This is a genomic window from Vibrio sp. Vb1127, assembly GCF_033338735.1.
In the GTDB taxonomy this organism is placed as follows: Bacteria; Pseudomonadota; Gammaproteobacteria; order Enterobacterales; family Vibrionaceae; genus Vibrio; species Vibrio alginolyticus.
This window is the reverse complement of record NZ_JAWOTF010000016.1, coordinates 1-87446: the sequence shown is the minus strand read 5'-3', so window position 1 is coordinate 87446 and position 87446 is coordinate 1. Positions and strand designations below refer to the sequence as shown.

The following is an 87446-nucleotide window of genomic DNA, read 5'->3' as shown; positions in this document are numbered from 1 at the left end:
GTGAATGGTGATCAGTTCCGTGGCAAAAACGAGTCTGAAATCGCTATCTGGAATGAATGCGCAAGATTGCTTGCCAATGCGCTCATCTACTTCAACTCCGCGATACTGAGTCATCTTCTGGGACACTTTGAAGCGACAGGTGATGAAGAAAAAGCGGCTATCACTCGTGCTGTTTCGCCCGTTGCATGGCAAAATATCAACTTAAGCGGGACGTATAACTTCACCAATACCGGAAAATTGCCTGATATTAGTGAAATTACGAAGCCAATCGTGGATGATTAAGCTTGGAAACGAAAGTAACCCACAGCTGGAGGCTATATAATACAAAGCCTGTAGCATTCTATGTTACTTTAGAGGGGAAAATCCCTAGAACCCCTTCTTGGCTCATAGTTATTTCCAAGCTAAAGCTATGGATTTTATGAACGCGTCTGGGCGTAATAAGATGATTACAGGGTTGGAAAAATCAATAGAGTTGTTCAATGAGGTTGAGGACATCCTAAACCCAATCACAATGACTGTCGCAGCAAAGTATGGGTTAACCGAGGAAGTTATTGCAAATATTCAAAAACAGGCTCTGGAAGATGCGAAAACCGACCTTTAACAAACGACTATGGCGTCAATAACTAATTTTTAGCTATGTTCTAATCCTACATGATGCATCTCTTAGCATATCACAACCATCTTGCGAACACATGCAATAATAGCAAGCGTTTAAGGTTTCAAGATGCTTTTTCTAATCTGACAAAAACGTTTTAATACACAGCTCTAAAACATTTTTGTCCAGATACGTGTTCCAGCGGATGGTCAGACAACCAGTATGATACTTTTATAGTCAATTGTTGTGAGATTGAAACATGGTAGTACCAATTGGTATGAATCTTTATTTATGTCAGCGTGACATTTAGAACGGTACTGACAGGCTTACTTGAACATTTAGTATGAAACTTTATTTCTCTCCCAAATCTACGGGGACTTCAAACCATAAATATACACGGTATCCACCACCTAAACTACACCACAAGCCGCTGTTACGACACCAATAACCTTAACTACCTCACTCGCTTTAACTCGAATTAAGCGAGCTTCGCTCGCAAAGAATCAAGCTCCCTTTCGCGTCTTCGACGCTAACGAATAAGGGCTTCGCCCTAAATATTTCTACTCCTTGGTGGCTTCGCCACTGCTAAGACCCCCTGGAAAAAAGTTTGGCGTAGCCAAACATAGATATGGATAGATAAAGATAGAAATAAATCGATATGAATAGTATTTACCAATCTAAGAAGCGGCGAAGCCGCTGGTTCTCCCAGGGGGGAGAATGCTCAAGAGGCGGCGAAGCCGACCTTATAGTTACAGCACGTGCGGATGGAGCGAAGCGGTGGGGGAGAGGCACCAATGAGTACCTTAAAGTGTGGTGGATACCGTGTATAGTTGACTAATTTTTGTTCGATAGTGGTTCAAATGAGGTCCGATTTAGACCTCAATATTTGAAAACGAAGTATTAAGTCAAAGCTGATAATGGCCAAGCAAATGTACTCAATGAGTTGTCTGACTCTTTGATTTTCTCCACAAGGTCATCCGCTCCGACTTCAATACCACATTCATACAGTCCATAAACCTCTTTTACAAAGAAAGGTTCGTCCGAACTAGTGTCCTTTACCATTTTTCGATTAAGGCATTCATTAATAAATGTTCTAGAGACATGTAAGTTCTCAGGATGTTGCCTGTTCCAGGTATCGATCGTATGCATTCTGGAATCTTTGATATGAGCGAGGTGCTGACTAATTTGTCCTCCAATTATCGACACTATGACAGTAATCGAAAACAATATTACTTTTAGACTAAGACGGATCGCAGATTTCATGCAGTATTCCTATTATAGAGGGGGATTTATTCTGATTTGGTGCTTAACGAGGTTGTTTGTGAAAGCTCTATGGGGTGTGACGCCCAATGGAACGAAAACGTACGCTAACAAAAAACAAGCATGTCATTTAAGTCATGACACAGCCAGTAGTGACACATAGGTTATGTCATATCCTGATTTTGGGGTGGTTTTTACCAGTGATCGTAGGGTTTACCTAAGCGTCATACCGTTCTAACTGTTTGATTTAATGCTTAACGTACGAAACCGTACCGTTGGGCTTCACACCCCTCTATCAAGTTGTAGTTAGGTCATGACATAAAAGGAACACCAGCCTTTTCTAGGTCTTGCCATGTAAGGGGGGCGTTCTTCACTGTACGGGGTGTTTCAAAGTGAACATTTTCGGCTTCTGAAATAAACATTCCTCTATCAGGATTTAAAAGATCCATGATTAAAGTGCCATCGGGATGGACAATAAACTCCAATTGATATCCCTCCGGTACATTTGGCCATTTATAATCCTCAGGAATGATGCCTTTAAGCCTTTGCGAGACAATGGAGACTGTCAAAACTTCATCTTTATCAATTTTTATCATATCAATCATACTCTTCGTTAATATTTGTACCAAAGCTCATATGGAAACTAAGTTGATCAAATTATCAACTAGCTCAGCATGAGGTTTTCCTAACATACGTATAAAAATATATGGTAACATTAGTATTGTTTTTTATACGCGAATGACATCTATTATTCAATGTTTAGTCTAGACTGCCTAAGAATGGTTGAGGAAAAGCTAATGTTTAGAACAAAGTATTTACTGATAGCACTATCTTGTACTGCTTTGATTTGCCTGATTTTCTTTAATAGCGGAGCATACAAAGACAATTTCGAGGTGGTGGCCAAGGTATGTGGTCTACTATCACTAGCTAGCTGGCTAGAACGTACAAAGCAGATATAACAGATAGTCGTCATGTGGCCAAAACCTATACATCCATATCTACTTAAAAAGCATGCGTACAGGTGTGCTCTAGATCCATATCGACACACGTTGATGACACTCCAGAACTATGACGACCTGATAAACCTAGATCTGCAGGTGCTTGATACTCTATATCAACTAGAACATTTGATAGTCAGTCATTTAGAAAAAATGACAAACCATCATATTAACTCAATTACTAGTGGTAAGTACCTTTTCGGCTTGAAACTAATAGAGGCGGCTATACACAGACTTCCAGTACCGACATTCGAAAATATTGAACTGACATCGCGATCAGATAACGGCGTAAGACAAATCCTCGCGATAAAAGTGTTGTAACTGAGAATATTTGAACTAGGAGACTCAAGATTGGAAAGCGCAGTAACTAAAACAAGATGTACTGCTAAGCGCAATACATCAACGAACATCGAAAGGGCATGCTCTGCTAGTTTAGAAGAATTACTTTCAACCTATAAATTAATTGAAAGTATGGGAAGGTATGATCCTCTCTGGATCTCTTTCGAAAGAAACAGAATTGAACAAATTTGCAAAGTTAAAGAATGGACTAGGGTTGGTTTAAAAGAGCTCAATTGTATTTTGTCTTTGAAAGATATGATTAAGCTCGCCAAGAAAGAACCTAACCTAACACCACTACTTGACAGGTTATCAGGGTGTTATCGCGTTAGAAGTACCAATACTTACATGGTAAGTACCTCAAGCGAACTCGATTTGTTGAAGATTGAATTTACAGCAGCAGCACGATTTACTGTCGCAAGTTGGATGTACATTGCATTTTCTACCCATTTTGAGGACGGAGTTGAGCTAGGTTGGTCAACCATTGATGCAATATTCGAATCTCAATCACTCCCTTCAACACATCCAGACACATGGACAATGGACAATTTCTTATACATCTAGGAGGTAATAATATGATGCATTACAAAGACTCTGTATTTTCACCAGAATGGGGGCAGTTCACCAGAAGAATAGTTATATTGGCATTTTCTCTAACAATTGTAGGTTTAGCTGCATGGCGATTCTCTCAATTAGAGTCTTTTAATCTGCTTTATATAGTAATTCTTCTTCTTGGTATCCTTATCCAGGGGCTATACCCAATTTATGCTGAACGCAAAGAATTGAGACGCAAGCTTTACAGAAGACACTTGAGTACACTTAATATTGATATTCTCGAGAAGTATTTAAATCAAGCTGAAAGCGATATAGAACGAGATTTGATAGAAGACACCATTTCCACAATACGTTATTGATTGGTGATTGAATGGATATCAAATTCGACACTACTGAAATCTATCACGAGAATCGACACCAAAACCTTATGCGTATAGTCAACCAAGACTACAACCGTAAGATTCAGAACTTATGTAGACATTTAGATATGCCTCACTTGGCCAGTTATCTCAGCCACAGATCCAAGCCTCAGAAGAACATCAGTCACAGACTAGCTAGAAACATAGAAACAAAGCTCGGTATGCCTATTGGACAACTTGATGAGGCCATTTCTACCATAAATGTAGACCCAACAATTGATGATAACCTCCCAATTGACAAGCTTGCCAGATCTAGGAATTTAGAGATCCTATTGACCCTTATAGGGAATGGCAATATTAGCAAATTGAACTCAGAGCTAGGTTGTCATTTGAACAATCATTTAGGGCCCAATAAATCCCGTATGCTAGGAAAAAAGTTAGCAACCAGAATTGAAACTAAACTAGGGCTACGCCCTGGCACCATGAGCGTGAAATGTACTTTCAATGATTTTCTACCATATTTAAACAGGGACCAATTGACTAGGCATATCGAGTCTAAACAAGAAGAGTATGATGAACGAATGTCAAAACGTAGAATAATAATTGAACAAAGGAATGATATCGTGAGCCAGATGTTGAAGAAGATAGCCAGCTTTCTGGAAGGCAGTGGTACACATGAAATATTAGAGGATTCTGATATTAGAAAGGTGTATATCCCTGTGCCAAACCACAAAAATGAACTCCCAATATTAGTTAGCTGCGAAACTAAGCCATCAAACAGATTCTTAATTTTATGCTCTAAAGGTATGACAGAGCGACACGATAAACTCACAAACATGATTTTAAGCGATAGGGATAAGTTTGAAACAGATGTCGGTGAAATGGACCATTATCCAAAAATCGCTGTAATAAACGCCTATGACCGAGAGTTGGCGATGCCATCGTTGAATAACCCAGAAATTACATTAATTATTAAAAAGGCTTTGTATCAGCTCAGTAACTTGACAGACGACTATTTGCTAGCAAAGTTTAAGTTAAAAACAGTATATAACGAACTAGTAACCGCACAACTCCAATACGTAAAGTCATTCAGTTCTGTGCAAATCATTAAAACAAAGGAGCTGTTACATCGAGGTTTTTCAATACCCAATATTAAGTTGCGTGGAACAAGGGAACTTAGCCACTCTTTACTAGTACCAGTTAGCAATAGCAAAGATACCTTAAGAGAAGTACGGGAGTTTGCAAAAGGAAGTGGTACTGACTTCGTATTGCCCATCTGTATAAATAATGGCAATGTGGTGTCAGACCAATTTGTGCCTACCAAGACCTGGCTGGCCAGCCACATATAGATACAAGCTTGATCATAACCATATAAAAACAAAAGATAATTGATACATACTTGGTAACATCTTAGTATGTGTCAATATGGTTTTTTTTTACGCAAAGTAGGAAGTATGTTGTTCTTTCTTGAAAAATTGGGGATCAAGGCAGCGATGCACTGTCGGCTCGTGAATGGTAATCAAGAGCATTTATTATGGGGGCTGGATTGGAACTCGAAAAGAGCACTACTTGAGTCAAAAAATCGCTGGTTTTGGCTACCTTTACAAAATGTAGAAATATCGAATGTTACAAACATAGTCGATAAACTTTCGGAGTTTTACGCTTCACATGATGAAAAGATATTAGGTGTAAATTGGCTTGAAGGCACACTATTGATATCTAAAGATACTCACTTGGATTGGGTTACCGAAGAAGATCTCGAGCTTCCTTAAATCATAACCTAACTGTTTAAAGAAGGATTAATTTATGGCCACTGTTGCAGCATTACCTTTCCCTCAACTACCTGAGTTTTTTTCATTTTTCGCAACAAACCCCTACGGAATAGTAATTAGTTTACTATTAGGATTGATCATTAGTGGCGTTGTGTTGAGAGGACTAGTTGATCTGTTTAGAGGTCAACAAAAGTAATAGCTCAATTTTGTTTAGTTTTTAGATAATACAATTTAAGACTTATAACCTGATGAGAAGCGGCATGTTAGAAAGAACAATGGAAAGAGAGCTCATCTTTCATGGTACACGAGCTAAGGAGTTTGATAAATTTGAGTTAGGCATGCTAGGTACAGGCGAAGGCTGTAATGATGCTAATGGATTTTACTTCGTTTCTAATCTGAAAGGAGCATGCTATCACGCTGACTATAAAGCGAGGCAGGTAGGTAAACCTACCGTATATGTGTGCGCAATAAAGGAACAAGCTAAAGTAGTAACTATTGGTAAATCCATTTCTATGCACCCCAAATATCTACAGCAACATTGGGATAAATTACCAGTGTGGATATCAACTAAGAGGGGTAAAGAATGGTACTCAGAACTTGCAAAACCACCTGAAAATCGAATACACAATGACCTAATTGATTTGAATGAACGGAAACGTTGTCATATTTTGCGTGAAAACGGTATCGATATCTTAAAGGATTTTGAGAGTGGCCAATTTGTAGACGGTGGGTATCATGGCCGTTCTCATTTAGTGTTAAATCCAGACTCTATTGATATAATTGAGACTTTAAATGTAGAAGAAATATATGATGAAATATCTGGGAGACCCAAATTTTACCACCTCCGTAAAGAGCCTTGTATATTTGGTAAATCAAATATTTTAAGCCGACTTTGCGAGTATGACTGAGTATATTTTGACCCGTTTAAATCTTTCAGATATTAAGTTTAACATAGACATTGTTCTAGCATACCCAGGTTAAATATCAAATTGAAAGGGCTGGTGGGTGTTTTATAACCAGCCTTTTTGATGAACAATAAATATTTAAAACTAGATATAACTAGTCATGAAATACAATTATTGTATTTCATGCATTGAATATTCCAAAACAATCCCCACCTTAATACTAATACTAACAATAAAACGGATATAATATGTTCGACTCACTTAAAAGCACCTTTCCCTGGTCTATTATAGCTATCGTTGCTGTATCTGGCTCTGGAGTCGTCGGTGCAAAACTATACAAAGAATATCTCAAAACTACCGGGCCAGCAGTTGTTCAAGGCATTTCCGACAACGAAGCGTACAAAGACTTTGTTGACTGCCTGACGGTGGTAGATTTAGAGCGTTCTAGCTTAATGGAAAAATGCGACAGTTTCTATTTAGAATACCTACCAGCTAAAACAGATCCGAGTTACAAGAAGAAGATCATAGAAGTTCAACAGCTAAAGCCAGAGTGGATTGAACAAACCTACCAGAAATTAACTTGGTTACGATCTGACTATGGACTTCCTGATTATCCACCACTGGAAGACTTATCCAATGGTCAATTGACTTCAGTAAGCAACTGATTTCAAACCTAACAGCACAAGGCAACTTTAAATGTTGCCTTTTTTTTATCTATATTCAAGTAATATTCCCTTACGCAGTCTAGCAGACTATGTAGAACCATGGGTTATTATGTGGGTTTTACTTTAGTACCTCGCTTTGTTTTCGTTAAGCTAATCTTCGAATAATTCATATAAACTCAACAAACAAATAGCACTGTATAAATAGACATGATTATAAAGTGTAGTATAATTTGAGTTATATTACACTTTTTGGCCGTTAAGGTTAGCGTTACAGGTGACAGCGTAACACTTTATTTTTGGAGGTGAACGTGGAGATTACTAAGCAAAATTTACCAATTCCTGCATCCGGATTAGAAAAGATTAAGGCATTAGAACTAGGCAATAACAAAGAAAAAGAAAATCTTTCACGATTTAAAATCCCTTTGCCTGAACTTGACGGTGCAATTGACCCTGATCACCCAAACCTAAAGACAATTCTAGATAACATGGCCATATTCGAGGCTACACGTGGTGGTTTTTCGAAGGCAACACAAAAAAACATGTTTTCCGCTGTTCGCTCTTGGATAAGATTTACTGAGTATATTGAATTAGCCTACGCATTTCCTATACATCCAAGAATGTTTTACTACTGGATACTACACCTTAAAAATGAACAGAAAGTGTCTTATGCGACACTAATGAGCCGAAAGAACCTCATAGCCATATTTTTGAATCAACTAGGATTCGCCAACGTTACTGAAGACAAGCTTATAAAAGACTTTTTCAGGGGTGTAAAAAAGGATATGGCAGAATCTGATTTATCAAAGGTAGAGCAAAAAGTTGCTTCACCATTCAGAGCAAGCGATTTGAACAGGCAGATCGAAATAGTTGGGACACTTGAACAAGCTGGGCCAAAGCTTTTCAAAGACCTAGCATACATGACCATTGCATACTCTACTGCTCTTCGTGAAGAAGAGATCTTTACTTTAAAACGTAAAAACGTCATCATTTCTGGTGACACTGTCACTATAGTGAGGACAAAATCTAAGACATCTGCAGCGCCACCCAAAAAGTCTATCATTGGCAGGTATGCAGGGATCGTGAAGAAATATATTGAACTTGTAGAAAATGGAGTAGAGCTTTACAACCATGTAACCCCTTCAAGACCAGTCGAAGATCAGGAATATTATATTTTTGGTTGGATTCTGAAGAATGGACAGCTTAAGGACCCATTAAAACCTATGAATGGTGTATCCGTACTTAGATTGTTCCGAAAAGCATATGAACGACAAAGTGTATTTAATGGTCGTTGTTGGTCAGGGCATTCGGCACGTTGTGGAGCGGTAGTTGATGGGCATGTCGTTCATAAGATGAATGCAGTCGACCTTATGTCTATTGGTGATTGGACAAATATGGGTACTGTTAAAAGATATCTGAGAGCTACTGGTCACCTAGAAGCTTCTAATATCGAACTACAAAAACACTAAATCAAAGCTATCTGACGCAGAATTCGTTCTTGGTCCAAATCTGGAAACGCAGTAGCGAAGTAGTGTTTTGTAGCCACTTCTAATTGGGCCATAAACTTTATCTTTTGGGCGATGTTTCCTGTAAGGCTTATTGTTTTACCGGAGATGATTGTGCTTACATAAATCGAGCTCTCTTTAAATCCTATAGACAATGGCCCAGTTTGTTGTTGGTGAAACTTTAACTTGAAATCAAGGCATTTAAGGTTTTGAAGAAATAGGGAATAAGCTTGAATAAGTTCAGTGTGAGAAAAGGCAACTGAGATTTTGTTGTTCCAATCACTTGAGCGACCGTTATGTTCTGGGCAAATGTCTACAACAATTGAAATTAGGTTGTTAGCTATGTTTCCTAATCGAATCACCGCTGCACAATTTAATGACTTGTTATAGAGATTAATTTGACTATTTGGGTGGAAGTAAGCGTTTGATTTTGTGGCAGAAGGTTGCACTGATTGTGACTTGCCGCCAACTTCAGATAGACGAACGTCGTGCTTTTGTTGATTAAAGGCGTTCAAACAGACATCATTGCTTTGCAAAGTTGTACTTTGTGGGCTTAGGTGTTTATCGTGTACATTAACAATTCGATCTGAGGTTTTTTCTGATACTACATCCTGATGATTTAGATCATCTGTTATGTCAGAAAACTCGTTGTCTGGTTGAAATTCCCATGAATTTACACTCATATCGCCCCCAAAGTAGTACGTTAGTTGTCAAAAAAATGGCAAATACCCTTGTTTATGTATATCTTATATTGATACATAAGCAAGATTTATAAAGACTGGACTGGTTCCTGGTGAAGCAAAGAGGAGTTACCTTTGCCATCAATAGAACCGATGGGCACAAGCTTAAAACAAAAAATATATGAACCCAATCTCTCTAAAGACATTACCAAATTTTACAAGCTATGTGCTTTCTATTTCAGAGTACTTGCTCTTAAATGTTCTTGAAAATGACAAGAAAATCATAAAGAAAATTCAAAGCGGTGATGAGCTACCTCTACCTGAAATTAAAAACTCTTTAGATCAACGATTTGAAGATCTAAAGTTAGAAATATTTGACTATGAAATCCTTAAGTCAATCGCTATGAATTATCCTCATGACCACTACGCTGAAAAAATCGTGTCTTGTAACTATGACTATCATATGACAATGACCTGGTTCAAGAAGGCTATTCTTCAGTCATCTGTTAGACCACTTGCCTTTGCACAGCTTGAGTTAGGCTAAAAAATGGATTTAGAAAAACTCAAAGTGTCAGTTGAAAAGTTCTCAAGTCAGAATTTTCAAAAACAACAAGATATTCTCCAACTACAAAATAGAATGATCGGCACCATTCTACAAATCAGACTAAGTGCAATACCACCAGCTCGAAGAAGTGAATTCGATAATACCAGTTTTACAAATTTGCCAAGTTTGCTAACAAAATGGCAAGTTAATCCAAATGCTGTACAAGATATCAATTTCTTTCTCAATGAATTTGAGACAAAGTTTGGCAGGAGATTTGACCATATTAGCTTGAAGAGTGTTGAGAAAGCTAATGTACTTGAACCTAGTCAACAAACAATAAATCAGAGGCTAGAATCTTGTATAACTGGACCAGTAAATGAAAAGGACGCCATTGGTATCAAACAACAGCGTCCTGATAATGACTTCGACTTTTCTCGCTAGTAGAGCCCTTCCATAAATGCCTCATCATCAAGACATGCTCTTTCAATTTCCAAGAACTCTTCCATTTTACGTAAGTAATAGGACTGCTCTTCGAAAGTGATTTCATCAAACAAAAATTGATATCCGCTCATAGGTGTAGATGAAACTATCTTAGAGAGAAAGTGCTTTGACTGTTTAGTAAAGCCAGGAGAAACAATAAGCGCCGAAACATTGTTGGCTCTAATTGTTAGAAGTTGAGTTTGGCTAATAATTTCATGTTCTGCGTCTAGCCAACCTCGAGCTACCTTTAACTTTTTCTCTAAAAGCCTAGCGCTACGGTCTGAAACATAGCTTTCTTTTGAATTAAGCCTAACGTCACGATGATTAATACCTAACCGTGAAACTAATTCAAGATTAGCCTCCCGATTGATTAAATATGCCGCACCACCTTCATTCTGTTTTGTAGCGAATATGTCGGAGAACAGTTCGCTGTAATGATTCTTATCCATAAATACTTTCTTATTTTTGAGAATAGACGCAAATAATCATGTGACTTGTATCTAAACATTAACTGCCGTTATGTCTAATTTTCACCCATGAAGAGTGAAACTTAAATAAATTTTCATCATTTGTTGCATATGTGTGAGCTATATCCCTATTTGTAGGTCGCATTACGCAAATATTTCTACAATTTGTTGAGTAATTAGTCTATTGAACCGATATCACTTCTGAGACTAGCAAATTGAAACTAACATTTGACTCAATAATAAGCCTATGCTAGCAGCTTTCACTATTGTATTTTAGACAAAAATGGCATAGATTTATGCTATTATTTGCTATTAGACATCTTATTGTGTTCGAACTAATTAAAGAAAAAATATTGGGTTTGGCTTCCATACTCATCACTTCTTTCGCTGCTACATATTATTTGTCCGCGAGTTATACATTCGGTGTTTTCACGAGTGCCTTGTTTGGCATCGCATATTTGTACTTTATGCAACGGCAACAACAACAATCGGTTAGAAGAAAGGAAGCACAAGCGAAGATACGTGGGTTTGGTTATACAAACTCAATTTCCTCTCAGATGGAAAGACCCTCTAATGCGAGTAGATCTCAAAGTTCTCCGACTCTGAATGAACAAAACCCATTTAACTTCTCTGAAGAAGAAGTTCAGGCTTTCAAATTATTAGGGCTACCTATTACGTCCCTCAATATTTCTGAAATCAAGAAAGCCTTCCATCACAAAGTTAGGTATTACCACCCAGACATTAACCAAAACATCAGTACGGATGAATCAATCATCACTGTTTCAAATCTGAATACAGCTAAAACACTTTGCATCAATGCAACGAAGAGGAAACAAAATGAACGTCTTTAAGCTTTCTAGCATAGCATTCGCTTCTACTCTACTTCTTGGGTGCGCAACTAATGAAGTCAAAGATTTAAGGCACTTAGAAAAGAGCCCTGAAGAAAGGGCTTTTGGCGATCTTGAACCATATGCAGTTGAAATGCTTGACGAGCTCCGATTGTTAGCAAAAACGAGAAGTGCACATGCACAAGCACTTAAAGGCCCTGAGCAGAGAAGGCAGGAGCGCATGCTCTCTACAATGGTGTTACCTGGTTTTGAAAAGGTTGTTGACTGGAATTGTGATTGTGAAGTCGAAACTGCCGTAAAAGGTATTGCTGAGACAGTAGGTTATGGTTCTGATCGAGTATTTACTTATGGCCAAAAACCACCTGGTGGCGTGTTTGTAAGTATTAAACTGAAGGATCAACCAATAAACGACGCAATAAAGATTATTGACTCTGAAAAGGGTGCCCAGGTAGACATCATGGTCGATAACCGACTTAAGACGATTGTCGTTAAATACTTGGAGACAAAAGCGTGAGAACCAATACTGCTATTTGTTTAATTGCTAGTCTATTTTTCAGTGTTACCACTTTGGCAGATGAATCTAAGCGCACCTATTACAGCTTAAGTGAACTAAAAGATGTAAAGGTTAGACAACAACTAGTAAGCGATGGGGAAGAGGCACTCAGAATTGAGTCGATCCGCGAAAGAGCTGAAGAAGTTGGCAGTGCGAATGGTTATATAGCTACGATGGAGCGCTTAACAGATGTAGTGGATAGCAAGTCTCACCTCTTTGACCGCTTGCTACCTTTCGAGCATCTCATTAACGCTTCTGCAAATCTAAGTTCAGGTGAAGCCAAGTACCTTCGTCCAGGTATGGTAGACAAAGTAGAAGCTCATGCCGCGATAACGCGAGACACAAAAGCTACGATTATCAGGACCGATAATCTTGTCTATCGATTGAGAGAACAACCTAAGCCTGTGTTGAGGAAACCGCATTGGTCTGACTATCTCTACGACAAAAATTCACTTACGCCAACCACATTAATTGATGAACTTTTACCTAGAAATTCAGAAGAATTGGAGATCTTCAACTCAGCTCTTGACGAGGGATGGGCCATGGGCTCAGAACAAGCAATTGCTGAGATGAGAACTCGTGTAATTAATGCTTTTATTGACGCAACAGCCATGATCCGTTACGTGAATTTAGTTGAGTCCGGATATATAGAAAAGCCAGATATGATTATTGAAAATGTAGGAATTACGGTACAAGGAGACCAATTAGGTTTAGGCACTCAGTTCATATCTTTGAGTGGTGAGGCAGTTTGGCAGACAAACTCTGATCTCTATTCTTCACCAGTAATAAAAGACCCTAGAGGCTCTGTACGTAGGGATGCTGTTTCTAAAGTAGAAACTGAAGGCCTTACTCACGACCAAATTAAATCCATTCTCGTTGAAGAGTGACACCTACCATGAATGATATTCCATTAATACCTGTTTCAAGCGAAATGACACAAGTAGATATCGAAACTGTCATATGGAAAGCAATAGAGTACGGTGCTTCAGACATTTTAATAGACTGTAACTATCGAATCAGAATCGATGTAAACGGGCAAATCAGGGAAATCACTGATAAACAAATGCAACCTAACGCATGCCGTAATATTCTTGAATATATGCTCGGCACCAAAAAATCGCTGATTAACAATGTTAATGCAGCTACTCCTACATTTTTTGCATTCGTTACCAAAAACCCCAATGATCAATCTCAGATTAGGAGTTTCCGCATTGCAGCTATTACCTCAAGGTCACTTGAATATGGAAAGACCTATAAGATGGTTGGTAGGTTGAACCCTAAAACACCAAAGGACGCAGAATCTTTGGGTATAGAGCCGGAGCTAGTCAATCTTGTAAAGCATAACCGTAAAGGTATTCTTATGTTTGTGGGAGGGGTAGGCACAGGCAAAACAACTACTATGGCCGGAATTGTAACTTCAGTGCTAAAAACTCCCAGCCTTGGTAAGCATATCTTAGTTTTTGAGGACCCACCTGAAATTAATTATGAGGGAGTAAAGATTGCTCCTGGTAACAGTATTTCAGTTCATGAAGTAGGTTCAGTTGAAACAGACTCCGATGTTCAAAGTTTTAATCAAGGCCTTGAAGCTGCTCTTCGTCTTCGTCCAGATATCATCGTTCAGGGCGAAATACGAAGTAAAGAATCAATCGAAAACGCATTTAACGCTTCTAACACTGGCAACTTCTTGATGGCTACAATACATGCAAACTCTTGCGAGACAGCGATGAGCCGCATCTACAATATGATAGATGGAGAAAATAAGCTGGCTGTATTAGCTGGTTTTATTAGTCAACTCTCTGGCATTGTCGCTCAGATACTAGTTAGAACTCTCGACGGTGAAAGGATTGCTGTTAGAGAAACCCTATATCTAACTGAAGAAATCAGAGAAGAAATGCTGAAGTGTAAATCTGACACAGAGATATCTGTAGTAGTAAGAAGGCACCTAAAGGAACAAGAGCTTACCTTTTCTCAACAAATCGCAAACCTATATCACAACAGTGAAATTGGGCCAGAATATCTCCTTATGGAATCAGAATAATGGAATATAAACCGAAGCTGGATAGAAAAGCGGTACAAAATGCGATGAAAAGACCACTTTTCCTACTTATGGACGGGTCTACTATCGTCCCGGTTTTGACATTGCCAATAATGTTCAGCTGGAACTACCTTAAAGCCATGTGTGTTTTCTATGTATTAATGTCCTTAATCTCTCTTACCAAAAGGACACCATTAGAGTTTTTTATACACCTCCTGTCAAAATACAACCAAGGCAACAACTTGCCATATCGAAAAAACGAAATTTGGAAGCCAGATAACCGATAAGAAATTGTTCTTATTCGTAGGTTACCTTACAGCTTTGTTTGTTGTTTGTTATCCGAAAATGACGTATATTTATCAAAATAATAGGGGTTACTATGATGAAATTAAGATTAATTTTACCTTTACTCGTGATGAGTAGCGCGCAAGCGGGGGTTGTATTTACTGAATACGAGTCAGATACAGCTTATGGTTTAAACGACATCCAATCTAAAGTCGGTTACCAAAATAAATTACCTGCTCACGAAATACTGAATGCTTTAGCACCAGCTGGTTGGCGGGTAAATATTGGACCAGGCATCTCTTCCCACCAATTAGCCTGGGTACCTTCACCTAATTGGCGCAGTGCTGTTGCTAAGATACAGGAACTAAATTCCGGTATTTATATTGTTCTAAATGAACAAGAACGAGTGTTGGCTGCATCCAAAAATCGTGAACACCTTACGTACCTTCAGACACGAACACCAAAACTCTGGACATTAGACCCTAAACTGTCACTCAAAGAGAACTTTGAGGTTTGGAATACAAAGTCCAATATCGACATTATTTGGGGCTCTAAATACGACTTCCCTGTTAAATCACGTTCGGTATTGATTGGTGACCTAACAGGAAGAGACGGAGTCTTAGATAGAGTGCTTAAGGAGACGTTAAAAACAAAAGAACCATTGTGGATTAGTTACAGCCCTGAAATTGGTGCTGCTCATATCCTAAAAGGCGGTTCTACTGAAAAAGGGACTTACCAGTGATGAACAACACATTGAAACTTAAAGCTCTCACACTAACCATTATCGCGCTTGTCAGTGGTTGTAGTACTCCTGGTAAAGATGCCAATAGAGTTGCGACAGCACAGGCAGACGCTGCCACTGAGACGATTCAAAAACACAGACTTAAACCCGGTATAGATCAGAGCGTCTACAGCGAAGACAATAATTACGTTATTCTTGGGGAACCTTTCAAGTTAAAAGAAAGGCAAGACCTTCCAGAGATTTTTCTTACCCCGAGTAAATTCATGTCATATCGCTCTAAACCCCTTAGCGACACGATTGACTATTTGAACAACAAGTATGCCTCGTATGGGGTTTACATTAGCTTTACTAGCGACGCTATCAAGTATCTTAACCAAGACTCTGGAAGTTCCAAAGCAAGCGGTGGTACAAGTGATTCTACTGGTGATGATTTAGACGTTTCGGCACTTTATACAGATACGAACAAAGGATCACTATTAGATGGCGCAAAAGTGTCTATTTCCCTGAACTTTGAAAAGCACGTTGCTTTAAAGCAAGTGTTGGATGCTATCGCAGCAAAAACCAACCTATGGTGGAAATACCAATCTGATGGTCGTGTATCCTTTTACCGACAAGAAACTAGACACTTTCGGATCGACCAATATGCTGGTAGTACAACTTTAAAATCAAGTATCAATTCGTCTACTAGCGGTGGTCAGCAAGGCGAGGGGACAAGCTCTCAAACTTCGAGTTCTCACTCATATTCATTTGACCGTGACCTAGGGAAACCAATGGACCAACTCCTCAAGGGGATTAAATCCATTGCTTCTGAAGATGCAAAAGTAGAAGTGTTACCTGCACTAAGTATGGTTGCTGTAACTGACACACCTCGAAAGCTGCGAATTGTTGAGAACTTTATTGATGAGTCAAATTCTACTGCTGGAAAGATGATCAGGCTCGATATAGAGCTATGGGAACTGATCACTACAGACGAATCAAATTACGGCATTGAGCAATCTATTAAATACGCTAAGAATGACTTCGAACTTAAAATCGATGGAGTTCCAGTTGGTGATGCAGCTAAGTTAGGTGGTTTAGGGCTGAGTATCGGTGATGGTAGCTTCAAAGGCACTGAAATGGCATTGAAGGCTCTTCAGGGGACTAAATCTCTTTCGCTTAAAAAGTCAATTACGACAACTGTACCAAACAATGATGTTATTCCAGTCCAGTTCGTAAATGAAAAGAAATATGCGGATAAAATCGACCAAAGTGTATCTGGTGATGTTGTAACACAATCTGCAAGCACAGATACAACAACAAACGGTATTGTTTTCTTAGCTTCACCACGTGTTAATTCAGATGGAACAATTGCTGTCCGTATCGTAACTGATGTAAGTACCTTAAATGCAATTGACCCACTAGAAGTTGGTAATACACAACTTCAACTAACAGACAGAACTGTTACTGCCATGGTTAGCGCTAGAAATATCCGTTCAGGCGAAACAATGGTTATGACTGGGTTCGAGCAAGTGATTGACAATGGCCAAAACCAGTCAGTTCTAGGCGATTTGCTATGGATGTTTGGTGGCAATGACTCTAATGCTAAAACACGCTCAGTGATGCTAGTAATTATAACGCCTCATATCGAAAAAGTTTAACCCAATTAGGTCCTTTTATGCAGTCACTAGAAGAACTTGGATTTGATAGGCACTACATCGGTTTAGATTGGTACGAGGTTTCAGAATCCGATAAGACCATCCATATCAAAAATCTGGTTAACAAATACGACGCTACAAATGCAGTAATTGTTGAAGGGTCAACAATTGATGATGCACCAAAATCAACAATCGGTTTCGCTCAAAGCATAACGACAAAATACTACAGCGCGGCGGCAATCGTCGCTCGCGCTATTTGTGTCGATCACCCGAATGCTTTCTTCATACAAAAGCTACCATCCGGTAAATATTGGTATCTTTTGGTAATTGATAAGTGCCCAGCTGGTGGTGAGAATGATTTGGTATTTGAAACGGTGGAAGAAGTTATCCAACAGATCTTCGACCATTATCAAATGTACGATCTTCATCACGTAAAATTACGCTATGTAGTCCCTAATGAGATAACAGAAAATATCTCAGAACTATTTGAAGAGTCACGTTCAGAGTACCAACAGCACTCATATGACGTCATATGTGAAGCTGTACCTAATGAAAAGTTCGCTCAAATTCAAACAATTGAGCAGCTACTCAACACAAACCCCCTATCAAAGATAAAACCATCCCACATCGTATTTGTGGCTCTTGGAATTATATTTTTGATAGGTGTGCAGGTATTTAAATCTAACTCCAAGCAAGAGTATGTAATTCCTGACATAGATTCAATGGTGAAGAAAGCATCAAGCAGTACTCTAGCTAAGCAAGCTGAAAACGAATTGAATCATAAAAAAATCGAGAGAATAGACAAGGCAAATGCAACTAAAGAGGAAGCAAAATGGCTTACTCAACGTTTAACCGCATCAGATCCTAAAAAGGTCATTTTGAACCTTAAAGCCTATATTAACTCTCTTCCTGTTGATGTTGGTGGATGGTTCCCTATGACTGTCGATCTCGTTACCAAAGGAATCATTACTAGAGACTCATCAACTGTAGACAAACCAGCAGACCAAGAGTTTTTTCATGAGACGACCGTTTTGTGGAAAAACGGAGGGACAACGGTTGCCAATTTTAGAGACAACATCGAATTCGATGGAACTATCACTTATTCACTCTCTGGAGAAGAGATTACTACGTCTCAAATAGTACCGCTTCCTAAACCAGACCATTATTTTGATGAAAGTGACGCTTTTATCTTCATAAAGGAAACTCACGGCCACTACCTAGACTTACTAACCTTCATTCAGCAACAAGCAGAGAAGACACAAGGAAGACTGTACGGAGCGATTTCAGCAAACCGCAAAACAGAAAGGGAGATCCCTTTTAAAAACGAAACATATTCCACTGAAGTAAGAAACCCACAAATAGATTACACCGTTGTGAATGTACAACTTTCGTTAAGTGGGTTTGGTTGGGCATTTAACTATTTGGACCAACTAGCTAACGATATCGACAAATTTAAAAGCATGATTATACAGAGCATTTCGATAAATCTGGAAACAGAAGAGATCGTTCTTAAGATGCAGTACATACACGAAAGTAGCATTCTTAATCAACAAGACAAAGAGGTTTCATTACGTGAAAATTAATACTATTACCCTATGCATCGCGACCCAATTGTTGAGCTTTACAACTTTTGCAAATGATCAATCCGGGCAGACTTACCAAGACATCCAAAAACAACGAAGCCTCTCTATAGAGGAAAACAAATCACTCTCGCAAAATGAGTTGATACGAGCCCAAAAAGAGCATGCTAATAAGATGTTAATGCTTGACAATCAGTATCAGCAGCTTTTGATAGAAAATAACAAATTACTAAACGGTGGGCCTGAACCGAAAAAAGAGAAGGCATCGGATGAAGAGCGTTTAGCAAAATTCCAGGAGGAGACTAGGACAAAGCGTAGAGCTCAACGAGAAGCTGAAGTTAATGCTCTGCTAAACGAAATGGAAAAACAAATCTTCGTTACAGATATTTATGAGATAGCTGGTCAGTTGAAAGGTGAGTTTTGGCATAAGGGGGCTATCCAAACTTTAAAAGAAGGGGAGAGCTTTGGGGACTGGTATGTAGATTCACTGTCATTTCAAGGCGCTGTAGTCATGCCTTTCGATTATTCAACTCACAAAATGGACAAATCAAGAGCACGACATATCACGGTTAAAACCTCTGACGAAGCAATTGACCGCTTTAAGAAAGCGCAAACATTCCGAGACCGTATTATCGAGCAGAAGATTGGGGAGCTTTCAGAATCAAGTATGTTTGGAGCCCCGGCGCCTACATTAATTAATGACTCTCCCTCTCAAGGTTTAATGTTCAAGTGAGAATTTCATGACTAGTACTAACTTAGCAGAGTATAGACCTGCAACCAGCATTGTAGAATCCAGCGCAAACGAATACGACATTTTGTCAGATTCAATTTCTGGTGATTTAATAAAATACTTTGGTAGTCGTAGTAGCTCTAGTTCACACTTCTTTAACGACTTAACATACGACACTAGAGAACAACTTCCTTGGGCCTTAGGTGGTATCATTGACAAGGACAAAGTGGCACATCCAGCTTATGGTAAAAAATTCCTTATTTCGGATGGCCATATTCAAGGTATGGATGAAGGATACAACTACCTTACCGTCTTAATGACAGAAGACTTTTCAAAGTCAATCACACAAGTTCGAGCGACTATCAGAGATGATTTGGGATATACCGATCATACTCATACAAAAGTCATTAATCTTAAGTGCTCAGAAGACCTAATCCTATTACTTGCTGATGTCATCTTCATGGGCTCTGAAGAAAACCAATCTAAAGATGATGAGGGCAGAAGTTTTAAAGCGATCACTGCGTCTGTTTTAGAATCACACCCTGCAACGTCAGACATTCACTTTGAAGTATCTAATATACCTGGCAACACGTTAGTACGTATACGTGTAGATGGCGATTTAATTGATTTCAAAGAATATACATACGATAGGCTTTACGAGACGGTTGATGTTGCTTACAACATCATCGGTGGGGATGAAGCATCCGGCTCTAGCATCCAAGGTAACAACCTAAGCTGGAAAGAACCTCAATCTGGTAAATTTATCTACACGTATAACAATACTCAAATTGAAATGCGTGTTGAATTTGCACCAAGAGAAACTGAGGGCGGTGGAGATCTAGTATGCAGGATTACCAGTAAAGGGGAGAAATCCTCTATAAGAAAGCTAGATAAAGCTGGATATCACCCAGTTCAAACGCTGTTGATTAAAAAACACTCCAGTAAAAAACAAGGAAATATACTGTTTGCTGGTGTTACAGGTTCTGGTAAGACCCAGTCCATGTATTCAGTTATCGATTACTTACAAGACCTGTACAAATCTACTCGGAAGTTTGTTACTGCCGAAAACCCTATCGAGATGAACTTAGAGGGCGTTTCACAAGTTAACTTAGAAGATAACTCTAGCGCTTCTGATAATGAAATGAACACATTAACCAAGCAGTTTGAACGAATTTCCGAAAGCTTCATGCGACTAGACCCAGATATCATGGGTACAGGAGAAATACGTTGCTACAATTCAGCAAAATTTGCAATTGAATCTGCCCGAACTGGCCATGTATGTTTCTCAACAATACATGCCGCATCTTCTTGTGATGTACCAGGTCGCTTGGACGGTTTCGGAGTAGCTAGATCAGTCTATCAATCATCAAACACCCTAACTGTCATCATTGCTCAGTCTTTAGTACGAACCGTGTGCCCGTCCTGTAGTCGAAGTTATGATGAGCTTCCGAATAACTCTCCATTAGTTTATTCATTAATACAAAGCTTATCTTCCCTAGAGTTACTTGAGTACCTGCCGAACATACGTTTCGCAAAGCAAGGTGGGTGTGAAGAGTGTAATTATTCTGTAGATGGCCGTGTTGGACGAACACCTGTAGCTGAAGTCTTGGCGCCAGATCAAACAATCAGAAACCTATGGGCTAAAAACGAAGATGATTTGGCTAAAGCTCATTGGCTAAACACTGGTGGTTTTACTAAGTTAGAGCACGCAATTTATAAAATGTGCAAAGGGGTATTGGACCCTGAGATGATAGAACGTGAAATCGATCAACTTGTGGTCTCTCGATTAGATCGTGAAGAGCTAAATGTTTCTCTCTACCACCCAGAGGTTTAATTAATGGAAAACGATATTAACCAAAAGTTGCTCAGAATAAAGAGTCAATACCTTAGTGATGACTTCATTGATACCTTAAAGCTAAAGTATACAAACTTTCGTGTGGGCTCAAAGAGAAAGTCTCAACTTCTAGAGAAAATTGCATCACGTTTAGCAGATGGTGATTCAATCGTAAATGTATTGGACTCCCTCTATGAAGCATATAAGTCCCAACAACCAAAATCCCAAGAAACAAAGTTCGTAAAATATCTTGCAGACCGGTACCGATACAGACCAGTTATCTCATACATGCTCGCACCATTCTTTGATAAAACCACTATTGGAGTTGCTTACGCAATCGAGAAGAAAACTGCAGCATACAAAGTAATACGCATATGTGTCAGCCAATTACAAAGAAAACAACAAATGAGAGGTGCTGGCTTTTTAGGAATAGTCGGTCCAATTATAGGTGTTGGTTTGATTATGTTGATTTGTAGTCTTGCACACTTATACATCTATGCTGTGCTGTTTAAGGGGCTTAATATAAAACCAACTCCTATTATGACATTTGCAAGAGAGTTTACAAAAACTGTATACGAGCTAAGCCCATTTATTACAGGCACATTGGTGATATACGGGACCTGGGTAGTTTGGAGTTTACCCAATCAAATTAATCGGAGATTAACTAAATTACCACCTTGGAATGTTGTTGACGCGATTAATTCCGCTATAACCCTACAAACATTCAATGCTCTTTTGAAAGTCGGGATGCCCTCTTCAGAAGCACTAAAGCTTGTTGGTTCCCACTCAACGCCATATGTAAAACATTGGTGCCAAAAAATGCGTCTTAATATGATTGGAGGAAAGAGTGAAGGGCAAGCACTCGCCTGTGATTTCTTTAGTAGAGAACCAAGAATTGAGATTGAGTCGTATGCTACAACCTCTGACTTTACTAATAAACTAGACGATATCACCGAAGAAGTATTTGCTAACACTGAAATGCTAGTAAAAAAGCTTACGACAGGGATCATGCTCGGTTGCATGATGGCAGTTTTAACTGTAAACGCCATAGTTGGCCTTTCTATTTCTTCAATTGGTCAAACCCTTAACTAAGTTTGATAATAAAATTAACAAATTGTGAAAACCATATTCCACTTGATTGATATATGCCAATCATGTATAAAATCCAATAGCTTTCAAAGAGGAAAATAGCTATGTTATTTAAACCAAAAAAACAATATTCAAAGAAACTAAACCGCGTTCATGCAAAACGTAAAGGTGCATTTCTATCTACAGAGCTTCAATTAGTCCTGGCATTCGTGGGCATTATGGTTGTCGGTATTGCTACAACTATGGGGGATTCAGGTGCGGGTAAACTTGTTGACGATGCTGAGTCAGCTCTACTACAAGCATCGGACGAACTACGACGTACAGTGGGTGGCTTTGGTTCATACGCATCTGTTAACAACACTGACTGTTACGACAAAAACATCTGGCCTTCAAGCTGGTTAAGTGCAACCCAAGATGAATTTACCACACCTTTTTCTGATAATGGCTTGACCTGTGGAAGCGTAGACACCGCGACTAACCGTGATGGGATTACAACTACTGGTACAGGTAAATTCTTCACTTTCACTTTCTCAAATGTAGAAACAGATCAGTGTAACCTACTCGTTGGTCGTGTATTCCAAAACTTCGTTGAGATCCAGGTTGAAGGTACGCGAATTGATGGTAATGACACTCTTAAAACACAGTGTGCATCTGGCGATGAAGTAGCAATCACATTCATCAACCGTTAATCATTATTAATAAGAGTGGCCAATATGCTGCCTAGAACCTCAATCAAAAGACAAAGAGGCTTTTTCCTTCAACTTGGCATATTGGCCTCTACTGTCGCTTTAAGTATCATCATGTCCACTTACCTCATGATGAAAAGTGATCAATACGAATCTCAAGTAGACCAACTTCAAGGGCAGCGTATAGCAACGCTGCTTCATGCTATCAAGAATGCCTCAAGACAAAGTGGCTCATTAGCCCAATGGAATCAGCCGGGCCAACCCTTCCAAAACGGTGCTGAGCACATTGGAACAATGTGGTTGAAGCCAAACACCTGTGGTGGTACCCAAACATCTGAGTTCCTATTCTGTGACTTCGAAGATTCCCCTAGAATTGGGGATAACATGCAATACAAAACTGAAGTTACAAATGATGGAACCCAGGTCGAACTCAAATTAACTGTCTCAAATACTGCTGAAACTCGGGGATTTGACTTCTCTGGTGAAAACGGAGTCAAACGTTCATGTACTATAGCCCGAATTGCTGGTGGAGGTTTGGCAAACCTAAATTCAGGCACCTCAATCTCGCAAGTGGATTGCGACTTTGATACAGGTATCATTACTATGGATATCACTTGGGGCACAAGCTTCTCTGATGACCTGAGTATCCATGGTACAAACTCACCGTTAGCTACAATCGACTGGAATGGACAGGATGTCGATAATATGGACCGCCTTGAAGTATCTAGCATTGTGGACCGAGAAAACCCTGTATTTAGACTCGATTTGAATGGAACCAGCAACCTCAACAACCTCAACGTTAATTCCATAGACGCGAACTCCGGTACTATTGACACGTTACGCTCCAATTCTGCAAACTTAACTAGTGTTCGCGGCACTGACCTTGATTACGATAACGCTGACATTGATCGTGCTGATATTAATAGAGCTGACATCAATAACGGCGATATAAATACAGCTAGTATAGGCTCAGCAACAATAGACCAAGCTACAGTACGGAATAGAATCAACCAAACCAACTCATCGCAAATGAATAATTTCGCAGGGGGCTTGGCAATCGGTACTGGTTCAAACATATCAACTCTAGAGAATGGCTCTCTTTATGTCCCTGGAGCCGTTGTTGATTTCAATGACCCCTCAATGTTTTTTGACCCAAATGGCGTTTCTCGAACAAGAGACATTCGTTTGACATCGAGAGGGGGTGTAGCTCTCTCAAACCTAACAAGTAAATATGTTCACCAAGGTTCCGCTACAATAAACGGAGTTGGTGCAATTAAAGGTGTAAATTGTGGTGATGGTGCAGGTTATGCGGCAAATAGAATTGTTGTAGACTGGCAAGATAGTAAGCGTTACCACTCAGCGAACGGTGTAGTCGTATCTGACTATTCATTAAACCGAATCGGTGTTACAAAAAATGCATCTGGCTCACAATTTCTTGTCCGCCTTTACTCGTATAATTTCAAAACTAAACTTTGGGAAACACCTAGAGAAAACCGAGCACTAGCAACTATCTATTGCTATTACCCTTAAATATCTTCCCTTCCAGGGCATACCAAACTATAATATATTATAGACTAAGCTTAAGGTATGCCCTATGAACCTACTTCTTGCTATCTTCTTTGGAATTCTTCGTACTCCGGCTCTACTTTTTTATGTAACTACAGGAGTCGTTCACTACGTAATGGGCAAGCTCGTAAGGACGGTCCTAATCCCTTTATCATACGTAACAGAGAAACTCCTTAAACCCAATCACTATCTAATCGGCCTTGGTGGCCTTTTAATACTATACAAAGGATATGAGTATCTACGTGCTATAGCAGTATCAATTGCTGATACAGAAGTGTTTCTATATATGCCCGTTTGGTTACTAAGTTATCTTGAGTTTAGTGATGTACCATTTGATAGGCTAGGCTTGCCGGGTGCACAAAGACCACTTACAGAATCAATGTTAGATTTCGAGCAGGTATTGTTTGGTAAATTCGATGTAATTGATTTGTACTTGGTCTGGTGGTGGTTCTTTTTAGGGAGTCAACTAGGGCTTTACATCTACTATGCAGTAAACAGGCTTTTGAAGACAATGAACCTCGATTAAGACAATGAAAAAAGAGCCATTATCTGAATTAGTCTGAATGCAATCTGTGAGTTTCTTTATCTCGATGTGACTAGGTCTGACAGGTTGCCCTTAATCGGCTCTGTCCAATAGTTTGCTAGAGATTGAATGACTTTCTAATGTTCTCTATAGCTTGAGTGCTATACATAACCATATTTTCCCCTTGGTCGTTATACAGTTCCAATTTTCTTGATTTTAAAGTGTGGATTAGTTGCCAGCTTTTTATCTAGTCGAGGTGCTAACCACTCTTTAAACGCTTTTTTCCGTTCAGCTTTTCTAACATCTTCCACAGCAAATACTTTGTATTTTGCTTGGTTTTTTGGCTCGCCAAGCCACTTCTTGATAGCTGAATCTGTCCACAATCGATCTGTTTTTAGTCGAGTTACCGTAATCCAGTTTTTCGACCACTCAACAAAACGCTTTCGCTCTTTGATAGCTCGAATCTCTTGTTGGCTTTTAACCCAATTGGGATCGACAGCAAACTGCTTGTGGCCGATAAACCTACCGCGAGGCTTAGGCATCCTTTTCCCCCTACGACTGGTTAGATGGTTCACGGACTTTGAAGCCGTTTGGTCTAGTTAGTGAAACGGCATCACCAACCCTAGATACATTCCATGTTTCAATTAAGTTAACTTGGTCGTTTATAACTCGCACTTTGATGTTTTCATTTTCAGGATCTATTTTGATGCAATTATTGCCTCCAACTGAATGAGAGTACCCAAACAACCAATTTACGGACTCGTTGGGGCACTCTTCGAATCCATGAACATAACCAATTTCACTATCATCAATCTGTAGCTCAGCTACAGGTGAGATGTAGATAGTAATATCAGCCATTTGCTCATTGACCATTTCGTTATAATCATCTACAAGGTCACAAGCACTCAAAAGAGGCAGTGCGATAGCTAATGTTAATATGCTTTTCAATTTCATCATTTCCCCTTAAATTACGTTTCTTGTTTTCAGCTCATCTACGTGGCGTTCTTCACGATAAACACGAGATCATGGCCCTTATACATCAATCAATGCTTTCAACAAATCCCTCTATTAGCTCAGATGTATTCGATTGTGCACCACCAGCGAATCCAGTTGAGCTATTTAATGAAGGTAAGATTTCTTTTATAAGGTTCAATATTGACAGTCGAGTTAAAGTGTAGGAGGTCATATCTTTAACTCTTTTTGCTTCCATCTCCTGGGCGGGATTATTGATCTCCATTTCCTTATTGGCCGTTTTTATTTTCTCTTTTAACAGCCCTAGTTGCTTGATCTTAGAAAACTTTAATTCGTTATTAACAGTAAACCCTAAAGTGGCGTTCCATTCGCAAGATAGTTGAAGTGGGCGCTTTTGCGCTAGTAAATTAGCATTGATTTCATCTGACTCAATATCCTGGTTACTGTATCTCACCTTGTTCGCACCGTTCGCTCTATTCTCAAATGCAATATCACCATTTTTAATTGCCAACGTAGGCGGTAACTCCAGGCTGCTAAGCCAACTAGTAAATACACTCGAAACATCATTATTAACTGTTAGCGGGCTCGCAGGAAATGTTTTGAATGTAAGCTTGAATAAATCAATAATCGCTTCAACTTCTTTGTTTCCACTTGAACCGATAAAAAGAAACTTTAGCTCAGTATTAAACCAAACAATGATATCTTTGAAACGTGTAAGCGATTTCGGTATAAGAAGGTTTTCACACATTTCACGTAAATTCTTGACATCTTGTGAAGAAACCTTGGCATTTACTCCCCATGTCCTGGGGGAATCTTGTGCAAGCTGAATCATTTTCTGCCTGACAGCTTCGTCCAATGTACTAGATGCAACAGACCTAAAGCGCTTTTCTATACGAAAAATGTAATCGTTTTCTAGCTTAATGTAAGGTTTATTTGATTGCAGTAACTCAGCCCAGCCATATTTAGTCTTAATCGCACCAGTCAAAGGCTTCGCTTTCAGTTTCTCAAACATTTCAGAGTGCAGATTTGGGTCCAAGTTGAAGTCTTCAGGTAACTTGTAAATCACAAAGGTTTTAAACATGATTTACCTCGGCTTTATTGGAAAGTGGCAGTAAACGCATAGGATCTTTTTTGATGGCAACTAAAAATGAATACACAGAACCAAAGCGATTGGTGTCATATTGCCAATATAAATGCAGGTAATGAAAATAGATAAAGGAAGTAAATGCACTTAGCAAGGTCAAATACATGGATGTCATTAGGTAACTAAATTGAACCTCCGAGGTTACTATCGTTACAATAATGAATTTGGCAACACTGTTTACAGCGAAGAAGCAAAAAGCCAATACGAAAAATAGCGTTAGCCAAATAGACAGCTGTAGGTTTCTGGCTTTGCCTTCAACCTGTTCATCATTCATGTCGAAACCAGCTTTAACAACCTCATCGAAAGGTACAAGATTGAAGTGTACGGGGGTCTCCATGAACGGAACCATTTTCATATGGGCGGGGACAGCTCTAACAAGTTCCATGTACGTAGTTGGCTTCACTTCGGTACGCTGAATGGTTAAATCATACCGTCCATCTTCCCCTTTTTTTAAAATCAAACGGTTCGCTGATTCAGAGGCTGTCAACTGAGGTAGATGAGGGCTAATTTCAAGCATATCGTTTGCTAGCTGCTCATTAGAATCACTGGGACGCTCCTCGTGTTTTAGAACCAACAAACGATTACTGTCTTTCTTAAAATCAGGAACACTTCCATTAGCCTCTGAAAACACACTCGATTCAAACAAGCTATAACCATGTTTCAGTAGGTACTCTCTATTGACTTCGGTGTATGAGTCTAGATAAGGCAGGGACGTTAAAGGGTCAAAAGATTGCTGATAATCTCTTGCAGACTTTATTTCATTTAGTAGGCCTCCAGGGAGCCTGTATTCATTATGAATACTCTCCAGAGCTCTATCTATAGGGGTTATATGAACCCACTCAGTCCAAAACCTCAGTCTAAACATATTCCATGTCCAATCATTTGGGGTCTTGCTTGTGGCGTTTTTAAAAAAAGTTGAAAGTATCATAGATTACATAGTCCTATTTGCTTGCACTTGGTGGTCGTTCAGACTTTTCACCATTTCCTGTGTTTCCATTTCCGTTATTACCACTGCCATTATTACCATTGCCTTGCTGATCCTGTTGAGGTTGTTGTTTTTGAAGTGAACCATTAAAAGCATCAGACATTTTGTTGAAGGTACCATTCGTTGCTGATAGGTACTGATCAGAATCACCAAATTGACCAATAGCATCTGTAGCAACCCAAGACATTAAATTGTTGGCAAATAAGTTCGGAGCTTTTAGACAATAAACAAGTAAACCAAATAGAACGATTGGATATCCTCCTGTAAGCATCACTAAATCAAAAAGATCCCAAGAGGAGGGTAGGTTAACTCCAATGGACTTCCACCAAACGCTATTAAGGAAAGCTAAGCTGAGGTTACACATTGCAAAACCAAGCATTAATCCAATTACATGAAGAGTCGGCCTCAGGAATATGGCTCCGTAGAGAGCTGCCATTCTTAGACCATGAACAGCCATTAGCCCTTCACCTGCAGCAGAGGCTAATAAAGCACTGCCCAGGGCAATGCCTGCCAGAGCTTCGGCACAAATGATGAAAAAAGCGGTAACAACAAATAGGAATGTAATTATTGGCACCATTGGCAATACATTACCTAGAATAAAAGCACCGATAAGGCTAGATACAACCAGTGGAGCGACTGTTTTAACGAAGAAGGCCAAAGGTATAGCGAATGGAGCTGACAAAGCAGAACTCTCGAGGGCACCTTTGATGACATCTGCGCCTTCAGTTGCCAATACAACGATGTACCAAATGTTCTTAAGCGCTTCACCTAACGTAGATAATAACGCCAAAGCATTTGTAGACCCTGTAACGTCGAATAGAGCTCCATCATAGTCAATGCCGCTCATCCCTGGCGTTTCTATTGCAGATGCCAGATTACCATTATAATTACCAAGGCTTAGAGCTGAGCTTAATATTCCGGAAGCAACAGATACTATTGCAGACTCGTTGCCAGTCGCCGCTGCTTTTGCGTTTTCATTTGTCGAGTGAACGGCCATTAGTGCGGACCAGTTATTCAACTTCTGCGCCTCAGGCCAATCTGATTTTATGTCTCCACTCATTGCAAGTTGTTCAGTTAAGTCCCAAGTGAACTTTGGAAAATTGCTTGCCAGCCAATACGTCTTACATTCGTTTGCTTCATCTATTTCATCATCAAGAGATGAATCGAAAAGGTTTATACTTGGAATCCATGAGAATACAGAACGGCAGAAACTGGTTCTTTCCGGTATATTTGTACTCATTACATTGTCTAATGAAAAACCTACTCCAGATGAAGCTAATTGCATCATTCCATTCATACGGCTAAACGCTAGAGGAGCCATCATCCAGCCCCCTTCTGTTAATTCTTCGACCAGCGAGGATGAGCCTGATATGCTGATATTCGCTTTAGAACTACCGCAACGACTTGCTTCATATTGACCCTGCCAAGACTGAGATAACTCCCCCATATAACCGCGCTCTACAACTTTAGACTTACACATTGCTAAATCAACGTGCGCTTTGAATAGGTTTTCAGCTAACTCTTTAGAGCCTAATTCATTGAGTAAATATTCACGATAATAAGAGTCATCACTTCTTCGCATTGCCGTTACATATTTTGATAAATCTGCGTTCTTCAGCCGCGATAACATACTCGATACAAGCGTGTGTAATTCTGACATGAAAGTGAACGTAGCCTCTGTACCGTAGTAGTTCGAGTAATATGCAAGCTTTTGCTCCACTGATGAGCTAGCAGTAGGTTTACGGGCGAAATCAAACCTGATTGAACCACAGGCTCCTCCACGAAATTCTAAAATAGCGCCAGTATTTTCAGCCCCATTCTTTCCTATAGGCTCATCGACATAATTAAGAGAAGAAGAAGACCCGCTTGAATTAGGGTACATTGAGCTGATTCGTGAAAATGATGGAAATGAGTCGGTTGGGAATATGCTAGATGTCCCATTTGAATTAATCGATTTTAAAGTGAATTTTCTATCATTTGAGCTTTCAAACAACTCAGCACAAGAAAGCATAGAAACCATAGTTTCTCCAACTGAGAACACTTCACCTACATTCGTAGACGCTATTTGCGCTCCAGTATGATTCACATAATCATTTACTCCAGCTTTCCAGAATACATCAGCTGCTCCCGCACCATGGACGATTACATACATCCCAGAAGCTTGTCCTACCGATACAAAGGAACCAGCAGCATGAATCATAGGCGCCAATGACCCCAACGCTATTGCAATTCTTAATGGAACGTATGGTGACATTTTCCCAAAGACATGACCTGTAGCAGCAGCATTCATCATGATGTGACCAGAGTTATATATGACATTTATTGATCCATAGAGTAGGGCTAAGAAATTGAGCCCCCCCAACATGACCATTAAAGGCGTCAATGTCGCTTCTACACTCTGATTACCAAAAAGGTGATGTACCCAACCACCGAATAAAATTGCTAAAAAGTTTGTTGTCGACCCTGTCTGAACATGAGCCTCTATACAAGTAAGAGTAAAATCTGCACAAGTTGCCATAGGGGACCTCAGTTCATGGTTGCAGCTGTGATAGTGTTGCTCAGTGATTGATAGAAGAAATCGATGTACACAAGGAAAATTCCGAACCCCATATGAACAACAATATGACTAAACTTAATTTGTCCTGACATCTGTGGATTGGCTAAGAGAGTTATTCCCATCACACCTCTGAAGTAAGATATAACTCCGTAAATAGACATGACCGCAAAACAAGCTCGTATAGCAATAGAACGAGTTTGCATCCCCGTTCCTACGGTAGAAACATTGACTAGGTTAGTAGCTCGCTGACTTATGTCATCAAACATTGCCGCAGAATAGGGAGTGCTAAAATCTAATCCTGAACCATGCCAAAATAGACTCCCCCAAGCAGCTATTCCTTCTCCAAATTTCCACATAAATGCTGAAGCTATAAAAACTGCCATTATCAATTTAGGTGAGGGAGGACTTCCATACATTTGGCTAACCATGGGGGACGACGTTCTTGTCCTCATGAGGGCAAGCCATAAATAGACACCCTGGACAAATAGATATAAACCCAGCCCCTGAGCTACTAGGATTATTCCATCAACTAAAATGACAAATTCATGCGTCAGAAACCGCTCTAGAACGTCAGTGACCTCTACAGCCATAATTAGTATTTCCTTGCATTTCCAGCTATTTCATTTAGCAGTTGAGTTTGTAAGCCTAAATTGAATTCGCTTGATAACTGGGAATCCAGTATATGACCCAGCAGAGCAAGGACCCTTGCATCAATTTGAGCGTTCATTCTTTGGACTTGTTCCACAGTGGTAAAATTAGCCTTGCAAGCTTGACCAGCTGGTGTGTTTAACCAATCATCCATTTCACGCTGGGTATTTACCATTGCGGCTTTGCGTGAATAACAAGACTTGTCACCACCATTTCCGTAGAGCTTTATTTGCTCAGGAGAGTTATAGAAATCAATATCAGCCTTTATTTGCTCAAGAATAGATTGAATAGGGCGCCCATTTTCATCACGAGGGTTGGTGAGCCCGTTAACTCTAAGAGCTGTATTAAATCCAGCTGTAGTTCTTAGATGACGTTTAAGCCATCGGTTGTAAGCCATCTTTGCATCTGCACCCGAGTTTTCATTGATAACTTGGTTATTCTCACCGCGGGGCATTTTATTTATTTCACCGGAGCTAAAAAGTACTTTAAGCATGGTGTCAGTGCGCTCTTTCTCATCAGTTGATTTGGAGTAGCCACCTTCACCCATGCCGGGTAAAACACCTTTTATATTTAATAAATCGAGTTCAACAGTATCTCCATGCGTAACGCCCTCTAAAAGTGATACAGACTCATCTGCTAATGATTGCAGCCCTGTTTCACATCTATCTCCTTCACAATCAATTTCATCTGAAAGCTGCACAGCAAAATCAAGGCTATTTGTCTGGGCTTCGCAATAAAAGTCATCTGTAGCTTCATAAAGTGCAGACACCGCTGCTATGCCATCACACATCAATGGTGAGGGTTCCATCTTTGCTTGAAGCTCAAGGTTAGAAGTTTCCGAAACACTGTTAGAAATGGCCTGTGTTGATGCGAGTTCGCGCATCGTATCTTGAGATGCTTTCCATTCCTCCATTAGTTCTGTCATTGTCATTTCAGAAATCTTTAAACCCTTTTCTTCAGCCCATAACATCGCATCTTGAGCACTTTGGCTGATTATCTGACCTAAGCCTGTTGGGTCTGTACAGATTACGGCGTTTGCTGTCCCTGGCAATAAGACCGCCAGGGATAAACTTAATAACGTTTTCTTAAACATTAGCGTGCTCTCTATAAATCAAACCCACCAATATCAAATGATAGGTCTTGAGTTGGTTGAGACGGTGAGTTTCCATCATTTGATGGTTTGGATGGAGTTGCTTCGTTGAATAGTTCGGAGAAGTCGAGTTCAGGCACTTGTGTATGTTCAATAGAATGACCAGTCTTCAACGCCCTATCCGTATTCAATGCGTATTCTGAAACACCAATTTGCAGACACATATGTTCGAACTTTGCATCGTTTAGTCCAACCTCGCGATTCGAGGCAGGGTGGTTTCTTAAGATATGCATTTGTGGGTCGACCAATGGGCCGATAATTGAGTTATTGAATTTCATTTCAACCTCTAATAGACTCGAAACTAATGTCATATTACAATAAAAAACAACATCAGCAAAACCCAAAAGTCACCTATGATTAGACTAACGTTCGATAAAAAATGGATAGATGAATACTGGCAAGAGGTTGAGCCAAAAGTAATGAGCAGCATTTCATCCTTTGAGGCCAGAGAAAGCTGGGTTGTTGAGGATCAGTCTCCATCATTAAGAGAACTTAATCGCATTGCTGAAAACCTACCTCAATTAGCAAATTTCCCATTGAATCAGGATGTGCAAGAGCAAGCCGATCGGTTACTCGTAATTTTGGGGTGCTTACCGCTAAAAACGTCTTTAGCTGCTTTTGGTTGGCTGGGGGCTTTTAGTCAAAACGATCACAAATGGAATTACATTGTCTCTATCCACGCGAACCAAACTCTAGCGAGTCAAAGTATAGAAAACCGAAACCGGTATAAGTTTGCCAAAATTCTTCACACAAGATTAAACCTCTTCAACTTTCTAATCGAATTCGACAAGCAATATATGAGTGAGGATGCAACTCGATTGGCACTGGCAACTCACAAAAGATTAATTCAGGAGAATACTAAGGATGGATAATAATAAAATTATTCGTTTTGCACTTCTAGCTTCAGTCATTGCAACTGTCACTCCCTTTAAGAGTGAAGCAGCAAGGGTATGTCGACAAAAAGTCTCATTGCCAGCACCTTCAGCTGGTATATGTGACGTAGATACAAGCAATCCTAAGATGGGAAACCCATTTGCTTATATAGACCCGACTCAAGGGTGTGATTTCTCTTTTAGTTTGCCAGGTCTACCTTCGTTTAGCCTCGATGGTTTACAAGGAGCTCTATGCGATACCATTCAGGATATTGGGCAGCAAGGCATTGACGACGCACTTGGCCCTGTACTTGATGCGATTCCAGATAGTGTAGACCTCGACCTAGATAATTTGATGGAAGGCATCTTCGATGATCAAATTGAGATGCAAAGTAAATTTTGCCCTGTCTATGACGACAAGGGAAAACTGGTTTCGTACGAATGTGCGTCTGATGGGAATGGTGGCGGTGACATTATAGACATAGAAGACCCTGATCATGGAGACAGAGAATGTTATACACAAAATGGAATTACATACTGTAAGGATGATGAAGGAGAGGTAACTGAACCAGACCCAGAACCTTATGACCCTGAGAAAGACCCAACTTTGCCAATATGCTCAGAGTTAGACAGTTTCTTTGACTCTGAAGGTAACTTAATACCTTGTAGAAACGGTACAAGCAGACAAGCCGTTTACCCTCAATCTGAACAAAACCTTCCTAGTTCATCAAGAGATACCAACCAATCTACCAAACCAAAATGGGATGTGAAAAAAGGGTGGTAATGTGAATTTAATACTTGTTGAAAGCAGCCTTAAATCGAAGCAAGTTAACTTGGCTCTAGGTGCACTAGGTATTCAAGAAGAGTTTACTTGCGGATTTACTATGGGGAGAGTTTTCGATTTTAAGGTCGGAGACCCTTCTCTAAAGTGGTCCCCAAGGAACTCTGACGTATACCAGTATCTGTCTACTCAAATTCAACGCTCAGACAATGTTATCGCTATGACAGATGCTGACGAACAAGGAGAGTACATCGCCTACCAATTGCAAACCATAGCAAATCAATATGGTCGTTCACTTGTGAAAGCCGATCTGAGTGAGTTATCACCTTTAGGCATAAAAACAGCACTGAGTAAGGTTAGGCCAATAAACCTAGACGTTGTAGCACAAGCACATACAGAACGACTATTAAATCTTAAAGTAGCCAATTATGGTATTAATCAGGGTATTGGACCAACGAGTATTCATAAGTTAATGGTTGCAAGCCATTTAATGGATACACCTACTCTTAATGTAGCTACATTCTTAGATGATGAAAGTTCCGTTAAAGCCCTAACTTACAACACTTCCCTAAAGTCAGCCGAGTCTGAATTAGTTGAAGTTCCAACGAAACCGCCATCAACCTTAAACATCTACCAGAACGTAGCAATACACTACGATACGCCTGTCTGTGATATCGCAAATAATCTTCAAGACTTATATCAATCTGGAAAGCTTTCATACGGGCGTGTGACCGAGAATTATTGGTATCCAAGTGCAGAGAACTCCGTAGAAGATACCCTAAGCGAGCTTTGTGTAGCTATAGACATGGAAAGATTTGCGGCATTAACAGAAAGAAACCAAGCCCACTCAGCTATTTATGTCGTTGATCATCGTTCCGTGTACAGCAAACATTCAGAAGTAGAAATGGTAACTGAATTTACAAAAAGTGCTTTGGGCTTGAGCGATAAAAAGACGTATCTAGCTGATGCTGGTGGACCTATTTTGTCAACTGAAGAACTAGTTCAGCCTGGTTTAAAACGCAGCTCCCCAGATATCCAGATCTTACAAAGCTTAAATGAACTTGGCCTATATAAGCCTTCTACCAGCCCAACTCTTTGTAGTTCCCTTAGCTCAGCTTTTTACATTAACTCACAACTGAACAAAGAAGCTCTAAAGTTTCAGTTTTCTATCACTAAGCGTCTTTTCCCTTCTCTCTTAGAACATATAGAGATGCGTCAAAATCCAATCACCCAACGAGTAAACCATAAAGTAGATGGGACGGAACTAACTATCACTAACAACATGGCCAACACCTTGTTTGATAATTTAACGATGAGTAGGTAATCATGATCAAATTCCATAAAAAGAAAGGTTTAGCACTATCATTAATGGCCTTAGCCAGTTTCTACGCTTTTGCTGAGTATAAAACTGATAAAGCACCTATAAAGAGTAATCCAACAAGTGAGGTTTATGTAAGTGGCTCGAGTACTTTGCCAATTGAACAACTCGTTGAAGAAAAAATGAGTGTAACCACATACAAAATAATTAAAATCATGGAAGACACTAACCTTTATGCCGCCTTCACAAACAAAGGGACATTCATTGTTGATAGCGATGTTAACTTTGCAATTAAGGGGAAAATGATTGATCTGTCCAATGGCGATAACATCCTTGGTCGTATATTCGGCGCACATAAGGATGAGATACAGTCAATAATCACCAAAGAGAAGGCAATAGTTGCTTTCACAGATAGCAGTCATAAAGCTTCAGTCAAATTGAGCGACACCAAGCCCAAGCCTCAACCAATTCCAGCTGAACCTTCTGAACATAACACCAACTTAAACAGCTCTCATGAAGAAAAGATAAACGAGATTTTACGTAAATCTCCAGGAGTTCAGGCGTTAATCAAAAGAAAGTTGGCCATGGAAGCGAAACAAGAACAGCTTGAGCATCAAGAAAGTTCTGATTCTAGCAAACAACAACCCGTAACTCAGTCATCTATTCCAAGCGTAAGCTCCGAAAAAACATCTAACACAATCATGGATGAATTAAAGAACATCGAGCCTCATATGCGTCAAAAGTTAGGACCTACATACGCTCCGATGCTTCTTCCAGCAATAGATGATGATAGCTTTATTGTTTATGAAAATGATGCAGATGTCCCTTATAAGGGAACTTTGACAGTTGCTACCGATTTTAGTTGTCCAGTATGTAAACAGCTACATACTCTAATTCCTTCTTTAAATGCTGAGGGTGTAAAGGTACGTTACATGCCTTATCCTAGAAAACGGATTATTGATTACCCATTCGAGAATAACTTTACAGTCGATCAGTATATATATCGTACTCACCAAGAGCCCCTTAATAGCTTTGGTGAGTTAGTGCTTAATGGATACTGCTCTGATGATAATAAAGCCGCATACAATGAACTCTTTTCTACTAAGAGCTTAAGAAACTTTCCAAGTAACATTTCGAAGAGTTGTGAAACTAAAATGAGGGAATTCAAGATTTTGGGCGATTTAATGTTCGCAGGTGGAACTCCCTACCTAGTTTGGGGAGACGAAGACACTCCAGCAAGTGAAAGGGGTTATATTCGCGGAGTTATGAGAAGTGATAGAACAATTTTCGATCTACTAAAACGAAAGGAAAGTTAGTAACTAGATAATAACTTTAGAGATCATCCCAAACCCTGAAACTTTATTTGGCCCATCTTGGGCCAAATTTTTATTCAATATAATAAAAGTCTAATCTATGGGAGTTACTACTATTGCATCCGCATCGTCAGACTCATGATTACCGTCATATGGCACTAGAGTAATTAGAGAGGCAGATTCTAACTTGTTACCAACGCTTGCTGTAACAGGTAGGCACATATGAAGTTGACGATTCTCACTCTTTGTCATGTTATGAACCCCTCTGCGAGATCGTTCAGAAACAATCACCTCCGTTTCGACTTCATAATGCAATTGCAATTCGTGACTACTTGATAAAGAGAGTGGTGTTGGTTCTACTTTGAACCCGGTAAACTCAATTTTCTTTACAGCATCCCAAACTTCACCTAGTGGCCAACCTAAATAGTGGTTGTGTTTTGAATCAATAGAATAAGCAATCATAGAAGACATACTCCTTGAAAGTCCTATTCTACCTTCCGACACTTCTTTAATTTCTAGGCTGAAGATAGAGTATAGCTCTATGTCTGCTCGCCCACTAACTGCAGCAATCCAGGCTGCATTTCCCTCATAGTCACCCATTTGACACCATTGTTTTTAATTGATGAATGTCTTATATTATACAACTATTACCCCCCGCGCAACGAGGCAAACATGAGGTTAGAAGATAGCCTACAAGACCATGTTTTTGATTCAATTAGTAGGTCATTAGGTCTAACTATCAATGAAAAGCAACACCTTCAATTTGCAGTTAACTGGAACACGAATGAGTTGATGCTTTCGTCTTACATGGCTGCTAATGCTCTTAACGGAACATCTACGTTTGACTGCCAGCTGCCTATTGTTTCTATTGATGAAGATGGGGATATAACATCGCTCGAACTCCCCCATGAAATTGATTGGAGCAAGCCAAAGCAACAGTCCCTTCTATCCATAATAGAGATGCACGGTATTCGTCTTGATAAAAGCGAACCTAGTGAAAACTTTAAGACATGGCTAAGGGTTGCACAGCTGAATGAACTACATAGTGTTATTAAGCGATCTGTTGAACACCATCGTAGCAGCAATTCACCGAATGCCCATCAGATTCCGTTGTTATTAGATAGAACAGACTATCTCTTCGAACCTTCGTCAGGTTTGGCCGTACCTAACACGCAATCAATGCTAAGTAATCGTGTTGAAAACCAGATAATCAACCAGACAACCTACAAGCACAATCTAATTCCAGATAACGAAATAGTGGTTAACCCAGCATTAGACATTTCTATTGGGGTGGAAAGATGAAGAAATTCTTTACAATTGGGGTGGCTATAGTTGCATTCATTCCGTACACAAGCCATGCATTCTTAGCTTGGACGATTGTAGATCCAGCCAAAACAGGTCAAAAAGCTAGTCAAACAGCCACTGATGGTATGACAGCAGCTGAAAGAGCGCTGACTAAGTCTCAAGAAATGGCAAACGAGATCAATAACGCGATTAAATCATTCCAAAACGACGACAACCTCAAAGCTTTCCATACAGCTACTGTATCAGGTAGTCACTCTGAAACGCACAATTTGCTAATGCAATCAAAGATGGAAGTTACACCAGGCCTTTGTGAATTTGTTGAGAGGGCGTATGTAGCTAATTTTGATGAACAAGGCTGTCTATTCTTTGATGATGATGGCCTAACTAGTTCACTAGTAATTGAGGGGGAGAAGGTACTTCCTGGAAAACTAGCCGAAGAAACCTTTGATAACCTTAAGTCCAGCATATCTCATAGAGCTCCTATTGGCGCACCTAACCTTCACGAAGAATACACAATCCTTCTAAATGACACCTTTGGGCAAGCAGTATTGAGTGAGTTATCGCACGAAGACCGTTTAGCTATGGATCAGTTAGTTGGTCTATTAACAACTCAAAATCAATCTACGATCCCTCACCCAAAAGACATGAAAGGTTCTGACGATGAACTCAGATTAACTAGAAAACTGAATAGATACCTTCGAAGTGACTTAGCGATTGCCACTATGAAATCGAGTTATATAAAACGCTCCCAATTGAGCGATATGAACTCTATTCAGTCAGATATATGGCAAGGCAGAACGGAAGAGCTTAGCGATATGAAATCCTTAGGAATGCCTGTAGAGACAGTTAATGGGCTGTCTCCTAGGCCGACCAGCGAAAGTGTTGCTCGGATGGATGCAATTCAATCAGCACGATTAGCAAGATACCTTTTGGCCTACTACGAATCACTACTTACAAGAGAAGCCAACCTTGCTCTTAAGACTCAAATTTTAGCGGAGTTAGCAGAAAATGGACTATAACAAACACTCAATAACAGACCTTATTAACAGCATCCCGCTAGAGTCTATTAGGCTTGAAACACCTGACTTTGAATTCGCAAGCCAAGGACAGAGCTTAAGCACCTCTTCTGTAGCTCCCAATTTACCAGAAACTATCAACTTCACTCCAATATCAGAAATAACACCTGACACACCAATAAAACGGTATTCATTTTCACCTACCGTTAACATTGAAAGTACTGGTATCGATGCTGGTGGTATTACAAATGTAGCTGCGAGCTTAAAAAATTCAGCTATTGAGCACTCCGTAGGAAAAGGATCACCTTCAACTGAAGAGCATGTATTGAAGCATACTGAACCTGCTGAGGAAAAGCATATAAAAACAAAAGAAGAACCCCCAGAACAAAAAACTGCATCCCCAGACCAACCAGCAACTATTGAACGTAATGTTGAGAATGAAAACGTTCCTAAACAGGATGAAGAGAAACCAAATAATAGAAAAAAAACTACCCCACCAAGTAAGGAAAACGGAAGGGAGCAGGATAGTGTACAAAATAAAGAAAACAAGAAGGTCGACCAGTACAACCAAAACATAAATACAAATAGGAACTCTTATGGCCTATTTAACCTCAACCATAACGGCTCCAAAGCTCAAGGTGGGCCTTCTTTCTTAACAAACTCCTACAACAAATTAAAAGGAGAACAGCCAGGGTTGAAACAAATCAACAGTGTCATTGATAGGTCAAGAGATCTTCAACAGTCCTACCTGGACCTAAAAGGACTGATTGCAGAAGGAGCACCAGCTTCAACACTTAAAAAAGCTGAGAAAAACTTCGAGAAGATAGCTAGTGACCTAAATAAAAGTGTTTCAAAAGTTCAAAAGGGATTGGACAACCTTGGTCCTAATGCGATTGACCAACTAGGCAAAGCCGTAGGCCAAGACAAGCTATCCCAATGTAAAAAATCACTTGAAACTGCAACTAAATTACTTTCTGGAGAAAACGTTCAGGAAGTAGGTATGCAGACTAGCAAGATTGTCCAGAAAGCTGCGGAAAACATGCACAAAACTGTTGAAAACATTACAAATACAATTAACACAACCATCAACATGCTTGGGTTAGGAAGAGGTTAACGATGAGCAATTTTATTGAGTTAATGGAAAGTGAAAACGTACCAACAAACTTTAAATTTCTTCTAGGATTCCATCAAGAGACCAGCAAGCTTTCGCACTTCGGAATCGCAAAGCACATTGGTTTACTAGATCAATACATTGAAGATAGCGTTGACTTAGGTTTGCTTAACAATATGACGCTTGAAGAACTATGCATTCAGTTTCCTCACCTAAATATGAGTAAAGAAAAGTTATCTATCTTGAAATCAGGAGTACCTTACTTCAATGGCTTGTATCAACTAGAAATAAACAAAGAAGCCTACAAGTATAAGGACCTCTATGACTATTGCACTGATGGTAAATCAATTGTTCTGAACCTAAACAATAAACCCATAATATTTTTGCCTAGCGAAAATGATTACTATCAACTACAGCTCGATATTAGTAGCAAAAACCACTCTAACGAAATCGTTTTTTGGCTTGATTGCGCTGGCTTATTACCTACAACAGCCACCGAATCATCGGCTCCCGGTACAGGGATCGCCATACAAGAACAAGTCATGGCAAATAACTACTATATAGCCATAGCACCTGAAAGTGAGATTGTTCGTAACCTTTCTAGGATAGACTCCAGTGTATTCTCGAAAGTTAATGAAAAGCTATATGAAGACCAATTACCACATCAGGCCGAAGGGTGTATTGAATTTCTTTCTTTTGCGGAAAAGCACCTGATACACAAGATCCACTTCAATATTATAGATAGCTCTATCAATAGAGTCGTCTGTCTAAATCAAATGGTTACTGAATCTTTTGATTGGACTTCTCTAGGTATGTATCAGGGGTTAAAGCTATTTTTGCAAGAATCCGGCATACCTACCAAAGCTTTAAATGAAACCCCGTATTCAGGTTTCACGGTTATAGAAATGCTTACATCAGAACATACTGATGAAAGCTTTGAATGCGGCATTAAAATAAACTCAATCCCTATCCCTGGCGGCTATACCCTAATTTTGGACATGATGTACACATCTGAGTTTGAGATAGAGACAAATCAGACAAGCACTCCTGAAATTCAAGAGGGAATTGTTCAGTTAAGCTTCGGGAGTATTAAACAAGATCCACTTGGTGGAATGATCAATAGCGTACGAGAGCATTTGAATGAAGAAAATGGAGATACATTTCTAGCGTATGAAGATTCATTTCCTATCTACTTAACAGATCTTGTTCACACAAACCTCTCAGGTGATATCAATAGTTTACTCTCACAGTACGCTTCTTCAGGTATGCAGTTCCTAATAATTGGAGAAATCTCTAGCGAATTCATTGCCAATACTGCACTGATTGCAGCACAAAATGGCTTTATGGTGTTCGGATGGGTTTATTCGGCCACAGAGTCAGGCGCACTAAAAAAATTCACGTATAAACAATCTATTTATAGACAAAGCGAACCTCATGCACTTGGGCAACTCGTTAGACCTATCCAAATTGAACATGAAACTAGCGAGTAGGGGGAACTATGAATCACAATACACCTAGTAACATTGTAGAAAGACTAGAAGCAAGTCTCCGAGGCACGGTCTATGCCACTAAAAAAGACCGTAACAAAACTATTTTGAGAGATTATGGACATCCATTCGGACGCTCCAAGAACTCAATGGGTGCTAGTTTAAAGCTTTCCGATTACGTGAATGGAAAGTCAAAAAGTCTCAATGAAACTTATTCGAGGGAATTTGCAGAAGTTCATTGGGCTAAAGCCGCTGCATTGGCCATCCATCTAACATCTGGATTTGAAGTCTATTCAAAAAATGGTATTTCTGAATTCTTTGAAGAGCGTAAAAAGCTCGGAAAAATTGCAAGTGAGCTCAGGGCTACCGGAGACGATGTATATAAAAATCCTGAGTATGTGGCCGCTAAAAACAAAGCATATGAAGCATGGCAACGTAGGTTTAGTCCAGAACACAACTCAGCATCAATCTTAGATAAAACTCACAAAGCTCAAGATTCACTTTTAAGTGAGTTCTCTAGCCAAGCAGTTAAACTTGGGTACATAGATCATTCTTCACTTTTTAGATTAGAGAAGCTAGTTAGAGAAAACATAAAGTCTCTAAATAACGGGGTTCATGAAAATGAACTAGCTAATCCTGCTCAAATGTATCAACACAAAGCTGAACTTTATGAGCTAATGTTGAGCGAAACGTATCAAGCAGACACTAAATCACTGCAGCTTCTTGGTAAAAATATGTTTCAAGAGCACTTAAGTGAGATACAAAGTTACGCAGATAGTCAAAAGTACACAAGCTCTAGTGGTAAGCGCGTTGATTTTGACATTGACCTAAACTCATACGCTGACTCTCCAACTATTGGTGAAAATGGTGCAAAAGTCGGAGGTATCGCTAAGGAATTCCACCACAAAGGCGGTAAAAAGTCAGAATGGTCGGTTGCAGCTGGGATTAGGGTTTTTTACAACGACAAAAATCCGAGTGACATAACGCCAACGGTCTCACTTGCCGTCGGTATTTCGCTTATAGGTCGAGACTCTACATTTATCAGTTTTAAACCTGACTTCAAAGGCTGGTGCGAACGTCTACCTTGTGCCCCTTTGGGTAACGAGGCAAACCTAACAGCTGAGCAAGCTCGTCTTGCTCACGAAACTCGTCAAAAAGAACTAGCGGATAAAATAGCTGCCTCCGCAAAAGAAGCAGAGCTTAAGCATCAACAGAAGATGCAAGAGATAGCTGAAGCTAACGCTAAACGTGAGATCGAGGTTAAAACCTTAATTGATGCCAATTTCGAAAAACCAGAACTCACTAAAGATTCCGTAAAAGGCACTTATATCCAAAAAAAACATTTGGAGGCCTTACTAAACTATCCAGAACTCCATGGTCTGATGAGACTAACATCTTTATACGACCAACCAGCGGTTAGCATTCAAATGGGCCCTAATGTGGAGGAGACTAGAGGGTTACAGTTCTTAGCCCATAATGGCTCTCCCTGGAACAAAGAAAATCCCACTAACAAAATGTTTGAAGTCATGAATGACGACATGAAAAACAATTTTGTTCAACTCGGCAATATTACACCTAAGACAACGATCATAACGAGTGAAGGCTTTGCTAATGGAGGGTCTTTGTTTATCGCCGCTAAGGAACGTGGTTTAGATGTTGCTGTTGTTTGTGCGATGTTTGCTAATAATATCTCTCACGCAATAAAGCGGTACAGCCAGGACTACCCTAACAACCCCCTATTAAACGCCTCAGATAATGACTGTTTTTTAAAAGCCCCTACGAGTGAACACTCGATTAGAGCTCTTAATTTGAATACAGGCGCGAAGGTCGCTCTTCAAGCTTACGACGAATTTGGGGTAAAAAGCTTTAGCGTTGATTGGGAAAAGTTAGATGTACTTCCAGAAGCCACTGCAATTAAGGCTACAGACTACAATAATTTATTCGATATTTTTGAATATGATAAAGCTATAGAAGTTATGGGAGACCAGTTAGAGCTGGTAATAAGCAACAATACTACACCATCAAAAGAGTATGTCGCTCCCAGGAAATTTCTGGATGCAGAAAGAGATAAATTCACTGATATCTTTGATGCATATGGCATCGATGGGACCCTACTAACCACTAGCTTTCCCGTTGGAATGCAATTCGAAACTCCAAAAGCAGTATCCGTAGAACAAGAGCGAATAGATCACCGAGTCTCTGAGCTACCTGTTCAAGAAGCTAACGTAGCTCCTAATGAACATAATATAGAACGAATAGTGTCATATTCGCTACAACGTCACATCGACGGAGATTGGCAAACTATTGAGAAAGCAGACACCGCTAAAGAAATTTTAATAAACCTAGAAATTGAAAAGGGACACGCAGTTCAGATAGCTTATGAGAAGTTTTCTCAAGCTGAAAAAAACCTTGATAGTGCTTACACCAAAGCTCTCGAATATGTTGGTTCAACATACAGATGCTTTGACGAGGAATCAAAAGTACCTTTTACTTCCGCAGATACATACAACGATATTAGGGATATTCAATTGGCCCATGATGTCGTTTTGCTTGTTGAGAATGAAACGGGAACATTTGCTAGACCAATAAGAGTTTCTGAAGATGGTGAGCTTGTTATCGGAGGTAGCAAAGGGCTGAAACAACCGAGATACAACAGCAGAGCAGACCTTGCACAAGACATCAACGCTGTAGTCGAATCAATATATTTTAGTAACAATAATTATCAGTGGCTTACTGATCAAAACTTTGTATTACGAGATATTGATGCAGATGGTAAGCCAGACAGAACTACTTCAAGGACATTTGAGGAAGAATTCGGCCTCAGCGTATCGGAAGTAATGTCTACATTAGTGGACCCAAGGTCGATACAAGCAAAGCTCGAAAACTCAAATCAGACAATCAAAATAAATTGTACGACGACAAACGAACTTGAACCAGTAACTGAATTAGAAATTGACAGTAATGAAGTTGCTTATGAGCTTGACAGAATCAGCTCTCAACCAAACATTATTGATATCGATACATCTGCTTTTTCTAGTGCAGATCAAAACTTCTATATCGAACCCGCTGAGCGGCAGTCAAAACCTTACACAGTTAAATCATTTGCACCTAATGGAGCTGTAAACGGTAACTATGAGTTCGATTCATTGGCTCTTGCAGAGAATAAAATTGACGCATTGAATGGCACTAAATTCACCATACCTACAACCGTTTACTATATTTCAAAGCATGGTGAAACGCCTATATCAACAACAATCGACCCTGTGGATTTACCGCTATTGCAGCCAAAAGCACCACTGCAAGAGGAACCTGGTCAACTTTCTCGAGAACTAGAAACCTGCTTAGTACAAATTGATTCAACAGATTGGGGGACGTACGAACTCCCAATATCAAATGATACCCCGATAATGTTGAACCAAGAGGGTAGCTGGGTTAATGCATCAACTGGAGAGCCGACAAAGACTCTTAGCTTAATTGAGCTATACAACATCGAAAACGCCCATACAGAAGGTTTAGATAACGATAATGAATTAACCTTAGATAGTACCAACTTCGCAGAGCTTGCTGCCGATGGTGGCTTCGATATTGATTTCAGAGAACAATATACAGGCTTGGACCATGATCTTATTGAAACCACACATGAAATAGAACCCATTGTCGATGATTTCAACTTTGATATTGACACATTAGCTAACCTTGACATGAATGAACTGGAACCTGAAATAGAGGGAGCCCAGTTAGAACAGCTCAAAGAAAATATAGTTGATGCTATTGACCTAGAAACAGACAACGAGCCTGTAAACCACGAGCAAGAACTGACTAACCCTGACGCTTGGTCCGATGAACTCACTCACGGCAATCATAACCTGGAAGAGAGCATTGAGGTTGAGGCAGAAACGGATAGCCCAGAATTACTCGATAATGCAGATGACTGGTTGGATGAATTATCTGAACTTGACGCCCCATCGTTTAAACCCTCAACAATCGACCCATTAGAGAGCGATATGCCTGATTTTTCAGGTATGGAAGACGTTGAATGGGGTCTTGATGATTTCGGCATAGATGAGGAAGAGCAAACCATTAGTGTTGCTGGCTCAGAACATGTTGAAAACCAGGGCACAATAGATTTGTTTGAGTTAGCTGACCAAGAAGTGGAAGTCCAATCCGTATCTAACGAACAGCCATCATCTGTAAGTCAAGCAGAAAGACACAGTATAGATACGACAATCAATGACGTAAGTATTGAATTGGGTCAAGTTGACCCCAAGTCCGATGGACTGGATCTTAAGCATCAGAAAACTACAGGGGTAGGCGAGCGTTCCTTGGCTGAGCAATCTATGGAGAAGATTGATAGAACGACAGATGTGCTTGTCAACTCTACAACAAGACCACCAAACAGCGATGAACAAGTAATAAAAACTAATACTGGGGCAAAATCATTAAGTCAGCTAGTGTTAGATGAACTAAATGCTACAAGTATTAACTTTAGTGACCAGTTCACACCAAAAGATACTTTTGTTGGAATTTCAAGCTTTACGACGGTAGGTGCCTGGGCCGATAGTTCGAAATATTGGAAATCAACAACCACTGTAGAAGCCTCTACTTTGAATGTTAGAAGTGAAATCGATTTACCTTTAGTAGACGTAGAAGCTCCAGATGTTAATGTGCCAACAACAGAACAATTAACGTCTATATTCGATAAATCTAAGCAGAAAGCTTGGAATGAACAACGAGCCGCAAACTCAATCCAGGCGCAAGTCGAAATGTTTGAGGAAATTGCGCTTTCTGAGAACCAAAACTTTAATGCGAACCTAGATGTTGCACCAGACCTTGATGGTACTTCCTCTTCCTATAACCCTAATAGTGAACAGACATCCTCAGATGCGATACCGTCAAAAGACACAACAAGCCCTGACATAGAAAATACAGCTCCTGCAAACGAGATAAAGGATGAATCCAGAAATGGACAACACCAAAGTGAGATAGAAAAGGAACTTTTAAAAGTACTTCAGTCACTCAAATCCTCAGATAAGGAGAGTGTGGCCCATCTTACTGGACTACTTACAAACATAGCTGAGAGTGCAGCCAAAAATGCCATAGACGTCCATGACGTTAAAAGTAGAATTGAGACACCACATAAAGTAGAAGTGACTAACCAATCAGAGGAGCCTATCCAGGTTGTAACCAAAACATTCTCGGAGACAACAAAGGTCAATATTAATGACTTCGACTTCGATGATAATCCTGATGTAAAAGCTTATGTGAAACTTGCTAATGAACTTGTAGGCGACAAAGGACAGTCAGCTATACAAAAGAAAGCAGCCTTCCTATACGCATCAAAGACATCTCCAGAATCAGATACCAAAGAGCTAACTCAAAAAGCACTTGAAGTATTGGTATCAATAAAAAAACCTGAAGACAACTTAGCTAAACAAGAATATGCATCTAAAGCTAGTGAAATAGGCAATTGGTTGGCGACTGAAGCTAGAGTGGGGATGATGATCGAATCTACACGCAATGAGCAAGGCTACGTGACGAAATTTTCTGCTCTTGATAAAAAGCTACACGCAAAGGTACATGAATATCTTACCACGCCTTCAAGCCCAATTAAGGGCGCTAATGACCCTATATACTTTAGTCGAATTTGTCTAAAGGACGCTATTGAAAAACGTCAAATACCTGAGGATACGCTTAGGCAAGCTCTTTTCGGCATATGGAATAGCCCTGTGGGTAATACAGGTGAACTATCTAAATACTACAACAAAGTTGCTACCAGACTGCACGAAACTGGAGTAAGGAAGGTAGTTAACGATCTTAAAGAGAAAGGTATTATTGAGAATGACCCTAGTAGTAGACAAAATCTACTGTATGAAGACCCACTAGATGGGACACAAAAGTCCTTAAAGATTTCAAGTTTAAAATCTGCAGCAGCTGGTTTGGTAGCAGAACGTGAAATACAAGCTGCAAAAGAAATGCCTCGAACAGCGAAGAAGAATCAACGTGAGCCATACAGCTACTTCGTAGCTAAAGCATTTGAGAATCTAACTGAAATTAGTACTCCTTTAAAAACGGAGATTGATTTAGATAAGCCATGGAGAGCAACATTGCGAAGAGGTGATGGTTCGCGTTCTGATATGAACTCCAAAGAGCAAGAAACTATGGAGATTACAAGATAACAATGATTTCTTATCTGTTCCTGGTAATTACTGGTAGTCTCATTGCAAAGATCACTTATGTCATAGCTGGATTACTGCCACAAATTGAAGAAGATGAGATCAGAAATGATCTCATCACCTATTATCCTGAATACTCTTTAGAACCAAGTAACCGTGAAGGACGGTTTGACTTCACTAGCTTATGCAAAAGTGTTGGATACTGGGTACCTTTCTCCTGCATTGCTGGTGGCCTGAAGGGAAACAACCAAACTTATAAAGAGGTATTTGTATTAGAAATTACCGTAGCCGCTTCAACGGTGACTCTATACCAAATAGCAACTTCATTTGAGCAGTTTCTTTTAATGCTCATTTTCTTTTGCCTAACAGCAATGGCGTTTTTGGTTGACCTAGCGAGTCAATTTCTACCAGAAAAACTAACAAATTTCATTTTATGGTCTGGTTTGGTTCTGGCTTGTACAGAGTATGGCTATCTATCTTCCGAAGAATCGCTTAGCGGTGCTTTATTAGGGTATGGGCTTCTTTACCTTTTCAATACTATGCATAAAGTGCTTTACAAAAATATTGGAATGGCAAATGGTGATTTAAGGCTGGGGGCTGGTATAGGGGCTTGGGCTGGCGTAGAGATAACAATGCTCACAATACTCTTTATGTTTGTGTTCATCGTCATAACATACATAAGAGGAACGAGAGGGCAGTATCCACTGGGGCCATATATAGTGATAAGCTCTTACATAGCATTCATAGTCAACAATCCCAGTTTTTTAACTATTAATTTTTAAATTAAAGCAGCTATCGTAGCTGCTTTATTTTCTAATATGAATAGTAATATGGGCCCTACCAAACCACTACCTCATGTTACTTTCATCCAACCCATATTCTGTCTCCGCTAAATCGAGTAGCAGATTTAAAAACTCATCATTCGTTGAAGACTTAGCTACTCTCTTACATAAGGAATCAAACCTTTTTTTGGTAAGCTTAGACAGTGCCATTGTGGTTGTTGAAGTTTTATCACGAGATTTCGCAGCATGAAACAAACCGACGAACTTATCTACTCTAGACTCTGGAAAGAAAACCAATAATTGCATGAAAGTAGACCGAATCTTCTGTACATCCGTTTCATCAATTTTATTAAGCTGAGATTGAATTGCTTTAGATGTTGTACGAAAACCATCCGGGTCATTGCAGTGGTTAAGTGCCAAAAAATTATCGTTAGCATCCAGAATCCACTTTAAAAACTGGTAGTTATTTGGCCCACGTATGTTAACTTTTTTGCTTAATGAATTAGACATGAGTATCGGCCTTTTTATACAGCGTGAAAAACACGGTCGTCCATAACCAAGCTAAAACGTAAAATCCCTCGCCGGGAGGAGCTGTAAGCAAACATCCAATAGATACAATTACCACTGCAACCTCAACGGCCTTTAAGAGGGTAGGAGATAGTACTCCACCTTTGAACTTATGAATGATGCATAGCAAACCAAGTACAAATGCCGACGTCATAAAGACTAAGACTGCATTTCCTTCAACAACTGATGACACCAAACTTACGGTAGCAAATAGGGCAAGTAACATCATAAATTTGTTAAAAATCTTTAGCATTTGTACTCCTGATCTCTTAGTTATATATACTCAAAGTCAGCATGCTTAGAAGCTTCAGTACCTACGTACGAGTATTCCGCTTTTCTCACACGAACAAAGAGGGGGCTATAGCTATTATGTTGGTTGAAGTGGCCAACAGCATGGTTTCTTTCGTCAGCGATAGCTCTTTCGATTAAAGCTGATTTAAACTCGCTATACGTAGTGCTCCTATTACCATCGGAATCCTCAGGTAACTCCAAAATCAAATTCAATATCAAATCTGAAAATTTATCATTTGGTTCTGGTAGCTCAGAGTCGAGTCTATCGAGTAAGGAAATCGAATCTGATATCACACGGTAGATTAGAATATCAGTAAATTTAAGCTTCTCGAGATCATTAGAAAACTCAGAATCGATGCCTTCAACTCTGTTTAGAATTGAGCCGAGAACATCGTTAATAGCAACGTCTGACTTGGATTTGAGTATTTCTTCATCAACCTCACTACTTTTGAGTGACATCAGAGTAGAACAAAGCTCATCGACAACGATTTGAATTGATTTTTCATAAATTGAGTCTCTTGTAGTTAGCAATCGCTCGCAGAATGACATGTGTCTTTCAGCAATATGAATCCTTTCAAGTTCTGAGTTCAACAAAGATCTCCTAGATTCACCTGCCTTTTCATACTGAGAAACTTTTCTGTTTAATCGTTGCAGTTCCTCTTGTAACTTATCAACTCTTAACGAGAAATCAGAGCACTCTGCTTTTAACAAACGTAAGTCAGAAGAGGTTGATTCAAGAGATTCGATTTTCTCAAGCTTCACCTTCTTATCTGCCTTAGCTTTTCTCAACTGTGTACGATTAGATGCAATTGAAGCGTTAGCTTTCTTGGCTCGTTCAATATATAAACTGGCAAGTTCAATTAGTCTTAGATAAAGAGGTTGTCGAGCGCCTTTATAAATGCTTCTTTGAGATTCAATAGCGCTTCTAGTGCATCTCTTTAAAGAGTCAACGCTATCCCTATTAAAAAGCACGAGCTGGTCTTTCTTAAGAATAATGTCCTTAGCAATAAAATCTTCAAAACGTTCGTCATACAGCTTTGCTGTCCTCTCAGATATCTCTTTTATGCTTTTCTCGCGGAATTCAGAGTTACTTAACGTTTGGTTTGGTGCATTCTTTAGTACGTCCATCATTATTTCTTCTGAACGACGAAGAGAAACATCAACGTTATCCAGTAACAGCTCAGTAGGACGAAGAGTATTGCTCTCATCAATCGTGCATAATCCCGCTCTAACGAAATACATTAAAGCGTCTTGCACTTTGAAAGGTATGTCAGAACCATAAGAGACATTATTCAATAAATTTGAGCGCTCTTGTAGAAACTCTAAATCTGAGTCACTTCTTAATGCGCGAGCTTGGGCCCGTACTGCTCTTGATATTTGGCATGAAAATAGGGCAATTGAAATCTCATCAACAACTTTAAAAATCTTAGCTGCAAATCTTGTAATCCTATTATCTAAAGAGTTAGTTAGGGTCAAGTAGCCTAATCGCTCATCTAGCCACATGAAATCCTTATGACAGATAAGCAAAGAGTGAGCTAATTCCTCTCTTTTATGTACAGGCAGCTTTTTAGGCATGAGAGGTAGTAAGATTTGCTCTTGTATCATCCCATTGAACTTTACAGCTCGTTCTGCGTGGTTAAGAAGGTTTTCTAACTTAACGTTAAAGTTGTTTGGAATAAGGAAAAGCGTAGACTCTTTAGTATTTCTCTCACGACCCTTTATACGTGTGTCATTGAACTCAAAATAGAGCCTCTTAATTTTGAGTTGTCTCGTGTCGACTTTTGGTCTGAACTCTAGGATTTTCATCAGCCCCAAAACATTAAATGGTTTTTCACTAAATGCTTCTTGATGTCCAAGCTTGGGGTTAAAACTCTGATATTTGGGATCGGCTAAACGTTGGGCAAGTAGCCCAATTTCAATTGGGACCTGAGAGTACAGGTAATCAAACAGATTTTCGAAAAACTCATCCCACGATTTAACTAGTTCCTTGCCAAACGAATCTACAAGTACACTCTTGATGACACGGATTCTTTCGGTACTAACAGTTGCTTCTGGGTACTCCACGTCAAGAAATTCTTTAATCTGAGCTTGAGTATGTGGACCCTCACCATTTAGCCCTAGTGCCAACTCTAAAATTCGGGCGTTGCGTTTGGGATTCTCTAGTAGTTCAATCTTTTGAACAATGTCTGCCAGCCTAGAGATAAGTAACTTTTTGGTTTTTGGCATTCTTATCACCTTAAATCAAAGGTTTACTACTTTTGTATTTATTATATTGCGGTAATAACCATATTGCTAAGAATTCTATTATATATTATAGCAAATGTTAAGTCAGCTTTGTGTTAATAAAATTAGATATATGCTATAAATGGACTATAAACAATAGAAAGTGGAGTTCACAATGACTGTAGAGCTAGAAGAGTTAAAAAGCCCTTGGGTGGAACTGTATGAACAATGTTTAGAATCAGCATACGATTACCCTTACAGTGACTTAGAAGGTTTCCCTGGCTTATACGCCAGAAGACTTAAAACAGCAATTTTGCTAAAACAAAATAGGAACAAAAAAATCAGTATAACTGAAGCAAGTACGATTGCAGATAGAGCAGCAAAACACACCCTAGTCGAACTTAGGGCTAAGTTCACAGAGCGTTGTAGTTTTTCACACATCAAAAACGAGCTCAGAAAGGGTAGTGCTAGCCAGATTCCAGGAAGAAAAATAATAGACAATGGTATGGCTGCAAAATTCATGAACATTGTCGTTGGTTTCCCTACCTATAAACTAAGTTCTAACGAGATTAAATTTCTCCTTTCGAAATTCGATAGTGACTTAGTACACTACGATAGTGAGAAGTGGTACATAACGATCAAGGTTTTTGAATTGCATTTAGAAGAGGCGGAACCGACACCACAAGAGATGGCTGTTCTGGATAGCGTTGCACGATCTTCAATTCCTAGCATTATTGCATACACATTGGACTCAGATTACAAGATCGACTGGAAGGACTTTTTTAACGCTGTTAAAGCAAGAGTTAAAGAAACAGTTAAACAAGGTTTTAATAGGTTCAAAAGTCGGAAAGGGGACTTAGACAATGAACAAATTGAGGCTCTCTTTGACGAATAAAATCGCTACCAACTCCTTTCAAAAGTGGGGCTTAACTAAACAGTGCTAAGCCCCATTAGCCCCATTTTTCTTAAGCTATCAGCAATGACTCCATGTTGAAATTATCAATAGCTAAGCTATCAGAGACACCATCTTTACTTTCAAGATAATCATCTTTCGTAGAAAAAGCATCTGGCTGTTCAGTTTGCCCCTCAACAGCTCTAAAGCCAATAGGGTGGTTTGAAAGCTTTTCAATACTTGAAGCTATTTTAGCCAAATGTTGCTCAACATTTTCGAGTGTCTTGTACTCATTACACTTAAACCTTTCTTTATTACTTTGGTTTTGAAGGAAATGAATAGCAGAATTCATCATATTGATAGCATGTTGGTTGACATCATTAAGAGCTTGCTTGGGATCGTTTTCGGAATGTGCAGACAAATAAGTATGAACGAGACCTTGGTGATACACAGAAGAATCCGTTATGTGTATGCTAGCTCTTCTCTTTACTTTATCAATGTGTAACCCTAAGTTGCGGCACCAATCCCAGTCTCTGATCTCATGAGGGAGGATGTTATCAAAATAATACATAAGCTTATCGAACTCACCCTCTTCGATGAAATACCCAATTCTAATTAACTCTTCGACTAACGATTTGAGAGTTATTGATTTTGAATTCGCTAACTCTCGGCATTCTGTTGAGTAATCATTTGGTATCCTTATTTCCACTTTTAATGAAAAGCGCCCCATGACCTTTGCCTACTTATTCTTTTTGTTGTTTTGGTACCAAAGCTCTGCAAACAACTCAAGGCCCCAAGCGTTTAGCTTGTCTGCTTCATCTGGTATGAGGAATGAGTTGTTATCTTTACCGTAATACTCTTCAATTAAAGGTGTAATTTCTTCACGCAATGCGGCAATAGTACCTCCAATGAATATGATTAAATCAATATCTACAGCTTTAGATAAGGTATCAGTGATTGCGCCAAAAATCTTACTAGCTAGCTCCTTCCGTGCATTCTCTGCCCATTCTGAATGATCTTTTTCAACCCCCCGAACTGTAACAATACCTTCATCAATTAACTTACGGCACTGCTGATGTGTGGGTGTGGTGAAACCTAAATCGTAAAGGTAGTTGGATGCTTTTTTGACAATCTGATTGAACCCGATGTCCTGGGTGACAGAACGATCCATATCAATAGTTCCATCGTCAAACACAGCTATATCAGTTGTTTTACCACCAGGATCAGCGATTGCGATCGTTTTTCCTATGTATTCAGGGTTATGTACCAACATCCCTGAATCATCTCTCTTAAATAGGAATACACGAAGGGCTGCTAGTGCTTCGGGCTGAACAAGTAGAGCTTCAATATTTGACTTCCGCAGCTTCGATTCCGGGTCAGTACCTAAGTGATCAAAAGATCTCTGCATAGAGAGCATCTTTTGCTTAACATTGTTTTCGTTGACGGACCCATCTGTTTTAAAGAACTGTCTTAATGGCATTCCAGTACAAAGAACGTACTTTTTATTGAGTAACTCATCTCCAAATTGATTTAAGCCATGCTGCAGTAAAACCTGAGCTGCTTCACTATTGGAGAAGTCATCGTTCCTGGGAATAGGTTGTTTTACCTCACCAATGGTGTAAGCGTTACCTGTAACAGCAGAAGTAAATTTCGTTTGAACAGGAGCATTACTTGATACTGAAAAGGTTTCATCTAGTACCGCAAAACGTTCAGTCGAACGTTGGATGTGTGTAGGAAAGGAGGTTTTAACAGATTCAGCTGAGATCTTATGTTGGGCATTACCGTCATCATACCCAATAAATAGTGTTGAACAGTCGTTAAACATAGTAAAATATCTCTATTGTTTTTTAGTGATAAATGCAATATATAGCATGTCTGTGACAACCTCAAATATTTTCACTTTAGGAGGCAGGTGTTGATTGAAGACTGGCGAGAGAAGTTAAAGGAGAACTTGGAGAGAAATTACCAAATAGAAGTATCATCTCTCTATATATCGAAAAAGAATCGAATGGTATATGTACAATTTTCTGACAGTTCAAATGTACAAAAATACTTAGGTTTAAATTTAGACCTAGTCGATGTAGTGATTAGACAAAATACATGGGAATATTGCCAGAATAGCAAGGTATCAACGTTAATTGAAAAACGACATAGAGTAAAACTACCAAAGAATAAAATGAGTAAATATTGCTTCGAATCTTAGTAAGAGTAATCGAAAACTAAGTTATTTTTTATCAGAAGATCTATTTAACTTTAGTTAAATAGATCTTCTGATAACCTATTTTATGGTAAATGGCCATTATGTTTAATACTCACAAATTTCAAATTCACAGGGGAAAGAGATTTCACATAGTCAACTTTCAAAAGGAGGTATCTAACTTATTGATATTTGGTAGGTGGTAACAACTACGTGTACAAAATTCCAATCGTCGCGAATTTAACATAACATAGATAATATACACTAAGAGTGTAAGAGCAATTTTAATATGTCCTCTTATACTTAATGAACATGCAGAGCTTTGAGTACCTCAACCGATGCTAAATCCCATGATTGACCGAGACTTTAATCGTATTACAGTGATGCAAAATGTTCGCGAACACCGCCTTCGTCAAATCGACGATTTAGGCTGCAAATATATATAATTTAAGCCCTCGACAATTGGAAGCTTATGTAGTCAGTTAAGCCAGTTTGGTGCTTCTACGTTAGCACATACGTCAAGAGCCGAATCAAGCAACCGACGTTTTCTTTGCCTAATCATCTGAACATCATGGGAGCTCAATACTTTGATTTGTAGCTAACATTCGCTTGTGAGGTTCTAACGGAACAACACAACTTGGCTCTGACTGTCTATACACTAAGTCAGTTGATGACAGTCGATGGCCCCACGTGCCACACTAGCCATTTGCTTGCCAACCTCGTTATTCACATAGGTCAAATAATAAATAGTATTTTCAATTTCTGAATACAAAGGTGGAAGGTTATCATTAAGGTTCCAACCTCATTTTAAAGTAAATTGTTCTGAGCTCCTTGCTCTAAGTAGACCTCAGTTGCTCTCCCCAACATCCCCCTGGCCTTCACTCAAAATATTCACATTATTTCAAAAGATACGTCTCTTAACATCTTAAAAATGGACGCACCTATCGCTTTGGCAACATCACACATTGAGCTGTCTAAAGCTAAAACATGCTCTTAAGTTGATAACTTAAGATAAATCCACCACAGCACTTAATTACTCACAGTTGTAGATATGCCCTGGCAAAGGGTCTTTTTTGTCCTGACCGATTAGTGGCTATTTGGTGGGACTGTAATGGCAATTGGATGGCATTAATCAAGCTAATATACCCGATGGACATTTAATAAGTGAGTAAAGCATTACGTCACAGTGAGAGTAATCGGACACTTAAAGGTCATAGAAAGGAGCCCAAAAGGACAGTGTAATTTTTGATATTTACAAATATGGGAGAAAAACAAGTCTGTTAAACAAAACGCAGACCCTTCTTTAGAATTAAAATATTTTAATACTTTTAAATTTAAAATAATTAAAAGGGCTTCGCCAAAATATAGATCGAAATAATCAATGTCAAGTTCTTTGATATTGCATTGTGATCGGGGGATGACGGGTTGGCTGGGGCCGAGCTGTCGGGGGTGACCCCCAAGAAGCGGGAAATTAAGCATTTAGGGCTTTAGCCCTAAGTGCTTAAATGGATAATTCGCTATATCCAGAGTGATCAATTGACTCTGTCATGGTGATCTTGCGACCAAAGAATGACCACTCTAATTTACGTACTAAACGTGTTTTGTACTGGACTTCTGAAATTACAGAAGGCGTAGTTTCCACACCAAACGTTTCTCTCAGTAACTCTTGTGCCTTAGCAACTATTGACCCCTGCGTAATCTCGAATTGAAGATCGAACAACTTTTCTTTCACAAGGTCTCCGATAGGTGTTTCTGAGGCTTTGCCGAATTCATATTTTATTCCCAGTTCACAGTAGACAGCGTTTGGAGTTTTTTTCTGAAATTCCGCGCTAAAGAATCTCCCCTGAGTTAAACCCATATCGTTATCACCAACTTGACCAATAATCTTGCCGTTAGTGATGTAGAAGTTATGAACTGTTACTTTCATTTTTTGTCCCGCCAGTAGTATTCCCAACTGTTTCCATTATACCAAAACCAGATTAAAATACCACATTAAAACACAAACAAAAGTAAAATATACTTAACTATTATTATTGACTTTTATCCAGACAAAGACGACACAATAGGGCTCGATAGAGGGTTAGCTTTTTAGGCGAAGCCGTTAAGAAAAGCGTTGAAATTTCTTTTAGCTGCCGAAGGCAGATCATTTAGGCCACCAGCCCCCTGCCATAGCAATGACAACGGGGTTTATGTTGGCATTGCTATGGCGCTGGAGGTCTAGCAGCCTTGAGCGATACATTGAAATGCATCAAACCTTATTACTGCACTAAGGATGACAACGTCTTTTTGTTGGCGTCCATAGTGAATTAGGTTTGATTGAAATTTCAATGACAACACTTAGCGAGGAACGAGCTTTAGTGATGTAGGGGTAAGTCCGGCGGGTGGGCCTCGGTGGCGACTAGGGGGAACCCCTATTAGTGGAGAGCGTCCAATTGAAACAAATTTACTTGTTACAATTGGATAGTTATTAGTATTAAAATTAAAAGTATCGCCAATTTTACTCTTTGCTTTGTACTCGTTTTCGTTTTGATAGTTTCTACAATTTTATCTATTAGACCGAAAGCCTCTGCAAACCCAACAATTAGTACAAATACTGTAAAAGCATCAGCCACATTTGAGAAACCCAAACGCTCAAAAATAAATGTTAGAGCGTCAGCTACTGCGTAAATGCGTAATAACAATGCTGCTAAATTCAATATGTTCCCCCTACCCTTAATATATTCCTTTTCAATTAGCTAGTATGTTCAATTGATATATGTCAGATATCACTAGATAAGTTTGAAACTAGATAATAATGAATCTGGCTCATTGGTCTGTTCGATTATTAAGGGTTGTCCTGACACATCCCATTCATAAGTAGAAACCGTCTTTCCCCTAAACTGTTTCATCACTTTTAACCTAGGTTCATTAAACTTCTTCCCTAGAAGAAACTTACCTATTGAAATTACTTTTGATAAAGAAGAACCACGATGCCCTTCCTCTGATAAGCAACTTAGGATTTCTACGATATTATGTCTTGTGTCGATATCCGAGTTAGTACCTAAGATAAAAGCTATGTCTGAGTCCATGTATATTGAATCATTGATCACCTTTTCATAGGTAATCGAAATAAACTTACCCTCTACTAAACCGACATTGTTTTTCCCAACATAACCGAATAAACGACTGCAAATAATGGTGTAATTATTGATGATAACTTCTAATTTCATACTGCCCCCAAGCCTATGATATTTATTTGTTCAGAGTATGTATTATAAATAAACGCAACTATAAATACCATATTAGAACACACAATAAAGTAAAATATACTTAACTATTCTAGTTGACTTTAGACCGGACAAAGACGACACAATAGGGCTCGACAGAGGGTCAGCTTTTTAGGCGAAGCCGTTAAGAAAAGCGATACAAAAGCTTCTAGCTCGCCGAAGGCGATTCATTTAGACCACCAGCACCCTGCCATAGCAATGACAACGGGGTTTATGTTGGCATTGCTATGGCGCTGGAGGTCTAACAGCCTTGAGCGATACATTGAAATTCATCAAACCTTACCACTGCACTATGGATGACAACGGATTTTTGTTGGCGTCCATAGTGATTTAGGTTTGAATGAAATTTCAATGACAGCACTTAGCGAGGCACGAGCTTTAGTGATGTAGGGGTAAGTCCGGCGGGTGGGCCTCGGTGGCGACTAGGGGGAACCCCTGTTAGTGGAGAGCAAATATTGCCCAGTAAATCTGAGCAATATTTATCTATTGATGGTCGAATGACAACGCTGCTCTTTCAAGCTCCTTCTCTAGCTCCACAAGGCGTGTCGGAAGTAACGCAAAAGAAAACAAGGTCAATAATGATTCGATTGAATCCCGCCATTGAGCCGTTGACTGAAGTATTTCTAGAACCCCGAAATCTGCACAAATCTGTTTTAGCTTAACTTCATTGTTAGCTTTTTCTTCACGCTTAAGGGCAACCTTCAAGAATTCATCGAATTTATTCTGAGACATTTCTTTGACTGAAACAAAGCCAGTTCCTTTTTCTGTCCATACCATTAGATGCGGTTCTCCGCTGAATACACTGATCTGGTCTTTATAGTGCTTACTAATTAGCTCAATCTGTTTCTCAGTTCTCATAGTGGTGCCCCTACTTCAATAAACTAATGTGATTTGGTTTGTTACTCAATAGCTCTGCGATCTCAAACTGCTCCGCTACATACTCGACATTAGGGATTAAGGTAGGCTCCCATGTACTAAGCGCGACCTTTCTGCCTTGTTGAACATCATCAACAATGTTGTCTAGACTTTTGACGCTACATACCTCATACAAGCTTGTACCAAATTCATCATTCTCTACTACACATGTAGCGAACGTGCCAACGTCCTTAGATTCAATGATTAATAGACGTACTTCTGACTCCTGTTTAACCCCGCCTACTATATGACCAATAGTCACTTTTTCAATGTTTTGAATAACTGTCTTCATAATGCCCCCAAGCAATTTAACAATATAAACAGTAACTTACTTGTATTTATTATATCAAACCACCCAGTTAAATACCACATAATAACACGATGTATTGAAAAATAAGTATTGTCCTTTCGATTGACATTAGCCCCGACAAAGGCGACACAATAGGGCTCGATAGAGGGTCAGCTTTTTAGGCGAAGCCGTTAAGAAAAGCGATACAAATGCTTTTAGCTCGCCGAAGGCGATTCATTTAGACCACCAGCACCCTGCCATAGCAATGACAACGGGGTTTATGTTGGCATTTCTATGGCGCTGGAGGTCTAGCAGCCTTGAGCGAGATAAACTTTTGCACCCTAGGGTAGCAATCTGAATGACAAATTCTTTTCTTTGGCAATCAGATTGCTCTAGGGTTTCATTAAATGAAGCACTTGAAGAGGAACGATTCTTAGTGCTTAGGGGTAAGTCCGGCGGGTGGGCCTCGGTGGCGACTAGGGGAAACCCCTGTTAGTGGAGAGAAAATTGTGAATGCGTTATATTGTTTACTCGCAACAAAAAGCCCTGAACTTAGTCAGGGCTTCTCTAATTAAAGCTTGGTTAAGCGGCTTGTTCTGTTGCTCCATTAATGTCACCACTATCATCGCTCATACTTTGAGAACCAAAGTACTGATCCTCTAACTTTTGCCGTGCTTCAGAAAGTGGTACACCCAGGGTTGTAAGGAGTTTATTTGCAGCCAAGTCAATGCTAGTTTTATTCACTGACATATTGCCACTCTTGTCATCTATGATGCGGCCAGTAAAGTCAGACGTACCTAGATCGCGTGAGTAGTTAAGTTCTTCAAGCTTATCCCACTGAACTGCTTCGAGAGAGCCATAGTGATTCATTGCGATATTTCCAGCTACTGCAACAGCCTTTAGTGTAGCTACATGAGTTAGAATACAGGTATTACGGAATTCTTCTGCTGACGTATCGCTGAATGCTAAGCCTCCCCAACCCATGGCTCTAGAAACAGTAGTCCAAAACTCGTTTGCTAGCTGGTACTTTGAATCAGAGATTTCTTTTACTTCCTTACTCAACCCCAGCAGGATTTGGTTGATATCTTTGATAGCTTTCAAAGGAAAGTACTTTTCAGACTTCTTGGTGATCGTATTGTGCTCCATATCAACCAGGTCTTTAAACGCAACGCAGTTCTCAGTTATGTAACGAGCTAAACATGGAAGAGGGTCACGTGTATTAAAGGCATCTGAAATACTTTGTTGAGGTTTGGCCAAGTTTTGGTTGATGTCACAAAAGCCCAACTGCCTCTCTTTAAGTGTCAAGTTCGTATATAGCATAATAGGAACATCTACGTTCTCTAGATCAAAACCTAACTCGGCGAGTTCATCACACAACATTTCTAGAGCGAAGTCGATTCCAACAGAACGATGTTGGCCATCGAATAGCTTAATGGAACTATCCATAGATATATGAAGTAGACCAACTCGCGCTCCTTCCATAACCTCTTCAAATTCAGGCTTTTTATCTTTCTTCGACACAACCACACCAATGATAGTTGGGATGATGTAAAAACGCTTATAGTTGTTCACAAGGTATTTCGCGAAATCTTTCGCTCGCTTCATATTTACCTCTCGCTGGCTACGTTTAAGTACACTACCCTTGTTATCGATGTTTAGTAGTGAGACCAATACTGAAGCTGGAACATTCACTAGATGAAATGGTTTGAATTGCTTACCTACAGTACAAGGAAGTGAGTATGCGAAGTTTTTATCAATTGACATATTTTAGCCCCCAAGCTATTTAAAAATCAGTTAACATGAAAACTATGCCTTTGTTTTCATGTATTTATTATACACCCTCACCCCAAAAAATACCACATTGTAACACCAAATATTTAATAATTATTGTTGCCTTTTTTGATTGACATTAGCCCCGACAAAGGCGACACAATAGGGCTCGATAGAGGGTCAGCTTTTTAGGCGAAGCCGTTAAGAAAAGCGATACAAATGCTTTTAGCTCGCCGTAGGCGAATCTTATGACCACCAGCATTCTGCTAGGTCGGTGACAACGGGGGTTTGTTGGCAACGACCTAGCGCTGGAGGTCAACAGCCTTGAGCGGCAGCACTTAGTGAGGAACGAACCTTAGCGCTGCAGGGGTAAGTCCGGCGGGTGGGCCTCGGTGGCGACTAGGGGAACCCTGTTAGTGGAGAGCAAATCAACAACCTGCCGCTTTGGGCAGGTTGTTGATATCAAGCACAACAAGAGTCTACTGATACACCTTCTAGGTATTGATGAGCCTTACCAATGTCTGACCAGTAAGTCAGCTTTTTGAGCCTCATTGATGGGAACTGCGTTAATGACCAGATTTTATCAAAAGCGCTATTTGCCTTTTCTTCGTCATCATACGCTGAATGAATACTCCCAGTTATTGAGTTGTATAAGACGATAGCGTTATATTGTTTTGTGTTTGTTGACTTACTAACAGTACCAAATTCTGTTGCTGTGCCTGGTTCACATGAGCCTAGCTTGATTGTTTTTTTAGTGTCCTCTTTCTGTCCTACTTCATAAGCCGATGCTAGTTGAAGAGTACCAGCAACGCCTCCATTGCAAGCTGCTTCAGTGTCAGCTGGTAGGAATAAACCCCCATTGATACAAACAACCGCCTTTAACTCTTCGCAGTACATCACTGATAAGCGCTGGTTCGTGTTAGGGATGAATACCATAGCAGGTATAAAAGTTTCCTCTCCAGTAACCATATGTGTAAAAGTATTTAATTCCATACATGCCCCCAAGCATTTAAATAATTGATTAAACTGGCGTTATTATATACTAACCCTTACAAATATACCATATGATAACACAATATTTTATAAATTATTGTTCCCATATTTTATTGACTTTGGGAAGGACAAAGGCAACACAATAGGGCTCGATAGAGGGTCAGCTTTTTAGGCGAAGCCGTTAAGAAAAGCGATACAAATTCTTTTTGCTCGCCGAAGGCGATTCATATGGCCACCAGCATTCTGCTAGGACGGTGACAACGGGGGTTTGTTGGCATCGTCCTAGCGCTGGTGGACAACAGCCTTGAGCGGCAGAACTTGGTGAGGGACGAGCCTTAGGGATGCAGGGGTAAGTCCGGCGGGTGGGCCTCGGTGGCGACTAGGGGGGACCCCTCTTAGTGGAGAGCTAAAATCTCACAAACCCACCTAATAAAAAGAGGCTCCCTTGGGAGCCTCTTTTTAGCGTATGATAAAAATCATCGATATAGTCATGTTTGAGTAATCAAGCACTCTTTATGACCAAATAGTGTAAAACACCCTGAATATGTCAAATGTTCATTCCCGGTAAATCTATTCAGATACACTCTCATTTGAACTAGGTAGTAACCGGTATCAAAATGCTCGTTGCAAACTTCACAGTCGCCAAACTTACATGTACCACTGCCAAGCTGTGTTAGCCTATACACATGTCGTAGATCACTTGTATCAGTCATCACTCAATTACCTTGTAGTTTAATCTATCCTAGAACTGTAAAGCCTTTAAGTTTTGCAAACTTGTTTGACACACTAAATCCTTTGACGACATCTAAAGGTAATCTCTGTCTTTTTATTATCCACCATGCTTTTCTTATGTGTAGCAATGCGAGTCTACGTTTTTTATTTATCGTCTCTTCTTGCTTTGTTGGTCCGCAATTTCGTAGGTAACTAAGAAGCAAACAATACAGACCATCTAAGCATTCGACCTGAAACCAGATGTCACTGCCAAAACTTGGAATGTCCTCCAGTTCGAAACAAACCTGTTGCTTTCCATCAATTTCTCTAAATTTCATATTGCCCCCAAGCAATTGCTAACAACTATTATATATTATAGCAAGTGGCCGAGTTAAATACCACATTTATACACATGTAATTTTGGTAGTCTATTGAGAGCTTTGATATTGAAAGAGACTGATATTATGTTTTCTTCTGGCTTAAGGCTCGATAGCGGACCTGAGCCGCTATCATAAGGTTATTTTATTCTTAGATGCTCACCACGCTCATCCGGCTTTAGAGTGAAGAGTATGTAATCAACCTGCTCTATACAGATCTCATAATCATCGTTGATTAGTAGCACCTCCCTATCATCAGTACTGGATGTGTATTGCTGGGTAACCTTCCCTTTTAATACTTTATCTTTATTGAATACCTTTAATCCTACTAATCTCATACATTCTCCTTACTAGCAGTGATTGAATGATGAACGGCCTCCTTATGGAGTTCTAATATCTCCTTGCTTGTAAGGTAGCTATGAATCTCATTTATTTTCTTAATTACTTCAGAATGATCGTTGAAAAGTTGTTTGCGCTTATCCCATACGACTTCGTGGTGTGCTAGCTGTCCTGGTAGTGTCTTGTCATGAATGCCATAGACATATGTCCCTTCTCTGATTTTCTTTTTGACCAGCATCTTAGACATTAAAAAAATGATGAGTAGGTCCGTTTCTATGATCTGAGTAGTGAGGATAATACCGAAGAATAGACAGTCCTCCCGGTCTACGTCATCGATGTGAATCCCATTGTAACCATTCGAAAAGTAATACACTGGACTGCCTGGTTCCAGATTGTATGAAAAATAGAGATATGCATTTTCATTCTTCTGGAACAGCTCTTTCCTTCTCGCAATCTGAGTACCATATTGATCCATGTAATTATAGTTACAGATGTGCATTTCAGGGCACAACGATATGGTCTTTCCGCAGGTAGTTATGTACTTCTTTCTCTTGCTTATAGATAAGCTGCTTATTGTTTTGGTCATATTGCCCCCAAGCAATTGTTTTTCAAATGTATTGTTACATTAGCAATTAAAGAAATTATACTAAAACATGCCATAAGATACCACATTCACACACCTAATATGGTTAAATATACTTAACTATATTGATTGACTTTACCTCGGACAAAGGCGACACAATGGGGCTCGACAGAGGGTCAGCTTTTTAGGCGAAGCCGTTAAGAAAAGCGATACAAATGCTTTTAGCTCGCCGAAGGCGATTCTAATGGCCACCAGCATTCTGCTAGGACGGTGACAACGGGGGTTTGTTGGCAATGTCCTGGCGCTGGTGGACAACAGCCTTGAGCGGCAATACTTGGCGAGGCACGAGACCTAGCATTGCAAGGGTAAGTCCGGCGGGTGGGCCTCGGTGGCGACTAGGGGGAACCCCTGTTAGTGGAGAGCAGGTAAGCCGCAATGTTTACTCATTGCGGCTTACCTGGGGTCAAGTACCCATTAATTAGTAAACACTTAGGTTTATTACTTCCGTACCGCTTTCAGCCAATGTGGCAATTTCTGGCTCAATATCTACCAGTTGGTCATATACTGAAAGCTCCTTGGCAGCGGCTATGTCTAGATAATATTCAGTTTTATCGGGGGTAGTAGCAATTGCATTCGTCTCTGGCAACGATTCAGCTTGAAAAGCTGCTATTGGTAAGTACTTAAACATGTCTTTCCTCCTAACATTTACAAATGATCTTGCTTGTCAGATGACACTCATTGCTCTTTCGTAGAACAGACAGAAGTTCGCTCTGTCTGTTTGAATTCTCTCTTTAACCTTATCTTGCGTTGATTCTCTTAGCGCATCTAACACCTTTACTAATATGGAAGCAGTGAATGCGTCTATCAGTAGTGGTTGAAGACCTAGTTCTTTAGATTCATCAGTAAAAGAAATTGTTGTGAGTGATTTATTGATTAATTCATTTGGCCAAACAAAGAGCATTGCTTGGCCTTGAGCGACTTTTTTAAGATTATCGTAATTGCAGAACTCTGTTTTCATATTGCCCCCAAGCAATTGTTTTCAAATAGATAGTTACATAAGCAACTAAGGAAATTATACTAAAACACGCCCTAAAATACCACATTTACACATTTTACATAGTAAAATATACTGAACTATATTGATTGACTTTGGACCGGACAAAGGCAACACAATAGGGCTCGATAGAGGGTCAGCTTTTTAGGCGAAGCCGTTAAGAAAAGCGATACAAATGCTTCTAGCTCGCCGAAGGCGAATCATATGGCCACCAGCATTCTGCTAGGACGGTGACAACGGGGGTTTGTTGGCAACGACCTAGCGCTGGAGGTCAACAGCCTTGAGCGGCAGCACTTAGTGAGGAACGAACCTTAGCGCTGCAGGGGTAAGTCCGGCGGGTGGGCCTCGGTGGCGACTAGGGGTATCCCCTATTAGTGGAGAGAAATTTTTATGTTTCGATTGTAGTTGATTGGTTTTATGTACACCAGAGAAAAAAAAGCCCCGACAATATTGCCGGGGCTGGTCGCTTGGGGAGCGGTTATTCTGGTGCTGGTTCTCTATATACCAGCAATCTTCCACTAATTGACTTTTGATTGCTCTTTCCCTTATGGGGGACACAGATAGAGTACAAGGAAAAATGTTTAGCCTTCACCACTTCTGTTAGGCATTGGCTTTTAAACCTACGCTCGAGAATGTTCAGGCTGTCTTCTAAAGTATGCGAAAGAGGTTCAGGCTTTCTCTCTACTGCTGACCCACCTAAATTGTAATAATATAATTTCCACATAAAAAACAACCCAAAACCAATACCAAGTCTAATGTACATTCAAGCTAATGTTTGCTTCAAGTTCGAGTGTGAAAATCGTATCTTCATAGCTATAAACCACAGTGTTATTACTAACGATTGGTTCTGACATTAAGAACAACTCTGACATATCGAGAAATGACTGCTTATCTATCTGTTCCTGTGGAAAGCTACCCACCTGTACTGTGATAACCTTAGTAAATCCAATCCATTTCTTTACATCTTCATGTTGCTTTTTCTTATTGGCAATCATAGATTTGATGTAGCTACTTCCTTGCCCTTCCTTCTCTTTTCCACTTTCGACGCTGACGACTTCGGAATGATTAAGCTTGATAGGCTCCTTGTTAGAGTTGTCTTGCTGACCATTACTAGATGGCTCGTTAAGGCATGAGTAATCAGCCAACATACCAATGCATTTGAAGAAGCCATTTACATCCGAACGGTCAGTAAAATGAAAACCTGGGATAGCGCCATCAGATTTAAACTTTGAGTAATACCCATTGTTCTCCTTAGCCACTGAAAGCAACGACTTAAAAACATCAGGGCTTTGTTTTTCTTCGAAGTTCACCACGAAAACTAAATGGCCTTTTTTTGTGTGATGCATCACCTCAATTGGCTTGGCCTTCCCAACAATAGAGTTCTTAAGGTCTACTTCGGATTGATTACTACTGTTTTCTGTTTTCTTGCCAGTAACCTTCTTTTCTGGAATAGCTATTTCTCCATAAGGAACACTTGATTTTTTATCGTTCGTGTTGAGCACTATCTTTCTAATTTCTATACCGCAACGAATGTAATCTTTATTTGTCAGATAAAAGCCTCGTCCCATAGAATACTTTTCTCTGTGCTCTGTACTAAGCTCTTTGTCGGATAGGGCTGCGGTGTCTTGGTGGTTTAGCGCTGCTTTACGCATCTCAGAAAATAGATCTCGGGTGTGCTTTGACCATGCCAGGATGATGGTTCTATTAGTTTGTGTTTCATAATAATCAGTATAAGGGTCTGATCTATCACTCATAGAGGTAAATTTGGCAACGATAACCGCCTGGGCATCTTCAGGGATAGATAAGTTGTCCTGGAAAGCCTCTACCGCTTTCCGATGTTCCATTATGCGCTTTTGCCTTTCTTCGTATGCTTTCTTTTCTTCCTCTTCCTTGCGCTTAGCTTCTTCGGCAATAATAGAGGAATAAAGTGCCTTGTTCTTGCTGTTGTCGATATCTTCTAAATCGACCTTAGTTAGAAAACCAAACTCAAGCAGCTCTTCTCGTGTCAATCGCTCCTTGAATTCTTCTACATACGATTTCAACTTCCCTAGGCGCTCTTTTATACTTTTGTCGCAACCACGACCCAGGCTTAGGTCAATATTGAAAATCGTGCCAGAATCGAAAGTTACCTTAACATCTGTCTTTTCATACCCTAGTTCGCATTTTGCAGCTACTTCATGAGCAAGTTGTTCAAAATCTTCGATAGAGTAATCTTTCTCTTCAAGCATTTTTGATTCAGAAAATAATACAGTAACTGAAATTGGTTTAATCATCGTTGCCCCCAAGCATCGGAAAAATAGATTAAGAATAAGTTGTTCTCTTAACTTAAAAACATTATAACTCACACCCCCAATAAATACCATATTAACACACTATAAATAGTAAAATATACTTAACTTTATTTATTGACTTTGGCCCGAACAAGGGCGTCACAATAGGGCTCGATAGAGGGTCAGCTTTTTAGGCGAAGCCGTTAAGAAAAGCGATACAAATGCTTTTTGCTCGCCGAAGGCGATTCATATGGCCACCAGCATTCTGCTAGGACGGTGACAACGGGGTTTTGTTGGCATCGTACTAGCGCTGGTGGACAACAGCCTTGAGCGGCAGCACTTGGTGAGGAACGAGCCTTAGGGATGCAGGGGTAAGTCCGGCGGGTGGGCCTCGGTGGCGACTAGGGGGAACCCCTATTAGTGGAGAGAAAATTCATCTCAATATCTTGTTCACAGGACAAAAAAAAACTCAGTGCTTAACACTGAGTTTTTTTGAGGGGTTTTGAAGTATCTCTACTACTTTTGGTTCAGATGATGAACCGTTGGTATTGAGGTATATTTCACGTTCTCATCGATTTGACCCACCGCGCTGACCGAGGGAGAAAGTGCTGCTATTAATAAGAAAGCGATAATATTGTTACTCATAAGATTAGCTCCTAGTTGCCGAACGAAATAAAACTTTATACTGGTAATCCTCAAGAAACTTTAGCTCGAGGTCGAAGGCTTAAAATTCTCGTGTAAATAGCATATTTCTGTTTTGCCAAATCTTTAGTAGTAACATGTGAGCTCTTACCTAACTTAGGTTCTGTTTGACTGTCAGTGCCTAGCATTTCTTTTAACACTTCAAGCTCAGCCTCGAGGGTGTCATTTGATGAAATGTATCCAATATAGTTGAATACATCCTGGGAAGAGAAACTTAAGCCATCAGCTTTCTGGTGCTCATGCCGGGAGATATAGCAGCGCTTACCGTTAATGATATCGATATGATAAGCCTCTACAATGCGGTCACCGTATCCATCATCCCAGCCATTATCTTTGTTACGGCCATATAGCCGTGAATGTCTGTAATGAAACTTGAGAAATTGCTTCATTTCTTCAAAAGAAATGAGAATATTATTGTGTCTCATATTGCCCCCAAGCAATTGAATTTATTAACAAGCCATGTAAAGAGTATAACAAAACACGAATTAAAATACCACATTATAACATCTATGTTGTGGTATTTTTTCTATTACTCTGTTCGTCTTTAGTGAATTCCTGGGGTGACATGGCCCTTAAAAAATCTAAGGCCATGGCATTCTCAATTAACCACTAAATTTCTGTGCTGCCTATCCATTGCTCGCCTAGATAGACATCTGCATAATCGTATTCAAACTTAGAGCAGCACTCCTCTAAATCTTCGTAGGTCCAACCATCAGCTGGAGCTGGTACCAACTCCTTCAAGATAAAATTTTCCCCATAGCAATATAGATTAGATGCCTCTAGTCCAGTAATTAAACAGCTCTCGCCTTCTTTAGGTCTTGCTATACATTTAACACTCATTAGATTTACCTTTTGAAATCACTATTTTTACAGTCTTCACTTGTGTACCAGATTCGGAGAAAGTCCCTTCTTTACAACTAGTGACCGATGCGCCCAGCTCCTTCAGCCATTCTTGGAATTCTCTTTGAATTCTACGGGTCCCGTTAACCGCTCCATCACTTGCTATGGTAACTAAGCGGCCACCGATGTCTAAGTGATTGAACATCTTTCTTATATGCTTAATGTCCTGGTGCTTATTGAATGGGGGGTTAGCCAAAATACGGTCGAACTTATTACCCTCAGGGTACTCCATAAAGTCCATACAGTGAGTTGCGTATCTATGATGCTTAAGCATGTCGAAGTTCTGAGGGTTCAGCTCGATAGCAACACCATTATCACTAATTCGAGCCATACGATTTGCACACCTACCATCGCCGCAACTAGGTTCCATCCATCTATGTTCAGGCCTGAGATCTAAGTCAATCATCATTTCATCTGCTAGAGTGTCCGGAGAGAAAAACATTTGGTATTTTTTCTTATCATTGAGCTCTTCTCCTTCGATAAGTTTCTTTTGTATATCAACTACGTTTCTATACTCGAAATGAAATGCCCCTTTTTTGTATTTGCCTCCAGCCTTAAGTAATAAGTTCTTTATCGCTTTGTAGTGCTTCAGCTGCTTTTGAGGTAATACTAGTGTGTTGTCTATTGGTAGAAGCAATGACAGTTCATGTTCAATGGAGTGATCATCAGATTGCTCTTTCTCATTAAGTTTGTTGAAAAAGAAATGGTCATGTGCATGCTTGATTACAGTCAAAGTATCCTCACTGATGAAGTGAATGTCTGGGTGGAAACCAAGAGCGTTCAAAAAATTGGCTTTATCAATGATCTTATTGCCTGTTACCTGGCGAGTATCGCACTCATTTCTCTCCAGCCATTGGTAATAGAAAGTGTCTTCTAAGGGTGCCGACATTTTCATATTGTTGATAATGAACAGACTCTTTAAGCAATTGGGCTTTGTATCGCTGTGAACAACTATTGCTCTTGAGGGACGACTAGCACCAAATTTTTTTTTGTATTCCGCTCTACCAGGGGTGTCTAGAAGTACGGAAGAGCCGCAGTCATAAAGCACCTCAACATTTCCTAATGATTGTGAAAGAATGAATGACAGACCATCTTCGTCTATAAATGTTGTAATTTCCATAATGCCCCCAAGCAATATATCTAATTGATTAACTGGTAATAATTATATCTAACCCCATAGACAAATACCATATTTAAACACTAAATAAAGTAAAATATAATTAACTAATCACATTGACTTTGCCCCGGACAAAGGCGTCACAATAGGGCTCGATAGAGGGTCAGCTTTTTAGGCGAAGCCGTTAAGAAAAGCGATACAAATGCTTTTAGCTCGCCGAAGGCGAATCATATGGCCACCAGCATTCTGCTAGGACGGTGACAACGGGGGTTTGTTGGCATCGTACTAGCGCTGGTGGACAACAGCCTTGAGCGGCAGAACTTGGTGAGGGACGAGCCCTAGTGATGCTGGGGTAAGTCCGGCGGGTGGGCCTCGGTGGCGACTAGGGGAACCCCCTATTAGTGGAGAGCAATTTTAAGTTTCTATTTTAGTTCTATGATTTCATTAACACGAGAGACAAAAAAACCCCGACAATATTGCCGGGGCTGGTCGCTTGGGGAGCGTTAATCCCTGGTAGGTTCTGAGTCTAATGCTTTAACATAAACAGCATCAGCAACACCGTTTTCACACATTGAAGTAGCTGAAAAGTTGTCTTTTGTGGTTTGACTGTAAAGTTCACTGTATTGCGAGTTACTGAGCCAGATCAGGCTGTTATCATCGTCCAAACCTAAAAATCCTTTGGTTGGTGAGTAGATACGATAAAAAGAGCTCAGCTCATAGGTTTTAAATACCCTGCTATCTGGTAATGAGAACCAATAGCAGTCCCAATCTAAGTGAATATAGGCTTGCCTCTCTTGACACGGTTGTGAGAAACCTATCACTTTGAAGCCTTGCAGAACTAAGCCATAACCATTAACGACAATGACCTCCTCTCCAGAAGTAAACCTTGATTCGCACAATGGTATTGAAGTTAAGCTATTTTCAATATATTTCAGCATGGATATTCCTCTCTTACTCCTTGAGATTAAGCTATTAAGCCAGTAAACAAATCTTGCTCTAGCTCTTTGGATGAGAACTGAAATCCTTGACTGATATTGAATTCTCGGTCAGCTACCAAATCGACAAAAAAGTCATGAACATTTTCATTTTTACAACACTCTTTAATGTTCTGGGCTGCAATATAGGCTGCATGCTTAGGATTGATAGCACTGACAACGAAAGCTTTGCTCTCTGAAGAGCCAAATCGAACTGAAGTTAAAAACTCCGTATATTGGTCAAACTCATTGCCCCGCAAAACAACTTTAATTTCACTACCCTTTGAAGTCTCAAGTTTTACATAAGAGAATCCATCTTCCAGCACTTCAAGTAGTGCTCCCTTGCAACCTTTAAATGCACCTTCAGTTACGATAATTTTCATAAAGCCCCCAAGCCCTGAATATCAATCAACGATTAAAGCATTTCTGCCCCAATCCATAATAGCCATTATACCAAACAGACTGCTAAATACCACATAACAACACTAAATTTAGTTAAATATATTTAACTAAATTTATTGACTTTTGGCCGGACAAAGGCGACACAATAGGGCTCGATAGAGGGTCAGCTTTTTAGGCGAAGCCGTTAAGAAAAGCGATACAAATGCTTTTTGCTCGCCGAAGGCGATTCATATGGCCACCAGCATTCTGCTAGGACGGTGACAACGGGGTTTTGTTGGCATCGTACTAGCGCTGGTGGACAACAGCCTTGAGCGGCAGCACTTGGTGAGGAACGAGCCTTAGGGATGCAGGGGTAAGTCCGGCGGGTGGGCCTCGGTGGCGACTAGGGGGAACCCGTATTAGTGGAGAGCAATTTAGCCACCGAGACGATGGCTAAATTCTATAGGTTAGGACCACTCAAAGATCGGCAATGATCGCTCTTCTCCTGCATCTGAATCTAACTCTACACACTTAAAACCCAATTGGGCTGCTTTCGAAAGAATAAAATTTAGCTCGTCAGAATATTCTTTACGGATATTTAAATCGTGTTGTGTATGCAATTTAATGAAATAGCCCGTATTTCGTTTTGCTACTAATGAAAATTCTTCCTTAGAGATTTCATCAAGGGCAACTACATCTCCTTCCTTTATATGGCCAGTGCTAAGCTCAACTGTTGTATATTGGTTGTTGATATCAAACATTAGCCTTCCCCTTGGTCTAAGTTGATGTTCGAGTGTGAACAAATGACCATCCTAAATGCGCCCTTTGTTTTGAGCTCTATTACGTGGGAAAAGACTTCTTTCGCCTCAAAAAACAACTCATCTTTAAAATATCCTTTTTGATACGTACCTCGGAGTGTACGAAACCCATCAAACTCCGGTACTCCCTTAATTCCTCGGTCCGTATTAGAGCGAGCTGAAACAACGACTATGCCGCCCTCTTGACTACAGAGCTTAGCTAGGTTTTTCCAGACCTGTTTTCTGGGTAAAGGGGGCAATACATTGGTGCAATATCCACAATATACAAATGAGTAATGCGCTTTAAGAATGTCTAGATCAGGACAAAATGTGTAATCGTACTCTGCACACATACCTGATAAATCGTATATAGCTTGAGTGTCCTTACTTTCTTGTTCACGCCCTTTCGCATAGTTCAAAGCTGGGGCTGACACTAAATGAGGGAACTGTGAGAGAAACTGTTTTAATGGGGCACTAACAGATTTACGTGCGATTGAAGTTTTTGAGGAGACCTCGAACTCCTTCTTGATCTCTTCAGGTGTTTGATAAAAGGATTCTGATTCAAATTGTTCTGAAACGGGTACTAACTTTAATGCTAAATTTTCCATACTGCCCCCAAGCAATGTATATCATTGATTAACTGTTAATAATTATATCTAACCTCACACATAAATACCATATTAATACACATACAATTGTTAAATATAATTAACTATATTTGTTGACTTTAGCCCGGACAAAGGGGCCACAATGGGGCTCGACAGAGGGAAAGCTTTTTAGGCGAAGTCGTTAAGAAAAGCGATACAAATGCTTTTTAGCTCGCCGAAGGCGAATCATATGGCCACCAGCATTCTGCTAGGACGGTGACAACGGGGGTTGGTTGGCAATGTCCTAGCGCTGGTGGACAGCAGCCTTGAGCGGCAGAACTTGGTGAGGGACGAGCCCTAGTGATGCAGGGGTAAGTCCGGCGGGTGGGCCTCGGTGGCGACTAGGGGGGGACCCCTGTTAGTGGAGAGCGCTTGACTGGCCATAATGACCAGTCAAATTTTTCTACAGTATATATAAATCGTAGTAGCTAGCTTCTTCAGCTGTAAGCTTATACCCAGGCTCTACAGAGTGGGTAGATACGCGATCTTTACTACATTTAATGGCTTTAAGTGTGTTATTGATCTCACTGCAAGCATCAACAACAAACAGATCTGGGATAAAGCCATTCTTAAAAAAGCTTGATTGTTTATTGCGGATCATCTTTAGGAAGACTGTTTCAATTTTAGGTGGTAGCCCGTAAACAAGTGCATGCCTTACAGTCATTAAATTTATGAACTCATGAAGTATTTCGTGGAATGTAAATCGACCTACTTGGTGTTCTGAGGATTCTGTAAAAGCGGTACACTTGTAAATCAGATTGGTAAGGAGATTACATGTAATGTAATCAACCTCTAAAAGTTGGCCTTTGCATTCAGATTTTTTGATTCCTAAATCTTGTACTTGATTGACCCACTCCAGGTAAGGGAGCACCGTATTTAAATCATCCAGTAAGTACCCAAGTTTGGTTTCGAATTCACGTACCTGTTTGTACCAGCATGCTAGCACCTTGTCGGAATTTCCGTATTTGCTCTGAATAGGTTGGGTTCGGATGCTTCTAAGACGTTTGCCTTGAATAGCATTTACGCACTTGAATGCTAGTGTAAGTGCTTTTTTTACTTGTACCTTCTTTTCTTCGTTGATCTTTATGATTCTGTCCATACTGCCCCCAAGCAACTTTTTATAAAAAAGAGGGCCATTGAGCCCTCTATACACGTTAGATTTACCGATTACTATTCTTGACGGAACGGATCAATTACAAAGCCAAGCGCGTCTAGGGGTTGGCTATTGTATGCAGTAAGTGCTTCGCGACCTAAATCCAGTTCGTATCCAGAGCCAACAAAGTCATCACCTACAAAGCCACAAATAACATTGTTTGAGATACCTTCGATACCTTCCCAAGCTCTCCCGGTCCAATATTGCGATTCGACAATCCAAACACCTTCACGATGAACGCGCACTCTAAAAGCACTTTCACTTCGCTTAAGTTCTTCTTTACTTATATCGATGTTCACATCAGGATTAAATAGGTCACCAGATAGAGCTTTTAAATCTACATACTGGTCTTCTTGTTTAATGAATCGGATTTTCCCTAATCGAACAGCTAGGGCTACTTTGTCTATTTCGCCGTTTCTCTCCGTGGATGTTTCAGTCTTTTCGGGTGTTAGCTGATTAAGTAATGAAATGACTACTTTCTTATCGAATGATGAAATCTTCATATTGCCCCCAAGCAATTGTTTTAAAATAGATAGTTACATAAGCAACTAAGGAAATTATACTAAAACACGCTCTAAAATACCACATTAAAACATTAAATATAGTTAAGTATATTTAACTATATTGGTTGACTTTACCCCGGACAAAGGCGATACAATGGGGCTCGACAGAGGGACAGCTTTTTAGGCGAAGCCGTTAAGAAAAGCGATACAAATGCTTTTAGCTCGCCGAAGGCGATTCATGTGGCCACCAGCTTTCTGCTAGGACGGTGACAACGGGGTTTTGTTGGCATCGTACTAGCGCTGGTGGACAACAGCCTTGAGCGGCAGAACTTGGTGAGGGACGAGCCCTAGTGATGCTGGGGTAAGTCCGGCGGGTGGGCCTCGGTGGCGACTAGGGGTATCCCCTATTAGTGGAGAGAAATTTTCTTGCAAGGTCTCTATTTCTTTTATTGAATTTATACGGACAAAAAAAAGCCCCTGCTTTGTAAGCAAGGGCTTTTCGCTTGGGGAGCGTTTAATCAAATGTTTGAGGATCTAGCTGTTCAAGAAATGGTACTACGTCTCTCTTAAATACCGCCTCAGCATTCACAGTATGAGCGCGAACCCATGCATTATTTCGGGTTGGTGAGAATTTGAAGCTAAACTTTCTTAGTCTTTGGGTAACCTCTTTCGGTGGCCTACCACCTAACCAAATACCAATGCGCCCATCAATAACCCCGTGCTTAATTCCATTTTCTAATTCACCTTCTAATGAGTTTGAATTTCGACTTTCTTCGACTCGCTCTGCTTCGACTAAACGTTGTTTTAATCGTCGGATATTAGCATTTGAGTTTGCTAAGCTAAATCGTCCCCAAGTGTTTACTATTGGATTTGGCTCCAAAAACGTTTTAAGGAGGTTTTGAGGTATACCACGTTCAAGCATCTTGTTTTCAAGTACAGCAGCACTATTATCTGTAAGCTCTCCATTTTCAGACGCTTTATATGCAGCTGGCACTAAACGATTAGCTATTTTCATGTAGCCATGCATTGTTTCCGCTTCACTAATTTTAATTCTTAATTGCTCAACCGGGTTATCTGATGACATTTTGACAACTGAACCATCCCCATCGGGGAACAGTTTCTTTGCAATGGCTTTTAAGGCTCTCTGAGGATAATCTGCATATTGATTAAGCTTATCCCTACTATTCTTATTGGCCTTTTCTGCTTTCGCCACAGGGAATCTCGCTGGCCCTGTTACATGCCATGAGATACATTTGGACTCTGCACTTATGTACTCATCGAAGTAGCGTTTTAACTTTCTTTGAAATTCTTCAAACTCAATTTCAACAATTTCTTCCACTGAACAATTAAACGCCTTCGATGGTGCGCTTTCCGAAGTGGACTTGATCAGCTCATGAAGTGAAATTTTGAATGTCCGTAATGCGTTGCAGTAGTCAACTACTGCTTGAGCGGCGTGACGCTCAGGAAATTGAGATTGGCCATTAAAAGCTCGCTCAATTGATGAAGGATCAAGCTGGCTCTTATATTCAAGCAGGTCCTTGTCTTCTCCAATGTATTCCTCGATTTTTTTATTAACTAAATTTTGCATCTGTAGCCCCCAAGCTATCTATGTTTAACAAATGATTTGACGTATTTATTTGATGTGTTAATTATACTAACAACCCCCAATAAATACCATATTAACACACAAATAAATGTTAAATATAATTAACTATTTAGATTGACTCTGGCCTGGACAAAGGGACCACAATGGGGCTCGACAGAGGGAAAGCTTTTTAGGCGAAGCCGTTAAGAAAAGCGATACAAATGCTTTTAGCTCGCCGAAGGCGAATCATATGGCCACCAGCATTCTGCTAGGACGGTGACAACGGGGGTTTGTTGGCATCGTACTAGCGCTGGTGGACAACAGCCATGAGCGGCAATACTTGGCGAGGAACGAGACTTAGTAATGCAAGGGGTAAGTCCGGCGGGTGGGCCTCGGTGGCGACTAGGGGGAACCCCTGTTAGTGGAGAGAAATTCATAACCTGCAATAAAAAAGAGCTCTATTGCAGGTCGATATTCTATTTAGATTCTATACCGCCATTCGCTCGTATTGTGTGTTTAACACATTGTTAAGCCACTTACCAACCCATTCACCAACCCAACAAAAGGCCGAGTAAATCACCGACTGGCCCAAACATTCGTGGGCTAGTCCTACGGTCAGATCGCGAACGAACGATTCTGGTATTTGCTTGCACTTGGCATGTTCAACAGTTGTAAATAACCTAGCTAATTTACCATTGCTATGGATTAGAAATGGATCGGTAGATCGACACTTTTGGTATGATTTGGTTATGCACCCTACCTTTGTAGCAGTAGGCTTAAGCCACTGGAGTCGAAAGCCTTTCTTTTGAGCAATGTCTCTCTTTTCCTTTTCCACTAAATATGTATAGGGCTTATAGCTTTCATGAGTTTCAGGTATATCATCGAGTACATCAGCTAAGCAGCTATATTTATAAGTTGTCCTTACCTTTTGGGGCATAAAGTCCTTTAAACCCTCTTTGAAGGAGCTGCAGTATCCAATACCACAAAGCCTCTTTCTATCTTCAAGTGCACCAAACTGAGAACCTGCTAATGTCATATTTATAAAGTTGTACCCAAACACTTTACTAAACGTATCTACGATAACAGCGTATGAGTTTGATTTAGTAAATGAAGTAACATTCTCAAAAACAGAAATAATTGGATTCGTTATCGACTGCCAGTGCAAGAAATCGATAAAACACCCGCCTGTATTTTTGTGTGCTTCTGCAAATTTATTTCCGTTCTTAGATCTACCGCTTATGGAACTCCCTTCGCAAGGCAGCGATCCTGAATTGACTTCCGTTCTAACACCACCTCTGGACAAATCAACACTCTCCAATCGCATATTTAATCCGTATTGCTCTTCCGGTGCCTCCCCAGCCCACACAGGATTATTTTGCAGACATGCATTGAAGTACCTTTCACTCGATTCGACAATTACCTTTACGAAAGTAGAAAGGTTACTACGCTTAAGTCCATCGGAAATACTTGAGCACAATACCCCTATACCATTAAATATATCTGAAGTGGATAAAGGTATATTCGCTTTGTACTTTGACATAGCTCTCTGAACACGCTCTTTTTGTTTTAGATTCCTCCAAGTCTTTATCACTCTATCGAGACATAACTTCTTGATAAGTGAAGCCGGAGTTAGTTCAACAGAAGCAGAACCAAGCTCAGCCCCTGAGATATTTTTAGATAAGTAACCATTCAATTCATCACTTTTTACGTACCCCATATTTTTCATAGTATGGGAAAATGCGGCTTCAAGAGGTTCTGTCCACTGTGTATCTATAAAAATTGCAGATGGTTGAAGTGTTTTGATGAAGGCAGTCATTAAGTAAAAGTAACAATTAGCCTCTGGCGCACCTTGTAAGCTAATCACTTCAGCCTTGATGCTACTCTTCTTTAGATCAAACAGCTCTATTGGCGAGTTGTATTCCAACTCGTTAGAAAGGAGTACCAAATTAGAATTAAAGCTGAATACGGCATGGTTTAATGGCTTAAGATTTCTCGTCATATCCTTAAACCTCAGCTCTCTGTCATGAATCTCTTGGACTGAATGCAATTCGACAATTCGGATTTCACCATCTTTGATGTAGGCTTTTACATGGTCTCCGAAAATATCTAAATCAGCGTGCTTTAAGTCAATGACAGGTCGCTCTTTACCGTTTCGTCTTGAGTTGGTCACTTGTCGAGAGCCGAAACGATCAATAACTATTTTAATTTCTTTCTTTGTACGGTCAGACTTAAGCTGAAACTTAGCCCCTCCTTTAAAACCCGCCATTAGTAAATACTGCCCTTCGAAGAATACTCTTAGTTTATTTCTATGGAGAGAAACTTTCTTCTCTAATACCTTTATCATACTGCCCCCAAGCAATTGATCTCACTTGCCTTAACTATGTCATAATTATATAAAAAACAACAAATAGATACCACATTTAAACACTAACCTTTGTGAAATATAATTAACTTATTATCTGGACTTTGGGCCGGACAAAGGCGACACAATAGGGCTCGATAGAGGGTCAGCTTTTTAGGCGAAGCCGTTAAGAAAAGCGATACAAATGCTTTTAGCTCGCCGAAGGCGGATCATATGGCCACCAGCATTCTGCTAGGACGGTGACAATGGGGTTTTGTTGGCATCGTACTAGCGCTGGTGGATAACAGCCATGAGCGGCAATACTTGGCGAGGAACGAGACTTAGTAATGCAGGGGTAAGTCCGGCGGGTGGGCCTCGGTGGCGACTAGGGGGAACCCTGTTAGTGGAGAGCTTTCAAACCCATTAACTCCATTTGTTTGTGAGGAATAAAGTTTCGTTACTAAGCAATAAGTTTGATACTGAGTATTAAAGTTTTATACTTAATGGCAGCCATCAGAGTACGCCGCCATTTCTAAAACGTTTATGTCCAACTTAGAACTAGCTGGTGAAGCCAGTTCATGGAAGATAGAATGAGCGGGCGTTTAAATGATGGCTAGCCAGCTTTTTTAAGCTGGGTGTACTAAGATGTGGGCTTGATGTTTCTCGGTGTTCCACTCTTTCATTTCAGCAAGAAATAGGCCGTGAGCATTAATCGATTCAATTAATTCAGGTGCACGCTCTAGTTGGATAAGCATCGATAACGGGGTGAGTTGATTGTGTTCTTGGTCAAAACCGTGTTCGACTTGTTCCTCTAGCATATAAAGAATCCCAGGCTCCGCTTCACTACCCTCCTCAAACAGTCTTGATTCGATACCCTCTACGTCATAAAGGTGTACGAGTAGGTTATAAAGCTTTTCAGCACCGATGAGTTTTGTATGCTTCGATTGTGAATTAAGTTGATGCAGTTTCATTTCTAGGTTCCCACCTTTTTTTCTTGCTAAGCTGATCATCAGTTTGATGTCTTTTTTGATATTCGATAACGACTTATCGTTGAGCTTTGGCTTAAGGTACTTTATCAGTATGTCATTGCGTGATTTTACTGGAACAAAACGGGAAGATGCGGAAACCTGACACAGCAAATGAAGCAGGGCGTGGGTAATGACGTTGTGAAGGTTGTGGTAGTAGTCAAAGTCTCGTTTGATTTGCATAGCCAAGGTAGCGTTGTGGGTGGATTATAAGAATATTGGGGCTGGGCGTTTTAAATCAACCTTAATAATGAGTTCGGGAGTAGTTTCCCAGACATAGAGTTGTTCATGGATTGCTAATGTTTGATTTTCCGAAAATGATAATTGTCCAGAAACGTATTTGAATGGGACCGCTCAATCTGTGGATGCTCAAGACAACCAGCATGAAACTTTATTCCTCTCCTACACCAATACATCCCAGACCAATTAATAAACCAGGTCATCATATTGCATGATATGGGGCCTATTTTTTTATCTAAGGTTCACCTTTTACGATGAAGCCTTTCGTTGGCCTTTTTGTGCTTTTGATAGCAACCCATCGAATCTGTGCCGCTAAACATAGCCTTCCTGCGTCGTTCGTAAGCACTACTAGGATTTGAGTTACCTTTCTTCTCTTTTCGTTGTTCACTTGATAGAAACCTGTTAAGTGCTTCATCAAATGAAGATGTATCACTCTTAAATGCCCATCTCACTGCTAACAAAAAACCTGCAACCAATAATGTGCCTAGAAGTACTTTCTCACTCATTTGGTGACTCTTCTGTTGAGCTCTTACTATCTGTTGTCAACGTTCCAATTAACTCATCATCAACTGGACATTCATTGCATCGGTTCAGACACTGTTCTTTAACAGGGACTGACACACTACAAAGTTCATCATTGCTCTGTTCTATAAGTGTTTCAAGACGACTCATTATTTCCTTCCTATAGTTAGGCATTAAGCGATTGTGATTATAGAAAATTCATCCATTTCCTAAATTTACTGAGACAAAAGGTCATGACAGTTTGAGCAAACACCTTGCTGTTTTTCTCTATCCACTTTTAGCCAATAACATGCCTGGGAGTTCTCAAAACATGCATTATTATCACTACACCCGCAGCCAATGCAGACAGCTTCTTTAGGCTCAGGTCGAATATTATAAATAGATAAATCTACCATGCTTTCCCCTTTAATCATTTGTCTTAACGAAAGGGTCGGGACAATCATCTAAATCAACAAAGTGTCTGTCTGCGATTTCTTCTATCTTCGGATACTCTTCTATGAGATCGAAAACCGACCTACCTTTGAGGTCATAGTCGAACTGAATTCCAGCTCTGAACCAATAATCGATCTGTCTATTCAAGCAGTTCTTTGCTGTAGATTTAGTTGGCTTTTTAAGTAGTTCCTCTAAATCTTCAGAGTCAACATAACCACCCGTCATGTCTTCAGCACAGCCAACTTTTTTAAACAAATACTCCCAGTCGGCGTACAATTCTTCGTATGTCATTGGTGAATCTTCTCCTGGTTAAATAGACTTCATGTTCTTGCGTCGTTTAATTGCATCAACCTCACGATTGTAAGCCTCTAAAGGCTCAAGTAAATGAGCATATAGCTTTTCATTTTTGATGTACTCATCATGATTTATTAGTGCCTTAAGTTGTGCTACGGACTCTTTAATTGGCACTCGTACTACCCAAGAGTCTGTTTCAAAAGAGAATTGCCATGCTCTTTTAAAATAATTTTCGAAAGCGTTTAGAGCCTTACTTCTCATAGTCCAAACATTACGCCTTCTTAATGCGTGATCACTCTCTAAATAGTGATTAGCAATATTATCGTTAATGTCTATCTCCCAACTCTCAGGATCTAAAACAGAACTAGTAAAGTGAGCGACCGTCACCCATAGGCACAGCTGTTCTCGTGTAAAAGTATCCGGATTGGAATTAAGCGAATCTAATACCTCAATAGCATATTTTTTCGCTTGTTTATTGATGTTTGCTAACTCTTGAGCCTTACGTTTTTCGATACGGGCTTTCTTCTCTTTAATTTTGGTAAACTTTTCTTTTGCTTTACTCAAAGCCTTTGCTGCGACTTTCATCGCTTCAATTTCTTCGAGTTCAAACAAGTCTCTAGAGAATGGGTCTTCGACTACTTCTTTTAGAAGTCCATTTGATAGCTTTGTTAGAGCTGTTTGCTTTTTGCGGGTACGTTCGGATGTCCAGTGCTTTGTGAAGTCTAAATCTGACAAAATGTTTCCCTCTGAGTGCTGATTTATTAATTAGTGTCAAACGTTAAATCAAGTCGAAGTGTTTCTGATTAACTTCTATACCCATGCCTAGTTTCTATCCAGTACATACAGCTAAAATCTAGCGCTATGACCTTGTAAGTGCGACAGGGAGCAAAGGGAATCCGAGTTAATGTGTTTAGTTAGTGGAAGCATTAATCGGAATCCCCGAAAATCAACTAAAGCACGTTCGAAAATGCAGATGTATATTGAAACTCATAACCCATATCTTCGAGTTTCCATAGTAAGTCTCTATAAAACCCCCTTAGAGTGTCCAGAAGCTCATATAGAGCTGACGATCCTTTATATTTATAGTCCTTGTCCGTATCTACAGCTAAACGATGACAAAGAGTGGATAAACCATCTAAAGAACTCAGAATGTAACCGGTATTAACTAGTTCAAGTGCACTGCTTATAGTTTGTCGAGTAGATTCTGACTGAGAGCTTGCTTTATACATTGTCGCCAGCTCATCAAAGTACTGCTTACCATCCCAATACTTAACAGCTATTTCTTCTAAAGAGATTGGTTTAAATTGGCAAAATACATCAAGCATTGAACACGCCTTTAGAGCTTCAACCTTCTTGAGTGTATCTTCTAAGCCGCATTCCAAGGTTAATGGAGCGAGTAATGAAAGGTACTTTCCATCTTTTGAAAGTGAGACCTCATCCAGACTTAAATCGTCTAGCGCACCAATTATCGCACTTTGGTTTTCTTTTGGAACATCAGATATATCAAGTTGAACGAGGGTATGATCGTCTTGGTTGATAACATGAGCCTTAGATTGGTGAGACTGCACTTTCTCTAAAGTGAAGATATCCTGGGTTATGGGCAGTTGGATTAACAGATGTGTGTCTGATTTTGGTAACTCGCTAACTTTCAAACACCCATAAATGATATCCAATTGTTGTCGAGCGGATATTAATTTAAGTTCAGTAGCATGAAAGAGCAAAATTGAAAACCTGGCAACCGAGAACTTGTCTAAGCACTTATTTCCACTTTCATACCATGATACCAAGAAGTTCGTTATGTTTAGAATGAACTTGGCACGTGATTCTGGTTTTCCTATAGCTGATATAGCTACATCCAATTCCTTCTTAAATGATCCCATCTTAGCCTGGAACTTTAGGCCAGGCTCAATATCAAGTTCATCTACCATTTGAATTGCGCTGTTAATCACCTTATTCATACAGCCATAAGAGACTAGTAAATTTTTAGCGTAGTTTAGTTCTTCTCTACTTACAAAAGATCTTCTTTTCATTTTAGCCCCCAAGCTATTACATATATTTCAACGGGATAGAACCGTTAATTCCCCATTAGTATAACAGTAAATACCATATTATAACAGTTGTTTGTGTATGATTATTAAACTTTCTTTGTTTATATGACATGATGGTTCTGGAGAGCCTCGGAAGATTAAACCCATTGTGTTCGTGCGTATGATCCTTAAACCAAATGGTTAATTAAATGAATGATCTAAAGATCGTCATTGAAAATTTAGGGCAAATGCAAGCTGAGAGCGCCTCTATGCTTATGATTGGACACAACCCGGTATATGTGTCTAAATAGAGCAAATTAGCTCATATAGCTCTACTGAGTGGCTTTTTGAGTTAACATGCAAAAAAAGAACTATTACTACTTCTTTGTTCTCCAAGATCGTCCCTTTACCCTTCTAACTGATTAATTTCTAGACACTATTTAATAATAATATTTTTATTGATCTTATTAAGATCTTTTTTAAGATCTTATTAGGGTGTTGATAACTTATCTATGTTTTTATAATTCAAGTAGTTAGGAATTCGTTTAAGATCATCTAGGACGAAACACTATTACATTTAGGAAGATTTGAAGATCGCTTAGGACGACTTACCGTGCCATCTAGGACGCTTTCGGTTGTGGATAAGTCTGTATAAGTATGTATAAGGTTGGTTTGCTTACTTACTGGCACATTTAAGCCTACAATGTTACATTTGGTACAATTTCTTATTGTGTGTATCAGTATCATGACCGAGAACAACAGCAAAAACGATCTTACTGTTAGACAAGCGAACGCTTTAACAACGGCAGCTTATAGCCTTACTCGTTATGAGAAGCGGCTTGTATACATGTGCCTCAAGCGGATTAATCAGGAAAACCCTACTCCCGAACATTTAAAAACAATGGAATATGGTCAGTATCCGATCACTATTTCTAACAAAGAGTTCATCGAATACTTCGAGATAGATGATGAGTCGAAGAAAAACCTATCAAGAGACATACAACGCGCAGCACAATCTTTACATGAGAAAAGTGTGGTTATCTATCTTCCTGATGAAGACAGCAAAGATGGTGAAAAAGCTTATGATGCTATCCACTGGACCACTAAACAGAGCTATCGTCCTAAACGAGGACATGTAGTGCTGTATTTGAATGCTGAGTTGATTAGTATCATTAACCAAACCACATCAAACTATACACAGCTGCTGATAGGTGAAGCAGGAAACTTATCTTCCGTTTATACCATGAGGCTTTATGAGGCTATCAATCAGTGGAAGAATTTAAGAAATAACCTAATTCTAGATGTTGATTGGATGCGCTCTAGGTGGCAACTGCCCTCTTCGTATGACAGAACTGCGGTTCTTAAGAAACGTTGGCTTAACCCAGCAATTGAAGAACTTAATAAGTTGCACATTTTCAAAAGTCTTTCCTACGAGGATGTTCGAAAAGGTACCAAGACTGTCGCATTTAAGTTTACCTGGGAGCTTTCTAAAAAGGCCCCAAGTAAACTATCCCTTGCAAGGTCAGCAATCAAAGCTATCAATGCCAACCTTCAACCAAAGCAGAGTGAAATGGTCGCATTGACTGAGCAGATTGGAGAACTATTGCTGAATGGTGAAGATATATCCCCTGCTGTCCTAAGCGCTATTAAGAAGTTTGGTGAAGAGTCAAAAGATGCTAAAGGTACATCAATGAAGAAATCAGATGACGTCATTGATGTAACCGACTATGAAATAGTCACAGATGATGAAGATTAGCTTCAACTAGCACACCAAAGAAGTAAATTTCCATCCAACTAGCACATTCAACAATCAAGTGTGCTAGTTCTGCCTCAAAATACCGTCCTAAGTGTCACCTTTACCAGATATTGCTGGTGGCTAAACCTCTCAATAACTGTGATCCAACTCCCTAATTGTTGTTTTTTATCCGTGATTGAAGTTGTTTTGTGGGTGATGAAGACCCAATTCCTTCTTTATAACCTGCTTTTTTGCTTCCTTTGAATGAAAACCCTGTAAATGAAGGTTAAGCTAATTTTTCAGAACTCCTTCTAACGTATTGAATTATAAGGATAGTATCTATTGCTTCTAGTTGGAGGGGTGACACTTAGGACGAAAGTAAGGGATCAATGAATATGCAATGCGTTTTTTTCTCTATTTTCGTCCTAGGTGTCACTGTTCTATGGCGATGTTTTAATCGGATTTTTTATAAGTATATGTATTTTAATTGTTTTTCTGTGTCAAGAGCGTGAGGGGTGACATTTAGGACGGTTTTAAAATGATACTTTAAGAAGCAACAATGTGTGTCCAGTACTCTATAGAATAAAGCTCAAACTTAATGATTATAACTGACTGAAAATAAAAGATATTTTATTTGTGCCTTAGGCTGATATAAAAAGCTACACACTGGAGTCATACTTTCTCTACGTTCGATATACAGTAAAGAGTGATAGGTGACATCTAGGACGAAAACATTCGTAGGGGTAAAATGGTTTAGCCCAGTTGGGAATTTAAGAAAAGCTAGTTACTATAGATATCATTGAATATATTTAAAGCATTGAAAATAAAGATAAAAATCTCTTCTCTGTGACATCTAGGACGTAAAGCCTACTTGAGTATAAGAAAGTAGAAAAGCATATCAATGAGTTAAATATATGCGGTGGCACTAGATAGAAAACTTTCGTCCTAGATGTCACACTTAGATAGAGGTGTTCTTCTATCTTATTGATTTACTATGGTCCAATAGTGTCTGGGGTGACATTTAGGACGAAAACTAACGCTTTAAGAAAACGTCCTTGATGTACCACTTGTATATTAAGACCTGGTACACCAAGGAAGGTTTGTTTGAGAGGCCCAGAAAAGCTTTTACAAACTCAAGCTATCTAGTAATAGTAGGTCTTCCCGGATGGAGGTCGAGTGCTTGTGGTACCACCATTTACAGTTTTGTATCTGGAACCGGAAGGTTTGTTGTAATGTGCCCACCCTCTATACCTTACTCTCCATGGATCATCTGCACCCATTGTGTAGTATCCCATGTCAGCAAACGCAGCACGAGTTAAGCTTACTCTACAGCTAGGTGTAGCAGTTGATGTCACTGGCCCGGAAATTTCAAATAAACCAGCATTAGCGATTTCATCAGTGAGATTGTATATTTTACTATGATCAGTGATGGCTATTTTTGTGATCCCTTTGGTTTCCAGGTTATATGTTACAAGGAAATCAATGTTCGACGAGTTAGGCCAATATGAACCATAAGATGAGCTAAAGTACCCACTTGCTTTGCTGTCCATTGCGCTTTTAGCTCTTTTTGGAGAAAAACATGCTCCCCTTGCGACATTCACAGAAGCACATCCACAGTTAATAGTAATATCTACTGCCTCATCTTCATCCTCTCCAGGTTTGGGGATCTCAAAGTCCCCTACTGGATCATCTGGGACGGTTGGGAGCTCAACGATTGTTTCGTCAGAGATGTTTCTGGAGCCTAAAGTATCATCCAAGCCAACTGCACTTGTTTGGTTCATGTGTGAAGGAACCTTAATAACTTTATTGTAGCTCCCTGCATTGTGTGGTGCTTTGATTGAAGCAATTACAGAGGGGGCGGAAACCGCTAAAGCAATCCCCACTGTAATGAGATTAATGTTATTCATTGCAATCTACCATTGTCATTTATGGATAAAAAGCAATATAGGCCTTGAGCGAATTACAATCAACTTTAGTTTTCGAACTAAGGAAATTGGTTCACGGTTTCTTTTAAGGGTTGTACTCAACTTTCACCATAATTTGATTTGTTGGTGAAGGCGATACGGTACCGACAGTAGTGCTCTGCAAACTCGAAATCATCTTCATCAAAGATTGTGCTTTCGTTACACCATAACTTTTTATGTTCGTCACGTATCCTTACCGATTCAATGTGAATTTCAAATTTACATTGGACATCATTTAAGTAAGCAGATATGTGCTTTCCTAACAGTGGTTCTATGCTGTATATGTTGTACTCATTAACACCTTCCTTAATTGCTCGAGATAGACCCATTCTCGCCATTGTCATCGCATTAGGGCATCGATGTGCTTTCAGGTCTAAGTCATTACTCTCTGGTGACTTCATACTTCTTCTCCCACTGAGGGTAGTTCTAGTTCTTTACAAATAGCAGTAGCACAGCTCTGAGGAATCCCCTAATGATTTTGATAAAAATCATAAATTTAAGGTAGATGCACATCTTGTCATGTGATCAAATGG

Annotated in this window: 87 protein-coding genes; 37 read left to right on the top strand and 50 right to left on the bottom strand. The window is 39.8% G+C overall.

What is annotated here, in order from left to right:
* Together R7H07_RS18435 and R7H07_RS18430 are read left to right on the top strand one after the other, a co-directional pair.
* On the top strand, window positions 1–282 hold a 282-nt coding region (locus tag R7H07_RS18435), incomplete at its 5' end, for a Tn3 family transposase (protein ID WP_206926123.1).
* Window positions 283–409: 127 nt separating this feature from the next.
* Window positions 410–601: a hypothetical protein gene (locus R7H07_RS18430; RefSeq protein WP_225455764.1), complete on the top strand. Its 192-nt coding sequence runs from the start codon at window positions 410–412 to the stop codon at window positions 599–601.
* A gap of 894 nt (window positions 602–1495) precedes the next feature.
* Here the strand turns inward: R7H07_RS18430 and R7H07_RS18425 are convergent.
* The gene (locus R7H07_RS18425; RefSeq protein ID WP_025634091.1) at window positions 1496–1858 is read right to left on the bottom strand and encodes a hypothetical protein; all 363 of its coding nucleotides are present in this window, start codon (window positions 1856–1858) and stop codon (window positions 1496–1498) included.
* A 308-nt stretch (window positions 1859–2166) separates the two neighbouring features.
* A complete protein-coding gene (locus tag R7H07_RS18420; RefSeq protein WP_138058896.1) occupies window positions 2167–2451 on the bottom strand; it encodes a hypothetical protein in 285 nt (94 codons plus the stop codon).
* Between the two features lie 753 nt (window positions 2452–3204).
* On the opposite strand from R7H07_RS18420, the gene R7H07_RS18415 reads away from it, so the two are divergent.
* The 8 genes from R7H07_RS18415 to R7H07_RS18380 all read left to right on the top strand — a co-directional run bounded on the left by R7H07_RS18415 (window position 3205) and on the right by R7H07_RS18380 (window position 8911).
* Window positions 3205–3753: a hypothetical protein gene (locus tag R7H07_RS18415; RefSeq protein ID WP_025634097.1), complete on the top strand. Its 549-nt coding sequence runs from the start codon at window positions 3205–3207 to the stop codon at window positions 3751–3753.
* Window positions 3754–3764: 11 nt separating this feature from the next.
* Entirely contained in the window at window positions 3765–4103 is a 339-nt protein-coding gene (locus tag R7H07_RS18410) for a hypothetical protein (protein WP_025634098.1), read from the top strand.
* A gap of 11 nt (window positions 4104–4114) precedes the next feature.
* Complete coding sequence (locus R7H07_RS18405; RefSeq protein WP_025634099.1) at window positions 4115–5452, top strand: hypothetical protein; 1338 nt, start codon at window positions 4115–4117, stop codon at window positions 5450–5452.
* Between the two features lie 105 nt (window positions 5453–5557).
* A complete protein-coding gene (locus R7H07_RS18400) occupies window positions 5558–5875 on the top strand; it encodes a hypothetical protein (RefSeq protein WP_025634101.1) in 318 nt (105 codons plus the stop codon).
* Between the two features lie 34 nt (window positions 5876–5909).
* The gene (locus R7H07_RS18395) at window positions 5910–6071 is read left to right on the top strand and encodes a hypothetical protein (protein WP_170926990.1); all 162 of its coding nucleotides are present in this window, start codon (window positions 5910–5912) and stop codon (window positions 6069–6071) included.
* 64 nt (window positions 6072–6135) lie between these two features.
* Window positions 6136–6783: a hypothetical protein gene (locus R7H07_RS18390; RefSeq protein WP_042776360.1), complete on the top strand. Its 648-nt coding sequence runs from the start codon at window positions 6136–6138 to the stop codon at window positions 6781–6783.
* 245 nt (window positions 6784–7028) lie between these two features.
* Window positions 7029–7445 (top strand): hypothetical protein, encoded by a 417-nt coding sequence (locus R7H07_RS18385; protein WP_025634104.1) that lies wholly within the window; start codon window positions 7029–7031, stop codon window positions 7443–7445.
* Window positions 7446–7753: 308 nt separating this feature from the next.
* On the top strand, window positions 7754–8911 hold the full coding sequence (locus R7H07_RS18380) for a tyrosine-type recombinase/integrase (RefSeq protein WP_025767026.1): 1158 nt from the start codon (window positions 7754–7756) through the stop codon (window positions 8909–8911).
* On the opposite strand, the gene R7H07_RS18375 is transcribed toward R7H07_RS18380, so the two are convergent.
* Window positions 8908–9630, bottom strand: coding sequence for a hypothetical protein (locus R7H07_RS18375; protein ID WP_077284289.1), 723 nt, complete (start codon window positions 9628–9630; stop codon window positions 8908–8910). The two genes, R7H07_RS18380 and R7H07_RS18375, sit on opposite strands and share 4 nt — an antisense overlap.
* 178 nt (window positions 9631–9808) lie before the next feature.
* Here R7H07_RS18375 and R7H07_RS18370 point away from each other — a divergent pair, with 178 nt between their 5' ends.
* Both R7H07_RS18370 and R7H07_RS18365 read left to right on the top strand, forming a co-directional pair.
* Complete coding sequence (locus R7H07_RS18370) at window positions 9809–10171, top strand: hypothetical protein (protein WP_025634109.1); 363 nt, start codon at window positions 9809–9811, stop codon at window positions 10169–10171.
* A gap of 3 nt (window positions 10172–10174) precedes the next feature.
* Window positions 10175–10612 carry a hypothetical protein gene (locus R7H07_RS18365; protein WP_025634110.1) on the top strand — a complete coding sequence of 146 codons (438 nt, stop codon included), beginning with the start codon at window positions 10175–10177 and terminating at the stop codon, window positions 10610–10612.
* Here the strand turns inward: R7H07_RS18365 and R7H07_RS18360 are convergent.
* Entirely contained in the window at window positions 10609–11100 is a 492-nt protein-coding gene (locus R7H07_RS18360; protein ID WP_025634112.1) for a hypothetical protein, read from the bottom strand. The genes R7H07_RS18365 and R7H07_RS18360 overlap by 4 nt on opposite strands.
* Before the next feature lie 314 nt (window positions 11101–11414).
* Here R7H07_RS18360 and R7H07_RS18355 point away from each other — a divergent pair, with 314 nt between their 5' ends.
* From R7H07_RS18355 to R7H07_RS18295, 13 genes are all read left to right on the top strand, one after another.
* Window positions 11415–11969: a hypothetical protein gene (locus R7H07_RS18355; RefSeq protein ID WP_042776358.1), complete on the top strand. Its 555-nt coding sequence runs from the start codon at window positions 11415–11417 to the stop codon at window positions 11967–11969.
* Window positions 11956–12480 carry a DotD/TraH family lipoprotein gene (locus tag R7H07_RS18350; protein ID WP_025634114.1) on the top strand — a complete coding sequence of 175 codons (525 nt, stop codon included), beginning with the start codon at window positions 11956–11958 and terminating at the stop codon, window positions 12478–12480. The genes R7H07_RS18355 and R7H07_RS18350 overlap by 14 nt, the downstream gene beginning before the upstream one ends.
* Window positions 12477–13406, top strand: a complete 930-nt coding sequence (locus R7H07_RS18345) for a type IV secretory system conjugative DNA transfer family protein (RefSeq protein ID WP_025634116.1) — start codon at window positions 12477–12479, stop codon at window positions 13404–13406. The genes R7H07_RS18350 and R7H07_RS18345 overlap by 4 nt, the downstream gene beginning before the upstream one ends.
* Before the next feature lie 8 nt (window positions 13407–13414).
* Window positions 13415–14557, top strand: coding sequence for an ATPase, T2SS/T4P/T4SS family (locus R7H07_RS18340; RefSeq protein WP_025634117.1), 1143 nt, complete (start codon window positions 13415–13417; stop codon window positions 14555–14557).
* A 376-nt stretch (window positions 14558–14933) separates the two neighbouring features.
* Window positions 14934–15581 (top strand): hypothetical protein, encoded by a 648-nt coding sequence (locus R7H07_RS18335; RefSeq protein WP_025634121.1) that lies wholly within the window; start codon window positions 14934–14936, stop codon window positions 15579–15581.
* Complete coding sequence (locus R7H07_RS18330) at window positions 15581–17218, top strand: hypothetical protein (RefSeq protein ID WP_025634122.1); 1638 nt, start codon at window positions 15581–15583, stop codon at window positions 17216–17218. The genes R7H07_RS18335 and R7H07_RS18330 overlap by 1 nt, the downstream gene beginning before the upstream one ends.
* A gap of 17 nt (window positions 17219–17235) precedes the next feature.
* Window positions 17236–18798 carry a hypothetical protein gene (locus tag R7H07_RS18325; RefSeq protein WP_077284291.1) on the top strand — a complete coding sequence of 521 codons (1563 nt, stop codon included), beginning with the start codon at window positions 17236–17238 and terminating at the stop codon, window positions 18796–18798.
* Window positions 18788–19528, top strand: a complete 741-nt coding sequence (locus R7H07_RS18320) for a hypothetical protein (RefSeq protein ID WP_025634125.1) — start codon at window positions 18788–18790, stop codon at window positions 19526–19528. Before R7H07_RS18325 ends, R7H07_RS18320 begins: the two co-directional genes overlap by 11 nt.
* Window positions 19529–19535: 7 nt before the next feature.
* Window positions 19536–21359, top strand: a complete 1824-nt coding sequence (locus R7H07_RS18315) for a GspE/PulE family protein (protein ID WP_025634126.1) — start codon at window positions 19536–19538, stop codon at window positions 21357–21359.
* A 3-nt stretch (window positions 21360–21362) separates the two neighbouring features.
* A complete protein-coding gene (locus R7H07_RS18310) occupies window positions 21363–22451 on the top strand; it encodes a hypothetical protein (RefSeq protein ID WP_025634128.1) in 1089 nt (362 codons plus the stop codon).
* Window positions 22452–22552: 101 nt separating this feature from the next.
* A complete protein-coding gene (locus tag R7H07_RS18305) occupies window positions 22553–23137 on the top strand; it encodes a hypothetical protein (protein ID WP_025634129.1) in 585 nt (194 codons plus the stop codon).
* Between the two features lie 111 nt (window positions 23138–23248).
* Window positions 23249–24664, top strand: a complete 1416-nt coding sequence (locus R7H07_RS18300) for a hypothetical protein (RefSeq protein WP_139351514.1) — start codon at window positions 23249–23251, stop codon at window positions 24662–24664.
* Between the two features lie 64 nt (window positions 24665–24728).
* Window positions 24729–25226, top strand: coding sequence for a hypothetical protein (locus R7H07_RS18295; RefSeq protein WP_025634132.1), 498 nt, complete (start codon window positions 24729–24731; stop codon window positions 25224–25226).
* Window positions 25227–25414: 188 nt separating this feature from the next.
* On the opposite strand, the gene R7H07_RS18290 is transcribed toward R7H07_RS18295, so the two are convergent.
* The 8 genes from R7H07_RS18290 to R7H07_RS18255 all read right to left on the bottom strand — a co-directional run bounded on the left by R7H07_RS18290 (window position 25415) and on the right by R7H07_RS18255 (window position 32957).
* A complete protein-coding gene (locus R7H07_RS18290) occupies window positions 25415–25765 on the bottom strand; it encodes a hypothetical protein (protein ID WP_025634133.1) in 351 nt (116 codons plus the stop codon).
* A gap of 10 nt (window positions 25766–25775) precedes the next feature.
* Window positions 25776–26180 carry a hypothetical protein gene (locus R7H07_RS18285; protein ID WP_138058895.1) on the bottom strand — a complete coding sequence of 135 codons (405 nt, stop codon included), beginning with the start codon at window positions 26178–26180 and terminating at the stop codon, window positions 25776–25778.
* Between the two features lie 82 nt (window positions 26181–26262).
* Window positions 26263–27276, bottom strand: coding sequence for a recombination-associated protein RdgC (gene rdgC / locus R7H07_RS18280; protein ID WP_025634137.1), 1014 nt, complete (start codon window positions 27274–27276; stop codon window positions 26263–26265).
* Window positions 27269–28267, bottom strand: a complete 999-nt coding sequence (locus R7H07_RS18275; protein ID WP_025634139.1) for a hypothetical protein — start codon at window positions 28265–28267, stop codon at window positions 27269–27271. Before R7H07_RS18275 ends, rdgC begins: the two co-directional genes overlap by 8 nt.
* 13 nt (window positions 28268–28280) lie before the next feature.
* Complete coding sequence (locus R7H07_RS18270) at window positions 28281–30842, bottom strand: DotA/TraY family protein (protein ID WP_025634141.1); 2562 nt, start codon at window positions 30840–30842, stop codon at window positions 28281–28283.
* Between the two features lie 8 nt (window positions 30843–30850).
* A complete protein-coding gene (locus R7H07_RS18265) occupies window positions 30851–31471 on the bottom strand; it encodes a hypothetical protein (RefSeq protein WP_025634142.1) in 621 nt (206 codons plus the stop codon).
* 2 nt (window positions 31472–31473) lie between these two features.
* Window positions 31474–32622 (bottom strand): hypothetical protein, encoded by a 1149-nt coding sequence (locus tag R7H07_RS18260; protein ID WP_025634143.1) that lies wholly within the window; start codon window positions 32620–32622, stop codon window positions 31474–31476.
* A gap of 11 nt (window positions 32623–32633) precedes the next feature.
* On the bottom strand, window positions 32634–32957 hold the full coding sequence (locus R7H07_RS18255; protein ID WP_025634145.1) for a hypothetical protein: 324 nt from the start codon (window positions 32955–32957) through the stop codon (window positions 32634–32636).
* Between the two features lie 75 nt (window positions 32958–33032).
* Between R7H07_RS18255 and R7H07_RS18250 the strand changes: the two genes are divergently transcribed.
* Genes R7H07_RS18250 through R7H07_RS18235 form a run of 4 tightly spaced genes read left to right on the top strand, consistent with a single transcriptional unit; the run spans window position 33033 to window position 36966 of the window.
* The gene (locus R7H07_RS18250; RefSeq protein ID WP_025634146.1) at window positions 33033–33551 is read left to right on the top strand and encodes a hypothetical protein; all 519 of its coding nucleotides are present in this window, start codon (window positions 33033–33035) and stop codon (window positions 33549–33551) included.
* A complete protein-coding gene (locus tag R7H07_RS18245; protein WP_025634147.1) occupies window positions 33544–34335 on the top strand; it encodes a hypothetical protein in 792 nt (263 codons plus the stop codon). The genes R7H07_RS18250 and R7H07_RS18245 overlap by 8 nt, the downstream gene beginning before the upstream one ends.
* 1 nt (window position 34336) lies before the next feature.
* Window positions 34337–35656, top strand: a complete 1320-nt coding sequence (locus R7H07_RS18240) for a toprim domain-containing protein (RefSeq protein WP_025634149.1) — start codon at window positions 34337–34339, stop codon at window positions 35654–35656.
* 2 nt (window positions 35657–35658) lie between these two features.
* On the top strand, window positions 35659–36966 hold the full coding sequence (locus R7H07_RS18235) for a hypothetical protein (RefSeq protein WP_025634150.1): 1308 nt from the start codon (window positions 35659–35661) through the stop codon (window positions 36964–36966).
* A 90-nt stretch (window positions 36967–37056) separates the two neighbouring features.
* Here the strand turns inward: R7H07_RS18235 and R7H07_RS18230 are convergent, their stop codons facing one another.
* Window positions 37057–37563, bottom strand: coding sequence for a hypothetical protein (locus tag R7H07_RS18230; RefSeq protein ID WP_025634152.1), 507 nt, complete (start codon window positions 37561–37563; stop codon window positions 37057–37059).
* 72 nt (window positions 37564–37635) lie between these two features.
* Between R7H07_RS18230 and R7H07_RS18225 the strand changes: the two genes are divergently transcribed.
* Genes R7H07_RS18225 through R7H07_RS18200 form a run of 6 tightly spaced genes read left to right on the top strand, consistent with a single transcriptional unit; the run spans window position 37636 to window position 48837 of the window.
* Entirely contained in the window at window positions 37636–38265 is a 630-nt protein-coding gene (locus R7H07_RS18225; protein WP_025634154.1) for a hypothetical protein, read from the top strand.
* Complete coding sequence (locus R7H07_RS18220) at window positions 38262–39287, top strand: hypothetical protein (RefSeq protein WP_025634155.1); 1026 nt, start codon at window positions 38262–38264, stop codon at window positions 39285–39287. The genes R7H07_RS18225 and R7H07_RS18220 overlap by 4 nt, the downstream gene beginning before the upstream one ends.
* A complete protein-coding gene (locus R7H07_RS18215) occupies window positions 39277–40398 on the top strand; it encodes a hypothetical protein (RefSeq protein WP_025634156.1) in 1122 nt (373 codons plus the stop codon). The genes R7H07_RS18220 and R7H07_RS18215 overlap by 11 nt, the downstream gene beginning before the upstream one ends.
* A 2-nt stretch (window positions 40399–40400) precedes the next feature.
* A complete protein-coding gene (locus R7H07_RS18210) occupies window positions 40401–41885 on the top strand; it encodes a hypothetical protein (RefSeq protein WP_025634158.1) in 1485 nt (494 codons plus the stop codon).
* An 8-nt stretch (window positions 41886–41893) separates the two neighbouring features.
* Window positions 41894–48058 carry a hypothetical protein gene (locus R7H07_RS18205; protein ID WP_077202327.1) on the top strand — a complete coding sequence of 2055 codons (6165 nt, stop codon included), beginning with the start codon at window positions 41894–41896 and terminating at the stop codon, window positions 48056–48058.
* Between the two features lie 2 nt (window positions 48059–48060).
* Window positions 48061–48837: a prepilin peptidase gene (locus R7H07_RS18200; RefSeq protein WP_025634161.1), complete on the top strand. Its 777-nt coding sequence runs from the start codon at window positions 48061–48063 to the stop codon at window positions 48835–48837.
* A 66-nt stretch (window positions 48838–48903) separates the two neighbouring features.
* Here R7H07_RS18200 and R7H07_RS18195 read toward each other — a convergent pair whose 3' ends face one another.
* Genes R7H07_RS18195 through R7H07_RS18185 form a run of 3 tightly spaced genes read right to left on the bottom strand, consistent with a single transcriptional unit; the run spans window position 48904 to window position 51921 of the window.
* Window positions 48904–49347, bottom strand: a complete 444-nt coding sequence (locus tag R7H07_RS18195) for a hypothetical protein (protein WP_025634162.1) — start codon at window positions 49345–49347, stop codon at window positions 48904–48906.
* Window positions 49340–49657 carry a hypothetical protein gene (locus tag R7H07_RS18190; RefSeq protein WP_025634163.1) on the bottom strand — a complete coding sequence of 106 codons (318 nt, stop codon included), beginning with the start codon at window positions 49655–49657 and terminating at the stop codon, window positions 49340–49342. Before R7H07_RS18190 ends, R7H07_RS18195 begins: the two co-directional genes overlap by 8 nt.
* 20 nt (window positions 49658–49677) lie before the next feature.
* A complete protein-coding gene (locus tag R7H07_RS18185; RefSeq protein WP_025634164.1) occupies window positions 49678–51921 on the bottom strand; it encodes a hypothetical protein in 2244 nt (747 codons plus the stop codon).
* Between the two features lie 172 nt (window positions 51922–52093).
* Here R7H07_RS18185 and R7H07_RS18180 point away from each other — a divergent pair, with 172 nt between their 5' ends.
* Window positions 52094–52813: a hypothetical protein gene (locus R7H07_RS18180; RefSeq protein WP_025634165.1), complete on the top strand. Its 720-nt coding sequence runs from the start codon at window positions 52094–52096 to the stop codon at window positions 52811–52813.
* A 70-nt stretch (window positions 52814–52883) separates the two neighbouring features.
* Here R7H07_RS18180 and R7H07_RS18175 read toward each other — a convergent pair whose 3' ends face one another.
* The 32 genes from R7H07_RS18175 to R7H07_RS18020 all read right to left on the bottom strand — a co-directional run bounded on the left by R7H07_RS18175 (window position 52884) and on the right by R7H07_RS18020 (window position 83217).
* On the bottom strand, window positions 52884–53540 hold the full coding sequence (locus tag R7H07_RS18175) for a hypothetical protein (RefSeq protein ID WP_025634166.1): 657 nt from the start codon (window positions 53538–53540) through the stop codon (window positions 52884–52886).
* A gap of 9 nt (window positions 53541–53549) precedes the next feature.
* Window positions 53550–54635 carry a ParM/StbA family protein gene (locus R7H07_RS18170; protein ID WP_025634167.1) on the bottom strand — a complete coding sequence of 362 codons (1086 nt, stop codon included), beginning with the start codon at window positions 54633–54635 and terminating at the stop codon, window positions 53550–53552.
* A gap of 1873 nt (window positions 54636–56508) precedes the next feature.
* Complete coding sequence (locus tag R7H07_RS18165) at window positions 56509–56934, bottom strand: hypothetical protein (RefSeq protein ID WP_025767165.1); 426 nt, start codon at window positions 56932–56934, stop codon at window positions 56509–56511.
* 523 nt (window positions 56935–57457) lie between these two features.
* The gene (locus tag R7H07_RS18160; protein ID WP_025636793.1) at window positions 57458–57703 is read right to left on the bottom strand and encodes a hypothetical protein; all 246 of its coding nucleotides are present in this window, start codon (window positions 57701–57703) and stop codon (window positions 57458–57460) included.
* 72 nt (window positions 57704–57775) lie between these two features.
* Entirely contained in the window at window positions 57776–58216 is a 441-nt protein-coding gene (locus tag R7H07_RS18155; RefSeq protein WP_025636794.1) for a hypothetical protein, read from the bottom strand.
* Between the two features lie 540 nt (window positions 58217–58756).
* Window positions 58757–59131 (bottom strand): hypothetical protein, encoded by a 375-nt coding sequence (locus R7H07_RS18150; RefSeq protein WP_025636800.1) that lies wholly within the window; start codon window positions 59129–59131, stop codon window positions 58757–58759.
* A gap of 10 nt (window positions 59132–59141) precedes the next feature.
* Window positions 59142–59480: a hypothetical protein gene (locus tag R7H07_RS18145; RefSeq protein WP_025636798.1), complete on the bottom strand. Its 339-nt coding sequence runs from the start codon at window positions 59478–59480 to the stop codon at window positions 59142–59144.
* 579 nt (window positions 59481–60059) lie between these two features.
* Window positions 60060–61241 (bottom strand): DGQHR domain-containing protein, encoded by a 1182-nt coding sequence (locus R7H07_RS18140; RefSeq protein WP_025636717.1) that lies wholly within the window; start codon window positions 61239–61241, stop codon window positions 60060–60062.
* A gap of 468 nt (window positions 61242–61709) precedes the next feature.
* A complete protein-coding gene (locus R7H07_RS18135) occupies window positions 61710–62240 on the bottom strand; it encodes a hypothetical protein (protein ID WP_025636817.1) in 531 nt (176 codons plus the stop codon).
* 1228 nt (window positions 62241–63468) lie between these two features.
* Entirely contained in the window at window positions 63469–63666 is a 198-nt protein-coding gene (locus R7H07_RS18130) for a hypothetical protein (protein WP_025636691.1), read from the bottom strand.
* A complete protein-coding gene (locus tag R7H07_RS18125; RefSeq protein WP_077202324.1) occupies window positions 63663–64253 on the bottom strand; it encodes a hypothetical protein in 591 nt (196 codons plus the stop codon). The genes R7H07_RS18130 and R7H07_RS18125 overlap by 4 nt, the downstream gene beginning before the upstream one ends.
* Before the next feature lie 475 nt (window positions 64254–64728).
* Complete coding sequence (locus tag R7H07_RS18120) at window positions 64729–64938, bottom strand: hypothetical protein (protein WP_025636820.1); 210 nt, start codon at window positions 64936–64938, stop codon at window positions 64729–64731.
* 36 nt (window positions 64939–64974) lie between these two features.
* Window positions 64975–65268, bottom strand: a complete 294-nt coding sequence (locus tag R7H07_RS18115) for a hypothetical protein (RefSeq protein ID WP_025636822.1) — start codon at window positions 65266–65268, stop codon at window positions 64975–64977.
* A gap of 788 nt (window positions 65269–66056) precedes the next feature.
* Window positions 66057–67577 carry an LPD25 domain-containing protein gene (locus R7H07_RS18110; RefSeq protein ID WP_138058894.1) on the bottom strand — a complete coding sequence of 507 codons (1521 nt, stop codon included), beginning with the start codon at window positions 67575–67577 and terminating at the stop codon, window positions 66057–66059.
* A gap of 513 nt (window positions 67578–68090) precedes the next feature.
* Window positions 68091–68219 carry a hypothetical protein gene (locus tag R7H07_RS18105; protein ID WP_257390153.1) on the bottom strand — a complete coding sequence of 43 codons (129 nt, stop codon included), beginning with the start codon at window positions 68217–68219 and terminating at the stop codon, window positions 68091–68093.
* 50 nt (window positions 68220–68269) lie between these two features.
* Window positions 68270–68701: a hypothetical protein gene (locus R7H07_RS18100; protein WP_025636572.1), complete on the bottom strand. Its 432-nt coding sequence runs from the start codon at window positions 68699–68701 to the stop codon at window positions 68270–68272.
* A 184-nt stretch (window positions 68702–68885) separates the two neighbouring features.
* Window positions 68886–69017: a hypothetical protein gene (locus R7H07_RS18095; RefSeq protein ID WP_254919935.1), complete on the bottom strand. Its 132-nt coding sequence runs from the start codon at window positions 69015–69017 to the stop codon at window positions 68886–68888.
* Between the two features lie 88 nt (window positions 69018–69105).
* Window positions 69106–70296, bottom strand: a complete 1191-nt coding sequence (locus R7H07_RS18090) for a class I SAM-dependent methyltransferase (protein WP_206926122.1) — start codon at window positions 70294–70296, stop codon at window positions 69106–69108.
* A 500-nt stretch (window positions 70297–70796) separates the two neighbouring features.
* Entirely contained in the window at window positions 70797–71231 is a 435-nt protein-coding gene (locus R7H07_RS18085; RefSeq protein ID WP_025636763.1) for a hypothetical protein, read from the bottom strand.
* A gap of 26 nt (window positions 71232–71257) precedes the next feature.
* Window positions 71258–71650: a hypothetical protein gene (locus R7H07_RS18080; protein ID WP_025636765.1), complete on the bottom strand. Its 393-nt coding sequence runs from the start codon at window positions 71648–71650 to the stop codon at window positions 71258–71260.
* A gap of 465 nt (window positions 71651–72115) precedes the next feature.
* On the bottom strand, window positions 72116–72409 hold the full coding sequence (locus tag R7H07_RS18075) for a hypothetical protein (protein ID WP_025636768.1): 294 nt from the start codon (window positions 72407–72409) through the stop codon (window positions 72116–72118).
* Complete coding sequence (locus tag R7H07_RS18070) at window positions 72409–73053, bottom strand: hypothetical protein (protein ID WP_025636769.1); 645 nt, start codon at window positions 73051–73053, stop codon at window positions 72409–72411. The genes R7H07_RS18075 and R7H07_RS18070 overlap by 1 nt, the downstream gene beginning before the upstream one ends.
* Before the next feature lie 442 nt (window positions 73054–73495).
* Window positions 73496–74191: a hypothetical protein gene (locus tag R7H07_RS18065; RefSeq protein WP_025767156.1), complete on the bottom strand. Its 696-nt coding sequence runs from the start codon at window positions 74189–74191 to the stop codon at window positions 73496–73498.
* A gap of 71 nt (window positions 74192–74262) precedes the next feature.
* Entirely contained in the window at window positions 74263–74748 is a 486-nt protein-coding gene (locus R7H07_RS18060; RefSeq protein WP_025636715.1) for a hypothetical protein, read from the bottom strand.
* Between the two features lie 514 nt (window positions 74749–75262).
* Complete coding sequence (locus R7H07_RS18055; protein ID WP_025636739.1) at window positions 75263–76336, bottom strand: hypothetical protein; 1074 nt, start codon at window positions 76334–76336, stop codon at window positions 75263–75265.
* Between the two features lie 484 nt (window positions 76337–76820).
* Window positions 76821–78677 (bottom strand): DNA cytosine methyltransferase, encoded by a 1857-nt coding sequence (locus R7H07_RS18050; RefSeq protein ID WP_054574999.1) that lies wholly within the window; start codon window positions 78675–78677, stop codon window positions 76821–76823.
* A gap of 623 nt (window positions 78678–79300) precedes the next feature.
* Complete coding sequence (locus tag R7H07_RS18045) at window positions 79301–79882, bottom strand: DUF2913 family protein (RefSeq protein WP_054574998.1); 582 nt, start codon at window positions 79880–79882, stop codon at window positions 79301–79303.
* A gap of 299 nt (window positions 79883–80181) precedes the next feature.
* On the bottom strand, window positions 80182–80445 hold the full coding sequence (locus tag R7H07_RS18040) for a hypothetical protein (protein WP_025633930.1): 264 nt from the start codon (window positions 80443–80445) through the stop codon (window positions 80182–80184).
* Window positions 80438–80611 carry a hypothetical protein gene (locus R7H07_RS18035; protein WP_155486753.1) on the bottom strand — a complete coding sequence of 58 codons (174 nt, stop codon included), beginning with the start codon at window positions 80609–80611 and terminating at the stop codon, window positions 80438–80440. Before R7H07_RS18035 ends, R7H07_RS18040 begins: the two co-directional genes overlap by 8 nt.
* A 255-nt stretch (window positions 80612–80866) precedes the next feature.
* Entirely contained in the window at window positions 80867–81184 is a 318-nt protein-coding gene (locus R7H07_RS18030) for a hypothetical protein (RefSeq protein ID WP_025633931.1), read from the bottom strand.
* Window positions 81185–81202: 18 nt separating this feature from the next.
* Entirely contained in the window at window positions 81203–81922 is a 720-nt protein-coding gene (locus R7H07_RS18025; protein WP_025633933.1) for a hypothetical protein, read from the bottom strand.
* 215 nt (window positions 81923–82137) lie between these two features.
* On the bottom strand, window positions 82138–83217 hold the full coding sequence (locus R7H07_RS18020) for a hypothetical protein (protein ID WP_025633934.1): 1080 nt from the start codon (window positions 83215–83217) through the stop codon (window positions 82138–82140).
* A 742-nt stretch (window positions 83218–83959) separates the two neighbouring features.
* On the opposite strand from R7H07_RS18020, the gene R7H07_RS18015 reads away from it, so the two are divergent.
* The gene (locus R7H07_RS18015; protein WP_158083951.1) at window positions 83960–84970 is read left to right on the top strand and encodes a RepB family plasmid replication initiator protein; all 1011 of its coding nucleotides are present in this window, start codon (window positions 83960–83962) and stop codon (window positions 84968–84970) included.
* 1121 nt (window positions 84971–86091) lie between these two features.
* Here the strand turns inward: R7H07_RS18015 and R7H07_RS18010 are convergent.
* Window positions 86092–86856, bottom strand: coding sequence for a hypothetical protein (locus R7H07_RS18010; RefSeq protein ID WP_025633937.1), 765 nt, complete (start codon window positions 86854–86856; stop codon window positions 86092–86094).
* Window positions 86857–86972: 116 nt separating this feature from the next.
* Complete coding sequence (locus R7H07_RS18005) at window positions 86973–87314, bottom strand: hypothetical protein (RefSeq protein ID WP_042776211.1); 342 nt, start codon at window positions 87312–87314, stop codon at window positions 86973–86975.
* Between the last annotated feature and the right edge of the window lie 132 nt (window positions 87315–87446).

What these genes read in the sequence shown, in the direction of transcription:
- R7H07_RS18430 (WP_225455764.1), top strand. Translation starts at nt 410, where the DNA reads ATGGATTTTATGAACGCGTCTGGGCGTAATAAGATGATTACAGGGTTG.
- R7H07_RS18425 (WP_025634091.1), bottom strand. Translation starts at nt 1,858, where the DNA reads ATGAAATCTGCGATCCGTCTTAGTCTAAAAGTAATATTGTTTTCGATT.
- R7H07_RS18420 (WP_138058896.1), bottom strand. Translation starts at nt 2,451, where the DNA reads ATGATAAAAATTGATAAAGATGAAGTTTTGACAGTCTCCATTGTCTCG.
- R7H07_RS18410 (WP_025634098.1), top strand. Translation starts at nt 3,765, where the DNA reads ATGATGCATTACAAAGACTCTGTATTTTCACCAGAATGGGGGCAGTTC.
- R7H07_RS18405 (WP_025634099.1), top strand. Translation starts at nt 4,115, where the DNA reads ATGGATATCAAATTCGACACTACTGAAATCTATCACGAGAATCGACAC.
- R7H07_RS18400 (WP_025634101.1), top strand. Translation starts at nt 5,558, where the DNA reads ATGTTGTTCTTTCTTGAAAAATTGGGGATCAAGGCAGCGATGCACTGT.
- R7H07_RS18395 (WP_170926990.1), top strand. Translation starts at nt 5,910, where the DNA reads ATGGCCACTGTTGCAGCATTACCTTTCCCTCAACTACCTGAGTTTTTT.
- R7H07_RS18390 (WP_042776360.1), top strand. Translation starts at nt 6,136, where the DNA reads ATGTTAGAAAGAACAATGGAAAGAGAGCTCATCTTTCATGGTACACGA.
- R7H07_RS18385 (WP_025634104.1), top strand. Translation starts at nt 7,029, where the DNA reads ATGTTCGACTCACTTAAAAGCACCTTTCCCTGGTCTATTATAGCTATC.
- R7H07_RS18375 (WP_077284289.1), bottom strand. Translation starts at nt 9,630, where the DNA reads ATGAGTGTAAATTCATGGGAATTTCAACCAGACAACGAGTTTTCTGAC.
- R7H07_RS18370 (WP_025634109.1), top strand. Translation starts at nt 9,809, where the DNA reads ATGAACCCAATCTCTCTAAAGACATTACCAAATTTTACAAGCTATGTG.
- R7H07_RS18365 (WP_025634110.1), top strand. Translation starts at nt 10,175, where the DNA reads ATGGATTTAGAAAAACTCAAAGTGTCAGTTGAAAAGTTCTCAAGTCAG.
- R7H07_RS18360 (WP_025634112.1), bottom strand. Translation starts at nt 11,100, where the DNA reads ATGGATAAGAATCATTACAGCGAACTGTTCTCCGACATATTCGCTACA.
- R7H07_RS18355 (WP_042776358.1), top strand. Translation starts at nt 11,415, where the DNA reads ATGCTATTATTTGCTATTAGACATCTTATTGTGTTCGAACTAATTAAA.
- R7H07_RS18350 (WP_025634114.1), top strand. Translation starts at nt 11,956, where the DNA reads ATGAACGTCTTTAAGCTTTCTAGCATAGCATTCGCTTCTACTCTACTT.
- R7H07_RS18340 (WP_025634117.1), top strand. Translation starts at nt 13,415, where the DNA reads ATGAATGATATTCCATTAATACCTGTTTCAAGCGAAATGACACAAGTA.
- R7H07_RS18335 (WP_025634121.1), top strand. Translation starts at nt 14,934, where the DNA reads ATGATGAAATTAAGATTAATTTTACCTTTACTCGTGATGAGTAGCGCG.
- R7H07_RS18330 (WP_025634122.1), top strand. Translation starts at nt 15,581, where the DNA reads ATGAACAACACATTGAAACTTAAAGCTCTCACACTAACCATTATCGCG.
- R7H07_RS18325 (WP_077284291.1), top strand. Translation starts at nt 17,236, where the DNA reads ATGCAGTCACTAGAAGAACTTGGATTTGATAGGCACTACATCGGTTTA.
- R7H07_RS18315 (WP_025634126.1), top strand. Translation starts at nt 19,536, where the DNA reads ATGACTAGTACTAACTTAGCAGAGTATAGACCTGCAACCAGCATTGTA.
- R7H07_RS18310 (WP_025634128.1), top strand. Translation starts at nt 21,363, where the DNA reads ATGGAAAACGATATTAACCAAAAGTTGCTCAGAATAAAGAGTCAATAC.
- R7H07_RS18305 (WP_025634129.1), top strand. Translation starts at nt 22,553, where the DNA reads ATGTTATTTAAACCAAAAAAACAATATTCAAAGAAACTAAACCGCGTT.
- R7H07_RS18300 (WP_139351514.1), top strand. Translation starts at nt 23,249, where the DNA reads ATGTCCACTTACCTCATGATGAAAAGTGATCAATACGAATCTCAAGTA.
- R7H07_RS18295 (WP_025634132.1), top strand. Translation starts at nt 24,729, where the DNA reads ATGAACCTACTTCTTGCTATCTTCTTTGGAATTCTTCGTACTCCGGCT.
- R7H07_RS18290 (WP_025634133.1), bottom strand. Translation starts at nt 25,765, where the DNA reads ATGCCTAAGCCTCGCGGTAGGTTTATCGGCCACAAGCAGTTTGCTGTC.
- R7H07_RS18285 (WP_138058895.1), bottom strand. Translation starts at nt 26,180, where the DNA reads ATGATGAAATTGAAAAGCATATTAACATTAGCTATCGCACTGCCTCTT.
- rdgC (WP_025634137.1), bottom strand. Translation starts at nt 27,276, where the DNA reads ATGTTTAAAACCTTTGTGATTTACAAGTTACCTGAAGACTTCAACTTG.
- R7H07_RS18275 (WP_025634139.1), bottom strand. Translation starts at nt 28,267, where the DNA reads ATGATACTTTCAACTTTTTTTAAAAACGCCACAAGCAAGACCCCAAAT.
- R7H07_RS18270 (WP_025634141.1), bottom strand. Translation starts at nt 30,842, where the DNA reads ATGGCAACTTGTGCAGATTTTACTCTTACTTGTATAGAGGCTCATGTT.
- R7H07_RS18265 (WP_025634142.1), bottom strand. Translation starts at nt 31,471, where the DNA reads ATGGCTGTAGAGGTCACTGACGTTCTAGAGCGGTTTCTGACGCATGAA.
- R7H07_RS18260 (WP_025634143.1), bottom strand. Translation starts at nt 32,622, where the DNA reads ATGTTTAAGAAAACGTTATTAAGTTTATCCCTGGCGGTCTTATTGCCA.
- R7H07_RS18255 (WP_025634145.1), bottom strand. Translation starts at nt 32,957, where the DNA reads ATGAAATTCAATAACTCAATTATCGGCCCATTGGTCGACCCACAAATG.
- R7H07_RS18250 (WP_025634146.1), top strand. Translation starts at nt 33,033, where the DNA reads ATGATTAGACTAACGTTCGATAAAAAATGGATAGATGAATACTGGCAA.
- R7H07_RS18245 (WP_025634147.1), top strand. Translation starts at nt 33,544, where the DNA reads ATGGATAATAATAAAATTATTCGTTTTGCACTTCTAGCTTCAGTCATT.
- R7H07_RS18235 (WP_025634150.1), top strand. Translation starts at nt 35,659, where the DNA reads ATGATCAAATTCCATAAAAAGAAAGGTTTAGCACTATCATTAATGGCC.
- R7H07_RS18230 (WP_025634152.1), bottom strand. Translation starts at nt 37,563, where the DNA reads ATGGGTGACTATGAGGGAAATGCAGCCTGGATTGCTGCAGTTAGTGGG.
- R7H07_RS18225 (WP_025634154.1), top strand. Translation starts at nt 37,636, where the DNA reads ATGAGGTTAGAAGATAGCCTACAAGACCATGTTTTTGATTCAATTAGT.
- R7H07_RS18220 (WP_025634155.1), top strand. Translation starts at nt 38,262, where the DNA reads ATGAAGAAATTCTTTACAATTGGGGTGGCTATAGTTGCATTCATTCCG.
- R7H07_RS18215 (WP_025634156.1), top strand. Translation starts at nt 39,277, where the DNA reads ATGGACTATAACAAACACTCAATAACAGACCTTATTAACAGCATCCCG.
- R7H07_RS18210 (WP_025634158.1), top strand. Translation starts at nt 40,401, where the DNA reads ATGAGCAATTTTATTGAGTTAATGGAAAGTGAAAACGTACCAACAAAC.
- R7H07_RS18205 (WP_077202327.1), top strand. Translation starts at nt 41,894, where the DNA reads ATGAATCACAATACACCTAGTAACATTGTAGAAAGACTAGAAGCAAGT.
- R7H07_RS18200 (WP_025634161.1), top strand. Translation starts at nt 48,061, where the DNA reads ATGATTTCTTATCTGTTCCTGGTAATTACTGGTAGTCTCATTGCAAAG.
- R7H07_RS18195 (WP_025634162.1), bottom strand. Translation starts at nt 49,347, where the DNA reads ATGTCTAATTCATTAAGCAAAAAAGTTAACATACGTGGGCCAAATAAC.
- R7H07_RS18190 (WP_025634163.1), bottom strand. Translation starts at nt 49,657, where the DNA reads ATGCTAAAGATTTTTAACAAATTTATGATGTTACTTGCCCTATTTGCT.
- R7H07_RS18185 (WP_025634164.1), bottom strand. Translation starts at nt 51,921, where the DNA reads ATGCCAAAAACCAAAAAGTTACTTATCTCTAGGCTGGCAGACATTGTT.
- R7H07_RS18180 (WP_025634165.1), top strand. Translation starts at nt 52,094, where the DNA reads ATGACTGTAGAGCTAGAAGAGTTAAAAAGCCCTTGGGTGGAACTGTAT.
- R7H07_RS18175 (WP_025634166.1), bottom strand. Translation starts at nt 53,540, where the DNA reads ATGGGGCGCTTTTCATTAAAAGTGGAAATAAGGATACCAAATGATTAC.
- R7H07_RS18170 (WP_025634167.1), bottom strand. Translation starts at nt 54,635, where the DNA reads ATGTTTAACGACTGTTCAACACTATTTATTGGGTATGATGACGGTAAT.
- R7H07_RS18165 (WP_025767165.1), bottom strand. Translation starts at nt 56,934, where the DNA reads ATGAAAGTAACAGTTCATAACTTCTACATCACTAACGGCAAGATTATT.
- R7H07_RS18155 (WP_025636794.1), bottom strand. Translation starts at nt 58,216, where the DNA reads ATGAAATTAGAAGTTATCATCAATAATTACACCATTATTTGCAGTCGT.
- R7H07_RS18150 (WP_025636800.1), bottom strand. Translation starts at nt 59,131, where the DNA reads ATGAGAACTGAGAAACAGATTGAGCTAATTAGTAAGCACTATAAAGAC.
- R7H07_RS18145 (WP_025636798.1), bottom strand. Translation starts at nt 59,480, where the DNA reads ATGAAGACAGTTATTCAAAACATTGAAAAAGTGACTATTGGTCATATA.
- R7H07_RS18140 (WP_025636717.1), bottom strand. Translation starts at nt 61,241, where the DNA reads ATGTCAATTGATAAAAACTTCGCATACTCACTTCCTTGTACTGTAGGT.
- R7H07_RS18135 (WP_025636817.1), bottom strand. Translation starts at nt 62,240, where the DNA reads ATGGAATTAAATACTTTTACACATATGGTTACTGGAGAGGAAACTTTT.
- R7H07_RS18130 (WP_025636691.1), bottom strand. Translation starts at nt 63,666, where the DNA reads ATGAGATTAGTAGGATTAAAGGTATTCAATAAAGATAAAGTATTAAAA.
- R7H07_RS18125 (WP_077202324.1), bottom strand. Translation starts at nt 64,253, where the DNA reads ATGACCAAAACAATAAGCAGCTTATCTATAAGCAAGAGAAAGAAGTAC.
- R7H07_RS18120 (WP_025636820.1), bottom strand. Translation starts at nt 64,938, where the DNA reads ATGTTTAAGTACTTACCAATAGCAGCTTTTCAAGCTGAATCGTTGCCA.
- R7H07_RS18115 (WP_025636822.1), bottom strand. Translation starts at nt 65,268, where the DNA reads ATGAAAACAGAGTTCTGCAATTACGATAATCTTAAAAAAGTCGCTCAA.
- R7H07_RS18110 (WP_138058894.1), bottom strand. Translation starts at nt 67,577, where the DNA reads ATGATTAAACCAATTTCAGTTACTGTATTATTTTCTGAATCAAAAATG.
- R7H07_RS18105 (WP_257390153.1), bottom strand. Translation starts at nt 68,219, where the DNA reads ATGAGTAACAATATTATCGCTTTCTTATTAATAGCAGCACTTTCTCCC.
- R7H07_RS18100 (WP_025636572.1), bottom strand. Translation starts at nt 68,701, where the DNA reads ATGAGACACAATAATATTCTCATTTCTTTTGAAGAAATGAAGCAATTT.
- R7H07_RS18090 (WP_206926122.1), bottom strand. Translation starts at nt 70,296, where the DNA reads ATGGAAATTACAACATTTATAGACGAAGATGGTCTGTCATTCATTCTT.
- R7H07_RS18085 (WP_025636763.1), bottom strand. Translation starts at nt 71,231, where the DNA reads ATGCTGAAATATATTGAAAATAGCTTAACTTCAATACCATTGTGCGAA.
- R7H07_RS18080 (WP_025636765.1), bottom strand. Translation starts at nt 71,650, where the DNA reads ATGAAAATTATCGTAACTGAAGGTGCATTTAAAGGTTGCAAGGGAGCA.
- R7H07_RS18075 (WP_025636768.1), bottom strand. Translation starts at nt 72,409, where the DNA reads ATGTTTGATATCAACAACCAATATACAACAGTTGAGCTTAGCACTGGC.
- R7H07_RS18070 (WP_025636769.1), bottom strand. Translation starts at nt 73,053, where the DNA reads ATGGAAAATTTAGCATTAAAGTTAGTACCCGTTTCAGAACAATTTGAA.
- R7H07_RS18065 (WP_025767156.1), bottom strand. Translation starts at nt 74,191, where the DNA reads ATGGACAGAATCATAAAGATCAACGAAGAAAAGAAGGTACAAGTAAAA.
- R7H07_RS18060 (WP_025636715.1), bottom strand. Translation starts at nt 74,748, where the DNA reads ATGAAGATTTCATCATTCGATAAGAAAGTAGTCATTTCATTACTTAAT.
- R7H07_RS18055 (WP_025636739.1), bottom strand. Translation starts at nt 76,336, where the DNA reads ATGCAAAATTTAGTTAATAAAAAAATCGAGGAATACATTGGAGAAGAC.
- R7H07_RS18050 (WP_054574999.1), bottom strand. Translation starts at nt 78,677, where the DNA reads ATGATAAAGGTATTAGAGAAGAAAGTTTCTCTCCATAGAAATAAACTA.
- R7H07_RS18045 (WP_054574998.1), bottom strand. Translation starts at nt 79,882, where the DNA reads ATGCAAATCAAACGAGACTTTGACTACTACCACAACCTTCACAACGTC.
- R7H07_RS18040 (WP_025633930.1), bottom strand. Translation starts at nt 80,445, where the DNA reads ATGAGTGAGAAAGTACTTCTAGGCACATTATTGGTTGCAGGTTTTTTG.
- R7H07_RS18035 (WP_155486753.1), bottom strand. Translation starts at nt 80,611, where the DNA reads ATGAGTCGTCTTGAAACACTTATAGAACAGAGCAATGATGAACTTTGT.
- R7H07_RS18030 (WP_025633931.1), bottom strand. Translation starts at nt 81,184, where the DNA reads ATGACATACGAAGAATTGTACGCCGACTGGGAGTATTTGTTTAAAAAA.
- R7H07_RS18020 (WP_025633934.1), bottom strand. Translation starts at nt 83,217, where the DNA reads ATGAAAAGAAGATCTTTTGTAAGTAGAGAAGAACTAAACTACGCTAAA.
- R7H07_RS18015 (WP_158083951.1), top strand. Translation starts at nt 83,960, where the DNA reads ATGACCGAGAACAACAGCAAAAACGATCTTACTGTTAGACAAGCGAAC.
- R7H07_RS18010 (WP_025633937.1), bottom strand. Translation starts at nt 86,856, where the DNA reads ATGAATAACATTAATCTCATTACAGTGGGGATTGCTTTAGCGGTTTCC.
- R7H07_RS18005 (WP_042776211.1), bottom strand. Translation starts at nt 87,314, where the DNA reads ATGAAGTCACCAGAGAGTAATGACTTAGACCTGAAAGCACATCGATGC.